The following is a 115,343-nucleotide window of genomic DNA, read 5'->3' on the forward strand; positions in this document are numbered from 1 at the left end:
TCGGCCGCCGACCGGTGCCGGTCCAGCCGCTGCTCCGCCAGCCCGAGATTGGTCAACGCCGTCGCCTCGCCGAGCCGGTTACCGGCCCGGTGGGCCAGTGCCGCGGCCCGGGCGAAGTGGCCGGCCGCGGCCTCGTAGCGGCCCTGCTGCGCGTCGACGGTGCCGAGGTTGCTCAACACCAGCGCCTGCTGGACGTCGTCGCCGGTCGCCTCGGCGAGGTCCATCGCCCGCCGGAGGTAGCCGGCGGCCGGTTCGGGCCGTCCCCGGAGCCGTTCGAGGTTGCCGAGGACGGTCAACACCCGCGCCCGCTGGGTACGGTCACCGGCCCGCCGCGCCACCGCCAGCGCCCGCCGGAGATGGTCGACGGCCCGCTCGTACCGGCACAGGTGCAGGTGCGTCACGCCGAGGCCGAGCAGCGCGTGCGCCTGGCCGGACCGGTCACCGGTCGACTCGGCGGCCTGGTACGCCTGACCGTGGATGGTCAGCGCGTCCGCGTAGTGGCCGCCGTCGAGGTAGCGGTAGAGCAGGGCCGACAGCGCGACGGCGTGCCCGGGCCAACCGCCGGTGCCGCTCTGCGTGGCGACCGCCGCCAGGTTGGGCAGTTCGGTGTCGAGCCACGCCCGGGCCGCCTCGGGGGTCGCCAGTGGCCGGCCCGGGTTGGCCGGCGCGTCGACCCGGGGCGCGGGACGCGGGTCGGTCAGGTCGAGCAGCTCGGTCGCGACCCGGACCGTACCGAGGTAGGCGTCGAAGAGCCGGCCCAGCGCGGCCCGCCGGTCGGCGTCGGACTCGTGGCTGGTGGCGAGCCGGACGGCGTAGGCGCGCAGCAGGTCGTGCATGCCGTACCGGCCAGTCGGGACGGGATGCAGCAGGTGGGCCCGGGCCAGCACCTCCAGGTCGGCGCGGGCCGCCGCCGGCTCGGTGCCGGTCAGCGCGGCGGTGGCGTACTCCTCGAAATCCGCGCCCGGATGCAGGCCCAGCAGCCGGAACGTGCGGGCCACCGGCGGCGGCAGGTGTTGCACCGACCAGGAGAAGACGGCGGTGACGGCGGCCCGGGGGTCGCCGTCGGCGTCCATCAGCTCCAGCCGGCGCTGCCGGTCGGCCAGCTCGGCGGTCAGCTCGGCCAGGGTGGCGCCCGGATGCGCGGCGGCCCGCTCGGCGGCGACCCGCAACGCCAGCGGCAGCCGGGCGCAGAGGTTCGCCAGGCTGGCGACCGCCTCCGGCTCGGCCTCGGCCCGCGCCCCGACCAGATGGCTCAGCAGCGCGACCGCGTCGGGCAGCGACAGCAGGTCGAGGTCGACCCGGCGGGCGCCGTCCCGGGCCACCAGGCCGGCCAGCCGGTCCCGGCTGGTCACCACGACCGCGCAGGACGGGGTACCGGGCAGCAGCGGCCGGACCTGCTCGACGGTTGCCGCGTTGTCCAGCACGATCAGCATCCGCCGGCCCGCCAACTGGGTGCGGTAGCGGGCGGCCCGCTCCTCGACATCGATCGGTATCTCCGCCCCGGTCACCCGCAACGAGGCCAGCAGCCGGGCCAGCGCGTCGGTGGGCGGCATCGGCTGCTCCGGGTCGTAGCCGCGCAGGTTGACGTAGAGCTGGCCGTCGGGGAAGCGGTCGGCCACCCGGTGCGCCCAGTGCACGGCCAGCGCGGTCTTGCCGACTCCGGCGGTACCGGAGACCGCCGAGATCACCACCGCGTTCGGTGCCGGGCCGGCGAGGATGGCGTCGAGGTGGGCCAACTGCTCGTCCCGGCCCATGAAGGCGAAGACGTCCGCCGGCAACTGCCGGGGTACCGACCGGTGGCCCGTCCTGGCGGTCCGGCGCGGGGCCCGGCGGTGCTGTTCGGCGACCCGGTCCCGGGCGGTGGCCAGCATCCCCTGCTCCACCGGGGTGGCGCCGAGGAGTCCGACCAGGACGTCGAACCGGTCGGTGGGCGGCAGGGTCCGGCCGGTCAAATACTCCGCCACCGCCGCCGTCGACCAGCCGGTCCGGGCGGCGAGTTCGCGGTAGGTGAGTTCGCCGTCCCGGCGCTGGCGTGCGTGCCGGCGGCGCAGTGCCCGCAGCACCGTGGCCAGGTCGGGCAGCGTCCGCACCCCGGACACGTCGAGTGGCGGCTGGTCGAAGACCGGCCCGGTCGAGCGGTGCGCCATCCTGCTGGGACCCCTCCGGTCTCCGCCAACGGACGAAGCCTAGACCGCGGTACGAACTGATCAACAGTTGTCTGTCGATTTCTGCCCCTGTACGGAATCCCGGCCCCGCCGCCCGTCGATCCGCCACCATCGCCGGGTACGCACCCGGTGCTGCCGGTCGGATCTCCCGGAGGTGTGGTGGCGACGCGACGACGATGTCGCACCCGACTCGCCGCCCCGGTCCCCCTCCGGTGCTCCGCCCCAGCGGCGGCCCGGACGGTGTTCCGCGGGAAGGAGACTGTCCATGTCAGACGATGTCGTTCGGCTGCCCGGCTCGGTTCGGAGCCGGCGGCCATGGCAGCGGTGGGGCGGTGTCACGGCCGCCGCCGTCCTCGCGCTGCTGGCCGGAAGCCTCGTCGCGCCCGGCGCGGCGGCCGGTGCCGCGCCCACCCGGCCGGGCGGACCCGCCCCGCTGCACGCCGCGACCGGCACGGCGGTCGCCGGAAGTTACGTCGTCGTGCTCAACGGGAAGCCGGGTTCGGCCGCCGCCGCGCGCGGCGGCAGCGCGGTGGCCCGGGCGACGGCGCTGGGCGGGACGGTGGAACACCGCTACCGCAGCGCGCTCAACGGCTTCTCCGCCAGGTTGACCCCGGCCCAGGTCGACGCGCTGCGCAACGACCCCGAGGTCTCCTACATCGCACCCGACCAGCGAATCAGCCACGAGGTCACGCAGACCCCGGTCCCCTGGGGGCTGGACCGGGTCGACCAGCACCACCGGCCGCTGAACAACGTCTACGAGTACGCCCGGACCGGTGCCGGCGTGACCGTGTACGTCATCGACAGCGGCATCCGGGCCAGCCACGTCGAGTTCGGCGGGCGGGTGGCCGGCGGGTTCACCGCGATCAACGACGGCCACGGCACCAACGACTGCCACGGGCACGGCACACACGTCGCCGGTACGGTCGGCTCGGCCGCGTACGGGGTGGCCAAGGGGGTGCGGCTGGTGCCGGTACGCGTCTTCGGCTGCTCGCCGACCACCAGCACCTCGGCGGTGATCGCCGGGGTCGACTGGGTCACCGCCAACCGCACCGGCCCGTCGGTGGCGAACATGAGCCTGGGCGGGCCGCCGCAGCCGGCGCTGGACGCGGCGGTGAGCAACTCGATCGCGTCCGGCGTGACGTACGTCGTCGCCGCCGGCAACGACAGCGTCGACGCGTGCGGCCAGTCCCCGGCCGCCCTGCCGAACGTCGTCACCGTGGCCGCCAGCGACTCCGGGGACGCCCGGAGCTGGTTCTCCAACTTCGGTCAGTGCGTGGCGCTCTTCGCGCCCGGCTCGGACATCCTCTCCACCGGGATCGCCTCGGACGGCGCCGCCCTGGTGGCCAGCGGCACCTCGATGGCCAGCCCGCACGTGGCCGGCGCCGCGGCCCTCTATCTGGAGCGGAACCCGAACGCCCCGCCGGCCGAGGTCTCGGCGTGGCTCACCGGCACCGCCACCCCGAACGTGATCTCCGACGTCCGGGGCTCGCCGAACCTGCTCCTCTTCGCCAGCAGTCCCGGTACGCACTCGGCGATGACCTGGCGGGTCAAGGAACAGCGACCCGACAACGTGGTGCTGGTCGGCTCGGACGAGCAGACCAACCCCTACCAGGGGGACACCCCGGCCACCACCAGCCTGCCGATCCTGTGCCTGTCGCAGACCGACGCCCCGATCCCGGCCGGAATCACCCCGGACCAGTACAACGGCTGGTCCGGCGGTTCGGTGCAGCTCAGCGCGCCGGTGTCCGGCACCCGGCTGAGCAGTCCGGCCGAGGCCGACTGGATCTGCGCGTCGACCTTCGGCGCCGGCTGGCGGATGGCCGAGTTCCACGACGGGTACTACTTCGTCCGGCGGCCCTTCCCCGGGCTGCCGATCCCGCCGCTGCGGGCCCGCAGCGGATGGAACCTCTGGACGCACGGCACCCTGCCGACGAACATCCGGTTCTGGGTGCACATCAACGACCAGGCGGGGAACCCCTGGAACTGAGCGTGCCCGACCGCGACGACCGGTAACGGCCGTACGGCCGCGACGGCGCACGGCGGATCCCCCGCCGTGCGCCGTCGTCAGCTCAGGACCGCGGCTGCTCGGTCAGGACCGAAGTTCCGTCAGGGCGGCGGCGAGCATTCCGGAGAGCGACCTTCCGGCGAGTTCCTCGCGCAGCGCCGGGTAGTGCGGATAGTGGTTCAACATCCGGCCGGGGTTGGCCGGATCGGGGTACCCGGCGAAGGCCCCCCAGCGCCACAACGCGTACTCGTGCCGGCTCGCCATCGGCCCGCCACCGTGTTCGACGCACTGGAAATAGCCCGGGATGAAGAGTTCGGGGTAGACCTGCCACACCTCCTCCTCGTTCGGGATGGGCAGGAAGAACCGGTCGAAGTACTCGTGGCAGAACACCTGGAACGTGGCCTGCATCTTGGTGAAGGCCGCGATCAGGTACTGCTCCAGCTGCGCGGTCTGTAGGTTGCCCTGCGCCCGGGCCGCCAACGCGACCGGTCCGAGCGAGACGAGCAGCACCCCGAGGTCGCGCATCGCCGCGAAGTTGAAGTTCTGCCCGACCACGTCGTAGCGGACGTTGATGGCGGTGACGCAGGCGGTGGCGTCCTGCGCGAACCGCTGCTTGAGGCTCATCGAGAAGTCCTGGCTCTCGACGAACTCCAGCATGGCGTGCTCGGTGCAGCCCCGGACCTCGGCGACGGTCAGCGCGTCCATGTGGTTCTTGATCGCCTGCTCGGAGCGGCGGACCTCACTGATCATCAGCGTCACCGCCTGATCCAGGGTCAACCCGCCGCTCTTGGAGTCGTTGTAGAAGGAGTACGCGGCATAGGCGAACTGTGCCACCTGGATGATCGTCCCCGGGTCCACCGCCTGCGCGGGACGCGGGGCGACCGGTACCGCCAGCCCGGTGGCCGCCACCGCGGCGACCAGTCCCCGGGTCGCCACCTTCCTCAGCCTGGCCCTCATCATCAGACTCCTCCGTCGGTCATCCGTTGCAGCGTGTCTCTGGCCAGCTCCCAGCTCGTACCGGCGCCGGCCGCGGCCTCGACCGTCGCCGTGGTCCACGGCCCCTCCCGCCACTCGCCGTTGACCTGGTAGTCCTGGAAGGTGCGCGGGCCGTGCGGGGTCGAGCACTCGTACACCACGTGATAGATCGACGGATGCCAGTCCATGTCGCCCTCCCGGGAGACACACCTCGGCTTGAGCCGGTCGACGATCGCCTGCATCGCCGCCCGGTAGTTCGGCATGTAGGTGGCCGTACCGAGCCCGGCGGCGATCCGCGCCTCCAGTCCGACGGAATAGAGCGAATAGATGGCGAAGCCGAGGTGATCGGCCTCGACCGGGGATTCGACGGCGTCGAAGACGCTCTTGGCCTGACGCGCGTGCAGGGCGACCTCCAGCGCGTAGTCCAGCAACGCGTCCTCGGTGAGCAGGGGCAGGGACGGGACCTCCAGGATCGCGTGCTCGGCCGCGCCGACCCACGGTGCCGCGGCGACCGCGTCCAGATGCGAGAGGATGGCGTCCTCGGCCTCGCCGACCGCCCCGACGAACTCCTGTAGCGCCTGGAAGATCTGCTGCTCGGTCAGTTCGCCGGAACGGGCGTCCAGGAACAGGCTGAAGGCGATCCGACCCACCTTCCGGATCTCGTCGATACCGACGGCCTGTGCCGGCGTGGCCGTACCGGGCAGGGTCACCACCACCGCCAGCGCCGCCACGGCGATGCCGCGTAACAATCTGGCTCTCACCAAGGTTCTCCCTCCGCTGTGGCCGCGACCGGGGCCAGACCCGTCGATGCGGCACTGATTCCGGAGTCACCCTGCCAAGCACGACTGGACAACGACTGGACGCGACACCGAAGAGACCAGTACCTCTCCGGTCGCCTTCCGGAGAACCACGTCGGACGTTCGGCCGGACGCCGATGACCGGACGATTCCGCTACGGTGTGCCGCACACTGATTCGTCGACCAGGACGGCACATTCTCTCCGCGTTCAGACCCAACCTGATCCGATCTTGATTGACGTCGATAGCATCGATGTCGCGGTGATCGCCGTGGTCCTGTCCTGCCGTTTCGTGGAGAGAGGAACATGGGGCGTATCAGGCTCCGCTTCGCTTCCGTCCGCTTCGCCCTCGGCGCCGCGCTGCTGTCGGTCAGCGCAGGAGTCGCCCGACTCGAAACCACCTCGTCCGCCGCGTCCTCGGCGCTCTTCGCGGCCGGCCTGATGACGCTGGCGACCGGGGTGGCCAGCATCGAGTCCCGGTCCGTCGTCGTGCACGACCGATGGGACTACGGGCGGATCCACAGGGCACTGGAAAAGGCGCCGGAGGATGCCGTCATCCGGATCCAGCAGACCTGGTTCCCCGAGGAGAACTTCGTCGCCGCACTCTGCAATCTCTACCTACAGCAGCACAAACGGTTCGCCCTGCGGGTACTGCTGATGGACCCGGGCGAGGAACGGGATCCGCCGCCGGACCTGCTCGCCGCGCGGGTACGGCTGCGTGGCATCTCGGCCACGGCGAGCGCGGAAAAGATCAGGTCCACGATGGCCGATCTGGTGCGGTTGAAGCAGATGGTGCACGACGACCAGAGCGGGCTGCCGGGATCAGGTCGACGGGCCGGTGAAGTCGATCTGGAGATCCGGCTCTACGATTTTCTGCCCTTCGGACCCATTTACCAGATCGGTGACGAGGTCATGTTCGTCGGCTTCTACGTGAACCACGGGACATCGTCGGCCGGGCCGATGCTGGAGATCAGGAACAGCGGCCGTACCGCCCTGTGGCGCCAGTTCGCGCAGAATTTCGACTACGGCTGGCGGGCCTCGCAGGCGCGGCGCCACCATCCGGCACCGTGAACCGGCCGCGTTTCGGCGGCGTCGTCCGGTAGGTGGTTCCGGTTCCCGGGGATCGTGGCCGGATCTGTGGGCTGGCGGTCGTTGTCGGGCACCAGCCTGCCCGCCAATACTCGCCGCATGAGCATTTCATCCGCCCGCGACGACGGTCATCGGGACGTGGTCGTCGCGGCCGGAGACGGTGCCGTGCTGTTGGACGTCGCCGGGCCGCTACAGGTCTTCGCGCTGGCCGGGAAGCTCGGTGCCGGCTACCGGGTCCGGCTGGCCTCCCCCGGAGGGCGGCCGGTGCAGACCCGGGAGGGTGTCCAGCTCGCCGCGCACACGGCCGTGGAGACGCTCGCCGGTCCGGTGCACATCCTGATGGTGGCGGGCTGCGACACCTCGCCGGCCGGCGGCGCGCAGGACCCGCTGGCCCGCGCGGTACGTCGTCTGCACGAGCACTGCGCGGTCGTGGCGTCGGTCTGCATCGGCGCCTTCGTACTGGCCGAGGCGGGCCTGCTCGACGGCAGGCGGGCCACCACCCACTGGGCCTTCTGCCGCGAACTCGCCGAGCGGTACCCGGCGGTCACCGTCGAGTCCGACGGCATCTTCGTACGCGACGGCCGGGTCTTCACCGCCGCGGGCGTCACCGCCGGCATCGATCTCGCGCTGGCGCTGGTCGAACAGGACCACGGTCCCGCGCTCGCCCGTCGGGTCGCGCACTGGCTGGTGGTCTTCCTGCAACGGCCGGCCGGGCAGTCGCAGCTCTCGGTGCGCGGCCGGACCAGGCACTCGCGCCAGTCGGCGCTGCGGGTGGTGCTCGACGCGGTCGCCGAGCAGCCGGACGCGGACCACTCGCTGGACGCGATGGCCGCCCGTGCCTCGGTCAGCCCCCGCCACCTGTCGCGACTGTTCACCCAGGTGCTCGGCACCAGCCCCGGCCGGTACGTCCAGCAGATCCGGGTCGAGGCCGCCCAGCAACTCCTCGAAGCCGGCGACGACCCGGTCGAGGTGGTGGCCAAGCAGTGCGGCTTCCGCAGCGTCGAGACGATGCGGCGGGCCTTCCACAGTGTCCTCGGAACGTCCCCGACCGAATACCGCCAGCAGCTCCACCCGGGCCTCGGCCGACGGCCGCCCAGCTCGGCACCGCCGCTCGGCTGACCGTTCCTTCCGAACGAGCACCCTCCTTCCGAACGACCACCCGACACCTTCCCCGAAGAAACCATCCGAGACAGGAGCGAGGTAGACCCATGCCTGAAAACCCGAACCGGCGACAGATGCTGACCCTCGGCGCCGCACTGGCGGCGACCGGCCTCACGCTGGGCGCCGGACGACCGGCCGCCGCCGGGCAGCCCCGACCGGCCGGCGGCACCGAGGAGCCCCTCGACATCGCGTTCCTGGTCTTCGACGGGATGGTGCCGCTCGACCTGATCGGCCCGCTGGGCGTGCTCGGTGCCACCATCCGCACGGGCGCGCGACCGGCCCGGCTGCACTTCGTCGGCCGCGACCTGGCGCCGATCCCCGGCGGTGACGGGCTGGCGTTCCTGCCCACCGCCACCTTCGACACGCTCCGCCGGCCGGATGTGCTGGTGGTCCCCGGACCCGGGCAGCCGAGCCGGCTGATGCAGGACCCCGGCATCCTGGACTACATCCGCGCGGTGCATCCGTTCACCCGGATCACGTTCGGGATCTGCACCGGGGTGCTGCTGATGGGCGCCGCCGGCATCCTGCGCGGTCGGGCGGCGACGACGTATTGGGCGTTCGCCGAGGAGCTGCCGCTGTGCGGTGCGCGGTTCAGGCGGCAACGCTGGGTCGTCGACGGCAGGATCGTGACCAGCGCCGGGATCTCCGCCGGCATGGATGCCGCGCTGGTGGTGGCGGCACGCCTGTGGGGTGAGCGGGCCGCCGGGATGGGGCAGGCGTTCCTGGAGTACGACCCCGAACCGCCGTTCGACTACGGCGACGTCGACAACCTGCCGGCCGAGGACGAGGAGCTGCTCCGGCGTTCGTTCCTGCCGGAACGGGAGCGCGTCCGCGAGGTGCTCAGCTGATCGCCGCCCGGCTCGGCAGAGTACGTAGTGTGCCCGCCCTGCTACCCTCCGACCCGGGGAGGGCTACTGGACGCCGGGAAGTGAGAGCTTGAAGAACCAGGGCCAGATCGTGCTCGGCCTCTACGACCAGGTGACTCTCAATTATGGACGGTCGCCGCGATGAGGGTACGAGCCGCAGTCGTGGCGGTCTCCGCCGTGCTGGCGGTCCTCGCCGGCTGCGCAGGTCCCGGCGACAGGAAGGATCCCACGCTGCGGAGCCAGTCGAGAGCGGACGTCGAGGCGGCGACCCGCGCGCACCTCGGCGCCGCCACGGAGGCGATCGGCGAGGGCAGCTCGGATCCGGCGCCGTCGGTCGGACCGGCACCCTGTGACGGGTACCGCGACGACGCGGTCTTCCACGTCTCCGGGTTCAGCCACGTGACGCTGCCCGTCGAGCGCCATGCCCCGGTGCTGGAACGGCTCCGCGACGAGTGGACCGCAAAGGGGTACGAGCTGAAGAACCTCCGACTCCTGCCCGACGGCACGGGCGCCGAACTGGATTTCGTCAACCCCGCCGACGGTTTCCAGTTCTCCTGGACGACCTCCGGCGACCGGGTCTGGATCGCCCTCATCGTGCTGTCCCCATGCGTCCGCTCACCGGACGGGAAGTACCCGGGCTGACCGAGCTACCCGACTGACCGGCCGAAGCAGTGGGCCGCCATCCCCCTGCGACCACGAACGATCTGGTCCACCGGTCGCGTGTTGTGCCGGCAGGGCGGCGTGAGCCGGGCTGGCAGTGGTAGGAAGTCGGCATGCCGTTGCGCCGCAGCCCCGCCCGTCCATCGTGGGCGGTCGTGCCCGGGTACCGCTTGTTCATCGCCTGCCTGGTGTCGGCGGCGATGCTGGCACCGACCGCGCCCGTCGCCGGACCGGCTTCCGCTGCGCCTCCCGCCGCGGACGGGCGGGCGGCAGGCGTGGGGTACACGCCGGCGGACGTCGGCTTCGCCGAGGGACACGGGCTGGTCGACGGTGACCTCGCCCGCCGGCTCGACGGGATGGTGGCCTACCTGCCCGGCAGGTCGCCGATGGTCCGGGTCGACCTGAACTGGTGGTACGTGCAGGAGTGTCGGACCTGCGGCCCGCTGTTCCTGTTCTCCTACCGGGACGCCTGCATCAGCAGCACCGATCCGGAGTGCAACTTCGGTGTGGTGGACCGGAACTTCACCGAGAAGGACATCCTGTTCCCGGATCTGCGTGCGGCACTGAGCGAGCATTGGCGGCCAGTACTGGAAAGTGGCCAGACCATGCGCCGGTGGGTCAGCATGCTCTCCGACGTGGTGGCCGGCTACCCGCACCGCTACCAGCTCTGGTTGCAGGACGACGGCAACCTCGTGCTGTACCAGCAGTACGGCCCGGCCTACTGGGCCACCGGTACCCGGGACGGCGTGGCGCTGGTGAACCGGCCCGACGGCAACCTCGTACTCCTGCGGGCCGACGGCAGCGTCGCCTGGTCGACCGGGACGAGCGGCAACGGTCCCGCCAGGCTGATCATGCAACACGATGGGAACCTGGTGCTCTATCGGGTCAGCGATGCCAGACCGATCTGGGCGAGCAACACGGTCCGGGCGCGGTCTCGTGTGCCGGCCGACGCGTGATGGACGGACGCCGAGCACGAGTTCGGGAGGTCCGTCGCCGACTCGGGCAGGACGGTCCGCTGATCGTGCTCGACGACGACTGGACGCCCTCGGTGTGCACCGCCGTGCGCTACTACGAGCAGTTGCGCTCCTCGCTCGGAGTAAGGGCCGAGCGCAGCCGGCGAGCCGGGCGCGGTCCTGCGGACCGGGTCTCTCGGTCAACTATCTAGTTCCCGGCAGATAGATTCAGGCATACAGTACGAATGCCACTAAATTCGACACAAGAGCATCTTGTCTCCTGCGGGCCAATTACGAGGCGGGTGAGCCACTTCTGAAGTAGTGTTGATGTGTGACTGCTGCTCCCCTGGAGTCGGTGCCCTTCTCCGAACTGTTGCGTCAGCCTGCGGAGACCACCGAGCGACTAACCCGGGCTCGCGCCGTGCGCCTACGCCGCCGCGACGCGGCCGATCTGATGCTGATGTCAGCCGACCGCGCCGAGGCCGAAGCCGAAGTCATCGATGTGACCGCCAGGTTGCTCGCCAGCATCGCCCGCCGCGACCCCACTCTTGTTCGCGAGATGCTGCCTACCGCGCTGCCGTGGGTCCGATTTTTACCTGCCGCCGATGCCGACGCGATGGCGGACGAATTCGTGGCCACCACCGAGGCCGCCGCAGCGATCGGCAACACTGCCGCAGTGTCACAGCTGCTGATCGAGTGGCGGCATACCGCCGAGATCCACGCCGACCCTGACCTTCATCGAGCGCTGACCGAACAGCCGCTCTCCGACTTCGGGCCGGTACCTCGGCCGGACGAAGCGTGAGCGCAAAGCGCGGCGATCGAGCAGCGCCCCCTCCTCGCCCAAATGGCTACACCCTCCGCTTCGCGAGCAACGATGCGGCAAAGGGCTGGGAGGAGCTGTGCCGGCAAGCTGCCGCAAACACTCGCACCGCTTTCGATGCAATCGAAGTCGACCCCTGTCCCAGCCCGCCCACAAGCCGTCAACACCCACTCAAAGGCAGCCTGTCCACCGACACCTACGGAGGCAAGACGCTGCCCCAATGGCAGTATGAAGTCACTTCGGGCGGCCGGGTCTGGTACCTCGTGGACCACGAGGCCCGGACCTGTTGGATCAAATACGCAGGCACCGGCCACCCGAGAGCAACGGATTGACACCAAGGCCGTCAACCGTCCGATCACGCTACGGCTCCAGCCCGGGTCCGACCGACGGCAAGATCAGCCGCAGCCCGTATGGCTACCCGACGGGCTGCGGCGCTGGCCGCGTCCGCCCTGCTCAGCCTGCCATCTTGTCCGGATGTTGCTATGCATGAGCTGGCCACCGTGATTTGGGATCCTCACCCGGTTTGAAGACCGGGTGCAGGTACGCGCCGCCCGGGGCCGCGCTGGCCGGGGTCGCCGCCGCGACCGGGCTACCCGGTCGGCCCGCCGAGCCGGAGCGGCCGCTCGGGATGGTGGCGGGGCTGCGGAACCCGGCGCTGACCCGGCCGGCGGTGGTCTTCGCCGGGGTGGCGCTGGCGTCCGGCATCGTCGTCACGTTCCTGCCGTCCGTGCTGACCGACGCCCCGGCGAGCCTGATCGCGCTCGGGCTGCTCGCGCAGGCGGTCACCGCGCCGCTGACCCGCTGGTGGGCCGGCCGGTACACCGACCGGCATCCGTTCGCCCCGCTGCTCGGCTGCGGCGTGTTCGTCGCCGCGTCGGGCGTCGCGATCCTCGCCGTGACCGGGCACCCCGTCGCGTTCGTCATCGGGATGCTGCTCTTCGGGGCCGGCTTCGGCGTCGCGCAGAACGCCAGCCTGACCAGCATGCTGCGGCAGGTGTCACCGGCCGGGTACGGGACGGTCAGCGCGGTCTGGAACCTGGCCTACGACGCCGGAATCGGCCTCGGCGCGGTCGGCTTCGGTCTCGTCGCCGCCGGTACCGGCTATCCGGCGGCGCTCGCCATCACCGTACTGGTGATGCTCTCCGCCCTCGCCGCGCTGCCGCGATCCGGACGGCTGAACCCTCACACCAGGTAGTAGCCGAGGAAGGCCACCGGGGCGGCCAGGAAGCAGATCAGGAAACCGAGCCGGGCGTACCGGGCGGGACGGCCGACGATCATCCTCGGCTTGCCCCAGATGCTGAGCGCGAGATAGCCGAGGAAGAACGCCATCGTCGGCAGTCCGGCGCAGCTCCACGAGAAGACGGCGAGGGTACCGGTGTCGAAGCCCTTGTTCTGCTGCACCTCGGCGACGGAGAGCAGCACCCAGATGACGACCATCAGGAAACCGGCACAGATCAGATAGACCGTCGTCGCCCGGGCCAGCGACGACATCGACGGGAAGAGCGGCGCCTGCTGGGCCATCGTCTCGGTCTGCACGATCAGCACGTCGGCGCCGTCCGCCGACTGCCGGGCCAGCTCCAGCTCGCGCAGCGGGTCGACCGGCCGGGCCGGCGGCATCCCCGGACCCGCGCCGGAGACCGCGCCGGCGCCGGACGGCGACACCTCCGGGGGCAGTCGCGGACCGGGCACCGGGCCGGTCGCCGGGGTCGCCGGCAGTGCGCGCCGCGCCGGACCGGCCGGCAGTTCCGGGTACGCCGTGCCGCCCGCCGGATCCGCCCCGCTCCCCGGATCACCCGGGTAGCCCGGCGAGCCCGAGGCGGTCGGGGAACCCGATGCGGTTGAAGAACCCGATGCGCCCGGGAAACCCGGAGCGGCTGACGGGTTGCCGTGACCGGTCGGCCGGTAGACGTGCCCGGCCGGCGGTGGCGGCTCGGGCAGGTTCACCTGGTCCGGTCCGGCGTACTGGGCCGGCACGGTGGGATGCCCGGGTGACCCGGGTGGCGGATACCAGCCGGCTTGCGGGGGCGGCGGGCCGGGCATCGGCGGGGCCGTCGGGATCGACTTGCCGATCATCTGGCCGAGCGCGGTCAACCGCTGCTGCTGCACCGCGAGCCGCTGGTCGAGCCGGTCGGCGGCGGCACCCGTCGTCCCGCGCGCCTCGGCGAGCTGGGCGGCGGTCCGCTCACCGCTGCGACGCAGCTCGTGCAGGTGCCGGGCCAGGGCCGCGTACTCGGCGAAGCTCGCCACCTCAGTTCCCCTCCTCGTCGTCGTGCTCGTGGCCGGCCCGGACGAACGGCACGATCAGACGTACCCGCTGGTCGTGCCGGTCGACCAGCAGCGCCCGGTTCGCCCTCGGGGTGTAGGCCAGGTCGTGCTGCCCGAGATACATGCCCAGCTCCGCACCGGGCACGTTCAGCGCGACCAGGCAGGCGACGTCGTCCCGGTTGCTCGACCCGCCGATGTCGTCGGAGAGCCGGCGCAGCCCACGCCACCAGCCGAGCAGGTGCACCCCGTACGCCGGGCCCTGCCGGAGCATCGCCTGGAGGTCGTCCAGCCCGGACCGGTAGTTCTCGTCCCGGACGCCGAGCATGCCGCTGGCACCGTCCATGCCGTACCCGACCAGGAAGGTCCGGGCGGCCGGCGGCCCGTCGGCCGGCTGGGCGGCGAGCTTGCGCAGCTCCTCGCGGAGTCCGGCGGCGTCGAGCCGGTCGACGGGGTGCCCGGCCCCGGTCAGCTCGGCGATCGTCGCCTCGGCGACCTCGTCGGCGACCGCGACCAGCGGCGCGACCAGGAACCGGGCGCTGCCCGGGGTGTGCTGCCGGGCCAGGCTGACCGTGGCGGCGTGCAGCACGCTGGCCCCGACCGGCGAGGTGCCGACCACCGCCAGGTGCCGGCCCGGCGTGGCGTCCAGCGGGAAGAGCGCCGAGGTGAGGTCCACGTCGACGGTACGACCGACCAGCGCCAACGGCCGCCGTCCACCCGGGACCAGTCCCCGGTACGTCGGATCGTCCTCGACGTGCGCCGACTCGTACCCCCGGAAGACCGCCGGTGGCCGCGAGCCCGGCTTGCGGGCCTGCCACAGCTCGTGCCGCAGCTGGGCCACCTCGGCGGCGCTGGCGTGCGCGTCGGGAAACTGCACCACGGTGTTGGCGGCGGTCAGCCCGGCGGCCGGGTTGACGATCGCCGAGCCGATCGGCAGCGCCCCGGCGGCGTCGTTGAGCGCGTCCAGCACTCCCCCGCCGCCGGGCAGGGCCACCCGGAGCGGGAACTGCCCGAAGATCGAGTCCGTCTTGCCGTAGAGCGCCTCGATCCCGGTCATGCTCTGGCTGGCCAGCACCAGGTGGATGCCGTAGGAGCGACCCTTGCGGGCCAGCTCCTCCAACAGCGAGACCGCCTCTCTCGCCACCGCGTCGTTGCCGGCGAAGAGCACGTGGAACTCGTCGATCACCGCCACGATCCTCGGCACCGGCCTGCCGGCGTCCCGGACCAGGTCGGCCAGTTTGGTCACGCCGTGCCGCTTCAGCGCCGAGGCCCGCCGGTTCAACTCGCGGCGCAGCTCGCGGAGCACGGCGACGCCGTACTCCCGGTCGGACTCGATGCCGACCGCCCGGGCGTGCGGAATCCACGACGGGTCCCGGCCGGTCGGCACGAACTCGGTGAAGCTGACGCCCTCCTTGAAGTCGAGCAGATAGAGCGACAGCTCGTCGGGGGAGTAGCGGGCGGCGAGTCCATAGAGGACGTCGAGCAGGAAGACGGTCTTGCCGGCGCCGGTCCGACCGCCGACCAGCCAGTGCGGGGTCTGGTCGTCGAAGGCGCAGATCACCGGCTCCCGGCCGGCGCGGCCGACCACCGCGCGCAGCCCGTTGCCGGACGACTCGGCCCAGGGGCGGGCCGGCAGCAGGTCGGTGAACTCGAAACTCGACTCGCGCCGGTAGACCTCGCCGAGCCGGTCGGCCAGCGCCGCGACCGCACCGGCCGGCGGTTCGCCGTCCAGGCGTACCGGGGCGGCGAGTCCGGTGCCGTCCGAACTGAACGGATGGCCGGGCGGGTCGCCGATCCAGGCGTACCCCTGCGGGTCGAGCCGGACGTGCGTGGTGCCGCCCAGCGGCGGCGGGGCGACCCCGATCGTCCGGGACGGATATCCGGCGGCGATCACGCAGATCCCGGCGGTCGGTCCGGCGTGGGTGAGCGCGGCGAGCCGACCGAGCTCCCGCCCCTCCGGCAGCGAGGCGGCGACCAGGAGCAGCAGTTCCGGGGTACCGGTGGTGGCCTGCTGGGCGGCCCGGGCGTGCCGTTCGGCCGCGTCGAGCACGGCGGTGATCTCCGCCTCGGTGGTGGCCGGCGGCGGCACCGCCCCGGCCTCGACCAGCACCCGCAGCGGCAGGAAGGTGGCGCCGAGCGCGGCGCTGTCCAGGGCGGACACCCGCACCGAGCCGGCCGGCGCGGCGGCGAGCAGCCGCACCACCAGGGTACGCAGCAGCGCCGCGACCCGGCTGTCCCGGGCGTCGGTGTCGATCGCCAGGTGGGTGCCGCCGCTCAGCGGTACGACCGCCGGAAAGCTTCCGTCCACGGTGCTCGCCACGCCGAGCCGCACCGGCAGCGGGCCGGCGAAGAACCGGGCCGGCTCGGGTTCGCCGCTGACCGCCTCGCCGACCCGGCGCAGCCGGGCCACGATGTCGGCGGTCTCGCCGGAGTCGGGCGGCGGCTGGAGCCGGGCCAGCGCGTGCCGGGCCGCGTCCAGATGCGCCCGGGCCTGCCGGTGGGCGGCCACCGCCCGTCCGAATGTGGCTGCGAGTCCCACCCTGCCCCCAACCGCCGGTACGCGTAGTCACCGGAACACTAACCGAAGCCGGCACGGGAACGAACCATGCTGGCCCCGAGCCGCGTCCCGGCCCCCGGCGACCTGCGGATCCGAACCCGGCTCAGGTCAGCGCGGGGGTGGCGGTCAGGGCTCGGACGCGCTCGTAGAGGGCCAGATAGGACCGGGCCATCACCTCGGGGGTGAACCGCCGGGCGGCCTCGGCCCGGCAGCGGCGCGGGTCGATCCGCTCCGCGCCGAGGACGAGCGCCGCCAACTCGTCCTCGTCCTCGGTCAGCAGACCCGTCTCACCGTGCTGGATCAACTCCGGCAGGCAGCCCTGGGCCAGCCCGACGACCGGTGTGCCGAGGGCGAGGGACTCGACCACGGCCGTACCACCGGGTTCGGCCCAACGCAGCGGAAACAGCGTCGCCCGGGCGGTGGCGACCAGGTCGTCGCGCTGCCGCCCGGCCACCGTGCCGACCCAACGCACCCGTACCCCGTCGACGTGCGGCGCGACGTGTTCCCGCCAGAACTGGACGTCGGGGTTGGCCGCCGCCACCGGATCGTCCGCGGCGGCGGCAAGGTCGGCGGGCTGCCGGTACGGCCCGACCGGGCCGGCGAGGACCAGGTCGAACCCGGCCCGGTGGGCCAACCGGGCGGCGAGGTCCTGGCCCTTGCCCGGGTTGATCCGGCCGAGCACCAGGACGTGCCCGGCCTTGTCGACGGGGCGACGCCGGTCCGCGCCGGTGGCCAGCGGGGTGGCCAGGTGGACGTACCCGACCGAGTGGTCGCGCAGCGCCTGTGGAGCGCGGGCGAGTTGCGAGGCGGAGACGCCGTTGACGCGCACCCGGTCGGCGCCGTCGAAGTTGCCGTACAGCTCGGGGTGCTTGGCCAGGTCCCAGTGCAGGGTGTGCAGCACCGGCGGGGCGTCCGGGCCGAGCGCGGCCAGGGTGGCCAGGCCGGCCGCCTCGACGTGGTCGTGCACCAGGTCGATGTCGTCGCGGTCCCGTAGCGTACGCACCACCGCGTGCAGGTGGCTCTGCACCACCCCGCACGCCTGGTTGTACGGCCGTTGCAGGCTGCCGAACTGGCCGTCGGCGAAGACCGCGAGCCGTTCGTCGACGGGTAGTTCACTGCTGCCGACCGTGGCCAGCACCACCCGTACGCCGAGCCGGCGCAGTTCGGGTACGAGGGTGGCGATCACGTTCTCGATCCCGCCGTACCCGTTCGGCGGCACCGGCAGCCACGGGCCGGCGTTGACCAGTACGGTGAGGCTCATGCGCCGGTCACCGCCGTTCCGGCGACCGCCAGCCGGCGGGCCCGACCGCGGGCGGCCCGCATCCGCCGGGCGACGCTGGCCAGCGGTGGGCGTTCGGCCACCGACACGTCGGTGACCACCACCTCCCGGTCCAGGTTGGGCAGTGGCTGCTCACCGCCACGGCGGAACTGGGTGAGCGCGGCCGTCGGTGGCACCGGCTCGGTGACCAGTCCGCGCCGGTGCAGCCGGGTCCAGACGGTGTAGAGAATCTGCGCCGACATCCGGCCCAATCCCTCGGTGTCCTGGTGCCGGTGGAACCGCTCGCCGAGGTCGACCTGGGCCAGGGCGTCCAGCCCGACCAGTTCCAGCAGGTCGATCAGCATGGCGATCTCGACGCCGTACCCGGAGACGAACGGGATCTGTTCCAGCACCTCCCGGCGGCCGGCGTACTCCCCCGCGAGCGGCTGGACGAAGCCCGCCAGTTCCGGCCAGAACATGCTGATCAGGGGCCGGGCCATCAACTCGGTGACCCGGCCGCCGCCGTCCGGCTCCACGGTGCCGCCGCCGACCAGCGGGCGGTGGTAGAAGCCCTTGACGAACGCGACGGTCGGGTCGGCGAGCAGCGGCCCGACCAGCCCGGTGACGAACCGGGGCGAGAAGCGGCGCAGGTCGGCGTCGACGAAGGCGACGATGTCGCCGGTGGCGGCGGCCAGTCCGGACCAGAGAGCGTCACCCTTGCCGTCGAGCCGGGGCAACCCCCGGGTCATCTCGTCCTGGCTCACCACCCGGGCCCCGGCGGCGGCGGCCACCGCCGCGGTCGCGTCGGTGGAGCGGGAGTCCACCACGATCAATTCGTCGATGACCGGGCTCTTCTCGACGAGGTGCCGACGCAGCGTACCGACGATGGTGCCGACGGTCGCCTCCTCGTTACGGGCCGGTAACACCACGCTGACCCGCTGTTCCCCCTTGCTCCTGAGCAGTCGCCGGCTCGTCCACTTCGACGAGTTCCCGGTACGGTACGTGGTCCACGCCTCCACCACGGGTGGAACGGTCGCTTCTGTATGCCGCCGCACGGGCAGACCCCCCCAATGTCACGATCCGCAGCACCGGGCTGAACAGTTTCCCCGGGCCGCTCGGGCAAACCCGAGATCGGCTAACAGCTTGATCTCCAAATCACGGCGTCCCCGAGGCGGCCGGGTGAACGCTTCGTTTCGCCGCCGCCGGGAGGTTTCCCGACGGCCGGGGCCGGAGAAGGCGAAGATCCGATCTGGTCGGGGATCAGGAGGTCGAGGATGCAGGTCTGCCGGGTTGGGCTGATCGGTGCGGGTGGTGTGGCGCAGCGGCACGCGCGGGTACTCTCGGACTTCGACGACGTACGGATCGTCGGGGTCACCGACGTGGTGCCGGAGGCGGCCACGCGGCTGGCCGAGTCAACCCGGGCGCGGTTCTTCCCGGACGTCGACGCGCTGCTCGCGGCGGACCTGGACGCGGTCTACGTCTGCGTGCCGCCCTTCGCGCACGGTGCGGCCGAGGAGGCGGTGCTGGCCGCCGGTCCGGCCCTCTTCGTGGAGAAACCGCTCGCCCTGGACCGGGAAACCGCGCTGCGGATCAACCGACTCGTCCGCGAGCGGGGAGCCGTGACGGCGGTCGGCCACCACTGGCGCTACCTGACCGTGGTCGACGAGGCTCGGCGGATTCTCGCCGACCGGCCGGTCCGGCTGGTCGCCGGGACCTGGCTGGACAGGGTACCGCCGGTCGCCTGGTGGCCCCGGCGGGACCGGTCCGGCGGGCCGGTGGTGGAGCAGGCCGCACACGTGCTCGACCTGGCCCGGCATCTCGTCGGCGAGGTGACGGAGGTCTGGGCCGCCGGCAACGGCACACCCCCGGAGGTGGCCGACGCGGACGTCGACGGCGCGACCGCCGCCGCGCTGCGGTTCGCGACCGGCGCGGTGGGCACGCTCGGCACCACCTGCGCGCTGGGCTGGAAGCACCGGGCCGGCCTGGAGGTGTACGCCGACGGCCTGGCGCTGTCGGTCGGCGAGGACGGCCTGCTGGTGCGGGACGGCGACGGCGAGCGCCGGATCGCGGGCGACCCGGAGCAGGGCCGGAGGGACGTCGACCGGGCCTTCGTCGACGCGGTCCGGGGAATCGGCGCGGACGTCCGGGTGCCCTATTCGGAAGCGCTCCGGACCCACCTGCTGGCGCTGGCGGTCGCCGAGTCGGCCGCGACCGGAGCGCTGGTCCGGGTACCGCCGCTGGAGCCGGCGAATGTCTGAGCGGGACCGGAACCTGGGGGTCGACCGGAACGTGGTGGTCGACCGGAACGTGGTGGTCAGCGGTCCGCACGAGGTGGCGCTCCGCCACGAGGTGCCGGAGCCGCTGACCGACGGCACCTTCCGGGTCGAGACCCTGTTCAGCGGCGTCTCCGCCGGCACCGAGCTGAGTTACGTCAAGGGCACCAACCCCTACCTGTCGGCCACCTGGGACGGCACACTCGGGCTCTTCGTCGAAGGGGCGCCGGAGACGCCGTACCCGGTGACCCGGCTCGGTTACATGGAGGTCGGCCGGGTGACCCGCAGTCGTACCCCGGCGGTCGCCGAGGGCGCGGTGGTGGCGATGACGTATGGGCACCGGACGGGGTACCGGGGCGACCCGCTCCTCGACCGGGTGGTGCCGGTACCGGCCGAACTGGATCCGCTGCTCGGGATCTACGTGGCGCACATGGGGCCGATCTGCGCCAACGGGCTGCTGCACGCCGCCGCCGACCTGTACGGCAGCGGCGTGCGGGACCTCGGCGACGGGGTGCGGGGGCGCCGGGTGGCGGTGACCGGGGCGGGGGTGGTGGCGCTGTTGACCGCGCTCTTCGCCCGGCGGGCCGGTGCCGCCTCGGTGGTCGTACTCGATCCGACGCCGCAGCGGAGGGCGGTGGCTGAGGCGCTCGGCCTGGAGACCCTCGACCCGACCGCCGACGATCCGGCCGTGGTGTTGAAGACGCGGTGGCGGCACGCGGTCGACGACCGGGGCGCCGATGTCGTCTTCCAGTGCCGGGGCCAGTCCTCGGCACTGCATCTGGCGCTGCGGTTGCTCCGCCCGCAGGGCACCGTCGTCGACCTCGCCTTCTATCAGGGCGGCGCCGACCTGGTACGGCTCGGCGAGGAGTTCCACCACAACGGGCTCTCGCTGCGTTGCGCGCAGATCGGCCGGGTACCGCGCGGGCTGGCCCCCACCTGGGACCGCGACCGCCTGTCGGCGGAGACGATCGCCCTGCTCCGGGACTACGGCGACCTGATCCGCGCGCACCTGGTCTCGGCGGTGCTGCCGTTCGACGAGGCGCCCGCGCTGCTGATGGAGCTGGCCGCCGGTCGCCGGCACGAGGTGCAGGCGGTGCTCGCCGTCTGAGCGGGACAGCCCCGAGGCGGCCGGTGCGCGCGGTCAGGTCGGGCACGGGGGCAGCTCGAACCGGGGTCAGCTCGGGCACGGGGGCGGGTGGAACCGGGGTCAGCTCGGGGACGGGGCGGGTCGGAGTCAGGGGTCAAGGCCGGGTCAGGGGTGTGGCCGGTCTCGGCCGGCAGGGTCTGCTGGGCGGCCTGTCGAGCTGGGTGCACGAACGGGGCACCGGCGCTGGCCGACGCGAACTGGCCCGCGCAAACTGCGAGCTAGCCCGCGCAAACTGCGAACTGGCCCGCGCGAACTGGCCGATCGGGCCCGGTGGGCGCCCCGGCGGGGCAGCTCGACAGTCTCCGGATCAGACACTCGGACCGGCGGCCGGAGACCGGCCGCCTGATCGCCCGATCACCCGATCACGCACGGGCTGTTGACCCAGCCGGCCGCTGGGCAGATGCCGTATCGGGCGGTCAGGCTGGGCTGACCCGGACCGCCGGGAAGGGGACGTCCGGACCGGAGGTCACCGCGCGGCTGGTCGAACTGGACTCCCGCAACGCCCGGGTGGCGGCCGAGGCGGCCCGCGCCGCCGGCCTGCACGGTGTCGAGGTGGTGGTCGGGGACGCCGCAGCCGTCGACCGGTACGCCGACCTGGCACCGGCCGACCTCGTCCTGGTCTGCGGCGTCTTCGGCAACGTCACCGACGACGACGTACGCCGCACCGTCGGCTACTGCACCCAAATCTGCGCGACCGGCGGCACCGTGGTCTGGACCCGGCACCGTGGCGAACCCGACCTGGTGCCCCGGATCTGCGAGTGGTTCGCGGCGGAGGATTTCGAACTGGGCTGGCTCTCCGCCCCGGAGGCCGGCTTCGGAGTGGGTGCGCACCGGTTCACGGGCCGGCCCCGGCCGCTCGACCGGGGCGGCCGGATGTTCACCTTCGTCGACACCCGTCCACCGGGCTGACTCCCGGACCCCCACGATGCCCGGGCGGGACGGTGCCCGCCCGGGCAGGGGTCGGCCGGCTCAGCGGGCCGGGACCGCCAGCGGCTGCGCGGACGGCGCCACCGGAGCCGGGAGCTGGCTGGCTCCGCCCAGGTAGCGGTGGATCGCGGCGGCGGCGGCCCGGCCCTCGGCGATCGCCCAGACGATCAGCGAGGCACCCCGGTGCATGTCCCCGGCGACGAAGACACCCGGGGTACCGGCCTGCCACTCGGGGTCGGCGTCGATCGCGCCGCGCCGGTTGCGGGTCACGCCGAGCTGGTCGAGCAGCGGCTGCTCCTCGGTGCCCTCGAAGCCGATCGCCAGCAGTACCAGGTCGGCCGGCAGCTCCCGCTCGGTGCCGGGCAGCACGGTCAGCAGCCGCTGGCCGTCCCGCTTCGTCACGGTCACCTCGGCGATCCGGACCGCGCGTACCTGGCCGGTGCCGTCGTCGACGAACTCCTGCACCGCGACCGCGAAGACCCGCTCGCCACCCTCCTCGTGCGCCGGGTACTCGCGCAGCACCCACGGCCAGGTCGGCCACGGGTCGCGGGCCTCGTCGCGCTCGTGCGGCGGTCGCGGATAGAGGTCGAGCTGGTGTACGCCGGCCGCGCCCTGCCGGTGCGCCACCCCCAGGCAGTCGGCGGCGGTGTCGCCACCACCGATGATCACCACGTGCCTGCCGGCGGCGTCGATCGGGGTCGACGACTCCCGCCCGTTCACGCTGGGCTGGCCGCCGGCCGCCGAGGCGACCGCGCGGTTGGCCGCGACGAGATGCTCCATCGCCTGGTGCACGCCGCGCAGCGCCCGGCCCGGGGTCGCCGGGGTGTCCCGGCCGGCGAGCGCGCCGCAGGCCAGCAGCACCGCGTCGTGCTCGGCCCGGAGCTGCTCGGCGGTGACGTCGACGCCGACGTTCACCCCGGTGCGGAACCGCACGCCCTCGGCGGTGAGCTGGGCCAGCCGCCGGTCGATGTGCTCCTTCTCCAGCTTGAAGTCCGGGATGCCGTACCGGAGCAGGCCGCCGATCGCGTCGTCCCGCTCGTACACCGTCACCGCGTGCCCGGCCCGGACGAGCTGCTGGGCGGCGGCGAGTCCGGCCGGGCCGGAGCCGACCACCGCGACGGAGCGGCCGGTCGGCGCCGGCACCTCCTGCGGGGCCACCAGGTCCAGGTCGAAGGCGCGGTTGACGATCTCCACCTCGACCTGCTTGATGGTGACCGGAGCCCCACCGTTGATCCCGAGTACGCAGGCCGCCTCGCAGGGCGCCGGGCAGAGCCGCCCGGTGAACTCCGGGAAGTTGTTGGTGGCGTGCAGCGACTCGATCGCGGTCGCCCAGTTGCCGGTCCGGACCAGGTCGTTCCAGTCCGGGATGCGGTTGCCCAGCGGGCAGCCGTCGTGGCAGAACGGGATGCCGCAGTCCATGCACCGGGTGGCCTGGTCGCGGATCAGGCCCTCGTCGGCGCTCGGGTACACCTCGCGCCAGTCGGAGATCCGCACCGGCACCGGGCGGCGGGCCGGCAGCTTCCGGTCGTGCTTGAGGAATCCACTCGGGTCAGGCACGAGCCACCTCCTGGGACGGGCGCGAACCGGGGGCGACCGGCCGGGCCGGGGACGCGGGCGGAGTCGGTGCCGGCGGTGCCGGTGTGCTGGCGGCGGCGGGCTGTGCCGGTACGCCCGGCGCGGCGAGCCCGCCCATCACCGCCTCGTCCACGTCCCGACCCTCGGCCCGGGCGACCCGCATGATCTCCATGACCCGCTTGTAGTCCCGGGGCACCACCGCGGTGAACTCCCGCACCGCCTCCGGCCAGCGCTTGAGCAGCCCCTCCGCCACCGACGAGTCGGTCTCGGCGAAGTGCCGCTGCACCAGGTCGTAGAGGGTGACCCGCTCGTCGTCGGTGAGCGGGGCCAGGTCGACCAGCTCGGGGTTGACCCGGCGCCGGTCCAGTTGCCAGACGAAGGCCGTACCGCCGGACATGCCGGCGGCGAAGTTTCGCCCGGTCTGGCCGAGCACCACCACCACGCCGCCGGTCATGTACTCGCAGCCGTGGTCGCCGACTCCCTCGACCACCGAGACCGCGCCGGAGTTGCGTACCGCGAACCGCTCGCCGACCCGGCCGCGCAGGAACAGCTCCCCGCCGGTGGCCCCGTACAGGATGGTGTTGCCGGCGATGATCTGGTCCTCGGCCCGGCCGTTCGGGCCGGGTGGCGCGTCCAGACCGCCGGCGAAGGGTGCCGCCGGGTCGGGGCGGACCACGATCCGGCCGCCGGAGAGTCCCTTGCCGACGTAGTCGTTGGCGTCACCGGCCAGCCGCAGCGTCACGCCGCTGGGCAGGAAGGCGCCGAACGACTGGCCGGCGGTGCCGGTGAGGTCGAACTCGATGGTGTCGGCGGGCAGGCCGGCCCCGCCGAACCGCCGGGTGACCGCGCCGCCGAGCATGGCGCCGACGCTGCGGTGCTCGTTGCGTACCGCCACCGCCGCCCGGACCGGGGTGCCGTCGGTCAGCGCCGGTTCGGCCAGGGCGAGGAGTTCGTTGTCCAGCGACCGGTCCAGCCCGTGGTCCTGGGCCCGTACGCCGCGCCGGGCGGCACCGGCCGGCAGCTCGGGGACGTGCAGTACCGGCCGCAGGTCGAGGCCGTGCGCCTTCCAGTGGTCCAGCGCCGGGGCGAAGTCGAGCAGCTCGGTGGCGCCGATCGCCTCCTCCAGGCTCCGGAAGCCCAGCTCGGCGAGGTAGCCCCGGACCTCCTCGGCGAGGAAGAGGAAGAAGTTCTCCACGAACTCGGGGCGGCCGGTGTAGCGCTCCCGGAGCACCGGGTTCTGGGTGGCGATGCCGACCGGGCAGGTGTCCAGGTGGCAGACCCGCATCATGACGCAGCCCGCGACGATCAGCGGTGCGGTGGCGAATCCGTACTCCTCGGCGCCGAGCAGCGCCGCGACGATGATGTCCCGGCCGGTCTTGAGCTGGCCGTCGACCTGCACGGTGACCCGGTCGCGGAGCCGGTTGAGCAGCAGCGTCTGCTGCGCCTCGGCCAGGCCCAGCTCCCACGGGGTGCCGGCGTGCTTGAGCGAGTTGAGCGGAGAGGCGCCGGTGCCGCCGTCGTGGCCGGAGATCAGGATGACGTCGGCCTTGAGCTTGGCGACGCCCGCCGCGACGGTGCCGACCCCGACCTCGCTGACCAGCTTGACGTGTACCCGGGCGGCCGGGTTCACGCTCTTCAGGTCGTGTACGAGCTGGGCCAGGTCCTCGATGGAGTAGATGTCGTGGTGCGGCGGCGGGGAGATCAGCCCTACCCCGGGGGTGGCGTGCCGGGTGCGGGCGATCCACGGCCAGACCTTGTTGCCGGGGAGCTGCCCGCCCTCGCCGGGCTTAGCGCCCTGGGCCATCTTGATCTGGATGTCGTCGGCGTTGACGAGATATTCACTCGTCACCCCGAACCGGCCGCTGGCGACCTGCTTGACGGCGGAGCGCCGGGCCGGGTCGTAGAGCCGTTCGACGTCCTCGCCGCCCTCGCCGGTGTTGGACTTGCCGCCGAGGGAGTTCATCGCGACCGCGAGCGTCTCGTGCGCCTCGGCCGAGATCGACCCGTACGACATGGCGCCGGTGGCGAAGCGCTTGACGATCTCGCTGGCCGGCTCGACCTCGTCGATCGGCACCGGCTCGCGTACCCCGGTGCGGAGCCGGAACAGTCCGCGCAGCGAGCCGGCCTGCTCGGCCAGCCCGTCGACCTTGGCGGTGTACTCCCGGAAGACGTCGTACTGCCGGCTGCGGGTGGCGTGCTGGAGCAGGAAGACCGTCTCGGGGTTGAACAGGTGCAGTTCGCCCTCGCGGCGCCACTGGTATTCGCCGCCGACCTCCAGCGGCCGGTGGTTGCGCTGGCCGGCGTTCTCGGCGTACGCCCGGGCGTGCCGGGCGGCGACCTCGGCGTGGATCTCCGGCAGCCCGATGCCGCCGATCTTGCCCGGCGTGCCGGCGAAGTAGCGCTGCACGAGCCGGTTGTCCAGGCCGACCGCCTCGAAGACCTGGGCACCGCAGTACGACGAGACCGTCGAGATGCCCATCTTCGACATGATCTTGAGTACGCCCTTGCCGAGCGCCTTGACGTAGTTGCGGATCGCCGTCGCCGGCTCGACACCGGTCAGGGCACCCGTGTTGATCAGGTCCTCGACGGACTCGAAGGCCAGATAGGGGTTGACCGCCGCCGCGCCGTACCCGATCAGCAGCGCCGTGTGGTGCACCTCCCGGCAGTCGCCGGACTCCACGATCAGCGCGGCCTGGGTGCGGGTCTGCTCCCGCACCAGGTGCTGGTGCACGGCGGCGGTGAGCAGCAGCGACGGGATCGGCGCCAGGTCGGCGGTGGAGTCCCGGTCGGAGAGGACCAGGATGCGTACCCCGTCCTCGATCGCCTCCGAGACGTGCCGGCAGATCTCGGTCAGCCGGGCCTTCAACCCGGCCGCGCCGTCCCGGATCCGGTAGAGCCCGGAGACCCGGACCGCCTTGAAGCCGGGCAGGTCGCCGTCCTCGTCGATGGAGAGGATCTTGGCCAGCTCGTCGTTGTCGATCACCGGGTAGGGGAGGACGACCTGGCGACAGCTCGCCGGGTTCGGGTCGAGCAGGTTCCCCTCCGGCCCGATGGTCGCCTGGAGGCTGGTCACCAACTCCTCCCGGATGGCGTCCAGCGGCGGGTTGGTGACCTGGGCGAAGAGCTGGTGGAAGTAGTCGTAGAGCAGCCGGGGCCGGGTCGACAGCGGCGAGATCGGGGTGTCGGTGCCCATCGAGCCGACCGGCTCGGCACCGGCCCGGGCCATCGGGCCGAGCAGGATCTTCAGCTCCTCCTCGGTGTAGCCGAAGGTCTGCTGCCGGCGGCGTACCGAGTGGTGGGTGTAGACGATGTGCTTGCGCGCCGGCAGGTCGGCCAGGTCGATCAGGCCGGCGTGCAGCCACTCGTCGTACGGCTGCTCGGCCGCCAGCTCGGACTTGATCTCGTCGTCCAGCACGATCCGGCCGGCGGCGGTGTCGACCAGGAACATCCGGCCCGGCTGGAGCCGCCCCTTGGCGACCACGCTCGCCGGGTCGAGGTCGAGCACCCCGGCCTCGCTGCCGAGCACCACCAGGCCGTCCGAGGTGAGCCACCACCGGCCCGGACGCAGCCCGTTGCGGTCGAGTACCGCGCCGACCAGCGAACCGTCGGTGAAGGCGACCGAGGCCGGACCGTCCCAGGGCTCCATCAGGCTGGCGTGGAAGCGGTAGAAGGCCCGCTTCGCCGGGGTCATGTCGGGGTCGTTCTCCCAGGCCTCCGGGATCATCATCAGCACCGCGTGCGGCAGGCTCCGCCCGGCCAGGTGCAGCAGCTCCAGCACCTCGTCGAAGTTGGCCGAGTCGGAGGCCGCCGGGGTGCAGATCGGGAAGAGCCGCCGGATGTTCCCCGGGATGCTCGGGCTGCGCAGCAGCGCCTCCCGGGCCTGCATCCAGTTCTTGTTGCCCCGGATCGTGTTGATCTCGCCGTTGTGCGCGATGAAGCGGTAGGGGTGGGCCAGCGGCCAGGACGGGAAGGTGTTGGTGGAGAACCGGGAGTGCACCAGGGCGATCGCGCTCGCCACCCGGGGGTCGGTCAGGTCCGGGAAGAACTCCGGGAGCTGGTCCGGGGTGAGCATGCCCTTGTAGACCATGGTCCGGGCCGACAGCGACGGGAAGTAGGCGGGAATGCCGCGCTCGGCGGTCTCCCGCTCGGCCTGCTTGCGGACGCAGAACGCGACCCGGTCCAGGTCGATCCCGGTCAGCGGGGCGCCGGCCCGGCCGGCCGCCGAGCCGGTCAGCCGCCGCGCGGCCAGGAAGACCTGCCGGATCACCGGCCGGGCCGCCAGCGCGCTCTCGCCGAGGTCGTCCGCGCGGACCGGTACGTCCCGCCAGCCGAGGATCTCGGCCCCCTCGACCAGGGCGTACTTCTCCAGCACCATGCGGGCGCGCGCCTCGTCGGCCGGGTCGGTGGGCAGGAAGACCAGGCCGGTGGCGTACTGCCCGGCCGGCGGGAGCGGGAAGTCGACGACCGACCGGAGGAACTCGTCCGGCACCTGGAGCATGATCCCGGCGCCGTCGCCGGTGTTCTGCTCGGCGCCCCGGGCACCCCGGTGGTCGAGCCGGCAGAGCGCGGCGAGGCCCTTGGCGACGACGTCGTGCGAGCGGCGGCCGTGCAGGTCGGCGACGAAGGCGACTCCGCAGGCGTCCCGCTCCGTGGCCGGGTCGTAGAGCCCCTGTGGCTCCGGCGCCCGGGCTCTCCGGTCGGGGTGCTCCGGGACGCGGCCGGGGCCGGTCGACGCGGAGTCGGCACCCGCCGACGAGGAGAGGTGCGGTTCCTGGGGGTACGGAAAGGCCACCGGGGCTCCTGTCGTCACTCACGTTCAATCATTAGGTCGGGACGACGTCGGCCCTGCTGGGTCTCTCGAGTCTACGTTAGGGTCCGGCGGGGTCCACCAGGGGCGAACCGATCACAGGCAGCGGAATTGATCACATGGCCCGGGTCCCGTACGTGTACGCTCCCCCGGTGGCATCTGTACGAGACGAGCCGTTTGACCGGTTGGAACGTTTTTACGATGCGGTGCCGCGTGACGGGGCACACACGGAGGATTTCGGCGGGCTGGTGCTCTTCGTCCGCGATGGTGCGGGATGGCCATTCTACGCCCGTCCCAGGCTGGACGCCACGGAGCCGCCGTCGGCCGCCGACGTGACCGCCGTCCGCCAGCGGCAGCGGGACCTCGGCCTGCCCGAGGCGTTCGAGTGGGTACACGAGAACCACCCGGAGCTGCTCGCGGTGGCCCGGTCGGCGGGGCTGGCGGTGCTGGAGGCACCGCTGATGGTGCTCGACCCGGCCGCCCTGCCCCCGCCCGAGGAGTTCACGGCGACGCCGGTGCGGATCCTCGACCCGGCGGCGCCGACGTTCGCCGCCGACGTGGCGGCCCGGCGGGCGGTCGCGGCGGTCGGCTTCGCCGCACCCGGCACCGACGTCGGCGCGGCCGGCCCGGCAGCCCGGGACACCGCCCTGGTCGAGCTGCCGGTCGACTCGCTGGACGAGGAGCGCACCCGGACGGCCGCCGGCCGCCGGATCTCCGCCCTGGTCGAGCTGCCCGGACAGGGCGCCGTGGCCAGCGGCATGGCGCTGCGGGTCGACGACGTCGCCGAGATCGCCGGCATCGCCACCCTGCCCACGGCCCGCCGCCGGGGCCTCGGCGCCGCGGTCACCGCCGCGCTCGCCCGCCGGCTGCTCGACGACGGTACGAGCCTGGTCTTCCTCTCCGCCGGCAGCGAGCAGATCGCCCGGGTCTACCTGCGGGTCGGCTTCCGCCGGATCGGCACCGCCTGCATCGCCGAGCCCGCTCCGGTGGGCTGAGCCGAGGGGGTCGCGGCCGGGGGGCGGCCGAGGATACTCAAGACATCCTCAAGATCATTGCATCGCCGCACGTCAGGGATCATGATGACCGGCAGTGCTGTCCCCCCCGACTCCTCCCCCTCGGAGTTCACATGCGAATAAGGAAACCGACGGTAGTCGTACTGTCTACATTGCTCGTGGCCAGCCTCGGCACCGTCACCGCCCCCTCGGCGGCCTTCGGCCAGCCGACCTCGGCGGTGCCGGGCACCACGGCCGCGGAGCCCAACCAGGTCACCGGACTCACCGTCACCCAGGCCGACGGGTACGCCACGGTCGCCTGGACGCCGGTCCCCGACGCCACCGACTACCAGATCGAGCGCACCCCGGTCGACGCCTCCGACACGGCCACCGGCCCGGCGGTGGTGGTCGGCGTCTGGCGGCCGAACCGTCAGATCAACAACGAGTCGCCGACCTTCGCCGACGCCGGCTTCGACCCCGGCCTGCGGTTCCAGTGGCGGGTACGGGCCCGGATCGGCACCGCCGAACAGCCGTACTCGGCACCGGTCACCGGCACCACCCGGCAGCCCTGGGGCAACCCGGCCGTCCCCGGCGAGAACCTGCGCACCCAGTGGGAGACCACCAAGGCCGCGCAGTACACCAGCGACGTCGACGAGTACGCCTACACCGCCGAGATCGACCGACTCAGCGACCGGGTACGGGTGGTGGAGATCGGCCGTACCGTGCTGAACCGGCCGATCAACATGTTCGTGATCGGCTACCCCGCACCGCCGGCCACCCCGGCGGCGGTCGCCGCGACCTCGCCGCTGGCGATCAACTGCAACGTGCACGGCAACGAGCCCGGCGACCGGGAAGCCTGCCTGGTGCTGGCCCGCAAGCTGGCGTTCGGCACCGACGCCAGGACGATCGACCTGCTCAAGCACACCACCGTGCTGATCGTGCCGACCATCAACGGCGACGGCCGGGCCGCCAACACCCGGGGCAACTCGACCGGGCAGGACCTCAACCGCGACTACTCGCTGATCCGCCAGCCGGAGACCGCGGCGTACGTGAAGATGGTCCGCGACTACCGGCCGGTGGCCGGCTACGACGGGCACGAGTACGGCAACTCGACCGCCGGTGACCTGCCGATGCTGCCGCCCCGGCACCAGAACGTGGCCAAGCAGATCTTCGACGAGTCGATGGACATGATCGAGGGCCACATGTACGTCGAGGGCGCCAAGGACGGCTGGTGGGCCTGCCCGTACGGCTGCCAGGGCGGCAGCGGCGTGGGGCTGAGCGAGGAGACCATCCTGCGCAACACCCTCGGGCTGAAGAACACCGTCAACTCGCTGCTGGAGCTGCGCAGCTCCGGCGGGGCGACCCGACCGGACGAGGGCAACTCGGCGAACAACCGGCGCCGCAAGACGTACTCGGCGCTCTGGACGTTCAGCCAGTTCCTCGACTACCACCGGACCAACCTGCCGGCGATCCAGCAGGCCCGCAGCGAGGCGATCGAGTTCCAGGCCAGCAACACCGGCCGGCTCGTCTTCCGGGGCTCCCGGCCGATCCCGCTGCACCCGGCGCCGCACCCCGGCGAGGCCGGACCCCGGGACGACCTGCCCGTACCGGAGATGATCCTCGACAACGCGCCGTGCGCGTACAAGCTCACCGAGGAGCAGTACAACGGGGCGCGCACCGACGGCCCCGGCGGGGTCGGCGCCACCGTGGCGCAGCGGATCGCCGCGCACGGCTGGAAGGTCGTCAAGGGCAGCGACGGGTACTACGTGCCGCTGGCCCAGCCGGAGCGGGGCCTGATCCCGCTGCTGCTGGACGCCCAGGGCGCGGAGGAGCTGGTCGACGGCACCCGGGTCTACCCGACCCGTACCGGCCGGCACAACGGGCCGCTGACCATCTCCGGCTTCGCCTGCCTGTCGGACGCGACGGTGAACGGCCCGGTGACCGTCCGGCCCGGCGCCATCCTCGTCGCCACCGGCAGCACGATCAGCGGCCCGGTCAGCGCGGCCGGCGCGGCCGGCGTCTTCCTGGCCGACAGCACCGTCCGGGGCCCGGTCTCGGTCGCCGGCACCACCGGCGCCGTCTCGCTGGTCGACAACACGATCTCCGGCCCGGTCTCGCTCGCGGTGAACAACACCGACAGCGGCCCGGCCCTGGTCGCGGGCAACTCGGTGAACGGTCCGCTGAGCTGTGCGGTCAACAGCCCGGCACCGACCAACATCGAGGTGGCCAACTCGGTGAAGGGCCCGAAGGTGGGCCAGTGCGCCGCGCTGTGACCCGGCCGGCGCACCGCTGAACCAGGCACCATCCGCCGTACCGGTGGGTCGGGTCGTCAGGGCCCGGTCCACCGGTACGGCACCCCCGTCAGTCGTGGAGGTTGTCGTGTCCGAGCCGTCCATCCCAGCCTCCCCGGCCGGCGGTCCCGTCCGGCGGCAGGCTGCCCGCCGTACCCGGATCGGTCGCGGCCGGCTCCGGGCGGCGCTGGCGCTCGCCGCCACCGCGCTGCTCGCCGGCACGGCCGCCGGCTGCACCGACGACGGCCCGGACGACCGGGACGCGGCGGCGGCCGGCTCCGGGGTGACCGGTCCGCTCTGCGCGGCCCTCCCCTCCGGCACCGACCCCGGCAACCCGGACGCGCTGGCCGACCAGCCCGGCGACGTGGCGTTGCAGTGGATCCCGGTGCTGACCCGCTTCGAGGCGGCGGTCCGCGCCGCCGACCTCGCCGCCGAGCTGCGCGCCCCGGGCGGGGTGACCATCCTGGCCCCGACCGACGACGCGTTCGGGAAGAAGTTCTCCGAGGAGAACCTCGACGACCTGATGATCCACCGCCGGGACGAGCTGCGGGACCTGGTCCGGGCCCACCTGGTGGCCGGCGCCCACCCGCTGGCCGACCTGGTCGCCGACGGCACGGTACGCACCCTCGACGGCAGCACGGTGCCGGTCAGCGCGGCCGGGCCGATGGCCCGGATCGGCGAACACGTGCAGAGCGTCTGCGCCGACTACCGGGTCGCGGGCGGCCGGATCCACATCGTCAACGGCGTACTCGGCAAGCTGCCGACCACTTTCGACCCCGACGCCGGCTCCGGGCACTGAGCCCTCGGCCGACACCGGTTCAGGTTTCGACCCCGACGCCGGCTCCGGGCACTGAGTCCTCGGCCGACACCGGTTCAGGGCGCCGGGGGCCGGTCTGCGCCCCCGCCGCCGGCCAGCACGACGTCCAGCGGCGCCTCCCGGCCGTACCGGTGTGCCGGGGCGAAGCCGCCGCCGGTGGCCTCACCTGTGCCGGTGCCGCCATCCGTGCCAGTGCTCATGCCTGTGCCTGTGCCGCCGCCCGTGCCGGTGAGCGGGCGTACCACGCCGTCCAACTGGGCGCGCAGGGCCCGCTTCGTCGCCTCGGCGTCCGCCCGCTCGCAGGCCGGCACCGGCGCCCCGATCTCCTCCCGGATCCGGTCGGCCGCGCCGAGCAGCTCCGCTCCGCGTACCGGGTCACCGTCCAGCCGGGCCACCTCGGCCAGCGCCTCCAGCACGCTGGCGGTACGCCACCGGTCACCGACCTGGCGGTGCGCGGCGAGGCTCAGCCGCAGGTGCCGGGCGGCCCGGCCGGTACGCCCACCGCGCAGCTCGACCAGCCCGCGCAGGTTGTGCGCCCAGCCGACCCCCTCCGGGAAGCCGACCGTGGAGTACCGCCGCAGAGCCACGTCCACCAGCGACGACGCCCGGTCGATGTCGCCCCGGTACAGCGCCACCGCACCGAGGTTCATCAGCGCGCTCGCCGCCGCCAGCGGGTCACCGAGCCGCTCGTGCCGGCGCAGGCTCGCCCAGAGCCGCGAGTCGGCCCGGTCCAGGTCACCGGCGAGCCAGGCGGTGAAGCCGCGCAACTCGGTCGTCTGCGCCTCGCCCCACTCGTCGGCGCAGTCGGCGAAGATGGCACCGGCGGTGGCCAGGTGACCGGCGGAGTCGGCGTACCGGGCCTGCTCCCGGGCCACCGAGCCGAGGATCTGCTCCACCCGCGCCTCGGCCCGGCGGTCACCGGTGACCCGGCAGGCGGCCCGGGCCAGCTCCGCGTGCCGGATCGCGGCCGGATAGTCGCAGGCCAGCATCGCCAGCATGGCCGCGCCGATCCCGGCCCGGGCCCGCAGCTCGGCCGGGGCGTCCGGATGCCGGGCCAGCGCCGTCGACAGCCAGCCGTGCCCCTCCCGGTAGTTCCCCGCCAGCCGGCAGTACATGGCGAGGGCGGCGGCCAGCCGCAGGTCACCGTGGGCGGGTCCGCCCGCACCCGCCTCGGCCAGCCAGGCCATCGCGGACCGCAGGTTCGGCTCCTCGGCGCGCAGCCGGGCCAGCCACCGGTCCCCGGCCGCGCCGCGCAGCCGGTCGTCGGCCCGCTGGGCCAGGTCCAGGCAGTAGGCCGCCAGCGCCTGCCGGGCGGCCACCTCGGCACCGGAGTCGAGCAGCCGGGCCAGCGCGTGCCGCCGGACCGGCTCCAGCATCCGGTAGCGGGTCCGGGCAGCCTCGCCCGCCTCGCCGGGGCCCTCCGGGCCGCACCGTCGCACCGGCTCGGCCGCCGCGCCCGGCTCAGTCGCCCCGCCGGGGGCGGCCGTCGCGCCCGGGTCAGTCGCCCTGCCCGGCTCGGCCGCCCCGCTCGGCTCGGTCGCCCCGCCCGACTCGGCCGCCCCGCCCGGCTCGGTCGGCTCCGGGCCCTCGGTGGGTAGCGGCTCCACCAGGGACGCCTCGACCAGCGCGGCCAGGGCGGCCGGCGCGGACGGGCCGGCCACCGCCCGGGCCGCCTCGGCGTCGAACCCGCCGGCACAGATCGAGAGCCGGTCGAAGAGCCGGCAGGCCGCCGCGTCCAGCATGGCCAGGCTCGACTCCACCGCGGCGGCGACACTCCGGTGCCGGTCCGGCGGCCTCGGGTCCGGGCTGCGCAGCAGCCGTACGTCGGTCCGCAGCCGGGCGACGATCTCGTCGACCGTCAACATCGGGGTACGCGCCGCGGCCAGCTCGATCGCCAACGGCAGCCCGTCCAGGTCGGCACAGAGCCGGACGACCGCGTCGGCACTGGCCTCGGGTACCGGCCGGCCGGTGACCTCCCGGGCCCGTTCGAGGAAGAGCCGGGTGGCCGGGTGCGCGGCCAGCGCCGCGAGGCTGTGCCCGGTGCCCACCTCGGGTACGGCGAGCGCCGGCACCCGGATCCGCGACTCGGCGGGCAGCCGCAGCGCCACCCGGCTGGTCGCCAGCACCCGCAGTCCGGGGCAGCGGGCGAGCAACCGCTGCACCAGCTCGGCACAGCCGGTGACCAGGTGTTCGCAGTTGTCCAGCACCAGCAGCGCCCGGACCGGGCCCAGGTCGGCGGCGAGCGCCTCGACCATGTCCCGCCCCAGGTCCGGTACGCCGAGCGCGGCGGCCACCGCCTGCGGTACCCGTACCGGGCTCTCCACCGGGGTCAGGTCGACGAACCAGACCGGCCCGTCGGTGCGGGCCGCCGCGACCGCGAGCGCCAGCCGGGTCTTGCCGGCCCCGCCCGTGCCGGTGAGCGTGACCAGGCGGTGCCGGTCCAGTTGCGCGGCGACGACGTCGCGCAGCTCGTCCCGGCCGACCAGGGCGGTGAGCGGGACCGGCAGTCGGGCGGCCGGACGCGGTCGGGACGCCGACGAGCCGGTGGCGACGTCCGGGGCAGGCGTCGGAGCCGGACCCGTCGCCCAGTCCTCGGGCAGCTCACCGGCGCGCACCGCCGCCGCGAGTACGCAGACCCGACCGGCCGGCTCGACGCCGGCCTGGTCCCGGAAGACCTCCCGGGCCCGCTGGTGCACCTCGGCGGCGCCCCGGCGTCCCTGGTGCAGGTACGCGGCGACGAGCAGCAGCTCCCACAGCCGTGCCCGCAGCGGATGGGCCGCCACCGCCGAGGTCAGCTCGGCGACCCCCGCCCGGGCCACCCGGGCGGCGGTCGCCCCGGCGGCCACCGTCGCCCGATCGGCGACCGGGCCACCTGCGGCGGCGTGCGCCGCCACGGCCAGCCGCAGCACGCAGGCCCAGCGGTCCTCGAAGGCGCCGATCCGGGCCTGCCGCAGCCGGCCCAGCTCCACGGCGGCCCAGCCGGACGGGCAGAGCCGGTACGGGTTCTGCTCGTCGGCGACCCGGCCCTCCCCGGTCGGAACCGGCGGCTCGGTCCAGACGGCCAGGGCGGCCCGGAACAGCCGGGCGGCGGCCCGCAGCTCACCGCCGGCCATCCGGCGCCGGGCCAGGTCGAGCAGCCGGCCGAACCGGCTCGCGTCGATCCGGTCGGAGGGCATCCGGAGCAGGTATCCGCCGGGTCGGACCTCCAGCGCGCCCGGTGACCCGCAGTCGGCCAGCGCGGTGGCCAGCAGCGTCGCCGCCCGGTCCAGGGGACGGGCACCGGCCCGGGACAGCGCGTCCCGACCGGCGAGCGCGGCCAGCAACTCGGCGTCCGGGACGGGCTCGTTGGGCCGCAGCGCCAGCAGCCGGAGGAGCGCACCGGCAGCGTCCGGCAGCGCGACCGGCCCCCGGGGACCGATCAGGCGGACCGGTCCGAGCAGTCGTACCTCGGCCGGGGTGGCGTGCCGCCGCTCCGTACAAGCCTGTTGATCAGGCACGCTGTGCCGCAACTGGGAGCCCTCACCTTCGCTCCCGGGTAGTGTGCGCGACGCGGCGTCGTGCGGGGCATCCTCCCGATCGGTCGGTTAGCCGACGAACCGGAGGGTCCGGCGCGACCCGCTCGGGCAGCGGCCCCCTTCGATTCGGATGTCGACCCGTCGACCCGAGCCGGAGCCGGCAACCGAAGATCTGCCGACGGTCGGCCGCCGGCCGACCCCCGGGTCGATCACTCCGGTGGCCGCCACTGGGCCGCCACGCTCGCCGCGCTGCCCAGCAGCCGGGGCGTGATGGTGCCGAGGGCGGCGTCCCGGGCCCGCAGCGCCAGCCGCCCCCGGGCCTGCAACACCGCCGACATCCGCCGGGTCTGCCGGACCACGGTCACCGTCCGGGGCCGGCGTAGCCGGTTGTACGACTCGACCGCCTCGCGCAGCGGCGCACCCGGGATCGCCTCCCGGAGCACCGAACGCAGCGTCGCGGCGTCCTCCAGGGCCAGGCAGGCGCCCTGACCCAGGTGGTGCGGCATCGCGTGCGCGGAATCGCCGATCAGCACCACCCCGCCGGTGCCGGCCGGGAAGCCGTACGCGCGGGGCAGCGGGCGCAGCTCGCGTACCTCCTGCTGGACCAGGTCCTCCGGTTCCGTGGCGGCGAGCAGCTCGCCGATCGGCGCCGGCCAGTTCGCGAACCAGCGGCGGAGCAGGGCGAGCTGGGTTGCCGGCGGCTCCGGCCGGGACGCCCCGGCCGCCGTCGCCACCCAGTAGATCCCGCCCCGGGTGGAGCCGCCGGAGGCGCCGCGGTCACCCAGCGAGGCCGCGACGAACCGGTAACCGGCGCCGAGCGTCTCGCCGTCCACCGGCCGGTCGGCCGGCAGCTGGGGTGCCCGGTACCACGGGATGACCGCCCGCCACGCCGCGCAGCCGGAGCTGACCACGGTGGCCTCCGGCGCCAACCGGCGGCGGACCGCGCTGTCGATGCCGTCGGCGGCGACGACCAGGTCGGCCTCGTAGCTGGCGCGCCCGTCGCCGATCACCGGCCGGTCGCCGTCGCCGACCCGGACGGTCCGGACCTCGACGCCGGTGCGGATCTCCACCCGGTCGCCGAGGCCGGCGACCAGCGCGTCGTGCAGGTCCTCCCGGTGTACGACGACCGGCGCGCGCTCACCGAGCCCGGGGCGGGGCTGCACCAGCCAGTGCCCGTCGGGGCGCCGAACCCCGACGTCGGGCAGCGGCGTCGCGATCGCGGCCAGCCCCTCGCCGAGGCCGAGGGCGCGCAGCGCGCGTACCCCGTTGGGCCAGAGCACCAGCGCGGTGCGCTCGGCGCGTACCCGGTCGTCCCGCTCCAGCAGGGTCACCTGCCATCCGGAGCGGGCCAGTGCACCGGCGGTCGCCAGTCCGCCGATTCCGGCGCCCACCACCACGGCCGTACGCATCGGGCCGGCTCCCCCGCTCAACGGTCCCGGTCGGCGGTCCCCGGCGCGGCACCGGCGTCGGCGGGCTCGCCGTCCCGCGCGGCGGCCGGCTCTGCGGGGGCGGCCGACTCCACGGAGGTCTCGGACGATCCGGCCGGAGCCGGCGGCCGGGCCCCGCCGTCGCCCTCGGAGGCGTCGCGCCCCGAGTCGTCGTGTCCGGAGTCGTCGCGCCCGGCCGGGTCCGCTCCGTCCGGCTCGGCCGCTCCGTCCGGCCCCTCGGCCCCGCCCGGCTCCTCGGGCGGCGGGACCTCCCCGGTGGACTGGAAGTGCCGGAACTGCTCCTCCGTCACCACCCGGTACGCGCTCGGCGCACCGACCGCGGCCGGCTCCCGGGAGACGTCGACCTGCGACACGTCGCTGGTGGCGGCGTCGCCCGCGCCGAGCGGGGCGGGCACGCCGCCGACCGGCACGAGGTACTCCTGCGGCCCCCGGACCCGGAGGAAGTAGACCAGCGCGCCGAGGAAGACCAGGACGGCGGTCCAGACGTTGAGCCGGGTGCCGAGGATCTCGGTCGCCGCGTCGGTACGCATCATCTCGATCCAGAACCGGCCAGCGGTGTAACCCATCACGTAGAGCGCGAACGCCCGGCCCCGGCCGAGCTTGAGTCGCCGGTCGAGCAGCAGGACCAGGCCGGCGACGCCGACGTTCCAGAGCGCCTCGTAGAGGAAGGTCGGGTGGAAGAGCCCGGGTTCGAGGATCGGGTTGCCGCTGTCGTCGCGGAGCGCGTGCCCGGGATTGGTCGGGTCCATCCGGTGGATCTCCAGGCCCCACGGCAGCGAGGTCTGCCCGCCGAACAGCTCGTTGTTGAACCAGTTGCCGATCCGGCCGACGGCCTGGGCCAGCGGCATGCCCGGGGCGAGCGCGTCGGCGACCACGGTCAGCGGCAGGCCGAGCTGCCGCGCGGCGAGCCAGGCACCGACGGCGCCGCCCGCGACGGCGCCCCAGATGCCGAGCCCGCCCTCCCAGATGTAGAGGGCCCTGAGCGGCTCACCGCCCTCGCCGAAGTAGGAGCCGGGTGAGGTGATCACGTGGTAGATCCGGGCGCCGACGATGCCGAACGGCACCGCCCAGACGGCGATGTCCAGCACCGCCCAGGGGGCGACGCCACGGCGGCGCAGTCGCAGCTCGGTCACCACGCAGGCGACCACGATCCCGAGCACGATGCAGAGTGCGTACGCCCGGATCGGCACCGGCCCGAGCTGCCACACGGCGGTGGCGGGGCTCGGCAGGGCCGCCTGAGGAGAGAGCGAGGCGAGGGTCACGGGTGCACAGGCTACCGTCGCTACCCCTGCCGGCGGCACCCCGGTCCGGTTGCGTACCCCGGGCGATTCCCGCCTGCTTCGTCCCGACAGGTACGACGAACTGCCCCGTCGTCCTTTTTCGCGGTGAACTCCGCCGGCTTCCGGACCGCGCGGATCACCCCGTCAGCGTCGGACGGCGCGGACGCCCTCGGCGAGTTCGGCGCTGAGCCGGCCCAGCTCGGCCAGCCCGGCCGCCTCGTCGGGAGCGTCCAGCACGCAACGGACCAGGGCGCTGCCCACGATCACCCCGTCGGCGTACCGGCCGATCTCGGCGGCCTGATCGCCGGTGCTGACGCCGAGCCCCACCCCGACCGGCAGGGAGCTGATCGCCCGGACCCGGCCGACCAGGGTCGGTGCGGCGTCCGAGGTCTTCTCCCGGGCGCCGGTCACCCCCATCAGCGCGGTGGCGTAGACGAAGCCCCGGCAGTGTTCGAGGGTCATCGACAACCGTCGGTCGGTCGAGGAGGGCGCGACCAGGAACGTCCGGTCCAGCCCGTACGCGTCGGAGGCGGCCAGCCACTCGCCGGCCTCCTCCGGGATCAGGTCCGGGGTGATCAGGCCGGTGCCCCCGGCGGCGGCGAGGTCCCGGGCGAAGGCGTCGACGCCGTAGCGCTCGATCGGGTTCCAGTAGGTCATGGTGACCACCGGGGCCCCGGTCGCGGCGACCGCCTCGATGATCCGCAACGCGTCGCGGGTGCGTACCCCGCCGGCCAGCGCGATGTCGCTGGCCCGCTGGATGACCGGACCGTCCATCACCGGGTCGGAGTAGGGGATCTCCAGCTCGACCACGTCGACCCCGGCGTCGACCATCGCCCGCATCGCGGCGATGCTGCCGTCCACGGTCGGGAAGCCGGCCGGCATGCAGCCGACCAGCAGCGCCCGCCCCTCGGCCCGGGCCTTCTCGAAGGCGACCCCGATGCCCCGCTCGGCCGTGGTGGCCATCTCGCTCACCCCTGGTCCCCGTCGAGGATGCCGAAGTACTCCCCGGCGGTGTGCACGTCCTTGTCGCCCCGGCCGGAGAGGTTGACCACGATGGTGGGCTCGCGGCCCAGCTCGGCGGTGAGCTCAGGGATGATCTTGAGCGTACCGGCGAGCGCGTGGGAACTCTCGATCGCCGGGATGATCCCCTCGGTCCGGCAGAGCAGCTGGAACGCCTCCATCGCCTCCGCATCGGTGACCGGCGCGTACCGGGCCCGCCCCGCGTCGTTGAGCCAGGCGTGTTCCGGCCCGACACCGGGATAGTCCAGCCCGGCCGAGATCGAGTGCGACTCGACCGTCTGCCCGTCGGCGTCCTGGAGCACGTAGGTGCGGGTGCCGTGCAGTACCCCCGAGGAGCCGCCGGTGATGCTCGCCGCGTGCCGCCCGGTCTCGACCCCGTCGCCGCCGGCCTCGAAGCCGTAGAGCCGCACGTCGGCGTCGGGCACGAAGGCGTGGAAGATGCCGAGCGCGTTGGAGCCGCCGCCGACGCAGGCGGTCACCGCGTCCGGCAGCGCCCCGGTCAGCTCCAGGCACTGCTGCCGGGCCTCCACCCCGATGCCCCGGACGAACTGGCGGACCATCGCCGGGAACGGGTGCGGGCCGGCGGTGGTGCCGATCAGGTAGTGCGTCCGGTCGACATTGGCCACCCAGTCCCGCATCGCCTCGTTCATCGCGTCCTTGAGGGTGCGCGAGCCGGCGGTCACCGGGACGACGGTGGCACCGAGCATCCGCATCCGGGCGACGTTGAGGGCCTGCCGCTGGGTGTCCACCTCACCCATGTAGACCACGCACTCGAGGTCCAGGTACGCCGCCGCGGTCGCGCTGGCGACCCCGTGCTGGCCGGCACCGGTCTCGGCGATCACCCGGGGCTTGCCCATCCGCTTGGTGAGCAGCGCCTGGCCGAGCACGTTGCGGACCTTGTGCGCGCCGGTGTGGTTCAGGTCCTCCCGCTTGAGCAGCACCCGCGCCCCGACCCGGGCGGAGAGCCGCTCGGCCCGGTAGAGCAGCGACGGGATGTTGGCGTACTCGCGCAGCAGCCGGGTGAACTCGGCGGTGAACGACTCGTCGGCGAGCGCCTCCCGGTACGCCGTGTCGAGTTCGTCGAGCGCGGCGACCAGCGCCTCCGGGACGAACCGGCCGCCGTACGGGCCGAAGTGCCCGGCGAGGTCGGGCAGGGTGGGTGCGCTCATGCCGGCTCTCCGCTTCGCTGGCTCATCGGACCGGCCGGGGGGTCGCCGGGTGGTTGCCGGCGTTCACCAGTTCGGCCACCGCCTCGCGGGGACTCTTCTGGGTGACCAGCCCCTCGCCGACGAGTACGGCGTCGGCGCCCGCCGAGGCGTACCGGATCAGGTCGTGCGGGCCGCGTACCCCGGACTCGGCGATCTTGACGACGTTGTTCGGCAGGCCCGGGGCGATCCGCTCGAAGACCGACCGGTCGACCTCCAGGGTGCGCAGGTTGCGGGCGTTCACCCCGATCACCCGGGCACCCGCCTCCAGGGCGCGGTCCGCCTCCTCCTCGTCGTGCACCTCGACCAGCGCGGTCATCCCGAGCGACTCGATCCGCTCCAGGAGGCCGACCAGCACGTTCTGCTCCAGCGCGGCGACGATCAGCAGGACCAGGTCGGCACCGTGCGCCCGCGCCTCGTGCACCTGATAGCTGGAGACGACGAAGTCCTTGCGGAGCACGGGGATGTCCACCGCGGTCCGGACCGCCGCCAGGTCCTCCAGCGACCCGCCGAACCAGCGCCCCTCGGTGAGCACGCTGATGCAGCGCGCCCCACCGGCGGCATAGTCACCGGCCAGGTCGGCCGGGTCGGCGATCTCGGCGAGCTGACCCTTGGACGGCGACGAGCGCTTCACCTCGGCGATCACTCCGACGCCGGGGCGGCGCAGTGCCGCGTACGCGTCCCGGGGTGGCGCGGCCGCCGCCGCGAGTTCCTTGATCTGCTCCAGCGGCACCTGTTCCTGCCGCCGTGCGACGTCCTCGCGGACTCCGGCGAGGATCTCGTCGAGCACGTTGGCGGACGTGGCCGATCCGGCTTCGTCTCCCGCCGCGTGCGGATGCTCAGCAGTCACCAACGGACTCCCCTCTCCGGGTGTCATGGGCCGATGCTAGGCGTCGCCACGGGGCGGACGCCCTCGGGGGTATGGCGTGCTTCACGAGATGGGCTGCGGCATAATGGCCGACCCTGTGAGCGGGCTATCACGCTGCGCCATCGCGGCGAACCGGGGCCCGTCCGGCTGTGACCGAGATCAAGGAAGCGACGCCCGGCACCGGAGGTTGTCCCGGATGGTGGGCCGGTACCCGGACGAACCGTTGATCCGGGGGTGACCGACCGGAAACACCGGATGGGCACCATCAACGTCGGGCACACTGGTCGCGGGACCGCCGCCGACCAGCCGGATCGATTTCGTGCGGGGAAGACCATGAGCGCTGCGAAGCCTGACTCGACCATCGACCTGACCAGCATTCCCCGGGCCGTGCTCTCCGTCGCGGTCGGCATGGTGCACAGCGTCGAGCGGGCGGTGATCGGCGACGCCCGGATCCGGACCGCCCGGGGCAACGCCTGGGAGGCGATCTGCGCGGACCGGGAGCGGGCGATGCGCCGGGACGAGATCCGGGCCCTGGTGGCGGCGCTCGCCGCCGCGCCGCCGGTCGTGCCCGCGACCGTCGCCGCCCCGGCTCGGCCGGCCACCGGAGAGGTCGCCGCCGGCACGCCGACACCCGCCCCGACCACCGGCCGCCCCGTCGCCGGGCGACGCGGCTCGACCGCAGGCCGCCCCGCCGCGCCCCGCGCCTCGACCACCACCCGCTCCGCCGCCGCGCCCCGCGCCTCGACCACCGGCCGGGCCGCCGCGTCCCGCGGCTCGACCGTCGCCCGCCAGCCGGTCAGCTGACCGTCGGATCCTCACCCCGGTCCAGCGCGTCCCAGGCGGCCGTCGTGCGCCGGGCGTCCACCCGGCCGTCGGGGGCGGCCACCGCACTCTCCCGGCCCGCCCCGGCCGGCCGGGCCCGCTCGTAGCGGGCACCCATCACCGGCCACCCCGCGCCCCGCACGGCCGTGAAGCCGCCGGCCGCGCCGGCCAGCAGGCCACCCAGCACGCAGAGCAGCGGCCAGCCGACACTGACCTCGCCGCCGGTGCCGAACCCGGCGTAGCCGGCACCGACCGCCACCCCGACGCCGAGCAACGCCAGCACCGCGCCGACCAGCCGGCGCCCGATCCCCCGGGTGCCGAGCACCGCTCCGGCGGCGGCCAGCCCGACCAGGGCCAGCGCCGGTAGCCAGGGCAGCAGGTCACCGCCGGTCCGGGTCACCCGTCCGGGCGGCAGCGGGGCCGGGCGGGCGGTCAGCTCGACCGACCAGGTCCGGGTCGCCGCGAAGACCGCGAGGCCGGCGCCGAGCAGGCAGAGCAGCACCGCGTACGCCAACTCCCGCCGCCCCACCGCCCGTGCCCCGCCGGCCGGTGCCGCCCCGGGCCCCGGGGACGCGTCGGCGTCGGGTGGCGCCGGGGCCGGTCCCTCGGCGGGTACCGGAGTGGCACCCATCGGTCGCTCGGGGTTCATCGGGCCGGCCGGAGCGTTTCCGCCGCCGCGATCGCGGCGAGTACCGCAGCCGCCTTGCTCCGGGTCTCCCGGTCCTCGGCGGCCGGATCGGAGTCGGCGACGATCCCGGCACCGGCCTGGACGTACGCCCGGCCACGGCGGATCAGCGCGGTCCGGATCGCGATCGCCATGTCCAGGTCGCCACCGAAGCCGAAGTAGCCGACCGTGCCGCCGTACAGGCCGCGACGGGTCGGCTCCAGCTCCTCGATGATCTCCATCGCGCGCACCTTCGGGGCGCCGGAGAGGGTACCGGCCGGGAAGGTGGCGGCGAGCGCGTCGAACGCCGTCCGGTCCTCCCGCAGCGTCCCGACCACGGTGGAGACGATGTGCATGACGTGGCTGTACCGCTCGATGGTGGCGAACTCCGGCACCTCGACCGTGCCCGGCCGGCAGACCCGACCCAGGTCGTTGCGGCCCAGGTCGACCAGCATCACGTGCTCGGCCCGCTCCTTCGGGTCGGCGAGCAGCTCGGCGGCGAGCCGGCCGTCGTCGGCCGGGCTGCCGCCCCGGGGCCGGGTGCCGGCGATCGGGTGCAGCATCGCCCGGCGCTGGCCGTCCGCGCCGGTGCTCACCTTCAGGTGCGCCTCCGGGGACGACCCGACGATGTCGAAGTCGTCGAAGCGGAGCAGGTACATGTACGGGCTCGGGTTGGTGGCCCGGAGCACCCGGTAGACGTCCAGCGGATCGGCCCGGGTCTCCCGCTCGAAGCGCTGGGCCAGCACGATCTGGAAGCACTCGCCGGCCCGGATCGCCTCCTTGGCCACCTCGACCGCCTTCGGGTACTCCCCGTCGGCGGTCCGGCTGAACACCTCGCCCGGGGAGGGCCGGTCGACGGTGGCGATCATCGGCGGGATCGGCCGGGACAGCGCGGTGGTCATCGCGTCCAGCCGGCCGACCGCCTGGTGGTACGCCGCCGTCACCTGGGCCGCCCACTCCGGGTCCTCCCCGCCGGCACCGGCCGCCGGACCGCCGGCCGTGCCGTCCGGTGGTGCCGGCAGCAGGGCGTTCGCCACCAGGATCGCCGAGCCGTCGAAGTGGTCCAGCACGACCAGGTCGGTGGCGAGCATCATGCCCAGCTCGGGCAGGCGCAGGTCGTCCTCGGTCAGCGACGGCAGCCGCTCGAACCGGCGTACGACGTCGTAGCCGAGGTAGCCGACCATGCCGCCGAGCAGGGGTGGCATGGGGCCCTGCCCGGCTCCGACCGGGTCGGCGGCGGCCGGGCCGGTCAGTGCCGCCACGGTGGCCCGGAGCACCGCCATCGGGTCGCCACCGGTCGGCAGCCCGGTGGGGGGCGTGCCGAGCCAGTGCGCCTGGCCGCCCCGCTCGACCAGGGTGGCGGCGCTGCGTACCCCCACGAAGGAGTAGCGCGACCAGGCGATCCCGGCCGCGCCGGCACCCTGCTCCGCCGACTCCAGCAGGAAGGTCCCCGGGCCGCCGGCCAGCTTGCGGTAGACCCCGACCGGGGTCTCCCCGTCGGCGAGCAGTCGCCGGACCACCGGCACCACCCGCCGGGTCCGGGCCAGCTCGCGGAAGGTCGCCTCGTCCGGGCTCACCGCTCCGGTGGTCATCGGGTCACCGCCCCAGCCTCGGTCATGTCGCCGGTCCGGCGGAGGTCGCCCCGGTGACCGGCAGTTCGTCGGAGAAGCAGGTCCAGCTTCCGGTGTGGCAGGCCGCACCGACCTGGTCGACGCTGACCAGCAGGGCGTCGCCGTCGCAGTCCAGCGCCACGGAGCGGACGTACTGGTGGTGGCCGGAGGTGTCGCCCTTGACCCAGTATTCCCGCCGGCTGCGCGACCAGTAGGTGGCCCGACCGGTGGTGAGGGTGCGGTGCAGCGCCTCGTCGTCCATCCAGGCGACCATCAGCACGTCGCCGGTGTCGTGCGCCCGGACCACGGCGGTGACCAGTCCGTCGGGGTTGCGGCGCAGGCGCGTGGCGATCGCCGGGTCGAGGGCCGAGGGTCGCGCGGGGCCGCCGCGCGCCGGCCCGGGCGCGGTCGCCGGGGAGAGATCGGGTACGGGCATAGTTCCCGATTGTTTCGCACGCGGCGCCGGAACTGTCGACCCGTCCCCGCCGCCGCCCGCCGAAGTGGCCCGCGCCACGCCGCCCGGGGTGCCGTCCGTCCCCGGTGGGGTGGGCGTCCCGGTCCGGTCCGGGCGGACGAGTTGGTCGACGTAGCGGTCGAGCCGGCCGTCGCGCAGGGCGGCGGCGAGATCCGGCCCGACCACCCCGGCCAGTTCCTCGGCGTACGGGCGGGCCAGTGCCACGGTGCCGGCCACCAGGCGGTGCGCGGCGGAGTGCAGCCGGGGCAGGGTGTCGGGGCGCAACCCGAGGCAGCTGAGCATGTCGTCGCGGTAGCGCTCCGGTGCGACCGGCAGGTCCAGCGCGGCGGCCAGCGCGTCCCGCCGGCTGGCCACCGTGACCGTCGGGTTGGCGAGCCGGAGCACCGAGGGGCAGCGCCGGGCCAGTTCGGCGGCGGCGAGCCGGGCCTCGTACTCGGCACCGCTGGCGCAGGCGCCGCCGACCTTGCCGAGCGCGGCGACGAGTTCCTCCAGATCCGGCTCGGCGGGGCGCTGGCGGATCTCGGTGACGTCGACGGAGGACCGCCATGCGCCGTGTGCCCAGAGTAACCGTGCGGGCGCGACGACCGGCAGTCCGAAGGACCATTCGGCGGGCCGGTCGAGCCGTTCGAGCCACGATTCGACGTCCCGTACGGCGACCGACAGGTGGGTCAGCCGGTCGCCGGTCTCCACGAGGAAGGCCGGGTACGCGGCGTACGGTCCCCCGCTGACCAGGACATCGATGTCCACGTCGCTGTACGGGGTGGCGGCGCCCCGGGCATAGCTGCCGCGCAGCAGAACCCCGACGACGGGCGGGCCGGGCAGCCGGCGCAGCCGGTCCGTCCAGTCGTCGAGGAACCCGAGTTGCCGTAACGGACCGTGATCCACGGCGTCATCGTGCCGCAGGTCCGATCATGACGCAACGCCCGATCATGCTTCGCCTGGGCGTTTCGTCCGTTATCTGCCGATAAATCGCATTGACTGCTCCGGATAGCGCTCGCCGGCCGCCGCCCCGACCGGTATCGCGGCGGAGAGCTGGGCCACCTGCTCGCCGGTGAGCCGCAGGTCGACGGCGGCGGCGTTCTCCTCCAGGTAACCGACCCGCTTGGTGCCGGGGATCGGCAGGATGTCGTCGCCCTGGGCGAGCAGCCAGGCCAGTGCCGCCTGGGCCGGCGTACAGCCGATCTCGGCGGCCACCGCCCGGACCCGGTCGACCAGTTCCAGGTTGGTGTCGAGGTTCTCCTCGGCGAACCGGGGCGCCCGGCTGCGGAAGTCCTCGGCACCGAGCTGTTCCCGGCTGTTGATCGTCCCGGTCAGCAGCCCCCGGCCCATCGGCGAGTACGCCACCAACGCCACGCCGAGGTCCCGGCAGGTCGCCAGCATCTCCTGCTCGACGTCCCGGCTGAACAGCGAGTACTCCATCTGCACCGCCGCCACCGGATGCACGGCGTGCGCGGCCCGCAGCGTCGCCGGGCTCACCTCGGAGAGCCCGATGAACCGCACCTTGCCGTCCACCACCAGCTCGGCCATCGCCCCGACGGTCTCCTCGATCGGGGTCTCCGGGTTGCGCCGGTGCAGGTAGTAGAGGTCGATGGTGTCGACACCGAGCCGGGCCAGCGAGGCGTCGCACGCCTGGTGGGCCCACGCCCCGGAGCTGTCGACGTACGCCCCCGGGGAGGCGGTGGTGCTCCCCTCGCCGGTGAACCGGTTGCCGAACTTGGTGGCCAGGAACACCTCGTCGCGGCGCTTGCGCAGCACCGGGCCGAGCAGTTCCTCGTTGTGCCCCCGCCCGTACATGTCGGCGGTGTCCAGGTGGTTGATCCCGAGGTCGAGGGCCCGGTGCAGGGTCCGGGTCGACTCCTCGTCGTCCCGGGTCCCGTACGCCATGCTCATCCCCATACAGCCGAGCCCGATGGCCGAGACCTCCGGTCCGATGGCACCGATCCTGCGCTTGTGCATCGCTTCCGCTCCGTCCGCCGTACGTTCCGTCCTGCCCGGTCCAGGTTTCCACCGCACCGCCGGGCGGGTCATCCGGGACCGGTACCCGCTCCCCGCCGGTCGGAAAACCGGCCGGCCCGATCGACGATTGTCCGCCGGCAAGATTTCATCTAGCGTTGATTTCAACACTTGATGAGTTTCGCAGGGAGGCATCATGGAGACCGCGATCGAGGTCCGCGACCTCGTCGTGACGCGCGGGAAACGGCAGGTCCTGCACGGGATCGGCTGCACCGTCCCGCGCGGGAGCGTCACCGGGCTACTCGGCCCGAGCGGCAGCGGCAAGACCACGCTGTTGCGGGCCATCGTCGGCGTGCAGATCGTGTCCGGCGGCACCGTCACCGTGCTCGGCGAGCCGGCCGGAGCCCGTGGCCTGCGGCGACGCCTCGGATATCTGACCCAGGCACCGAGCGTCTATCCGGACCTGACCGTCCGGGAGAACACCCGCTACTTCGGCCGGCTGCACGGCGTCGGCCGGTCCGACGCCGACCGGGCGATCGCCGACGTCGGCCTGGCCGACGCGGCCGACCAGCTCGTCGGCACCCTCTCCGGCGGCCAGCGCAGCCGGGCCTCGCTGGCCTGTGCCCTGGTCGGCCGCCCCGAGGTGGTGATCCTCGACGAGCCGACGGTCGGGCAGGACCCGGTGCTCCGGGCCGAGCTGTGGCAGCGGTTCCACGCTATGGCCGCCGAGGGGACCACGCTGCTGGTCTCCAGTCACGTGATGGACGAGGCGGCCCGGTGCGACCGGCTGCTGCTGATCCGGGAGGGCCGGCTGATCGCCGACGACACCGTCCCGGCGGTACGCGCGGCGGCCGGCACCGACGACCTGGAGGAGGCGTTCCTGCGGCTGATCAGGGCGAACGAGCTGGCCGACGGGGACCGGTTGGCCGGCAGCGGCGATCGGAGGGCGGGACGGTGAACCTGCGGATCCTCGCCGTCACCACCGGTCGCATCCTGCGCCAACTGCGACACGACCGGCGTACCGTGGCGATGCTGCTGGTGGTGCCGGTGGTGCTGCTCACCCTGCTCTACCACATGTTCGGCGACCAGCCGGCGCCGCCGGGACAGCCGGCCGTCTTCGACCGGATCGCCCTGGTCATGCTCGGCGTCTTCCCGTTCGTGATCATGTTCCTGGTCACCAGCATCGCCATGTTGCGCGAGCGCACCTCCGGCACGCTGGAACGGCTGCTCACCACCCCGCTGGGCAAACTCGACCTGCTCTTCGGCTACGGCCTCGCGTTCGGACTGGCCGCCGCGGTCCAGGCCGGTGTCGCGGCCGGCGCGGCGTACTGGCTCTTCGACCTCTCCACCGCCGGCAACCCCGGGCTGGTGGTGCTGATCGCGGTGGTCAACGCCGTACTCGGGGTCGCGCTGGGGCTCTTCTGCAGCGCCTTCGCCCAGACCGAGTTCCAGGCCGTACAGTTCATGCCGGTCGTGGTGATCCCGCAGATCCTGCTCTGCGGCCTGTTCGTCGCCCGCGACCAGATGGCCGGCTGGCTACAGGTGATCAGCGACGCGCTGCCCCTGTCGTACGCGGTCGAGGCGCTACAGGAGGTCGGCGCGCACGCCGAGCCGACCGGCACGATGTGGCGGGACGTGGCGGTGGTGGCCGCGGCGGTGGTGGTCGCTCTGGTGCTCGCGGCGGCCACGCTTCGGCGGCGTACCGGCTGAGGCGTCCGGCACCGGTCGGCGCCCACTGCGGGAGGCGCCGACCGGTGCCGGAGGAACGAGCACGAGGACGGCGATGGCACGACGGAGCGGACGGCGACCGGGCAACCCCGACACCCGGGAGAGCATCCTGAGAGCCGCCCGGGAGGCGTTCGCCGAACGCGGTTTCGACCACACCTCGATCCGGGCCATCGCGACCGCCGCCGGAGTCGACCCGGCGCTGGTCCACCACTACTTCGGCACCAAGGACCAGCTCTTCCTCGCCACCATCGACATCCCGTTCGACCCGCAGGAGCTGCTGCCGCAGATCGCCGCCGGTGGGCTCGACGGGATCGGCGAACGGCTGGTCCGGACGTTCCTGCGGGTCTGGGACTCCCCCGCCGGCACCGCCGGGGTCGCGCTGTTCCGGTCCGCGATGAACAACGAGTGGACCGCCCGGCTGCTCCGGGAGTTCCTGGAGACCCAGGTGCTGCGCCGGGCGACCGGGCTGCTCGAGATCGACCCGGCCGAGGCACCGCTGCGCTCGTCGCTGGTCGCCACCCAGATGGCCGGCATGGTCATCGTCCGGTACATCCTGCGGCTGGAGCCGCTCGCCTCGGCGCCGCCGGACGTCGTGGTCGCGGCGGTGGGGCCGACCATCCAGCGTTATCTGACCGGGGACGTCACCCGGCTCACCGCCCGGCCGGCGGATCCCGGCTCGCCGGGCGGACCGCGCCCCGGCACGCCGGGCGGGACGCGGCAGGACGGCTGACCCGGAGGGCTAGCGGTCGGACCAGACCTGGCCGGGGGTGCTGCCGAGCGGCCACTCCCGGTCCGGGCGCTGCGCCTGGTGCCGCCGCCGGCAGAGCACGGGATGCAGCAGCTCGGCCAGCTCCGCCTGGCCGGTCAGCGGGCGGGGGAAGGCGAGCCGGGCCCGGCAGCGGGTAGCGCGTCCGCCGAGGGCCACCACCATGCCGTACCGGTCGAGCCGGACCACCCGGGGCGGCGGCTCGTCCGCCCCGCCCGGCGGTACGAGGTCGCCGAGCTGGCGCCGGAGGAAGGCGGCGATCTCCGGCCCGTGGTGGTCCGCGAGGTCGGCGAGGAGGTCCCGTTCCAGCGGGTGCAGCGGGTCCGGCTCGGCGGCGGCGTACTCGGCCGGCTCGACGTGTCGCACGGTGCCGGCACGTTCGAGCCGGATCTCGGCCGGCTCGAACCGGTGCAGCGTGAAGCCCCGGCCGACGTCCAGCAGGTCTCCGGTCGGCACCACCTCGGCGAAGTCGATGGCGGCCTGCCGCGCCTCGACCCCGGTCAGCGGCTCCGGCCAGCCGGAGATCCAGACCCGGCCGAGCGGGGGCGCCCCGGCGGCCGGCGGCAGGTCGCGGACGTCGAGCACCAGTGCGGTGCCCCGGCCGCTCCTGCCGGGCCGGAGTGCGGCGGCCAGGTCGCTGACGATCGAGACGAGCAGCAGGATCCGGCCGGACGGGTCGGTGGCGTGCCGGACCTGGTGCGGTCCGGGCCGGTAGGCGACCTGGGCGGTGCCGGCGAGCCGACCGGCGGCCAGGGTACGGGCCACCTCCGCGGAGCTGGGCTGCATGACGTCGACCTCCGGCGGAGTTAGCCTGTCCTTAGTAAGGGGAGGCTAACCTATCGGACGGTCGGCGTCCATCTCACCGCCGGCACCGTTCGCCGCCGCTACCGGGTCTGCTCCAACCAGGAGGCATAGAGCAGGCCGTAGACCGACTGCGGGTCGCTGACCAGCTCCTCGTGCGGACCCCGCTGCACGATCCGGCCCCGGTCCACCACGATCACCTCGTCGGCGGCCTGCGCGGTGGAGAGCCGGTGCGCGATCGCCACCGTGGTCCGGCCCCGGGTCACCGCGTCCAGGGTGCGTTGCAGGCGTACCTCGGTGGCCGGGTCGACCGCGCTGGTCGCCTCGTCCAGCACCAGCAGGTCCGGGTCGGCCACGTACGCCCGGGCCAGCGCGACCAACTGCCGCTCGCCCACACTGAGTGCCTCGCCGCGCTCACCCACCGGCGTCGCCAGCCCGAGCGGCAGCCCCTCCACCCAGTCGCCGAGACCGAGTTCGGTGAAGGCCGACGCCAGCTCCTCGTCGGTCAGCTCCGGCCGGCCAAACCGGACGTTCTCCGCCACCGTGGAGTCGAAGAGGAAGCCGTCCTGCGGCACCATCACCACCCGGGAGCGCAGCGAACCGAACCGGACCCGGTCCAGCCGCACCCCGGAGAGCAGCACCGCCCCGCCGGACGGGTCCATCAGCCGGGTCAGCAGCTTCGCGAAGGTGGTCTTGCCGCTGCCGGTCTCGCCGACCACCGCCACCCGGGTCTTGGCCGGGATGTCCACGTTGACGTCGACCAGCACCGGCGGGCCGCCCGGATAGTGGTATTCGACGTCGGCGAAGCGGATGTCGATCGGCCCGGCCGGCAGGTCGACGCCCTGCTCCCCCGGGTCCGCCACGTCCGGCGCCACGTCGAGTACGTCCAGCACCCGCCGCCAGCCCGCCACCGCGTTCTGCGCCTCGTTGAGCACCTCGGTGGCGATCTGCACCGGCTGGATGAAGAGGGTGACCAGGAAGAGGAAGGCGGTCAGCTCGCCGATGCCGAGCGAACCGTCGACACCCAGCTTGACGCCGAGCACCACCACCCCGGCCAGGGCCAGCCCGGCGGCGATCTCGCCGGTCGAGAAGCTGATCACGCTGGTCCGGATCGCCCGCTGCTGTGCCCGGCGCTGCGCCTCGATGGTCCGGTCCAGCCGCTCGGCCGTCCGGCCGGAGACCCCGTACGCCCGGATCACCGGCGCGCCCACCACGCTCTCCGAGACCGCCGCCAGCATCGCGCCGAGCCGCTGCCGGACCACCCCGTACGCGGCGGCGAGCCGCTTCTGGAAGACCCGGATCACCGCCACGGCGGGGACGAACGCGGCGAACACCACCAGGGTCAACTGCCAGGAGTAGACCGCCATCACCACCGTGGTCACCACCACCTGACCGAGGTTGATCAGGAGGATCACCCCGCCCCACTGGAGGAACTGGGTGATCTGGTCCACGTCGCTGGTGACCCGGGAGACCAGCGAGCCGCGCCGCTCCGCCTGCTGGTGCAGCGTCGACAGGTCGTGCACGTGCCGGAAGGCCCGCACCCGCACCCCGGCCAGCGCCGTCTCGCTGACCGTGAAGAGCCGGCGCATCATCAGATAGCCGCAGATGGTGGTCACCACCAGCACCGCCGCGGTCGCCGCGACCACGATGCCGACCACCCCGATGTCCGGCCCGCCCGGTGCGCGCAGCCCCCGGTCGATGCCCTGCTGGATCGCCACCGGCACGGCGGCCCGGCCGACCATCGAGACCAGGGCCAGCGCGAGGGTGCCGGCGAGTCCGGTACGCAGTTCCGGGGAGAGCGCCAGCCCTCGCCGAAAGGTCCCCCAGGCGCTCTCCGCCCGCTCCGGTACCGCCCCGGCCGTGGTCGTACTCACGCGTCCACCTCTTCGCCCCGGCGGGTCGCCGGATCCTCGTACGCCCGCTCGCGTTCCCGCTCCGCCTCGGCCCGCTCGTACGCGGTTACCAGCGCCGCGTAGCCGGGCGTGGTACGCAGCAGCGTGGCGTGGGTGCCCCGGCCGACCACCCGGCCGTGCTCGACGTAGACCACCTCGTCGGCGAGCGCGATCGTCGCCCGCCGGTACGCCACCACCAGGATCGACGCCCCCGGTCCCGGCGGGCTGTCGGCGTCGGTCGACTCCGACCGCCCGCCGCGCAGCGCGGCCAGGATCGCCGCCTCCACCCTCGGGTCGACCGCGCTGGTGGCGTCGTCCAGCACCAGCAGCCGGGGCCGGCCGGCCAGCGCCCGGGCCAGGGTGAGTCGCTGCCGCTGGCCGCCGGAGAGCGCCGCGCCGCGCTCGCCGACCAGGGTGTCCAGGGCCTCGGGCAGCGCCGCCACGAAGCCGTCCGCCTCGGCCAGCCGCAGCGCCGCCCAGACGTCGTCGTCGGTGATGCCGTCCCGGCCGAGGGTGATGTTCTCCCGGATGGTGTCGTCGAAGACGAACGGCACCTGGGCGACCAGCGCGGTGTTGCCGGCGAGCGAGGCGGCGGTGAGGGAGCGCAGGTCGACCCCGTCCAGGGTCACCGTGCCGGCGTCCGGGTCGACCAGCCGTACCGCGAGGGAGACGATCGTCGACTTGCCGGAGCCGGTGGGCCCGACCAGCGCCACGGTGCGGCCGGCCGGAACGGTGAACGAGACGTCGTGCAGCACCGGTACCGGCCCGGCCGGCGTCGGCTCGGCGGGTGCCGGTCCGGTCGGCGGTGCCACCCCGACGGGCCTCGCCGCGGTTTCCGGTTCCTCGATGGCGAGGCCCGGTTCGGCGGGGGCGGTCGGCGGCGGGGGTTCGGCGGGGGCGTACCCGAAGGTGACCCGGTCGAAGACGAGGGTGGCCGGACGGCCGTCCCGGCGGTCCAGCGTGGTGTCGCCGTACGGCATCTGGCCGGTGGCGGTGAGCACGGTCTGCAACCGGTCCCAGCCGGCGACGCTGCGCGGCAGTTCGGCGAGGACCCAGCCGATCGCCCGGACCGGGAAGGCCAGCACGGTGAAGAGGAACGCCACGCTGACCAGTTCGGTGATGGTGACCGCACCCTGGCTCAACCGGGCGGCGCCGACCAGCAGCACCGCCAGGGTGCCGAGGCTGGGCAGGGTCTCCAGCATCGGGTCGAAGACGCCCCGGAGCCGACCGACCGAGATCAGCGCGTCCCGCAGCTCACCGGCCTGGGCGGCGAACCGGGTCGTCTCCCGGGCCTCCTGGCCCATGGTCTTGACCACCAGCGCGCCGTCGAAACTCTCGTGGGCGATCGCGCTGACCTCGGCGCGCATCTGCTGCGCGCGGGCCTGCCGGGGCGCCATGCGTCGGGAGTAGACGACGTTCAGGGCGAAGAGCGCGGGGAAGATCGCCACGCCGACCAGCGCGAGTACCCAGTCGGTGAAGAAGAGCGAGCCCATCGCCGCGACCAGCATCACCAGGGTGCCGACCGCGAACGGCAGCGGCGCGATCGGGAACCAGGCGGCCTCCACGTCGGAGTTGGCGTTGGAGAGCAGGGTGCCGGTGGCGTGCCGGTGGTGCCAGGAGAGCGGCAGCTCCAGGTAGCGGCGGGTGATCCGGCGCCGGTAGCTGGCCTGCAATCGGTACTGCATGAAGCCGGCGCCGAGCCGGCGACCGAACATTCCCAGTACCCGGCCGAGGCTGACCGCGAGCAGCGCACCGGCGCCGAGCAGTACCGCGGCCAGGTCGACCCGGCCGGTCTCCAGCGACGGCACCACCACGTCGCCGACGACGGCGCCGACCACGTACGCGCTCGCGATGATCAACAGGCTGTAGAGAACGCTGCCGCCGACCGCCACCGCGAAGATCCGTGGCTCGTCGCGGATCGCGTAGCCGAGGACCCTGATCCCCCGCACGAGTATGTCCCGGCTTGTCTTGCCCGCCACGCTCTCCCCCGCCGTAAGCCTCTTGCGTCCAGCTCATCCTTACTGATCAGGCGCGGGCTTGACGAACCGATTGGCCGGGGTGATACCGACTCGGCCCTGATTGTGTCTGCTGTCACAACCTGTTCCCCGGTGCCGGACCGCGCGCGCAACGGATACGAACCGGCGGTGGCACACCGGTCGGCCGGATCGGGATTACGATCAAGACATGCCCCGCTACGCGGACACGGAGCGACAGTCGCTGGCCGATCTCCTCCTGGCGATCGGGCCGGACGGACCGACGATCATCCCCGAGTGGGCCGCGAAAGACCTCGCCGCCCACCTGGTGGTCCGGGAACGCCGCCCGGACGCGGCGGCCGGCCTGCTCCTCCCGCCGTTGCGGGCGCACGGGACACGGGTCCAGGCGGCGATGGCCGGCCGGCCCTACCCGGCCCTGGTCGAGCTGGTCCGGCGCCCGCCCCGGTGGAGCCCGCTGGCGCTGCCGCCGATCGACGAGCTGGCGAACCTGGTCGAGTACTTCGTGCACCACGAGGACGTCCGGCGGGCCCGGCCCGACTGGCAGCCCCGGGAGCTTCCGGCCGGGCAGCGGGCCGCGCTCTGGAAGCGCATCCCGGCGATGGCCCGGATGTCGCTGCGCCGGTTTCCGGCCGCCCTGCTGATCCAGGCGCCGGAGCACGGCGAGACCACCGCCGGGGCCGGCGGCGAGCAGCTCCGGATGGTCGGGTCCCCCGGCGAGCTGATGATGTTCCTGTTCGGCCGGCAGCGCGCCGCCCGGGTGCAACTGGTCGGTCCGACCGCGCTCACCGAGCGGTTACGTACCGCGAAACTCGGGATCTGAACCAGGAACCCGCCGTCCTGCCGATGCGCGCCCTCGCCCTGGCGTGGCTGACCCGGCCACCCTTCCCGGAACGGGTCAGCGCGCACGTCGGGCAGGTGGGGCCGCAGTCCACCCGGTGGGCCAGCGAACTCGGCCTGGTCGGCAGCCCCGCCGCGGCCCGCCGGCTGGACCGGGCGAACGCGGCCGAGCTGGCCGGCCGGACCTGCCCGGACGCCCGGCCCGAGCAGCTCCGGCTGCTCGCCGACCTGTTCAGCTGGCTCTTCACCTTCGACGACCGCTGCGACGACGACGGCCTGGGCGACGACCCGGCCCGGCTCGCCCCGGTCGTCGGGCAGCTGCTCGACGTCCTCGACCTGCGCGGCGGGCCGGCCTCGCCGGGCTCGACCGCCGTCGCCGGCCCGACCGCCGCCGGCCTGCACGACCTCTGCCGACGGGTACGCGCACACGGCCCGCCCCGGCTGCTGCTCCGGTTCGCCGCCCAGATGCGGGACTACCTGCTGGCGCTGCTCTGGGAGGCGGCCAACCGGGAGCGGGACCGGGTACCCGCGGTCGCCGAGTACCTCCAGATGCGCCGGCACACCGGTGCGGTACGCCCCAGCTTCACCCTGACCGACCTGGCGTACGGCGGACTGGCCGAGGCGATCTGCCGGGCCGACCTGGAGGCGTCCCACCTGGACGACCTCGCCGCCGACCTGGTCTGCTGGTGCAACGACGTCTTCTCGTACGCCAAGGAGCGCCGGCAGGGCCGGGACGGGCACAACCTGATCGTCGTACTCGCCCGGGAGGCGGGGCGGGAGGAGCGGGCCGGACTCCTCGACGCGGCCCACCGGTTCAACGCCGGGCTGCGGGCGTACCTGAGGTTGGAGTCGGCGCTGCTGGCCGGCGGCGACCCCGACACCCTGCGGTTCGTCACCGCCCGCCGGGCCTGGATCCGGGGCAGTTACGACTGGTCCCTGGGCGCGGGCCGCTACCACTGAACCGACCCCCGTGGCGTGGCCGGCGCGCCCCCGACCGGCCGGGTCAGTCGTCGTCGCCGTGCGCCTTCCAGGTCGGCACCGGCCCGCCGCCGACGCACTCGACCTCGACCTCGATCCGCCCGCCCGAGCCGTGGAAGGTCACCTCGGCGTCGTCGTCCGGACCGCGCTCGACCTCGCCGACCCGGTAACCCTGGGCCGGCGTCCAGGCGCTCAGCCAGACCTGCCGGCCGGCGCACTCGGCCAGCACCGTACCCCCGGGGGTGGAGACCAGCCGGCGCGAGTCGTCGGCGCCGGCCGGCGGCGCGGCGGAGAGGGTCGGGAAGGGGCTGGCGGTGCCGCCGGAGGGCGCCGCGCTCGGGGCGGCCGGCGGCGGGGTGGCGGCCAGCGCCCGGGCCACCTCGGCCGGGCTGCGCACCTCACCCGCCGGCCCGGTCAGCCCGGCTCCGATCACCTGTACGGCGGCCAGCCCGGTCCCGGTCGCGACCAGCGCGGCGAGCAGCCAGCCGGCCAGGGCGAGCAGGGTACGTCGACGCATCCTCCGATGATGCCCGCTCGGCCGTTAAGGCCGGTGCCGACGGACCCTAAGGAACCGTTAACGGCCCGCCCCGGCGCATCCTCGACCCGCTAGCCGTCGACCTCGGTGAAGAACCCGCGCAGGGCGTCGGCGACCAGCGCGGGCGCCGTGGCGGTCACGAAGTGCGACTGCCCGGCCCAGACCACCCGGCGCAGTCGCGGGATCGCCGCCGCGAGCGCGTCCATCGCGCTCGGCATCGGTTCCCAGGTGTCGGCGCCCTGCATCAGCAGGGTCGGCAGGCCGATCGAGGACCAGCGGGCGACGTCCGTGCTGTCGGTCGCCAGCGCTTCGAGGTCGTGCAGCCAGCCGACCGCCGACCGGCGCGCCTCGGCCGGGTCGGGCTCGCGGTCACCTGCCGCCGCGGCGAACGCCCGGACCACCTCCGCCGGGACCCGGGTCACCTCGTTCAACACCGCCGCCATCGCCACCGCGTCGTCCCGGTCGAAGGCGGCACGGTACCGGTCGAGCAGCGGCACCAGCTCCGACCCCGCCGCGAAGAGCGGTGGCTCGAAGAGCGCGAGCGAGCGGAACCGGGTCGGCTCGGTCGAGGCGGCGTGCAGGGCCAGGGTCGCCCCGTAGGAGGCGCCGACCAGATGAACCCGCCGGCCCGACGACGCGTACGCCGCCTCGGCCACCGCGACCAGGTCGGTGACCTCGTCCTTGAAGGACTTGACCGCCGGTGGGACGTCGCTGGGACCGTAACCGCGCCGGGCCGGCAGCCACAGCTCGTGGTCGTCGGCGAGCAGCTCGGCGACGCCGGCCCAGGAGTGCAGCCCGCCTCCCGAGCCGTGCACCAGGATCACCGGGTCGCCGGAACCCGTCCTGCGGACCACCAGTCGGGTGCCGTCCGGCGAGTCGACCTCCTGGTCGTGGCTGTCATGACTCGGCATTTCCACTCTCCTCCGTTTCGGTCGGCCAGTTGCTCAGCGTCGTGTGCATCGCGTCGAGGATGTGGCGCCAGGACGCGTCGACGTCGCGGGGATGACCGAACCCGTCGGCGCTCTCCAGCGTCGCGAAGCCGTGCAGGGTGCTGCGGACGAAACGCAGGGCGTCGGTCAGCCTCGGTTCGGCCAGCCCGTACCCGCGCAGCATCGCGTAGCTCAACTCGATCATGCGCAGGTGTCCGGCCGAGTTAGCGCCGACCTCGGCCGGCAGCGGCAGTTGGGTCGCGGCGTACTGCCCGGGGTGGGCCACCGCGAACGCCCGGTACGCGTCGGCGAAGCCGAGCAGCGCCTCCCGGCCGCCCCGTCCGGCCACGGCGAGGCCGAGCCGGTCGGCGAAGGTGGCCGCCGCCCGCACCGCCACCTGCTCGATCAGGGCGTCCCGGCCGCGCACGTGCGCGTAGAGCGCGGCGTCGGAGACCCCGAAGTGCCGGGCGACCGCCGCCACGGTCAACCGGGAGAGTCCCACCTCGTCCGCCAGCTCGGCGGCGACGCCCGAGACCCGCTCACTCGTCAGACCCTGGCGCGGCATACCGACCTTTCACCTTCTAAGCAAAAACTTAATGACCCTAAGATAGTAGCGCGTTCCGTGCGCCGGCCGGTCGGAGGGGCCGGTCGGCGGCCGGGCCGCCGCCAACCGGGTGCCGGAGGCCATTTCCGGGTTACCGTGCCGGTGTGGCTCGCCTACTGCTGATCGAGGACGACCCGGCCATCCGTACCCCGCTGCTGCACGCGCTGCGCGACCGGGGACACGCGGTAGCCGCCGTGCAGTCCGCGATGACCGGGCTGCAACGGGTCCTCGACGACCGGCCCGACCTCGTCGTACTCGACCTCGGCCTGCCCGACCTGGACGGGTTGGAGCTGCTCCGGATGCTCCGGGCGGTGAACAGCACACCGGTGATCATCGCCACCGCCCGGGACGAGGAGGCCGAGATCATCCGAGGGCTGGACGCCGGCGCCGACGACTACGTGGTGAAGCCCTTCACCGCCGCCCAGCTCGACGCGCGGATCCGGGCGGTACTGCGGCGCGGCACCGGCCCGGCCGACGGCCCGGCGGCGCTGGCCGTCGGCGAGCTGCGGGTCGATCCGGCGGGCCGGCAGGCGACCCTGGCCGGGACACCCCTCGAACTGACCCCCCGGGAGTTCGACCTGCTGCACTATCTGGCCGCCCGGGCCGGTCGGGTGGTGAGCAAGCGGGAACTGCTGACCGAGGTGTGGCAGCTGCCCTACGGCGGCGCCGACAAGACGGTGGACGTACACCTGTCGTGGCTGCGCCGCAAGCTCGGCGAGACCGCGCAACAGCCGCGCTACCTGCACACGGTGCGCGGGGTGGGGGTCCGGCTCGACGTACCCGGGACCCGGCCGTGAGGCGCCGGCTCACCCTGCTGGTCGCGGCCACCACCGGCCTGGTGCTGCTGGCCTTCCTGGTCCCGCTCGCGGTGCTGCTGCGCGGCGTCGCCGCGGACCGGGCGGTGGTGGCCGCCACCGCCGACGTGCAGGCGCTGGTCCCGCTGGTGGGGACCACCGGCCCGGACGGGCTGCGGCTCGCCGCCGAGCAGGTCGGGGCCGCGGCCGACCGGCCGGTCACGGTCTTCCTCCCCGACGGCGCGGTCCTCGGCGACGGCGCGCCCCGGACCGACGGCGTCGAGCTGGCCGCCCGGGGCGAGAGCCTCACCGTCGCGGGCGAGGAGGGCCGGGAGATCCTGGTCGCCGTGCAGGGCCGCCCGGACGGTACGGCGGTGATCCGCACCTTCGTCTCCGAGGAGGAGCTGACCCACGGCGTCTACCGCTCCTGGCTGGTGCTGGCCGGGCTCGGGGTGGCGCTGCTGCTGCTCGGCCTCGCCGTCGCCGACCGGCTGGCCCGGTCGCTGACCGCCCCGATCGCCGAGCTGTCGGCGGTCTCGCACCGGCTGGCCGGCGCCGAGCTGACCGCCCGGGCCACCCCCTCCGGCCCGGCGGAGCTGCGGGCGGTGGCCGGTGCGCTCAACCATCTCGCCACCCGGATCCAGGAGTTGCTGCGCGACGAACGCGAGCAGCTCGCCGACCTGTCGCACCGGCTCCGTACCCCGTTGACGTCGCTGCGGCTGGAGTCCGAGTCACTGGCCGACCCCCGGGAGGCGGCCCGGATCACCGAGCGGGTGGACGCGGTGGAGCGGGCGGTAACCGGGCTGATCCGGCAGGCCCGGCGGCGGGGCACCGACACCGGTACCGAACCGGTCTGCGACGCCACGGCGGTGGTCCGGGACCGGGTGGCGTTCTGGACCGTACTGGCCGAGGACACCGGGCGGGCCGTCGGGCTCGACCTGGCCGACCGGCCGCTGCCGGTACGGCTGCCCGCCGACGAACTGGCGGCGGTGCTGGACGCCCTGCTCGGCAACGTCTTCGCACACACCCCGGACGGGACCGGTTTCACCGTCGCGCTGGCGCCCCGCCCCGGCGGAGGTGCGCTGCTGACCGTCGCCGACAGCGGCCCCGGACTGCCACCGGCCCTGGTCGGACCCGTCCCCGCCGGGCTGGTGGAGCGTGGGGCGAGCGCCGCCGGCTCGACCGGGCTGGGCCTGGACATCGCCCGCCGGGCGGCCCGGGCCAGCGGCGGCCGGTTCGAGTTGTCGGAGGCCGACGGTGGCGGGGCGCGGGTCGCGGTCACCCTCGGACCGCCGCTGGCCACCAGCGGGTCGCCGTCCGCCCTCTTTACCGAGGCTTAGGGTTCGGACAGCGCGCCGCTATCCCGATCCGCGCGAACCTCGGTGCCGAGAACCCCGGAACCGGGTGTTCGCGACGATGGAGGAGACTGCGATGCGGCGAAAGACTCTGGTCCTGAGCGTCGGTGGCGTGCTGGCGGCAGCCGCCGTCGTCGGCACCGCGATCGGGGCCAGCGCGGCGGAGGGCGAGCGGCAGGGGTTCGGCGCCGTCGCCACCACCGCGCCCGCTGCGCCCACGCCCGGCGGCGGAGCGACGGGTACCCCCGGCGCCGGTTCGACCGCCACGCCCAGCGGTACGCCGTCGGGCGCACCGACCGGCTCTCCCGCACCGACCGGCTCGGCACCGGCCGGGTCCGTCGACTCGGCGCGGGCCGTCGAGATCGCCCTGGCCAGCGCCGGTGGCGGCCAGCTCGACGAGGTCGAGCGGGAGCAGGAACACGGGCGCGAGGTGTGGAGCGTCGAGGTCGTCAAGGACGGCTGGGAGATCGAGGTGGACGTGGACGCGGCCACCGGCGAGATCGTCAAGACCGACCGGGAGCAGGACGACGACAACGGCAAGGACGACGACCGCGACGACGAGGACGACGACAAGGACGACGACAACGACTGAGGCCGGTTCCCGGAGTAGGCGGAACCTGCCGTCTGCTCCGGGACTACCGGAGTGCTCCCCGCTGCTGTCAGTCGGTGCTGGTCACCGGGAGACGCATCGTCTCGCCCGTCCATGGCACAACTGGCACCACCGGACACTGCGACAGCGTTCTCGCGTCCGCGCGTTCTCGCGCCAGCACCTCGGTCCACTGCTCAGATGTACCGACGACCATGAAGGGGCCGAACTGTACTTCGATCGCGTCCTCCAGGACGCGCACCGGTATCGTCTCTCCAGCGATCTCCACGTCCCCGTCGATGCCGTCGGCGGCCTGTGCCAATGCTGCCTCCAGCTCTGGCAGTGCGACGGCGCCGCTCCAGGTGACACCCGGTCCGCGAGCGGACAGCAGCAATCGGCCCGCCTCCCACGCGCTCTGATACAGCGTCATTTCCAGCGCCAGCCCGTCAATCGGGTCTGGCTGGGGACTCTGCGTGTCGACCAACCACTTGGGTCGGACGGTGTCGAGGAGGTCGGTCATCGCCGCCGCCAGCAGGTTCCGCCGCGCCGCCAGAAATTCCGGGTACGTCGAAGACTCCCGTAGCCGTACGTCGAGTGGGACGAGGTGGGCGCGGAGTTCAGCCTCGCCCAGGCTCGAGAAGTAGGCACTCGGCGACTTGTCACTGATCTTCTTGTTCGCCTTCGCCGAGATGAAGGCGAGGTTGGCAAGGTCGTTGATGTCTGCCTTCGAGTAGGCGTCCCGCAGGGTCGCCACGGGGTGGATGTGGTGGTACTCCAGCTTCTGCGCCCCGTCCAGTCCTGGGGCAATGGCGGTGCCGTGCCACCAGTCGTGCGCCCCGTTCCGCTGGCAGGCTAGAAAGCTGAGGAAGAAGTACGGGCTCTCCCGGCTCCGCCCGGCGAGTGCGTCCGGCGTCACGACCAAGCGGGAATGAACTCCGAGGTTGCGCAGCAGGCGGCGCACCGGATCAGCGTCTCGCACCGCGGGGATGTCCTGGCCGAGCACGGTGTCGGTGGATCCGCTGTAGCGGTTGCGCACGTAGGCGGCCAGCAGCCAGTAGAGCAGCCCGTTTGCGGTGTCCTGGTCCAGCGCCTCGTCGTCCCGCTCGCCGAGATAGATCACGATCGGAATCAACGCGACAAGCGAGGGCAGCAGGCTCGACCGGCTGACGTTCAGGTTGTGTTGCAACAGCGGAACCAGGTGTTTTAGCCCTCGCTTGACCGTCTCCCAGCCGCGTTCCAACTGCTCGTCGCTCGCTTCGACGAGCCGGGCGTGTGAGTGCGCGGAGAGCCCTCGACCAAGCACGGCCCCGGCGAACGCGCGGGAGAGGAAGACCACGTCGAGTCCGGCGTAACCCTGCTTGACCCAGTGGTCAGCCTCCGCCTCCAGCTTGGCGAGGATTCCAGACCAGCGTGCGGAGAGGGTGGCGAGCGCCAGGTCGAGGGTCTTGAGTGCCCGTCCGCTGTTGACCCGAACGAAGATGTCCGCGACGTCCTCGTAGGAGAATCCGGTCAGGATCTCCAGGTGGTACCAGTACTGCTCGATGGCCTCGATCCGCTTGAGCCGCTGGCCGAGTTCCTTGGAATCGACCTTCACCCCGGCGGCGAGCAGTTCGCTGCGCAGTTCGAGCAGGTCGTCGTGGTTGAGGATGTCGTAGACCTTTACCCAGCGCGGGTCTTTCTTCGTCGCCGCGCTCTGGTTCTGGAAGGTCTCCTTCTCGACGTTGAAGACGATCTGCGCCTCAGGGTGGTCGTTGAAGACGCGGTGCAACGAGGTCAACCGTTGCTGGCCGTCGAGCAGGTAGAGCGGTTCCGCAGCCGGTTGCAGGGTGGGCGCGTCCGCCGCCACGTCCCGAGTCCGTGGCTTGTCGGTGGTCTTCCAGAAGAGCAGGGCTCCGGAAGGGTAGCCGCGATAGAGCGACTCGACGAACTTCGCCACCTGAGTCGGTTTCCAGACATACCCGCGCTGGATCTCGGGCAGTTTGATCTCACCACTGGAGATCTGGGAGACGAGCACGACGACCTGTTTGCTGGTCTTGTCAACGGGCACCGTCGGTCACTCCTCTTCGAAGCGGGCCTGTTCGAACTTCAGCACTCGTGCGTTCTCGGAAATCGTCCGGATCTCGTCGTCGGCGTATCCGTCCGGCTTGCGGGCGGTGATCTCGATGGTCAGTTCCAACTCGCCAGCTCGGGCGAGATGGGCGAGCACCTCGGTCTGGAGCCGGTTGAGTTCCTTGGCATAGAACTCGGTACGGGTCCGGTAGACCCCAAAGAAGTGGCTCGTCGGCTTCGGCTCGGGTGTCTCGGGTTCGGGGCGTGGCAGGCTGATCAACCCGGGACCGACGACCGTGGCGCCGGGGTCGTCTTCGGTCTTCGGGGTGGCGGCCTTCCGGGCGATCTCCTCCAGCTCTCGTTGCGCCAGCGCCCGGTCCGGGCGGACCAGCAGGGTGCTGTCGGTGATCGCCGCGAAGCTCGCCGAGCCGCCCGGGATGACGAGCCCGGTGTAGCGGCCGGTCGATTCGTCGTATCCGGTGGCGAGCGCGAAGCCTTCCCGCTCCCAGGTAACCAGGTTGAGCACGTCCTCGACGCCGTGGTCCAGCACCTGGCGGTCTCGAAGCCGGGGCAGGTAGGGATAGCGGGTGTAGTAGCCCCACAGCTCGCCGAGCGGGATGTGCCCGAGGTCCCATACCGACTTGAGCGGCCCGTCGAGCCGCATCCGGATCAGCGTCGGGGCGTGCACGATGCCGAGGGTGCCGTCGTTGACCAGCCGGGTGCTGACGCGCTCGGCCAGGGCGCTGGAGCCGTCCGCCTTGACCGCCTTGATCACATCGGGCTTGTCGGCGGCGGGTGGCTCCGGCAACAGGGCCCAGATGTACGCCGTGCCGATGCGCAGGTCGACGGCCTGATCCGCCTCCTTGATCCGGTTGCGTGCCTGGCGTTGCTGTGCCGGGCCGAGGCCCAGTTCCTCGTGCCGGTCGCCGATCTGCCGCCAGGCCAGGTACTCCCGGCTGGCCGCCATCAGGTCCTCCATCGCCCGGGTGTCGGCGGCGAGGCAGACCAGCATGTTGCGGTGCACCCGCTGGGCGGTACCGCGCTGGGCGAGCAGTTCGGTGACGAAGGTGACCGCGCTCGACTTGTCCTCGCCGCGCCGGTGAGTGTAGCGGGGATGCAGCACGACCAGCCGGGCGTCGTCGACGTCGGGAACGTCACCGGTGGATTCCGGCGCCGGGTGTACGGCAGCGAACTTGCCCCGGACAGTCGTCTGGCTGGCACGCAACCGCTTGATGATCTCGGCCCAGACGTCCTCCGGGTGCAGCCGCTCGGCGTAGTCCCGGGCGGTACGGGTGACGGATGGCTGGGTGTCGTACCAGTAGCGGCCCGACTCGGAGTAGAGGTAGGTCGCCCGGTCGGCGAGGACGTGCAGCGCGGATCCGAAGTTCCCGACGGTGTCGCCGGGGACGGCCGAGCCGAGCCAGATCCGCTGCTGGTCGATGCCCTTGTGTGCGCTGCGCAGAGTGGCAGCCGACCCGAGGAACATCGTCCGGGCCAGCCGGCGGGTCATCCGACGTTGCCCGAAGGTGGTCCGCTCGATGTCGATCCGCACCGGGGTCGACTCGGGGCCGTCGATGTCGGCGTCGACGACCGGCTTCCAGGAGTCTTCGAGATATTGGGTCAGCTCGGTGAGCACCGGCAGGTCTTCGAGCTGCACGTTGCCGGGCATGATCAGCGGGGCCGGGTCGTGCGCCTGCCAGGAGGCAAAGATGATTTTGCTCATCAGCCGGAGCACCCCACGGGTCCGCTGGAAGCGGTCGAGCGTCGACCAGTCGATGTAGAGCCGGTCGAACAGCTCCGGGTGCACAGGATAGGCGGCGCGGATCCGGGCCTCGTAGGCCGGTTCGGAACAGTTGGCCGGGAATTCCAGCCGGTGGTCGGCGTAGAATTGGGTGAATCGCCGGGCCACGGCGGCGATGTGGGTCCGGGCCTCGCCGTCCGGCTCCTCGAAGAGTCGGCGCCGGACGATCTCGAACGACTCCTGCTGGGACGCGGACCGCCACTGGCTGGCGACCCGGCCCACGACGTTCTGGAGACGGGCCAGCGCGTCCTGGCCGCGCGGACCGCCCACCTCGATGGCCGCGCCGCCGTCGTCGGCCTCCCCCCGGTCCGAGGCCGGAATGGAGATCACCAGTAGCGCGCCGGGGGTGGCCTTGACCGCCTCGGTCAGGTATTGCGCGAAGGTGAACTGCGTGTCGAAGGTGCCGGCCGGCAGCGCCCCCGGTTCGTCGGCGAGCTGGCGGGCGTAGGCGACCCACTCGTCGATCAGGATCAGGCACGGGGAGTAGGCCGCGATCAGCATGCTGAGCGCTTCGCCCGGATTGGTGCCGGTGCGGTCGGCCTCGGCGATCTGGGTGTATGCGGGCCGGCCGCCGAGCTGCCAGGCCAGTTCGCCCCAGATGGTTTGCACCATCGTGCCGTCCGGCTTCGGCATGCCGAGGCTCGGCGAGAGATGGTCGCCGACCAGGGCGACCCGGCGGATGTCGGCACCGAGCGCCGCCAGGTCACTGCCGGCGAGCAGTTCCTGCATGTCCTGCGGGTATGCGGTCAGCGGCTTGCCGGAGAAGGCGTGCCAGAGTGCCAGCATCGAGTGGGTCTTGCCGCCACCGAAGTTCGTCTGGAGATTGATCACCGGGTCGGCGTTGGGGTCCCTGCCGATCCGCCGGACCGCCTTGCCGAGCAGGTCTCGCAGCCCTTCCGTCAGGTAGGTGCGGCGGAAGAACTCGACCGGGTCGCCGTACTCGTCCCGGGCCTCTCCCCGGGCGACCTGGGCGAGGTCGGCGGCGAACTCGCTGGCCGAGAAGTTGCCGGTGGCCACGTCGGGATGAGGCTTGATCACCTCACGCCACGGCTTGAGCCCGCTACCGGCGACGCCCGGCTCGACGGTGGCCTTAGCCGCCCGACCGGCGTGCTTGGCGAAAAACGCCTGCTGGTGGTCGTAAAGCATCCGGGTCAACGCCTCGGCCTGCGGCACCGCGCCGACCGCCTGGCAGAGCCGGACCATGCTGTCCAGCGCCCGGCTGGTGTCGTTGTCGGTAAACGCCCGCCCGTGCGCCCACGAGTTCCGGACGTCCCGCAGTTCCTGGGCGAAGCCGCGCTGGACGTGGGAGAGCTTGTCCCGGAACGGCCGCTCCTCGGTGATGACCCGCAGCCAGGTCTGCGGATCCTCCCGGTTGTAGGCGTGACTGGCGCGGTTGCCCCTCCGTTCGGCGAGTACCTCGGTCCAGTCCCGGCCCTGGTCGACCGTGGGCGCCATGATCCGTTCGACGAACGGCGCGACCCCCTCGGTCAGCAGTTCCAGCCCACGACCCACCCGGTCCCGGTTGCTCTGCGCCATCAGCGAAGCGCCCCTCCCCCACCCAAAGGCGGCAAGCGTCACGGTTGCGTCGCTTACCGTACCCCTGTCGGTCGATCTCGTGTCCTGACGGACGGCCCGAAACCGTTCGAACCTTTGGCGCTCAGCCCATTGCCGTTGCCCGCCCCAGTAACCGTTCGATAGCGTCTGGTAGCCGAACGGAGGGTTGTTTGTGAGCCTGGCGCAGGTCGCTGCCTCGCTCTCGGCGGTGCTCCTCGACATCGCCGGGCTTCGGGCACAGATCGCGGCCAACGCCAAGGCGGTAGCCGGAAGAACCGAAACCCTCGTCGCCCTGACCCAGGGCAGCCGGCATCCCTCGGTCGAACAGGCTATCCGGAACGGCGCCGCGACGCTGGAGCGGCTACGGGAGGCCGATCAACAGGCTGCCGGTGCGGTGGCGGCGATCGTGGAGTACGGGCGGGCCATCGGCATCGATCTGCCGGCGCCCGCCCAACCAGGTCCGAGTTCACCGGCCCCCCGGCCGCGACGCTCGGATCCGGAAGCGTCAGTCGAATCCACGCCCTCCGACGCGATTGCCGCGATCGGGCGAAGCCTTCCGGTTCGGGCCAGCGCACGGGACCGCACCACCGGGATGTTCGCCGGTGAACTCATTGTCAGCGGCGAAGATCCTGCGACGGTAGCCGACCTTCGCCCGCTCCCTGGTGGCGGATGGCCGGACTCCGTCATCAGCCACGTGGAGAGCCATGTCGCGGCACGGATGCGTCGGCAGAACCTGTCAGAGGGCGAAGTCGTACTCAACAACATCACCTGCGGTAACCGCGGATTCGACGCCGACTGGCCCGCGACCTGCGAACGCTATATTCGCGACCTGTTGCCGGCCGGATCCCGGCTGACCGTCTGGGCGACGCCGGACGGCGGCGCGACCTGGTGGACGCGGACCTACCGAGGTACGGGTGAGAGGATAAAGAAGTGACATACCGGGTCAGTTACGACATGGACGAAGAGACTCTGCCCGATGCCGAGGCTGTTTCCGCCTTCTTCGACAAACGGGCACACCGGATCGCCCCGCACGGCCGCCGAGCGAACACGTACTGGATCGGCCCGGCCGGCGGCGAGGACGTTCTGCGGGTGGACCTGGACTACGACGCGGGCCGCGCGGCACTGCGCTGGCTCCCCGACAACAGCCACGGCGTGGAACTGGGGCCGGGTGCCCCCATCGTGGTCCTCGAATCCTCCGATCATCCGCCGGTCACCATCCCCGGCAACCTGGCTCGGGTCTCGATCGACCTGGCCCGTGCGGCCGTCGCCGCCTACATCCGGACCGGGCAACGTCCATCCACCGTCGCGTGGTCCGCCGGCTGACCGGCAACAGCAGAATGGCCTTCGCCGGCAGCGGGACCGCCAGGCGAGCCTGGCGACTCCACCCGAGTCGCGGGTGACTCATGGATTGGTATTTCGGAGACAGGCACCGGGGTGGCCGTCCCGGGCGTCGCATCGGCCACCTGCCGGAAGCAGCCGATCGCAATAGACCCGACGGCGTACGTCCTGGGCGTCCTCGGCCGAGACGGTGATCTCGCCGACATCCACCAGGCCGAGGAAGGCCAGCGAGTCGGCCAGGCAGGCCGCCAGGTCGGCGGCGGCCTCGATGTCGGATACGACAACCGGCAGGTGGATGACGTGCCGACCCGACACGTCAGCCACCCGGTCACCGTCGTTCATCGCCGCTCCGCGCGATGGCGGCCGGACGAGTTCCGGCTCTGCCACTGCCGAAGGTGCACCTTGAGCCGTTCGTTCTCGGTGCGGACCATTGCCAACTCGTCCTGGAGCGCTGTCAGGGTCTCCGCCAGCGCGGTGAGGAAGAGCCGCACCTCCGACGGTCGGTACCCACGCCGGCCAAACGGCGTGAGTGGGAAGGTCGCTGTCCGGATCTGGCCGGGGATCGGCGGGGGGTGGACGCCGCCGCCGTAGAGCGTGCCGCTCGGCCGAGCCTCGGCGGGCGTGCGCCGTGCTCGCCGACCGTAGTCGCTCATTGGGTTGACCCCTCGCCGATGAGGGTGGTCAGGTCGATGTAGGGGTCGGCCCGTCGCACCACGACATCGATGGCCCCGTCGGGAGAACCCACGAGCCGCCAGCACCCGGCGCCCCCACCTGGCGAGCCGGCACGGGTGTGGGTGCGCGTCCCAGAGACAACGCGGTCCCGTCGGCTCGTCGTCGGACACGTGCAGGACGAGCGCGCGAACGGCGAACCGGACGTGCTCCTCACCGATCCAGACGGGAAGCGGGATCTCCCACTCCTCCGACGCTTTCGGCTCCTCCGGCTCCGGCTCTTCCGACTCCGGTGGCTGCGCGGCGGCCGGCAAACCATCCACCACAGCTCTCCCCTCGATCGGGTTCTCTGGAGTGGCACCGAGGCGGGCGGGGTCGTTCGTCACGTAAGGGGGAAGGCGACGACCGGCGGCCCAGCACCCGCCCCGGGCCATGGAACGAGACTGCCGAAGACCCGACGCCACAAGCGAGACGCGCAGTAGATCGCCAACATCAATCGCGAGTGTTCTGTTGTGCTGATAGGTCCCGCCGATCAGCACAACCGATCGCCTCTTCCAAATGGCCTTGTGCAGCTATAGCATGCCGTCATGGACAGCCACTGGCCGGAGACAGGATGAACGTTCATCCAGGCTCAGGACCGGCGATCCCCAAAAACTTCTGGGAGCGAGATGATATCCGTCCGGCCCTCGCCAAGCGAGATGTTGCAACCGTGTTCCGATTTCTACAACGGTGCGGTGTATCTCAGCGGCATATAGCAGCCTTGACCGGCCAGTCACAGTCAGAGATCTCCGAGATCATAAAAGGGCGCCAGGTAATGGCGTACGACGTACTCCTCCGCATCGCCGAAGGTCTCAGCATTCCTCGTGGCTATATGGGGTTGGCATCCAGTACGGATCACGGCGAGCAAAGTTCGATGTCGGCCGCAGTCACCATCAGTAGTTGGTCCGCGAAACAGTCGCTTGCACGCTCGGCGCAAGTCGTAGTCGGCGATGTCGCCTCCAACATCTGGACTCAGCCACTACGCCTGGAGTCCACGCCGGTCCCCGAGCAAATAGGTCTCGTGGACGTCGACCGACTCCGGAACATAGCCGCCGGCCTACGTGCGCTCGACTATCAGTTCGGCGGTGGCTACTGCCGGGACGCGGTCGGCGCCCAGGTCCGATGGGCGCAGCAACTTCTGACGTGCAAGCAGGAGGATGCGGTTAAGCGCGTGTTGCACATCGCGCTCGCGGATCTCCACAACCTCGCAGGGTGGACCTCGTTCGACGTCGGTCTGGACATCTCTGCCAAGGAGCACTTTGTGCGCGCCCTTGAGCAGGCGAAACACGCCCAAGAGCCGTCACTAATGGCCAAGGCGCTCTACTGTCTCGGCCGCCTCCACCTGCACCATCACCTGCTGCCCGAAGCATTGAAATTCTTCCAGCTCGGTCAGATTGCCGCACAGGAGTCGGGATCCGAACTGGCCGTGGCGTTGCTCTGTGCCAATGAGGCATGGACATACGGCCTACTCGGCGACGAGGGTCAGGTGCTCAAGTCCGCCGGCCGCGCAGAAGACGAGTTCTCCCGCGCACACGAGAGCAAGGCACCAACCTGGATGACCTTCTTCACCAGGGCAGATTTGAACGCATGCATCGCGATGGCCAAGGCGTCCCTGCCGCAGGCTCCACCCCGACACAGGCAGGCAGCGATCGCCGGCTTCCATCTGAGCCTCTCCATGAGGGCAGAGCACATGGCGCGAAGCCGAGCGTTCGAGCTGACTGCCCTCGCGAGGCTGCACCTGATGGACGGCGATTTTGATCATGGCTCGGCTGTGGGTCACCTGGCCGTCGACGCGGCGCAACAGGTGCGGTCGTCACGTGTCCTTGACCGGCTGACGCCGCTGCTCACAGAGGCCCAGCGACATCGGCACCATGCCGACGTGCTGTGCCTCCAAGAAAGGATTGCTACGCTGCGCGAGGTATGAGCGCGCATGCTGACCCCCTACAAGGTCGCCTCGGACCGGCCAGGTTGAAGATGATCGTGGCTGCCACATGCCGCGAGACAGGGCTTGACCCAACCGACGCCACTCTGATCAAGTTCACCAACAACGCCGTCTTCCGGCTACCCCGAGAGTCTGTCGTGCTGCGAATCGCAGGTTCGGCGACGATGCGCAACCGGGTGACTAAGGTGTTGCAGGTCACTAACTGGCTTGCGAAACACAACTTCCCCGCCGTACGCCCCCTAAAGAGCATCGAGCAACCGCTGCTTATCGATGGCGATGTTGTCACCCTTTGGAAACAGGTACCCGAGGGTGGGCCACCGGCCAACGGAAGGCATCTCGGCGAAATACTCAAACAGCTCCATCATATCGCCGACAGGCCACCAATGCTCCCACTCTGGGACCCGATCAGCAGCATCCGCAGCAGACTCGATGAAGCAGAAATACTTGGCGCCGAAAATTACGCTCGACTACTTGACGTAAGCAGTGAAATCGAGAGTGACCTGAGTGGCCTCGCATACGATCTGCCGCCAGGCTTGATTCACGGCGACGCGACCGTCGCGAACCTCATTACAGGAAACACCCATCCGATTTTATGCGATTTTGACGCAGCAAGTTTGGGCCCACGCGAATGGGATCTGACGCCCGTGGCGACCGGCCATCTTCGCTTTGAGCCAACAGGAAACAACCAATCACTAATAGTCGAAGCCTATGGATTCGACATCACGGAATGGCCCGGCTTTTCTGTCCTGCGGCGTCTTCGAGAGCTGCAATTGGTCACAAGCGTTCTGCCTGTCTTGCAGAGCAATTCAAGCCTCCAACCGCAATGGCAACACCGGTTAAGGACTTTCCTTGGCAAAGACACTGGGCAACGTTGGCACCTGTACGGATAGCGGCTAGGCGAATGACAGGACATGGCATGGTCAAGCTCCTGCCTGACGCTCAGTCGAGATCCTCGAAATCGAACGCCCTCTGACCATCGGTAGCATCGCCATTGGTGGGCACACTCTTAGCTGACATAATGTCTGACCAGGACGTTACCAAGCTATTGAAGCGGAGTGCGGTCTGGGGCCATCTATTCCTGGCGGCACCGAATAACAAATAAGAAAGCTCTCTGACTGCATCCACGTTGACTCGCTTCTCAAGCCTTAACATCAACGCACCAGCCGCCTGTACCCCTTGTTCCTCCAGCGTCCTAGACAGGTGAAGTGCGCCCTCCCATACTGTCGGCCGGTCGTCGCGCTCTGGATCGTACCTCGGATCAAGTTCGTTTGGCGCCACAAGACATGCCTTACCGGCACGGGCTCGTGCAACTCGCGCCCGCTCGAGGCCCCCTAGCGATATATTCAAAGCTCTTGCCAGCGTTTCCGCGTCACCAGAAGTACCCTCATCAAACCCGTAGCCTTCGAACCATTTGACACACCAACGAGTGACGGGGTCAAAATCTCCCTCCTGCTCCGAAAGTACCTCTGCTAAAACCTCGTTGATCAAGATGAGGGCGGTATGCACACGCATTGTCGCGCCACTTGGCTCCGAGACCCTCGCATAACGAGAAAATACCTTCATCCCGGGCCCAATTGCGGCCTGAGCCAAATCAACTGGCGCGATATTCTTGTGCTGTAGCTCGCGCAGCGCTCCTGGCAGTTCCTCCTCTAGTGCACCAATAAAGGTCCGCCGGTCTACGACTTCAGCATCCTTGGGGCGCGGTCGGAGCACGAGAACGACTGAAGATGCCAAGGCATTAGAACCCACATCGCGAACCCGACCGGATCGCTCGCTACGAACAGGCCATGTTCCGGTCACGGTCCAACCCGCGTCAATCATTCCCTCAAGAAGAGTCTGCCAGCCAGTCGACACCTCACCTTCGTTGGATTGCTCCGATTGCTTGTAGGCGTAATATACCGTGAGTGGAACCTCGGAATTGGCCTGCCTCCTAGCGGCCGAGAATACCGCTCTGAAGCCGTCCTCGAAAAAGTCGTCCGCCGCCTTAGCGCCACCATGTCGAGCCGGATCCGCTACCAACTCGTCGGCCTTCGGCACAAGCAGCGTCTGCATCAAGGTGCCCGCGATGTCGCCCAACGCTTGCCGAAGCCATACGTAGTAGAAGTCAGAAAGACTCGCATACCCGACATTGCTGTAATATGGTGGATCAGTTGAGACCGCGAGCCCCTGGTACTCGCGGGCTTTCGCGTCTCGCTGGACGGCAACGCCTGCTGAACGCGAGGGCAGGAATGCAAGCACTTTTGATACCCAGCTCGCGCTAGTGCCAATTTCCGCCGGCCCTACATAGAAGGGGTTCGCCTCAGCGAAGTCCCAACTCATGGAGATCGTCTGGAGTTTGAAGAGCCCGCCAATTCCTTCTTTACTCGGCGCAGGATTCCACATGTTCAAACGAGTCATTGAGCCACAGGTCCGACTGAATGCAATCGCTAGATACAACGCCACAGTGTCAGCATAAGCGACCGAATCAGTACCGCCGTCCGCCAATCGGGAACCCGCGAGACGCCCAGTCGCAAGGATCGTTTGCAGTACCTGACTGCGAACCTCTTGAACAAGATCCCGGATGTACACGAGCGTCGTTAGCTGACGATTTGTGAAGAGATCGACATGGCGCGTCATGCCATATCCCTGTACCCGGAAGCCGAGCGCCTGTTCGGGCAACTCAGTATCCGGAACATCGGCGGGGCGGGGGACAGTGGCAGCAATCAAATGTTCGTCAGTGGGCGCGAGGTAGGTACGTCGCCGATTCCCTTCAACAGCAAGCGCCATGAGTTGCTCGGCTAACCGGCCCTCCTTGCCCTCGGTCCGAATATAGACCAAAGGCACGACAGTATCGCAGCCGATACAAAAGGCACGGTTATCGCCTACGGTTCCGTCACTCAGCTTCGTCGGAGCCTGGCGTACGTCGTGGCCGATGGAGAATTCGACACGGCCGTTGACGACGGATGGGACGACGTACGCCTCCTTGCCCTTCTTCTTGCCGAGCCACCAGGAGCGGACCAGCGGCATCATGATGCCGCAGGCGGGATTGGGACACTTCACGGTGCGGGCCCAGATCCATGCGATGACGGTGGCCTCCGAGCCGTCCGGCAGCTTCGCCTTCGGATACAGGTGCCCGATGCGCTTCTCCGCCTCGTCGCGCATCCACTGGCCATACCGGCGTACGTCCTCGGCCAGTCCGGTGGCGCCCGGCCAGCCGCCGAGCTTCGACTCGGCCGCGCCGGGAAAGACCGGCGGCATGCCGGCCCACTTCGGCGGGATCTCGATCAGTGCCTTGTTGATGAGCACCGCCACCGGGTTCAGGTCCGAGGCGTGTGCCTCCAGGCCGAGCCGCTGCGCCTCCAGCGGGATCGTGCCGCCGCCCGCGAACGGGTCCAGGATCGGCGGAGGGTTGCCGTCGCAGGACTTCCAGATCTCGGCCCGCGCCTTGGCCAGCACTCGCTCGTCGTTGGAGTTCTCCCACTTCACCAGCTCGCGGATGATGTCGAAGAGCCGCTCCCGCTCGACCTGCTGTGCCTCCGATGTGGGGAACTGGTCGGGATGCGCCGACGGATCGTCGACGAGTTGGGCGAAGAGGACCGCCCGTGCGGCAGCCAGCGGCCGGCGGGCCCACCAGAGGTGCAGGGTCGAGGGGTGGCCGTGCCGGATCGACTTCTCCCGCGCCGCCTCGCGGTTGATGTCCTCCAGCGGCAGCGCAACCTCGATCAGCTTGCGCTTGTACGGCTGCTTCCCCATACGTCCCCCTCCCGAGCCCACACGCGGCGTCAGCACGATACCGCCACCGTCCCGAACCGCCTCCGAGACTGTCTGCTTGCGGTCAGCTACCGCAACAAAATCCCCTGTTCGGCACCAAATGCCACCAGGTCGGCTCGCCGCAATCGCGAAGCAGTGGATTGACCTTCAGTAACGGAACACTCACTCTCGATTCGCGAAACGACCGACTGGAGAGAGTGAGGCGGGCGTGACCCAGCCGGATGCGACCACCGAACCCCAAGCAAGAATCTGCTGCAACTGCTACCTCGTGACCGTGCCCGAGGACGGGACCTGGCGACACTCTGCCGAGGCCCTGCTCAAGTTTCCGTCGAACATTTGCGACGAAACTCGTCCCGGGCCGAAGGCGGGGCCCCGAGACATCCGGTCCGGTCGGGGCAGCATCAGACAAGTCAAGGCCGACCCGTTCATGGAGGACAAGGGGAGCGTCGAAGTCCCCGGCTGGCAGCGTGACGGTCAACCGCTGGTCATCGGCACCGATTGCTCGTACCGGAAACGTCGCAACGCCGATCGGCCCCCATACGGCGGGCCGACCTGCTGGGGGTACGTCGCCGCCAACGGCAACTATGGCTTTGGCGGCGTCTTTATGCCCCGCCGGATCGGCGGCGACCCGGTGAGCAACGGCGAGATGCGGGCCGTCTTCTGGGCCGTCCACCGGTTGGTCCCACAGCACCGCGTCGTGCTGGTGACCGACTCGATGGACACCCTGGAACTGATCGAGGAGTGGCGTACCGGCAGCACCCGGATGCCGCGCGGCTACACGGTGCACCGGGAGAGCTGGCGGACTGCCAAGTTGGAGTTGCTGCGCCGCAAAGTCGTGGAGCACTCCGAGCTCATCGCCGTTCGCTGGGTACGTGGCCACACCGGCCACCCGCTGAACGAAGGCGCTGACGCGCTGGCGAAGTTCGCCGGCCTGTGGGCCACCGGACGGGTCTCGGAGGACGTGGCGAAGGCAGACGCCTATCGCACCGCCGCCGCCGTACTCGGCCGGTTCCGGCAGTAGGCGATTACGACGGCTCCCGGCCGAGTTGCCACATCTTCGGCCAACTGAACCGCACCCCGTCGACCAGGGCCGACACCCGCTCCCCCGCGAACGGGTCATGCACATAGCGCACCTGGTCGCCGGCCGGGCCGTCCGGGTGCAGCGCCACCAGGGCCAGCCGGTAGCGGTCGGCGTTCTGGCCCACCCGGATCTCGTTGTTGGTGACGAAGAAGTCCTCCGCGCCGTCGACCCGGCCCTTCACCTCGATGTGCACCAGGTGGCCGTCGAGGGTGCGTGAACGGATGTCGTACCCCGGATTGTTGTGTGCCATCTCCTCGGGTTCGCGGCCGAGCCGCCGCTCGGCCGCGAGCACCGCGTCGACCGCGCGCCGCGCCGAGGTCATCGTCTCCGTCGGGTACGTCGAAGCCGCCGCTCCGGCCAGACCGTCCAGCAACCCCTGCGGCACCACCACGGCGAGCGCCCCGACGACCGGTGGCCGGGCGTGCAGGTGCCCCTCCCGGTCCAGCTCGGCGAGCCGGCGTTCCAGTCGCCGCTCCAGTTCGGTGGCCCGTGCCTCGGCGGCCCGGGGCTGGATCCGCGGCTTCCGACCGTCACTGACCAGCGTGGCCAGCCGCTGCGCCTCGGTGTACCAGTGGTTGATCTCGGTGGCGAGCCGCTCACGCACCAGCCGGCGGGTCCGCTCGATCTCCGCTGCGCGCCGCTCGCTGACCTCCGCGTACCACTGCGGCAGCTCGACCCCGGCGGCCCACTGCTCGGCGGTCCGGCTCGCCTCGGCCAGCCACGGTGCCGAGGTCGCCTCGGACAGGCCCGCCCGTTCGGCGTCCGTGGCCGGCGCGTAGTCGAGGAACGGCGCCGTGCCCGGTCGGGACCTGCCGTCCTGCCACAGCTCGACGTAGCTGAACCGGCGTGCCACCATCCGGTCGTTGCCGTCGACGATCTCCTCGCGGATGGCCACCAACAGCCGGGGCTGCTCGGTGCGGTCCAGCCGGTCGACCAGGACGCAGCCCCGCTCCAGCGCGGGGGTATAACGCTTGATGGTCTGCCCGATCACCGCGTCGTGCAGCGGATGACCGGGGGCGAGCAACTCGGCGCTGACCTGGTCTTCGACCCTGACTCTCGCGCGGTCGAAGCAGACCCGCTCATACCGGGCGACCACCGGGCCGGCCGGTCCCCGCTCCTCGCGCACCAGGTTCGGCACATGTGAAATCTGATACCTGCCCGGCTCCCGGGGGCCGAGCCGGCCACCCAACCGGCTGAACGCGTCCCGGAAGAACCCCTCGATGTAGTGCGGCTGGAGGCGACGGGCCCGCGCCTCCTCCATCCGCAGCCTGATCCGCTCGACGTCGGCCAGCGAAAGCAGGTCCCGGTGCAGCGCCCGGTCGGCGATGAGCTTCTTGACGCCCTCGCCCACCCGATCGTCGATGACCTTGTTGAGGTGTTCCCGGACCTCCGGCAGCTCCCCGGTCCGGATCGCCTGGACCAGCAGCTCCCGCAGCGGCTGGCCCTCGAACGCCTCGCCGAGCACGTCGAAGACCTGGCCGCCGAGATCCCGCGCCTGCTCCTCCAGCTTGGCCAGCAGCCGCAGGAAGACGTCGCCCTCCCGGGTGTTCACGGCGACGAGATTCCACAGGTGGCACATTTCGGTCTGGCCGATTCGGTGCACCCGGCCGAACCGCTGCTCGATCCGGTTCGGGTTCCAGGGCAGGTCGTAGTTGACCATCAGGTGCGCCCGCTGGAGGTTCAGACCCTCCCCCGCCGCGTCCGTGGCGACCAGGATCACGCAGGTCGGGTCCGAGGTGAACCGCACCTGCGTCGCCTTGCGCTCCTCCCGGCGTACGCCGCCGTGGATCGACACCACCGCCTCCGGGCGGCCCAGCAGGGTGCCAATCCGCTCGACCAGATAGTTGAGCGTGTCCCGGTGCTCGGTGAAGACGATCAGTTTGCGCGGGTCGCCGTTGCCGTCCCGCAGCTCCGGGTTGTCCTGCAACAGGCCGCGAAGCTGCGTCCACTTCCGGTCCGTCTCCGCGTGCCGGACCCGTCGGGCGATCGCCACCAGATTCCGGAGTACGGCAATCTCCTGGCGCAGCTCGGCGGCGGACCGGGCGGCGGTGGCCGCGTCGACGACCTCCTCCTCCATGCTCTCCCGCTGCTCCGCGTCCAGGTCGTCGAGCAGGTCGTCCGGGTCCGCGTCCCCGAGCAGCCGATCGGCGGCGTCGGGCGACGGCGTCCTGTTCAGCGTCTCCTTGAGCCGCTGCTCCAACCGCTGCTGCCGGCGCTCCAGCGAACGCAGGATCGCCTCGGGGCTGGACGCCAGCCGACGCTGGAGCACGGTCAGCGCGAACCCGACGGTGTTGCCCCGGCGTGCCTCGCCCACACTTCGGAGCTGGTCGACCCGGTTCCACTCCCGCCGCACATAGTCGGTGACCGCCTCGTAGAGGCCGCTCTCCGCACTGGAAAGCTCGTAGTCCACCGTGTAGGCCGCCCGCTTGGGAAAGAGCGGCCTGCCCTCGAAGGTGAGCAGCTCCTCCTTCACCCGGCGCAGCAACACGCCGTCGGCCCGTGGCGCATGGCCACGCGCCCGGCCCTCGAACCGATCCGGATCCACCAGGGCCAGGAAGAGATGGAAGTCGTCCTCCTTGCCGGCGTGCGGAGTGGCGGTCATCAGCAGCAGGTGCTGGCTGACCCGCCCCAGGAGCTGCCCCAACTGGTATCGACGGGTGGTCTTGAGTTCGGCGCCGAAGTAGTGCGCCGACATCCGGTGTGCCTCGTCTACCACCACAAGATCCCAGTCGGTGGCTTCCAACTGGGTGAGCAGTCCCTCGTTCCGCGCGAGCTGGTCCATCCTGGCGATCAGCCAAGGATGCTCCGCGAAGACGCTGTCGCCGAGCGCCGTCGCGTTGATCAGGTCTCCGGTCAGCAGCCGGAACGGCAGGCCGAACTTTTCCCGCAGCTCGTCCTGCCACTGTTCGACCAGCCCGCCGGGCGCGACGATAAGGCAGCGCCCCAGGTCGCCACGGAGCAGCAGCTCCTTCATGTAGAGACCAGCCATGATCGTCTTGCCCGCGCCCGGGTCGTCGGCAAGCACGAACCGCAGCGGCACCTTGTCGAGCATGTGGCCGTAGACCGCCTCGATCTGATGCGGCAGCGGCTCCAGGTCGCTGGTGGTGACCGCGACCATTCCGTCGGACTGGGCGGCGCATTGGATCCGTAGCGCCTCGGCCGCGAGCTTGAACTCCGCCGGATCCGCATCGAACGCCGCGACCCGAGGCGCTTCCTCCGTCAGGCCGGACTCGTCGGAGCGGAGCATGATCCGGTGGTCGGGTCGTTCTCCCGGCGCCTGGTAGACGACGAGGATCGAGTCGGGCCCCATCGGGGTCACCGCGATGACCTCGACCACCTTGTCCACGACAATGCCACGTACCCGTACGCTCCGGTCGAGGTCCTCCAGCCGCACGTCGCTTCACCACCTTCACATCCCTGGCCCTTGAACCTTACGGCCGCAAGTCCCCTATGGATGCTGTCCCTACCGAGCAGCGGTACTTGTCGGACACCGCTGCTAGGGTTCGCCGCCGTGGACGGTGGAGACGACGCCGACAAGTTCCGGCACCTGGTCGAGGAGTACGTCCGGCGGCACGTCGCGCTCGGCGAGCTGCCGTACGACGCGATGGTGGCCGGTGCGGTCGAATACCTGGCCGACGAATACGATCCGGCCCGAGTCGACGCGCTGGCCCGGGATGTGGCCCGGGCCGAGTTCGCCGCGCACGCCGCCGCGCAGGCGGACTGGCCGGAGGTGACCGACAGCGATCGGCTCACCCTCGCCTTCCGGGCCCTGGACGCGGCCGGGATCGTCGCCCGGGAAAACTTCACCTGCTGCCAGAACTGCGGCCTCGCCGAGATGGGCGCCGAGGTCGCCGACGGCGAGACGCCGCGCGGGTACGCCTTCTACCACCAGCAGGACGCGGAGCGCGGTGCCGACGGCGAAGCCGTGTACGTCGCGTACGGGCTCTTCGAGCAGCCGCCGTCGGCGGAGATCGGCGCGGAGGTGGCGGCGGCACTGCGCGAGCACGACCTGCCGGTGGACTGGGCGGGGGACACCGGCGCTCGGATCCGGGTCCCGCTGACCTGGCAGCGGCGCCGTACCGGCCGGTTGGCGGCCTTCCCGCCCCCGGTCGACGACGACGTCACCGTCGAGATCGAGGTCCCAGACACCTGGCGCGGGGTGTACGCCCCGACCACCGGGCCGATCTCGGCCACCCGGCTGGCCAGCCTCTACCTGCCCTGGCTGCCCACCGGCACCCGCATCGGACTCACGTTGGACGGCACCACCCTCACCGTGCGGCGGGACTGGGACACCCTGGTCGGCTCCTTCGCCGACCTCGACCGGCCCGACTCCCGGGCGACCGGTACGCCGGGATGACACTGGTCCGGCAACTCCGGTCCGGCGGTACGGCCGACACCGCCCCGGAGGACCAGGGTGGGCCGGGTGGAGCGTCCGGTGACGGCGGCGACGGCGGGCTGGTGGAGGCGACCTGGGAGCATTCGGCGGGGCGCGAATACCAGGGCGTGCCGCTCTCCCTCCGGGAGAGTGTCGACCTGCTGCGCCGGATGCCGGTCCGCACGGGTGCCTGGGTCTCCTTCCTCGGCCGCTCCGGCGGGATCGTGCAGATGCGGTGGAAGGAGCGCAGGCTCTGGCTGGAGACGCCGGATCCGGAGGCCGCCGCCTCGCTGGGCCGACACGTGACGATTCCGGAGGCCGAGCGGATGGTCGGGGTACTCGCGGTCGAGGACCGGGTCGCGGTGGCCGATCTGGGCGACGTGCGTATGGTGCCCTGGGGCTGACCCCTCGGTGGTCCGCCGCCCTTCGGCGGGTTCGCCCGGCCCCGTGCCCGGGTGGTTATCCGGCCGGCGGCAGCGCTCCGGCCCAGCCCGAGGTCGCGTCGATCAGTGCCCGGCGCCCGGTCGTCGCCCCGGTCGCGGCCGGCGGGCCGGCGACGCAGGCGCCCCGGTGACCCTCCCGCTCGCCGCACCGGCCGGCGCCGAGGAGCAGCCGGTCGCAGAAGACCCGGTACCGCTCGTGCTGGGCGTCCTCGGCCGACACGGTGACCTCGCCGGCATCGAGTTCCGGGAGGAAGGCCAGCGACTCGGCCAGCCGCGCGGCCAGTTCGGTGGCGGCGTGCAGGGTGTCCACGGCAACCGGAAGGTGGATGACGTGGCCCGGCAGCCCGTCGCCGGGACCGGAACCTCCGGTGGCCGGTCCTGGCTGACCCAGGGTGGATGACCTCAGATGACCCATGGTGGATGACCTCACCCGAAATTCGGTTACCTTCGCGCTCCGCCCGCCTGGGGCGGTGCCGCCGGCCCGGCCAGCCTGGGCCGACGCCCCGATAGCTTGCCAGACGTACTCGGAAATTTCGGGTTTGCCACTCTGAGTCGGCCGAGCCTACCGGCGGGAACGGCGCGCTGCCGAGCCGGTCGACCCGGCGGCAGCGGCGACCCCGGTCCGATCGGTACGGCCAGCCGGACCGATCGGCACTAGCCGAGGCCCCGGGGCACCCAATACCCTTCGGTAACCGCGACTCAACGTGATCACCGTCACGCGACGATATCTCGGAGGCACCCCCCGCCATGGCACTCGACGTCCCCTACCGGTCCATCCCCGACATGTTCCTGAAGCGTGTCTCGGCCACCCCCGACCGGGACGCTTTCGCCCACCCCGCCCCGGACGACTCCGGCCCGGTCTGGCTGAGCTGGGCGCAGGTCGGCCAGCGCGCGAAGGCGATCGCGGCCGGGCTGCGCGGCCTCGGCGTCGGCTCCGAGGACCGGGTGGCGATCCTGGCCAACACCCGGCTCGACTGGGTCCTCGCCGACCTCGGCATCATGTGCGCGGGCGGCGCGACCACCACGGTCTACCCGACCACCGAGCCGGAGGACACCGCCTACATCCTGGCCGACTCCGGCTCGAAGGTGCTGATCGCCGAGGACGCCGGACAGGCGGCCAAGATCGCCGGGGTGGAGCTGCCGGCGCTGACCCACGTCGTACTGATCGACGGGCCGGCCGACCCGGGCGCCACCCCGCCGCAGCTCACCCTCGCCGACCTGGAGGTGCAGGGCGCGCTGGCCCTGGAGAGCGACCCGGAGCTGATCGACCGGGTGGTCGCCGAGATCGACCAGGACGACCTGGCCACCCTGATCTACACCTCCGGCACCACCGGCCGGCCCAAGGGCGTCGAACTGCTGCACGCCGGCTGGTGCTGGGAGGGCGTGGCACAGGCACAGCTCGGACTGATCAAGGCGGAGGACCTGCAGTACCTCTGGCTGCCGCTGTCGCACTCGTTCGGCAAGACGCTGATCTGCGGCGTGATCCACGTCGGCATGCCCACCTACGTCGACGGCCGGCTGGACCGGCTGGTCGAGCTGCTCGGGGTGGTCCGGCCGACCCTGATGTGCGGCGCGCCCCGGATCTTCGAGAAGGTCTACAACCGGGCGGTCACCACCGCGCAGACGGCGGGCGGCGCGAAGGCGAAGATCTTCGCCTGGGCGGTCCGGACCGGCAAGCACAAGGTGGCGCTGGAGCAGGCCGGCCAGCCCGTCTCGGCCGGGCTGCGGCTGCGCTACGGGCTCGCCGAGAAGCTGGTCTTCAGCAAGCTCCAGGCCCGGCTCGGCGGCCGGATCCGGGTACTCGTCTCCGGCGCCGCGCCGCTGAGCCAGGAGATCGCGCACTTCTTCGCCGCGGCCGGCCTGCCGATCTCCGAGGGGTACGGGCTGACCGAGACCAGCGCCGGCAACTTCGTCAACCGGCCCGGCGCCCTCAAGATCGGTACGGTCGGCAAGGCCATGGGTGACCTGGAGTGCCGGATCGACTCCGACGGCGAGATCCTGCTCCGGGGCATGCCGGTGATGCGCGGCTACCACAACCTGCCCGAGGAGACCGCCGAGGCGTTCACCTCGGACGGCTTCTTCCGGACCGGTGACATCGGCGAACTCGACGACGACGGCTTCCTGAAGATCACCGACCGGAAGAAGGACCTGGTCAAGACGTCGGGCGGCAAGTACATCTCGCCGTCGCACATCGAGGGCATGTTCAAGGCGCTCTGCCCGTACACCTCGCAGGTGGTGGTGATCGGGCAGGCCCGCAACTACTGCACGATGCTGGTCACCCTGGATCCGGACGCGATCGGCACCTGGGCCGCCGGGGGTCCGCTCGCCGGCCGCCCGTACGCGGAGATCGTCTCCTCGGCCGAGGTGCGTGCCATGGTCGACGGCTACGTCGCCGAGCTGAACCAGAAGCTCAACCGCTGGGAGACGATCAAGAAGGTGACGGTGCTGACCCGTGACCTGACCGTCGAGGACGGCGAGATGACGCCGTCGATGAAGATCAAGCGTCGTGCCGTGGAGAGCAGCTTCAAGGCGGAGATCGACCAGATGTACGAGGGCACTCTCGCCCAGATCTGAGCCCGTCCGCGATCCGGTCCCTCCCCTCCGGGATCGGATCCGGCACCCCACCGGACCGCCGTGCGACCCGCGATCGCCCGGCGGTCCGGTGCTCTCCGGGGCCTGCGGGCGACCCGGCCGACGGCCCGGCCACCCTCCGGCTCGGCCACCCCCGGCTCAGCCACCCCCGGCTCGGCCACCCCCGGCTCGGCCACCCCCGGCTCAGCCACCCTGGCTCGGCCGGCCGGGGCGCTACCGACGGTTCCGGCTCGACTACCGGCGACAAGGTGACATCGGGGCGGCTTCACCGACCCGTCACCGGGGTAAGAGCAGAGTCAGGCGCACGGCGGGCTCAAGATCAGGTGCCCGGTCGTGACGGTACGCGGGCGGTAAGGGGGTTCCGGTGATGGTGGCCACGGTGGCAGCGCACGTGGAGACCGGTGCCTTGGTGATCACCTTGGCAGGCCGGTGGAGCGTGGCTCAGGCATACACACTGCAACGGGCGATTTCGCGCTGCGCCGCGCACCACCCGCCGTACGTGGCGGTGGACTGCACCCGGATCGCCCCGGACAAGCTGCTGCCGACCCTGCTGCCGGCGATGGTGATGCTCCGGGAGTCGTGCCGGCGCGGCATGACCGTGCTGGTCTGCGCACCGGCCTCGGCCCTGACCGTGCTGCTGCGCCGCCTGCCCACCCGGCGGGTCCGGATCTATCCCCGGCTCACCGACGCGCTGAGCCGGATCCGGCCCTACCCCGTGTCGGCCCGCGCCCGGCGGGCCCACCGTCGGCTGCCGCCGGTGCCGCAGGCGGTGAGCGCGGCGCGCGGACTGGTCCGGGAGTGCTGCGAGCGGTGGCGCCTCTCCGACGTCGCCGAAGAGGCCCAGCTCGTCGCCTCCGAACTCGTGGCGAACGCCGTCGAGCACGCCGGTACCGACATCGACCTCACGCTCTGCCACCACCGGCAGCGGCTGCGGATCGCGGTGGCGGACCGGCACCCCGGCGTACCGGCGCTGCCCCGGCGGGAGTCGGCCCCGGATCCGCGGCAGCCGCTCGCGCTGCGCGGTCGCGGGCTCGGCATGGTGAGCCGGTCGGTCGCCAACTGGGGCGTACTGCCCGGCAGCGACGGCAAGATCGTCTGGGCCAGCCTGGCCGCCACTCCGGCGTCCCGGCTGCGCCTGCCCAGCCTGGTCACCATCCCCCGGGCCGGCTATCCCGCCTGACCGGACGCTGTACCCGGCCACCGGCCCGACCGGACCCTGGTCAACCGCCGGCCTGACCGGGGGCTGTGCCAGCGACGGGCTCAGCCTGGGCGGGAACGGGCTCAGCGCAGCTCGCCGGTGCCGTGGAAGTGGTCGAAGATGACCTGGTCGACCGGGGAGACCCGGTGCCGGTCGGCATAGCCCAGCCAGACGATCTCGGCGATCTCGTTGGCGGGTCGCAGCACACCCCGGTACTCGGCCGCGTAGCAGGTCATCCGGACGACCGTACCGGCCGGGTGCCCGTGCGCCGCTGCCGTGAAGACGCCGACCGGCTCGGCGGTACCGGCGACGACGGCGACGCTGAGTTCCTCCTCGATCTCCCGTACCAGGGTTTCGAGGTCCGTCTCGCCGGGCTCCCGTTTGCCGCCCGGCAGGTAGTAGACGTCCTTGCCGTGCGAGCGGGAGCTGAGGATCCGGCCCTCTTCCAGCCGGATCCAGGCGATCTTGTCGATCGTCTTGTCGATCATCGTCACCGGGCCGATGATCGCAGGAAGGCCGGTCGGAGACCCCGGCGGGGCCCGCTCAGGCGATCACCACCGGCTCCCGCCAGAGCGGGCGCTCCGCCCGGTCGATGTCGTACCGGACGGCCGCGATCCGGCGTACCGCCTCGGTCAGCTCGGCGGCGGGCAGCGTGAACGGCAGCCGGAGGAAGCGTTCCAGGGTGCCGTCGAGGCCGAACCTCGGGCCGGGGGCGAGTCGTACCCCCGCCTCCTCGGCGGCCCGGGCGAGCGCGCTGGCGATCGGGCCGTCCAGCTCGGCCCAGAGCGTCACCCCGCCCGCCGGGGTCCGCACCCGCCAGTTCGGCAGCTCCGCCCGGAGCGCGGCGAGCAGCGCGTCGCGCTGGGCGGCCAACTGCGCCCGCCGGGCCCGCACGATCGTCCCGGCGTGACCGAGCAGCCGTACCGCGACCAGTTGGTCCAGTACCGGACCGGCCATGTCCACCCCGACCCGGGCCGCCGCCAGCCGCTGCACCTGGGGTGCCGAGGCGCGGATCCAGCCGATCCGCAGGCCGCCCCAGTACGGCTTGCTCATCCCGCCGATGGTGACGACCCGGGAATGGCGGTCGAAGACGGCGGTCGGCGGGGGCACCTCGGTGCCGTCCAGCGCGAGGTCCACGAAGGACTCGTCGACCACCAGGTCGGTGCCGCTGGCGTGCGCGGTCGCCACCACCCGCTCGCGCAGCTCGGCCGGCATCAGGTGGCCGGTGGGATTCTGGAACTCGGGGATCAGGTAGGCCAGCCGGGGACGGGTCTGCCGGAGGCTGCCGAGCAGCAGGTCGGCGTCCCAGCCGGTGCCCTCGGTGGCGAGGCCGTGGGTGGCGATCCGGGCCCGGCGCGCGGCGAGCGCGGCGAGCGCGTTGGGATAGGTCGGCGACTCCACGAGTACGCTGCCGCCGGTCGGCAGGGCGAGTCGGAGCACCAGGTCCAGGGCGTGCTGCACCCCGTTGGTCACCATGATCTGCTCGGGGCTGGTCGGCAGGCCCCGCTCGGTATACCCCCGGGCCACCGCCGCGCGCAGCTCGACGATCCCGGTCGGGTGGTAGCCGGCGCCGCCGAGATAGCGGGGCAGGTCCTCGGCGGCGGCCCGGGCGGCCGAGGCGAGTTCCGCCGGGGCGGCCAGCGCGGCGCAGCCGAGGTCGATCATGTCCAGGTCGTCCTGCGGGGTCCAGAGTCCCGAGCTCGCCACCCGGTGCCCGCCCGGCAGGGTGGTCCAACTGCCGGCCCCCCGGCGGCTGTTCAGGTGCCCGCTCTCCCGCAGCTCCCGGTAGGCGGCGGTGACGGTGGTCCGGCTGACCCGCAGCGCCTCGGCCAGTTCCCGCTCGGCCGGCAGGCGTACCCCGAGCGGCAGCCGGCCGTCCGCGAGCAGCCCGCGCACCGCGCCGGCCAGCGCGACGTAGTCGGGGCTGCGCCGGCGCCCCGGCAGGGCGTGCCACTGCCCGAGCATCCGGCCGAGCTGTGCGCCTCGAACGAGGCTGGTCATAGCCACTTCACCTCGATTGGCCCTTCAGTACCGCTGGATTGGCCCTCAGAGTGGCATGCATGGCAAAAATTGGCAACAGTGGCGATCGGCTCGTCCGGCGTCTCGGACAGCTCTACGTCGGACTGACGCTCTACGGCGTCAGCATGGCGCTGATGGTCGAGGCGTCCCTCGGGCTCGACCCCTGGGACGTCTTCCACCAGGGGCTCTCCCGGCTCACCGGGGCGTCGATCGGCACCGTGACCATCGCCGTCGGCGCCCTGGTGCTGTTGCTCTGGATCCCGCTGCGGCAGCGTCCCGGCCTCGGCACGGTGAGCAACGTCGTCGTCATCGGGCTCGCCGTCGACCTGGCGCTGGCCCTGTTGCCGACCGTCGAGGCACTGCCGACCCGGATCGGCTTCCTGGTCGCCGGCATCCTGCTCAACGGCATGGCGACCGGCCTGTACATCGGCGCCCGGCTCGGCCCCGGCCCGCGCGACGGCCTGATGACCGGGTACGTCGCCCGCCGGCCGCACCGCTCGCTCCGGCTGGTCCGTACGGTCATCGAGCTGGCCGTACTGGCGATCGGGTTCGTCCTCGGCGGCCAGGTCGGGATCGGCACGGTCGCCTACGCCCTGGCCATCGGCCCGCTGGTGCACGCCTTCATCCCGATGTTCACGGTGCCACCCGCGCAGCCCGTACCACCGGCGCGGCCCGACCCGGTCTCGCAGCCCGACCCCGTTCCGTAGCCCGCCCCCGTTTCACAGCCCGACCCCGTCTCACAGCCCGGAGCCGTTCCGTAGCCCGACCCCGTTTCGTGGCCCGGAGCCGTTCCGTCGCCCGGGGCGCCGCGCGAAGCCCGGCGGTGCGGCCGAAAAAGATCGTCGATCCGGCTCGGATCGTCCCACGTGGAGGGCGGGTGTCCTTGGTTCGACGGAATGAAGCGGTGCACAACGGTTCCGTCGGATGGCGCGGCACGGCATCATTTCCCCATGGGGGATGAGGGATGGCGTTGGTCCGACGCTTGGATCTTCGTATCGCTGATCATCGCGGGCGGTGCCGGACGGCACCGGCGGTCGAGCAGCACCCGCCGGCCGGAGGGCGTCCGGCTCGCCGACGTGCTCTCCACCGCCGACCATCTCAACCGGGCCCTCCCGGCCCGGCACGAGATCGAGGCCGCGGTGCGCCGCCTGGTGGGCGCCGGCCTGATCACCGTCTCGGACGGCTGGTTCCGGGTCACCTCCGCCGGTGAGCACCTGTGGCGTACCCGGCCGCACGGCGGGCTCGCCACCACCGTCGAGACGGTGCACGGGGTGCTGACCCGCCGGCACTCCCCCGGCAGCCACGACTGGGAACTCGCCGAGGACGAGCACGCCGCGGCGATTCAGGAGTACGCCGCCCGGTTCACCCTGCCGATGCCGCGCCGCTCACCGGAGAACGGCAGATAGTCCACCGGGGCCGACCGGCGGGCAGCGCCGCGTCGGAAAGCGGCGGGGTCAGCGGACCGGGTGCCCGGCGCCGCGCAGCGCGTCCTTGACCTCGCCGACGCTCAGCTCACCGAAGTGGAAGACGCTGGCCGCCAGGACCGCGTCCGCACCGGCCGCCACCGCCGGGGGAAAGTGGGCGACCGCGCCGGCCCCGCCGCTGGCCACCACGGGTACGTCCGCCACCCGCCGGACCGCGCCGATCAACTCCAGGTCGAAGCCGGCCTTGGTGCCGTCGGCGTCCATCGAGTTGAGCAGGATCTCCCCGGCGCCCAACTCGGCGGCCCGGGCGGCCCAGCCGACCGCGTCGATCCCGGTGCCGCGCCGGCCGCCGTGGGTGGTCACCTCGAACCCGCTCTCGGTGCTGGTCCCGGCCGGGGTACGCCGCACGTCCAGGGAGAGCACCAGCACCTGCCGGCCGAACCGCTCGGCGATCTCGGCGATCAGCTCCGGTCGGGCGATCGCGGCGGTGTTCACCCCCACCTTGTCCGCACCCGCCCGGAGCAGTACGTCGACGTCGGCGACCCGGCGTACCCCGCCGCCGACGGTGAGCGGGATGAAGACCGTCTCGGCGGTCCGGCGTACCACGTCGAGCATGGTGCCCCGGTCGTCGGAGGAGGCGGTGACGTCGAGGAAGGTCAGCTCGTCGGCACCGGCCTCGTCGTACGCCCCGGCCAGCTCGACCGGATCGCCCGCGTCCCGCAGGTCGACGAAGTTGACCCCCTTGACGACCCGCCCCGCGTCCACGTCGAGACAGGGGATCACCCGTACCGCCACCGTCATGCGCCGAGCCTAACCGGCGCGGCCACTACCGCCTCCGCCGCGCGGACCATCACGCCGCCCGCAGTACGGCGAGGGCCTCGGCGACGGTGAACGCACCGGCGTAGAGCGCCTTGCCGGCGATCACGCCCTCCACCCCGATCGGTTCCAGCGTGGCGAGCGCGCGCAGGTCGTCCAGGGTCGAGACGCCACCGGAGGCGATCACCGGGGCGTCGGTACGAGCGCAGACCTCGCGCAGCAGGTCGAGGTTGGGGCCGCGCATCATGCCGTCCTTGGTGATGTCGGTCACCACGTAACGGGCCGCGCCGGCCTTGTCCAGCCGCTCCAGCACCTCGAACAGGTCGCCGCCGTCCCGCGTCCAGCCTCGGGCCGAGAGGGTACGGCCGCGCACGTCCAGCCCGATCGCCACCCGGTCGCCGTACTCGCCGACCACCCGGTCGCACCACTGCGGGTCCTCCAGCGCGGCGGTGCCGATGTTGATCCGGGCCGCCCCGGTGCCCAGCGCGGCCCGCAGCGACGCGTCGTCCCGGATTCCGCCGGAGAGTTCGACCTTGACGTCGAGCCGGCCGACCACCTCGGCCAGGAGTTCGGCGTTCGAGCCCCGGCCGAACGCGGCGTCGAGGTCGACCAGGTGGACCCAGTCGGCGCCGTCACGCTGCCAGGCCAGGGCGGCCTCCAGCGGCTCGCCGTAGCTGGTCTCACTGCCGGCGGCGCCCTGGACCAGGCGGACGGCCTGGCCGTTCGCGACGTCGACGGCGGGAAGCAGGGTCAGGCTCAACGTGCACTCCTCGGTTGGCGAAACGACGGTGGTGGCTCAGGTCCGGCGGCCCAGCGCGATCACCACGACCGCCGGCAGTACCAGCAGCAGCAGCGCGATCAGGAGAAGCCGCAGCGCGAGGTCGTCGACGAGCAGCCAGATGACGATCACCGCCGCCACGGAGAGTACGACCACTCCGGCCCGCTCACCCCGGCTGCGCCGCGCGAACAACCGCCCGGTACGCCGGTCCGGCAGTCGCGGGGCGAGCCGGCGCAGCAGGGTACGGCGGCGTTGCCGGCGGGCGACCCGACGGGCCCGGACGGCGCGTTCCCGTTCCGCCTCGGCGAGCCGTACCGCGCGGCGGCGGGCCCGTTCCTTGCTCACCGGGCGACCCCCGCCCCGGCACGGCACCTCGGGACGGCCCCGGTCCGGGGCGCGGTCACAGCGTGGCCAGCCAGTTGCGCAGCAGGATCCGACCGGCCTCGGCGGACTTCTCGGGATGGAACTGGGCGGCCGACAGCGGGCCGCGCTCCACCGCAGCCACGAACCGTCCACCGTGCTCGGCGGTGGTCGGCAGCGCACCGGAGGCGGTCAGGGCGGCCGCGTCGGTCGGGGCGTAGGAGTGCACGAAGTAGAAGCGGGCGTCGGCCGGCAGCCCGGTGAAGAGCCGGGACTCCGGCGGTGCGGCGACGGTGTTCCAGCCCATGTGCGGCACCCGCCGGGCGGCCAGCCCGGTCACCCCGCCGGGCAGCAGCCCGAGCCCCTTGGTGACGAGGCCGTGCTCCTCGCCGTACTCGAAAAGGATCTGCATGCCGACGCAGATGCCCAGCACCGGGCGGCCCGCCGCGACCCGCTCGGCGATCACCGGCCCGGCCCGCAGCGCCTCGATCCCGGCCATGCAGGCGGCGAAGGCGCCGACCCCGGGCACCACCAGACCGTCGGCGGCGGCCGCCGCGTCGAGGTCGTCGGTGACCGTCACCTCGGCGCCGGCCCGGGCCACCGCCCGCTGCGCGGAGCGGAGGTTGCCGGAGCCGTAGTCCAGCACCACCACCCGGGGCAGCGCCGGCACCTCGGCGGTCATCCGCCCTCTCCGGGTACGAGCCAGAGCACGCCACCGGCGGTGGCGAGCAGGGCGAGCAGGCCGACGATCCAGAGCACCCGCTGCGGTGCGCCCTGGCGGTGCAGCGACCAGGCGCCACCGATCAGCACGCCACCCAGCGCGAAGAGCGCCACCGGCAGGACGACGTCCATCAGAGCAGCCCCTTGGTGCTCGGCACCGCGCCGGCCGACCGGGGATCGATCGCCACCGCCTCGCGCAGCGCCCGGGCGACCGCCTTGAACTGCGCCTCCACCACGTGGTGCGCGTCGGGGTGCCCGCCGGGCCGGGCGGCCCGGAGCACCGAGACGTGCAGGGTCAGCCGGGCGGACTGGCCGAAGGACTCCCAGATGTGCCGGGTCATGCTGGTCGGATAGACCGGCCCGATGTACGGGGCGAGCGCCGGCTCGTCGTGCACGACGTAAGGCCGGCCGGAGAGGTCGACGGCGGCCCGGACCAGCACCTCGTCCATCGGGATCGTGGCCGACCCGTACCGCCGGATGCCGATCTTGTTGCCGAGGGCCTGGTCGAACGCGGTACCGAGGGCCAGCGAGGTGTCCTCGATGGTGTGGTGCGCGTCGATCTCCAGGTCGCCGACCGTGTGCACGGTCAGGTCGAAACCGCCGTGCCGGGCGATCTGGTGCAGCATGTGGTCGTAGAAGCCGACCCCGGTGGTGATGTCGGCCTGTCCGGAGCCGTCGAGATCCAGCTCGACGAGCACCTTGGTCTCGGCCGTGGTCCGCTCGACCCGGGCGGTTCTGCTCACGGTAGGACCTTTCGCTGTCCGGGGCGGCCGACCGGTTGCCCGGCTCGGCCGACCTGCTGTTCGGTAACGCATCACGCCGTCCCGGAGCCGGTCGGCGCCGCGCCCGAGCCGGCCGGACCCAGGCCGGAGCCGGTCGGTTCGGAGCCGGTCGGCACCGATTCTAGGGCCCGGAAGAAGGCATCGGTCTCCTGCGGCGTGCCGGCGGTGACCCGCAGCCAGCCGGGCAGCCCGACGTCGCGGACGAGTACCCCGTGCTCGAGCAGCGCCCGCCAGGCGACCCGCTGGTCGCCGCCGACGGAGAAGAGCACGAAGTTGGCGTCGCTGTCGGCGACCGTCCGGCCGGCCGCGCGCAGGCCGGCCACGATCCGGTCCCGCTGCTCCTTGATCGCCTCGACGGTGCCGAGCAGCCGGTCACGGTGGGCCAGGGCGGCCCGGGCGGCGGCCTGGGTGAGCGCCGAGAGGTGGTAGGGCAGCCGGACGAGCTGCACCGCGTCCACCACCGCCGGATCGGCGGCGAGGTAGCCGAGCCGGCCACCGGCGAAGCCGAAGGCCTTGCTCATGGTCCGGGTCACCACCAGCCGGGGGTGGCCGGGCAGCAGGGCCAGCGCGGTCGGGGTGCCGGGGCGGGCGAACTCGGCGTACGCCTCGTCCACCACCACCATCCCGGGCGCCTCGGCCAGCACCGCGTCCAGCACCGCCGGGTCCAGCGCGGTGCCGGTCGGGTTGTTCGGCGAGCAGAGGAAGACCAGATCGGGCCGGTGCTCGCGGACCTGCGCGACGGCGTCGGCGGCGGTCAGCCCGAAATCGGCGTCCCGCCGGCCGTCCCGCCACGTGGTACCGGTGCCGGTGGCGAGCAGCGGATGCATCGAGTACGCCGGGGTGAAGCCGAGCGCCGTCCGCCCCGGCCCGCCGAAGACCTGGAGCAGTTGCTGCTGGACCTCGTTGGAGCCGTTCGCCGCCCAGACGTTGGCGGTGCCGAGCCCGTGCCCGAGATAGTCGGCGAGGTCGGCCCGGAGCGCCACCGCGTCCCGGTCGGGATAGCGGTTCAGGTCCCGCAGCTCGGCCGCGACCGCCTTGCCTATCGCCTCCACCACCGGCTCCGGCAGCGGGTACGAGTTCTCGTTGGTGTTCAGCCGCACCGGCACGTCGAGCTGCGGCGCACCGTACGGGCTGCGCCCGCGCAGGTCGTCCCGGATCGGCAGGTCGGCGAGCGAGGTCACGTCGTCGCCCCGTCGGTGCGCTCCGGGAACCGGACCCGCACCGCCTGGCCGTGCGCGGGCAGGTCCTCCACGCCGGCCAGCGTCACCACGTGCGGGGCGGTCTCCCGCAGTGCCGCCTCGTCGTACTCCACGATGTGGATGCCGCGCAGGAAGGACTGCACCGACAGTCCCGAGGAGTGCCGGGCGCAGCCGCCGGTCGGCAGCACGTGGTTGGAGCCGGCGCAGTAGTCGCCGAGCGACACCGGCGCGTACGGGCCGACGAAGATCGCCCCGGCGTTGCGTACCCGCATCGCCCAGGCGCGGGCGTCCCGGGTCTGGATCTCCAGGTGCTCGGCGGCGTAGAGGTCGACCACCCGCAGCCCCGCCTCCAGGTCGTCGACCAGCACCGCACCGCTCTGCGGCCCGCCGAGCGCGGTGCCGATCCGGTCGGCGTGCTTGGCCTCGGGCACCTGCCGGCGCAGCTCCCGGTCGACCGCCTCGACCAGCTCCACCGAGGGCGTGACCAGCACGCTCGCGGCCAGCGGGTCGTGCTCGGCCTGGCTGATCAGGTCGGCCGCCACGTGCACCGGGTCGGCCGTCTCGTCGGCGAGTACGGCGATCTCGGTCGGGCCGGCCTCGGCGTCGATCCCGACCACGCCCCGGAGCAGCCGCTTGGCGGCGGTGACCCAGATGTTGCCCGGTCCGGTGATCATGTCGACCGGCTCGCACCGGGTCTGCCCGTCGGCGTCCGTGTCCGCCCCGTACGCCAGCATGGCGACCGCCTGGGCGCCGCCGACCGCGTACACCTCGTCGACGCCGAGCAGCGCGCACGCGGCCAGCACCCGGGCGTCGGGCAGGCCGCCGTTCTCCTGCTGCGGCGGGCTCGCCACCACCAGCGAGCGGACGCCGGCCGCCTGGGCCGGCACCACGTTCATCACCACGGTCGACGGATACATCGCGAGGCCGCCGGGGACGTAGAGCCCGACCCGGTCGACCGGGACCCAGCGCTCGGTGACGGTGCCGCCCGGCACCACCTCGGTGGTCACGTCGGCCCGCCGCTGGTCGGCGTGCACCCGGCGGGCCCGGTCGATCGCCTCGACCAGCGCGGCCCGGACCTCCGGCTCCAGCGTCGACTCGGCCTCGGTGATCGTCTCGGCCGGCACCCGGAACCGGTCCAGCCGCAGGCCGTCGAGCCGATGGGTGGCGTCCTGGATCGCCGCGAAACCATGCTCGCGGACCGCCTCCACGATCGGGCGGATCTTCTCCACCGCCACGGAGACGTCGAGCTGGGCACGGGGCAGCAGCGGGCGTGGATCACGCCAACCGCCGCGCAGGTCGATCCGGTTCAACACCCTTGGCAGTCTATTCGGCACCCACCGATCGGTCCGCGTCCGCCCAGCCGGCGGGACGGTGACCCGGGCCACCCGGTCGGGGACACCGGACACGCCCGGCGCGGCAGCGGCTCCACGCCGGGCGGCGCGACCCGGTACCAGCGGTGCCGGACGGACCGGTCGAGCGGGCCGACCGGCGGCAGGATCTCCCCGGGCGGGGCGGTTCGCCGCCGGTGCCGACGGGCTAGGCTCGGACGGTGGACGCGCGGCTGCCGGTGTTTCCGCTCGGGACGGTGCTCTTTCCCGGCCTGGTCCTGCCGTTGCACATTTTCGAGGCGCGCTATCTCGACCTGATGCGGCACCTGCGCGGCCTGCCGGAGGGCACGCCCCGGGAGTTCGGCGTGGTCGCCATCCGCAGCGGCGGGTCGGCGTCGGTCTCCGCCGGCCCCGAACCGGAGTCCCGGACCGGGCCGGAGTCGCGGCCGGGCCAGCCGGAGCTGACCGACCGGCGCCCGGACGGTTCGCCGGTCACCCTGCACGACGTCGGCTGCACCGCCGAGCTACGGCAGGTCACCGAGCTGCCGGACGGCCGGCTCGACATCGTCACCGTCGGCCGTCGGCGGTTCCGGATCGCCCGCGTCGAGGCAGGCAGCACGCCGTACCTGACCGCCGAGGTGGAGTGGCTGCCCGAGCCGGTCGGGCAGGAGCAGCTCGCCGACCTGCTGGCACCCCGGGTGCTCGCGGTCTTCCGGCGCTATCTCACGCTGGTCCGGGACGATCCCGAGGAGCTTTCCGAGCAGTTGCCGGACGACCCCACCGTGCTGTCGCACCTGGTCGCCGCGACCGCCGCGCTCACCCTCACCGACCGGCAGCGGCTGCTGGCGACGCCGGACACCGCCGGCCGGCTGAGTGCGGAACTCCGGCTGCTCAATCGCGAGGCGGCTCTGCTGCGCCAGGTACGGGCGGTGCCGGTGCCACTGGCGGAGCTGGCGGTACCGGCAAGTCCCAACTGACCGGCCGGGATGCCGGCTCGGCCTCGGGCCGGAACACCGGCTCGGCCTCCGGCCGCAGTCCGGGGTAACGGGACCAGCCGGCCAGCAGGGTGTACATCACCGCCGCGCCGAACGCCGGCACCAGCAGGTCCCCGATGGCCGGGACGAACCCGAGCAGCAGGTCGTACTGCCCGCCGTACAGGTCCGGTGGCTTGCTGAACGTCGCCCCGGGCGGGGCGCTGGCCAGCAGCCGCTCGTAGCCGGAGAGGCCGATCTGCCGACCGAGCTGCCAGGCGAGTACGGCGGCGCCGAGCATGCCGAGCACCGTCACCAGCATGCCGACCGGCCCCCGGTGGCGGCGCAGCAGCAGCCACATCGCGATCGCGGCCAGCACGCCCAGGCCGAACCCGAGCACGCTGAACCAGCCGTCGGCGGCGATGAACTCCTCCGGCTGCGGCGCCGCCAGCAGCGCACCGTCCTCGGTCTGCACCACCGGCACACCGGGCGACACGGCCGACCAGAGCAGGCCGAACGGAACTCCCAACAGGATCAGCGCCAGCAGCACGGCGACGTTGGCCGCCGCGCCCCGGAGCAGCCGGCGGGCCGGTTCACTCCCGGCCGGCGGCGCAGCGGTCGGATCCGCCGGGACCGGCCAGCTGCCGTTCGCGGCGGCCGGATCCGGGCCGGGTCGGGTCAGCGGGTCCGGGGTCGCACCGGCCGGCGTACCCGGGTCGGTCCGGCCCGGCGCGTCCGTGACCGGTCCGCCGGGCGCGCCCGGCGCTGTCCCGGCCGGTACGCCGTGCGGCGGGCCCGGCGCCGCCGCCGGAGCAGGTGCCGGCGGTACGACGGGACCGCCGTGGTCGCCGTCGCCGAGCGGGCCGTCGGAAGGGGAGGTTGCCGGACTCACGAGATGATCCTCTCAGGCCCGGCCGCCCTCCGGAGGCCCGACCCGGAGTTGCCCGCTCCCACCGCGACGGCCGGCGAGACGTCCCCGCTCGGAGCGCCGGCCGACCAGGCAGCCGGCTCCGGTCGCGGTGCACGAGCACGCCGGCCCCGGTCAGCCCGCGACGGCGCTCGGTCCGAGCAGCGCCTTGAGGTCGGCCATCAGCGCGGTGGTGGGAGCCACCCGGAGCGGGCTGAGCCGCAGCAGGGTGGCCCGGGAGCCGTTGACCAGCTTGACGTGCACCTCGGCCGAGCCGGGATGGCTGGCCAGCACCTCGCGGAGCCGCTCCACCAGCGGCGGCGTGCAGCGGGACGGCGGCAGGGCCAGCACCACCGGCTTGACCTCGTCCGGTGCGGTGATGTCGGGCATCGACAGGTCCATCGCCATCAGCCGGGGCTGGTCGTCGCGGCGGTCGATCCGGCCCTTGACCACCACGATCGCGTCCTCGGCGATGTACTGCCCGACCAGTTCGTAGGTGTTCGGGAAGAAGAGCACCTCGACCGCGCCGCCGAGATCCTCCAGGGTCGCCGAGGCCCATGCCCGGCCCTGCTTGGTGATCCGGCGCTGCACCCCGGAGAGGATGCCGGCCAGGTTGACCACCTGCCCGTCGGCGACCCCGCCCTCCTCGGCCAGCGCCGAGATGGACATGTCGGCGGCGGCGGCGAGCACGTGCTCGACGCCGAAGAGCGGATGGTCGGAGACGTAGAGGCCGAGCATCTCGCGTTCGAAGGTGAGCAGGTCGGTCTTGTCCCACTCGCCGGTCGGGATCGGCGGGGTCACCACCATGCCGCCGCCCCCGCCGTCGTCCCCGCCGCCGAACGCGTCGCCGAAGAGGTCGTACTGGCCGACCGCCTCGTTGCGCTTGAGTGCGATGAACGAGTCGATCGCGTCGGTGTGTACGGCGAGCAGCCCCTTGCGGGTGTGCCCGAGCGAGTCGAACGCACCCGCCTTGATCAGCGATTCGACGGTCTTCTTGTTGCAGGCCACCGCGTCGACCTTGCGCAGGTAGTCGTAGAAGTCGGTGAAGTTGCCCTTCTCCTTGCGGGACCGGCGGATCGACTCGACCACGTTCGCGCCGACGTTGCGGACGGCGGCCAGCCCGAACCGGATGTCCTGGCCGACGGCGGCGAACCGGGCGTTGGACTCGTTGACGTCCGGCGGCAGCACCTTGATGCCCATCCGCCGGCACTCGGCCAGGTAGACCGCCGACTTGTCCTTGTCGTCGCCGACGGAGGTGAGCAGCGCGCTCATGTACTCCGCCGGATAATTCGCCTTCAGGTAGGCGGTCCAGTAGGAGACGACGCCGTACGCCGCGCTGTGCGCCTTGTTGAACGCGTAGTCGGAGAACGGGACCAGGATGTCCCAGAGCGTCTTGATCGCCGCGTCGCTGTAGCCGTTGTCCTTCATGCCGGCGGCGAACGGCGCGAACTCCTTGTCGAGGATCTCCTTCTTCTTCTTGCCCATCGCCCGGCGCAGCAGGTCGGCCTTGCCGAGCGAGTAGCCGGCCACCTTCTGGGCGATCGCCATGACCTGCTCCTGGTAGACGATCAGCCCGTAGGTGTCGCCGAGGATCTCCGCGAGGGAGTCGGCGAGTTCGGGGTGGATCGGTACCACCGGCTTGCGGTTGTTCTTGCGGTCGGCGTACTCGTTGTGCGCGTTGGCGCCCATCGGACCGGGCCGGTAGAGCGCGCCGACCGCCGAGATGTCCTCGAAGTTGTCCGGCGCCATCGAGCGCAGCAGCGCCCGCATCGGACCGCCGTCGAACTGGAACACCCCGAGGGTGTCACCCCGGCCGAGCAGGGCGTACGTCGCCTTGTCGTCCAGCGGCAGGTCCTCCAGCACCAGGTCCTCGCCCCGGTTCTCCCGGATCGCCTCCAGCGCGTCGTCCATGATGGTCAGGTTGCGCAGGCCCAGGAAGTCCATCTTGAGCAGGCCGATGGTCTCGCAGGCACCCATGTCCCACTGGGTGATGATCGAGCCGTCCTGCTCGCGCTTCTGGATCGGCAGCACGTCGACCAGCGGATCCCGGGACAGGATCACCCCGGCCGCGTGCACCCCCCACTGCCGCTTCAGCCCCTCCAGGCCCTTGGCGGTGTCGACGACCTTGCGTACCTCGCCGTCGCCGTCGTAGAGCTGCCGGAACTCGGCCGCCTCGGGATAGCGCGGGTGGCCCGGGTCGAAGATGCCGCCGAGCGGGATGTCCTTGCCCATCACCGCCGGGGGCATCGCCTTGGTGATCCGGTCGCCCATCGCGAACGGGTACCCGAGGACCCGGGCCGCGTCCTTGATCGCCGCCTTCGCCTTGATCGTGCCGTACGTGATGATCTGGGCGACCCGCTCCTCGCCGTACTTCTCGGTGGCGTAGCGGATCATGTCGCCGCGCCTACGCTCGTCGAAGTCCATGTCGATGTCGGGCATCGAGACACGGTCGGGGTTGAGGAACCGCTCGAAGAGCAGGCCGTGCGCCATCGGGTCCAGCTCGGTGATGCCGAGCGCGTACGCGATCAGGGCGCCCGCCGCCGAACCACGCCCCGGCCCGACCCGGATCCCCTCCCGCTTGGCGTACGCGACCAGGTCGGCGACGACCAGGAAGTAGCCCGGGAAGCCCATCTTGAGGATCACGTCGAGCTCGTACTCGGCCTGCCGCCGACGGTCCTCCGGCACCCCGCCCGGGAAGCGCCGCTCCAGCCCGCGCATCACCTCCTTGCGCAGGAAGGTCTCCTCGGTCTCCCCCGCCGGCACCGGGAACTGCGGCATCAGGTTGCGCGGCGCGAAGAGCTCGGAGTAGTCGCCGATCCGCTCCGCGATCTCCAGCGTGCTGTCGCAGGCCCCCGGCACCTCCGAGTCCCAGAGCGCGCGCATCTCGGCCGCCGACTTCAGGTAGAAGTCCCGGGCGTCGAACTTGAACCGCTTCGGGTCGGCCAGCGTCGAGCCGGACTGCACGCAGAGCAGCACCTCGTGCGCGTCCGCGTCCTTCTCGTAGGTGTAGTGCAGGTCGTTGGTGGCCACCGGCTTCAGGTTGAGCTTCTTGCCCAGCCGGATCAGGTCCTGCCGGATCCGGGTCTCGATGTCGAGCCCGTGATCCATCACCTCCAGGTAGTAGTTCTCCGCCCCGAAGATGTCCCGGAACTCCGCCGCCGACTCGCACGCCTTGTCGAAGTTCCCGATCCGCAGCCAGGTCTGCACCTCGCCCGACGGGCAGCCGGTGGTGGCGATGATCCCCTTGCCGTACTGGTGCAGCAGCTCCCGGTCGGCCCGCGGCTTGAAGTAGTAGCCCTCCAGGCTGGCCCGGGACTGCATCCGGAACAGGTTGCGCAGCCCGTCGGCGTCCCCGGCCAGCATGGTCATGTGGGTGTAGGCGCCACCGCCGGAGACGTCGTTCTCGCCGCCGTCGGCCCAGCGGACCCGGGTCCGCTCCCGCCGGTCGGTCCCCGGCGTGAGGTACATCTCGCTGCCGATGATCGGCTTCACCCCGGCGGCCGTGGCCTGCTTGTGGAAGTCGTACGCGCCGAAGAGGTTGCCGTGGTCGGTCATCGCCAGCGCCGGCATGCCCAGCCGGTTGGTCTCGGCGAACAACTCCTTGAGCCGGGCCGCCCCGTCGAGCATCGAATACTCGGTGTGCACGTGCAGGTGCACGAACGAGTCAGACACCCAGGGCCCCCTTCCCTCACGCGGCTGCCGGCCGGCACGCCGACGACAGCTCGACGGCGGTGGCCGGTCACCCAGCGACGCATCCCCCAACGGCACCACGCAGCGCCTGGCGAGCGCGGGCCGGACGGCACGATCCGTGCCCCGACGGCAGGGCGCGTACCCCGACGCGCGACCGCCGGTCCCCGAGCCTAGTCCCAGGGCGGCGCGGTCTCCAGGCTTGACACCCGCCCGGGCGAGCTGTCCCACATTCCGCCCCCGGGTGTGTCGTCCGACCGGTTCGTCCCGGCCGAACGGGGCGGTCGCGACGCCGATGCGGCAGCGCGCCGGGTCAGCGGGCGAACGGCTCCAGCATCATCGACGCCGCCTGGAGCCAGGCGTCCCGGGTCTCCTGGGCGAGCTGGGCGTACTCGATCGACGAGCCGGTCTCCAGCGCCGGGTCGTACGGCACCACCGCCACCGCGCGGGTCCGGGTGGCGAAGTGCCGCTTCAGGTCGTCGAGCAGCGGCGAGCGGCCCGGCGTCGGGCAGGAGAGCAGGGTGACCGCGTTGTCGGCCAGCTCGCCCATCCCGATGTCGTGCAGCAGGTCGAGCATCCAGTCGGCGGTGAAGGCGGCGTCCTCCCGGGGCACCGTGGTGACCACCAGCTGGTCGGCCGCGCGCAGCACCGTCTGCCAGTTGGAACTCTCCACGTTGTTGCCGGTGTCCACACAGATCACGTCGTGGGTGCGGCGGAGCAGCTCCAGCACCCGCCGGACGGTGTGCTGGTCGAGGCGCTGGGCGAACCGGGGGCTCTCCTCGCCGGCCAGCACGTCGTACGAGCCGTCGGAGGCGTGCCGGAGATAGTCGTCGAGCCGTTCGATCAGCTGGGTACTCGGCAGCGCCTCGATCTCGATCAGGTCGGCGACCAGATGCCGGATCGTCCGGGCGTGCCGGGCGCTGCCGGCCCGCAGGCCGAGGGTGCCGCGCAGTTCGTTGTCGTCCCAGGCGAGCACGCCACGGCCGCGTACGCTGCCCACCGTCGCCGCGCCGAGCACCGTCGCGGTGGTCTTGTGCACGCCGCCCTTCGGGTTGGCGAAGGCGACCACCCGGGGTGAGCCGAGGTCGCGGCGCAGCACGTTGCGGGCGCGTTCCACCTCGGGGTCGGCCGACCGCTGCTGCCGGGTCGGGTAGGGGTCGATGGTGGCCCGCCGGGACACCGGGGCGTAGCCGACGTCCACCGCCGGATAGCCGGCGGGCGGCGCCGGTGCCGGGCCGGACGGCGGGACTACCGACGGGACGACGGGCGGGGCGACGGCCGGCGGCGGAGTCACCGGCGGCGGGGCCAGCGAGTTGCGCGGTGCCGGGACCGACCGGCCGGTGGCGGGAGGCGGCAGCGGCCGCTGCGCCGGGGGCGGGTCGGTGCGCCGGACCGCGGGCGGCGGGCTGGGCAGGGCCGGTCGCGGTGCCGGCACCACCGGCGGCGGAGGCTGGTAGCCGCTGCCGAGCGCCGCGTAGCGGGACTCGCCGGCGAAGTCCGGTCCCGCCGGCTCCGGCCGGTACGGCTCCACCGGCTCGGGGCGGTAACCGGGGTCGGGCCGGTAGCCGCCGGGCGGATAGCCGGGCTCCCGCCGGTCGGTGCCGGGCCGGTAGTCCGGGCCGGGCCGGTAACCCGGCTCGGCGGGATGCCCCGGGCCGGGGCGGTACCCGGGCTCGGCCGGGCGTCCGGGACCGAAGCCGGGATCGGGCCGGTAGCCCTCCTCCAGGGCGGCGTAGCGGGACTCCCCCGGATGACCGGCGCCGCCGTAACCGGGGGCGGCCGGATAACCGGGCCCGGCCGGATAGCCGGGGGCCGGCGGGCGGGGGTCGGGCTCCGGCCTGCCGGGGTAGCCGTTGCCGGCGTACCGACCGGTGGCCTGACCGCCCTCGGCGGGCGGCTCCGGCCCGCCTCGTTCGTCGAGAACCTGCTGCTCGTCGGTGCGACCGCCGTGCAGGGCCCGGTCGAGCAGCGCCCGCCAACGCGGCGCTGATTCCGCCGGCCGGCCCCAGCCGGTCTCGGTGCCGTCCACGGCTCGCCCTCCCAGCACCATCGGTCCCCGCCCTGACAGGCTACGAAGCAAACCCTATTCGGGCCACCTGTGCCAGCGCACCACCGCCGTCGGCGTGCCCGCCGTCGACCAGACGTCCATCGTGCCGCCCACCGTCACGCCCCGCCGCTCGCCCCGGTGGTGGGCGGGTCGGCCGGCGGCGCCTCGGCCGGCGGCCGGTCCGACGGTATCTCGGCCGAGGGCGACTCGGTCGCCGGGTCCGGCTCCGGCGGAAGGTCGTCGACCGGAGAGTCCACCGTGGGCGGCGGCTCCGTCGCACCCGGACCGGCCGGGCCGGCGGTCCCGGTGGCCGGCGGGTCGACGGGCGGATCGGCCGCCGGGCGGGCCGAGGTCGACGGGGCGAGCGGGTCCGCCTCCGGCGCATCCTCGGCGCCCGGGCCACCGGTCCCGTCGGCGTGGGTGGCCGGCAGGCTCGCGTCGGCGGGCGGCCGGGCCACGTCGGCCTGCTCGGGCAGGGGCGGGGTGAAGACGGTACGGTCCAGCCGGCGTACCTCCGGTGCCGGGTCGACGGCCCGTACCTCCGGTCGGGCGGCGATCCGCTCCAGTGCGGCCGGTTCGCCCCGCACCACGGCGGCGTAGACGCACGAGCACCCGGCCCGGTACGCGGTCGCCTCCTCGTCGGCGACCCGGGCGCCGCTGGAGTAGTACCGGCGCAGTTCCCGCTCCCCGGCACCGTCGCCGGTGACCCCGGCGGCCCGCTCCTGGTAGTCCCGGGCCTCCTGCTCCTTGCGGGCCGCGACCTCCGACATCCCGGCGACCACGTCGTCCGGGACGCGCAGCGCCGGGATGCGGACGATCTCGGTCTGGGTGCCGGGGCGCCACAGCCGGGCGAAGACCTCCGAGACACCGATCCCGGTCAGCACCGGGGTCAACCGGTCCGGCGCCAGGTAGGCCGACATCGTGACCAGGGCGTACGTCGGCTGGGCCGGCTCGGAGGCGCCGGCCGCGACCAGCGAGCGCAGCTCTCCCCGGGTCGCCTCCAGATAGCCGGGGATCGACTCGCCCTGCATCACCCCGACCCGGGTCACCTCGCCGACGGTCTGGTCGCCGGCCGGCCGCCGGTCCGCCGCCCAGACCGCGGTGACCAGTACGGCCGCCGAGCAGAGCAGCGCCACCGTGGTCAGCAGGCGGAGCCGGAGCCGGCCGTGCCCGAGCCGGGCCATGCCCCGGGCCAGGGGCGGCAACAGTCGGCTGTCCAACTGTCGCAACAGGTCGCCGAGGCGCACGGACGAACTCCCTCGTCGGGTGATCCCTGCCGGTCGGTCAGTCGCGCAGGATGCGGAGTGCAACTTCCAGGTCGTCAGGGTAGTCGCTGACGAACCGGACCTGCTCGGCCGTCCGGGGGTGCGCGAAGGCCAACTCGCGGGCGTGCAGCCACTGTCGGGTGAGCTTGAGCCGGGCCGCCAGGGTGGGATCGGCGCCGTATGTCAGATCACCGACACAGGGGTGCCGCAGGGTGGAGAGGTGCACCCGGATCTGGTGGGTACGCCCGGTCTCCAGCCGTACGTCGAGCAGGCTCGCCGCCGGGAACGCCTCCAGGGTGTCGTAGTGGGTGATGCTCGGCTTGCCGCCGGCCACCACCGCCCAGCGGTAGTCGTGGCTCGGGTGCCGGTCGATCGGCGCGTCGACGGTGCCGCGCAGCGGGTCGAGGTGACCCTGCACCACCGCGTGGTAGCGCTTCTCCACCTCGCGGGCCTTGAACGCCCGCTTCAGCAGGCTGTACGCCTGCTCGCTCTTGGCCACCACCATCACGCCGGTGGTGCCGACGTCCAGCCGGTGCACGACGCCCTGCCGCTCGGCCGCGCCGCTGGTCGCGATGGTGTGCCCGAGCGCGGCCAGCCCGCCGATCACCGTCGGGCCGGTCCAGCCGGGGCTCGGGTGCGCCGCCACCCCGACCGGCTTGTCGACCACCACGATGTCGTCGTCGGCGTAGACGACCCGGAGTCCGGGCACCGTCTCGGGGATGACGGTCGGCGCGACGGGTGGCGCGGGGAGCACCACCTCCAGCCAGGAGCCGGCCGAGACCCGGTCGGACTTGGGCCGGGCGGCACCGTCGACGAGGGCGTCGCCGGCCTCGACCAGGGCCGCCGCCACGGTGCGGGAGAGGCCGAAGAGCCGGGAGACCGCCTGGTCCAGCCGCATGCCGTCCAGGCCGTCGGGTACCGGCAGGGAGCGGCGGTCGCCGGCGGGCCGCAGCGGGCCGGCGTCGGAGATGGAGGTCACGACAGGTCCCGTCGCTCGGTCTCGGACTCGGACTCGGTGTCGGCGCCCTTGGGCCGGGAGCGCAGCCGGGTGCCGTCCCGCTGCCGACCGGTCAGTTCCAGCAGTACCGCCAGGACGACGCCGCTGACCAGGGCGCTGTCCGCCAGGTTGAAGATCGGCCAGACCCGACCGTACGGGTCGAAGAGGCTGACCATGTCGACCACGTGTCCGACGAAGACGCCGGGGGCCCGGAAGATCCGGTCGGTCAGGTTGCCGAGCGCGCCGCCGAGGACCAGGCCGAGCGAGATCGCCCAGGGCAGTGAGCGGAGCCGGACCGCCATCCAGCCGATCCAGCCGATCACCCCGGCGGTGACCAGCGGGAAAACCCAGGTGTGGTCGGAGGCGAGGCTGAACGCCGCCCCGCTGTTGCGGGTCAGGGTGAGGTAGACCGCGCCGCCGAGCAGGCGTACCGGGTCACGGTCGGTCAGGGCCTCCAGGGCGAGGTGCTTCGTGCCGAGATCGGCGAGCCAGGCCAGTACGGCGGTGGCCAGCAGTACCGTGACGGCCACCCGCCGGGCCCGCCCCGGTGCGGGCGCCTCCGACCCGGACCCGGTCGCCCGGGTCTGCGCGGTCGGCTCGTCGTCGGTGGTCGTCCGCTCGTCGTCGATGTTCAGCAGGAGTCCCTTTCCGTCAGCTTCACCGCCCGGTGGGGCTCACCGGCGTTCCTCCAACTGCTTGCACGAGACGCACAGCGTGGCGGAGGGGAACGCGGCGAGCCGCTCCACCGGGATCGGGTTGCCGCACCGCTCGCACCAGCCGTAGCTGCCCTCGTCAAGCCGCTCCAGGGCCCGCTCCACCTGTGTGATGCGTTCCAGGATGCTGTTGGCGAGGGAGATCTCCTGCTCCCGCTCGAACGTCTTGGTGCCGGTGTCGGCCTGGTCGTCCCCGGCCGAGTCGGTCAACCGGTCGCGCTGCAGCTCGGTGATCTCGCTCAGCGTCTGATCGTACTCGGCACGGAGTTCGTCCCGGCGGGCCGCCAGCGCGGCACGGATCTTCTCGGTCTCCGCGGCGCTGCGCGACGTCTTCGGGGCCGACTTGCGCCCGGCGGTCCTGGTCTCTGCTGGCTTAGCCATCGTCGCTCCCTCGGCCGCGGACTCCGCGGCGATCGGCCGTGCCTGGACAGGAACCTCCGACGCTCCCGTGACGGTCCGGCGGGTCCTGCGCGGTCCGGTCGCTACGGCGGGCGCGACCGGTGGGGTGCTGCCGGCGGGCTCCACCGCCGCCGGGTCCCGGAGGCGCCGGACGTCGACGCCGCGCGGCGGTGCGGGGCTGCCGGGCCGGGTCCGGCGTGGGCGACAAACCGGACTTTCCGGATGTCTCGCCTCCGACCCTCGCCCGTCCGACCACGACGTCCCCCATTGCAAAAACGGGCGCGCGGCGGGACGCCGCGCACTCCGGAGGTTGGCAAGAATACGGAACGTACAGACGTCCGACAACATGCCGCACCGATGTTACCGATTTCAACCCGTAATAATCCGCAAACCGGGCAAAGGGAACAATAACACTATTTGCCGCGATCGTCGCCGGACTCCCCAAACCACCGGGCCAGTCGACCGCGCCGGTTCACCGCCCGGAGCCGGCGCTCCACCTCGTCCCGGACCCGGGCGGTCGCCACGATCAACAAGCTGTCCCCGACCTTCAGCCGGGTGTCCGGCCCGGGCACGAACCCGACCCCGTCCCGGGAGACCAGGGTGACCGAGGCACCCACCGGCAACCGCAGCTCGTCCAGGTGCACGCCGACCAGCCGCGAGCCCGGCGGGATCTCCAACTGCAACAGGTCCGCCTGCATCCGCTCCAGTGGAGCGGTCTCCACCCGCAGCTCGGTCAACTCGGCCGGGGCGATGATCCCGAACCGGCGAGCCACCGGGGCGAGGGTGCCGGCCTGCACCAGAGTGAAGATCACCACCAGTACGAAGACGGTGTCGAAGAGCAGGTCGGCGCCGGGCAGCCCCTCGGAGAGCGGAATGGTGGCGAGCACGATCGGCACCGCCCCGCGCAGTCCGGCCCAGGACAGGAACGCCTGCTCCCGCAGCCCCACCCGGAACCCGGCCACGCTGACCAGTACCGACAGCGGCCGGGCCAGGAAGGTCAGGGCCAGCCCGGTCACCACGGCCGGCCAGAGCGCGTCCTCCAGCCGGCCCGGCGAACTGAGCAGGCCGAGCAGCACGAAGAGGCCGATCTGGGCCAGCCAGGCCAGCCCGTCGGCGAAGCCGAGAATCGCCTGCCGGTGCGGCAACCGCGAATTGCCCAGCACCACCCCGGCGACGTAGACCGCGATGAAGCCGGAGGCGTGCAACACGGTCGCCACCCCGTACGCCAGCACGGTGAGGCCGACCGCCGCGATCGGATAGAGCCCGGAGGAGGGCAGGGCGGCCCGGCGCAACGTCCAGCGCCCGAGCATTCCCACCCCGAAGCCGAGTACGGCGCCGACGGCGAGCTCGTAGCAGACCAGCAGCACCTCGTACCACCAGACGTGCCCGGCCAGCGACGAGGTGGAGAGGAGCACCACCAGCAGTACCACCGGGGCGTCGTTCATCCCCGACTCGGCCTCCAGGGTGGTCACCAGCCGGCGCGGCAGCCGCAGCCAGCGCAGCGTGGCGAAGACCGCCGCCGCGTCGGTGGAGGAGAGCACCGCCCCGTAGAGCAGTGCGAGCCGCCAGTCCAGCCCGAGCAGGGCGTGCACCACCACCCCGACCACCCCGATGCTGACCACCACGCCGACGGTGGCCAGCGTGACGGAGATGCCGAGCACGGGTCGCAGGGTGCTCCACCGGGCGGTCAGGCCACCCTCGGCGATGATCACGATCAGCGCGCAGAAGCCGAGTGCCCGGGTCAGCTCGGCGTCGTCGAACCGGATGCCGAGGCCGGACTCGCCGATCGCCACCCCGATGGCGAGATAGACCAACAGGCTCGGCACGCCGAGCCGGGTCGAGAGCCGGACAGCGCCGACGGCGACGAGCAGTACCGCCGCGCCGATCAGCAGGGCGACGTCGAGCCGATCGGTCACGGCCGCCACGCACGCGGCCGGGGCCTCACCGTGCCGGTCCGTCGCGCAGTTGGCGCAGCCGCGCGTCGAGGTCGGGATCGGCCCCGTCGACCAGGAAGAGCTTGTCGCGGCTGGCAGCGCCGGTACGCAGGCGCACCGCCGCCGGCCGCAGCCGGAGCGCCTCGGCGAGCGCCCGCCGGGCCGCCTCGGTGGCCCGGCCGTCGGCCGCCGGTGGATGTACCGCGATCACCAGCGCGGGTCCGTACGGGCCGTCGAACCGGCCGCCGACCCGGGCCCGGGACGCCCCGGGCTTGACCCGGACCGCGACGGTCAGCACCGCCGGCCCGGTCACCGCCTCGACACCGGAACCCTCCGCGCCGCCGGCACGCGACGGCCGCGCCGGCGCCCCACCGTCAGGCCCGGGGCGCATCGGTGAGCAGGGCCGTGGCCGGCTCGCAATGCCCGCACGGGGTGAAGCCGAGCTCCACCGCCTCGCTCACCGGAAGCGGTTCGCTCTCCCGACCGGCGAGGTGTGCACAGTCGGCGAGGTGGTAGCGCGGCCGGCCGTCGACCACGTACACGTCGTCGAGCAGGGCGGCGACCAACGCGGCGTCGGCCTCGGAGACCGGCTGGGGTGCCGGCTCGTCCGCCGGGACGTCGTCGTCCGGCTCGCCCTGCCCGACCGGGCCCGCCACGGTCGGCTCCGACGCGCCGGCCGGTTGCCGCCAGCCGGTGTCGTCGTCGGCGCCGGCCCGGGTGGCCTGGGCCGGAACCGTGGCCTCCACCGGCTCGGTCAGCACCGAACCGCTCTCGGCGAACGGGTCGGTCGCGTCGCTGCCGCCGAGGCGTGGATCGTGCGGTGCCATCCGGGTGCTGGTCGGTGGCCGGCGACGGCGCGGTTCGTCCCCGTCGCCGCCGCCACGCGCGGCCAGCCCGTCGTCATCGGGCCCGTCCGGGGCGAAGCCGCTGGCCACGCCCCGCTCCCCGGCCGCCTGCCGGGCGCCGACCACCAGCGCGACGGCGGCCAGCAGGCTGACCGCGATCGAGCTGATCAGCAGCCCGCTCGACCCGCTCGCCAGGCCGAGCACGAGCAGCGCGACGGCGGCGAGGATGAGCACCAGACTGCCGACTATCACGGCTCACCCCCGACGCATCGGTTCCGGTTGTCGTACGGCGTCCTGACGTACCACGCTGGTCCCCGTCGGGGGATCAGCGCCCGGTCTCGAGTGCGCCGGAGCGCCCGCTCCCGCCGTACGAGTTCGCCAGGCCCGCGGTGGCGAGGCCGGGGGTGCTGCCGCCGGACCGATTGCCGTCGGTCCGGGTCATCTCCACCTCAAGGCCCTGGCCACGCCCGTCGAGGTCCCGCAACTGGCTCTCCAGGTACGCCTTGAGCCGGGTGCGGTACTCGCGCTCGAACTGCTTGAGCTCCTCGATGTGCTTCTGCAAGGCGGTGCGCTTGGCGTCCAGCCCGCCCATCGCCTCCTGGTGCCGCTGGCGGGCGTCCCGCTCCAGCGCGTCGGCCTTGGCCCGCGCCTCACGGGTGACCTCCTCGGCCTTGGTGCGGGCCTCGGAGAGGAGCTGGTCCGCCTCGCGGCGCGCGTCGGAGACGTGGTCGTCCGCCGTGCGCTGCGCCATCATCAGCACCCGGAGCGCCTGCTGCTCCCCGTCGCCGCCGCCGACCGCCGGGCCGCCCTGGGCCCGGACCTGCTCCAGCTCGGCCTGCATCGCCCGGGCGGCCTGCTCGGCCGCGGCCTTGTCGCGCTGCACCCGGTCGAGCTGGGCCTTGACGTCGTTGAGCTCGGCGGCCAGCCGTGGGTCGGGGCCCGGGCCGGCTGGTGCGCCGCCACGGCCACCGCGCTCCACCTGGGCGCGCAGCTCGTTGTTCTCCTCGATCAGACGGGCGAGCTCACGCTCGACCTCGTCCAGAAACGCGTCGACTTCCTCCTCGTCATACCCCCGCTTGCCGATAGGCGGCTTCTTGAAGGCGACGTTGTGCACGTCGGCCGGGGTCAGCGGCATCGAAACTCCTCGGGTCAGTTGCGGCCGCGCGGCACGCCGGTCACCAGGTTGTTCAACTGAAGATCAACGGCCTTAACACGAACTCCATCAGCACGAACAGGATAACCAGGAGCACAAGGGAGGCCAGGTCGATGCTCACGGTACCAATTCGCAATGGAGGGATCACACGCCTCAACGCCTTGAGAGGCGGATCAGTGACGCTCCACACCGACTCCATTCCTGCCGACGCCCCCCGGCTCGGCTGCCAGCGGCGACCGTACTGGAGGACGGCACTTAGGACAAACCGGGCCAAAAGCACCAGGAGGAAGACGTAGAGAATCAGGTAGAGGACCTGAAACAGGATGGGCAGAAACACGGCAGGCGGATCCCTCGGTCGGGCTAGCTCAGGCTGAAAAACCCACCCTCAGCGATCTTGGCCTTGTCCTCCGCGGTGACCTGGACGTTAGCCGGTGAGAGTAGGAACACCCGGTTGGTCACGCGCTCGATCGTACCGCGCAGCCCGAACGCCAGACCGGCGGCGAAATCGACCAATCGGCGGGCATCGGCCTCGTCCATCTCGGTGAGGTTGATGATCACCGGGACGCCGTCCCGGAAGTGCTCGCCGATGGTGCGACCCTCGCGATAGGTGGTGACGTGCAGCGTCGTGATCTGGTAGCGCTGCTCCGGCTGCTCCACCGGCACGGGCCGCTCCCGCAACTGGGCCTGCGGGGCGAGCGCGAGATTGTCCCGGGTCTGGTACGTCAACGCGCTGGACGGCTCGGTGCCGCTCGGCCGGCTGATCGACCGCACGCTCGATCGCTCCGCGCGCTCGGTCCGCTCCGGACGGTCACCGTCGACGCGGTCACGGTCGTGCTCGACGGAGCGGCCGACGTTGCGCTCGGCGAGCCGGGTCCGCTCACCGGCCCGGGGCCGGGGCGGCGGCGCCTCGTCCTGCTCCTCGTCCTCGTCGGCGAACTCGTCGGCGTACCGGCTCTGCCGGTAACGCGACTCGCGGTAGCCACTCTTCTCGTAGCCACCGTCGTCGTAGGCCCGCTCGTCGTCCTCCTCGACGAGCCCGAGCCAGACCCCCGCCTTGCGCAGTGCACCCATCCCGCGCCCCTCCGTCCGCCGTGCGACACACACCCCCCGTGCCGTGCCCCTGTCACGCGCGTGAACACTGCAGTGCCCACCGGCCCGAGACGGCAACCCCTGGCACGACCGTGAAACCGGTCTCACCCCGACCCCCGCCAGTGGGGATGTCGCCTCAAACAACACTGATGTAGTTTGGTGTCCGGTTATCAGGCTACCGCAGCGTGCTACGCATTCCGAGCAACGCGCTGCCGATCCGCACATGTGTCGCGCCGTGCGCGATCGCCGCCTCCAGGTCACCACTCATCCCGGCCGAGACCGCGACCGCCTCCGGATATCCGGCCCGCAGCCTGGCGGCGACCTCGGCCAACCTGGCGAAGGCCGGCTCCGGATCCGCACCGAGCGGGGCCACCGCCATCACCCCGGCCAGCCGCAGCCGGTCCGACCCGGCCACCGCCGCCGCGACCTGGTCGACTCCGCGGTCCGGGTCGTCACCGCCGACCAGCGCACCGCCCCGGTCGGCGGCACCGTCCAGGTTGACCTGCACCAGCACCTCCAGCGGGTGCTCCCGGTGCCGCGCCGCCGCGTCGGCGAGGGCGCCGGCCAGCCGTACGCTGTCCACCGAGTGCACCAGGTCGGCGTACCGGACGACGGAGCGGGCCTTGTTGCGCTGAAGCTGCCCGACGAAGTGCCACCGCACCCGGGCACCGGTCGCCGCCACCTCGGCCGCCTTCGGTGCCGCCTCCTGGTCGCGGTTCTCCCCCACGTCACGCACGCCGAGCCCGGCCAGCAGCGCCACGTCGGAGGCCGGATAGGTCTTGGTCACCGCGACCATGGTGACGTCGGCCGGATCCCGCCCCGCCGACGAGCAGGCGGCGTCGATCCGGGAACGTACCCGGGCCAGGTTGGCCGCGAGTTCTGCCCGGCGCTCGTCGTCCGGCGCCGGGAGGGGTGGTTCGGTCATCTGGCGGCTCAGGAACCGTTCTTGAGGAAGTCCGGCACGTCCACGTCGTCGAAGAGCACCCGACGCGGGGCCTGCACCGGCGGCGGAGGGGGCGGCGAGACCGGCGCGACGGCCGGCGGGCTGACCTTGCGGGCCTGCTCCACCGGCTTGTACGCCGGAGTGCCACCGTCGAAGCCCGCCGCGATCACGGTGACCCGGACCTCGTCGCCGAGGGCGTCGTCGATCACGGCACCGAAGATGATGTTCGCGTCCGGGTGGGCGGCGTCGGTGACCAGTTGCGCCGCGTCGTTGATCTCGAAGAGGCCGAGGTCGGAGCCGCCCGCGATGGAGAGCAGCACGCCCCGGGCACCGTCCATGCTCTGCTCCAGCAGCGGGCTGGAGATGGCCGCCTCGGCCGCCTCCACCGCCCGGTTGTCACCCCGGGCGCTGCCGATGCCCATCAGCGCGCTGCCGGCGCCGCTCATCACGCTCTTGACGTCGGCGAAGTCCAGGTTGATCAGACCCGGCGTGGTGATCAGGTCGGTGATCCCCTGCACACCGGAGAGCAGCACCTGGTCGGCCTGCCGGAACGCGTCCATCATGCTGATGCCGCGGTCGCCGAGGGCGAGCAGCCGGTCGTTCGGGATGACGATCAGGGTGTCGCACTGGTTGCGCAGCTCGTCGATGCCGGCCTCGGCCTGCACCTGCCGGCGCTTGCCCTCGAACGAGAACGGCCGGGTCACCACACCGATGGTGAGCGCGCCGAGCTTGCGGGCGATGTTCGCCACCACGGGCGCGCCGCCGGTACCCGTGCCGCCGCCCTCGCCGCAGGTCACGAAGACCATGTCGGCGCCCTTGAGCACCTCCTCGATCTCGTCGCGGTGGTCCTCGGCGGCGTTCTTGCCGACGTCCGGGTTGGCGCCGGCACCCAGCCCCCGGGTCAGTTCCCGGCCGACGTCGAGCTTGACGTCGGCGTCACTCATCAGCAGGGCCTGTGCATCGGTGTTGATCGCGATGAACTCGACGCCCTTGAGCCCGACCTCGATCATCCGGTTGACGGCGTTGACGCCGCCGCCGCCGATGCCGACGACCTTGATGACCGCCAGGTAGTTGTGCGGAGGTGTCATCGCCGGTCCTTTCCTTCGATCTCGGCGGCCGCTACCCCGCCCGGCGATCCGGCCGGAGCGAGGCCGACAACCATTCGGTACGAGGATGCGAAGGGTAACCCTCACCCTCTACTAGAGGCTTACAGTTATGTCAACCATTGATCCTCTCGGGGCAACGTATGCGTACGCGCGGCCGAACCCAAGGACCTGCGCGGCGTGTCGGCACGCCCGCCGACAAACGTCACCGGCGAGCGACCGACCGGCGTGTCGACGCGACCGACCGGCGGAGCGGACCGCAGGGCCCACCAACGGTCAGCGGATGGTCACCACGTCCGGCGTGCGTACGTCGATGGTCTCCCCCTCGCGGGCCAGCAACGACGTCGCCACCTGCGCCTTCGCGTCGCTGCGCGAGGCGTCGCCCCAGAGCACCGTACGGCCGCCGCGCAGCTTCACGGTGATCCGGGCCGGACCCTCCACCACCAGCTCGACGAGGCGCTCCCGCAGCTCCGGGGTCAGGTTGGCCAGCACGGTCAACGCCCCCTCGGTGGCGGTGTCGTCGGGGCCGGGCGTGCGGAGCCGGGCCAGCGGCAGCCCCGCCGGCCGGTCCGACCGGGTCTGGAAGACCACCCCGGCGGCGTCGATGACGAGGAAGCGCCGGTTCTGCGGCACCGCCGCGACCGGGGTGCGCTCCACCACCTCCACCCGCAGGGTGTTCGGCCACTGCCGGGAGACCGTCACCCGGGCCACCGGCGGCAGCTCGGCGACCCTGGCCCGGACCCCGTCGAGGTCGACCCGGGCCAGCGGAACGCCCTCGGTCACCGAGGCCGCCTGGCGTACCTGGTCGTCGGTGACCAGCGTGGTGCCGACGACCCGCAGGGTACGGAAGCCGAGGAGCGGGGTGGCGTACACGATCGCGGCACCGGCCAGGCTGAGCACCAGCACTCCGGCGAGCACCGTCCACGGCAGCGCGGCCCGTACCCGCCGCTGCCGGGCCCGGCGGGTGAACCGGCGTACCGACGGAGGCACCGCGTCGGTGCCGGCCCGGACCAGCCGCCAGCCCCGGTCGGCGCCACGACCCGTACCCGACCGGCCGGCCGGCGGACGACCCGCGCCGGACCGGGCACCGCCGACGGCCGGACCACCCCGGACCGAACGGCCCGCGCCACGCCCGCCGGCTCCCCGGCCACCCTGCCCGGGACCGCCGGCGCGACCACCCGGAGCCGGACCGCCGGAGCGGCCCCGGGACGTGCCCGGACTCATCCGGCGTCGCTGGCTGCCCCGGCGCCGCGCGGGGTCGCCCCCGACGCCTGCTCGGCGGCGCCCGCCGTCGCGGCCGGCCGGCCGGTCGCAGCGCCACCGCCGGCCAGCGCGTCGAGCAGCTCGTCGCCCATCAGCGAGATCGGCGGCGCACCCATGGTCACCACCACGTCACCCCGGCGGGCCCGCCGGGCCACCTCGGCCGGTACGTCCTCCCAGGAGGGAAGGAAGATCTTCCGCTCGGCCGGCAGGTCGATCGCGTCGGTCAGCGCCGCCCCGCCCTCACCGGGCGCCCGCACCTCACCCGGGCCGAAGACCTCCAGCATCACCACCTCGTCGGCGATGGCCAGCGCGGTGGCCATCTCGGCCTGGAGGTCCCGGGTGCGGTAGACCCGGTACGGCTGGAAGACGACGATCAACCGGCCGTCACCGGCCACCTCGCGCAGGGTCCTCAGCGCGGCGGTCATCGAGGTCGGGTGGTAGGCGTACTCGTCGTAGACCTGGACGCCGGCCACCACCCCCTTGCGCTCGAACCGGCGGCGTACCCCGGGGAAGGAGGCCAGCGTCGAGGTCACGGAATCCATCGGCAGGCCGAGCTTGCAGGCGGTGAGCACCGCCGAGGCGCTGTTCAGCCCGATGTGCGCGCCGGGCACCGGCAACCGGACCTCGCCCAGCGACTCGCCGTGCAGGGCGGCGAGATAGCGTACGCCGCCGGCCGAGGAGACCACGTCGGTCAGCCGCAGGTCGGCGTCGGCGGCCGTGCCGTAGGTGTAGACGGTCCGGCCCTCGTCGCGCAGCCGCTCGGCCATCCGCCGGGTGCCCGGGTCGTCCGCACAGGTCACCACGAACCCGTCCGGGTCGGTCAGCCGGGCGAAGTCGGCGAACGCCTCCTCCAGGCCGGCGTAGTCGCCGTACGTGTTGAGGTGGTCCTCGTCGATGTTGGTGACGATCGAGACGTACGGCCGGTAGAGCAGGAAGGAGCGGTCGCTCTCGTCCGCCTCGGCGACGAAGTACTCCCCGCTGCCGTGGTGGGCGTTCGAGCCCACCTCGGAGATCTCGCCACCGATCACGAACGACGGGTCCTGGCCGGCGTGCTGGAGGATCAGCGTCACCATCGAGGTGGTGGTGGTCTTGCCGTGCGTGCCGGCGACCGCGATCGTGCGCCGGCCGGTCATCGCGGCGGCCAGCGCCTCCGACCGGTGCAGCACCCGCAGCCCGCGCTCCCGGGCGGCGACCAGCTCCAGGTGGTCCTGCGGGATCGCGGTCGAGTAGACCACGGTGTCGACGCCGTCCAGGTTGGTCGGCGCGTGACTCATGTGGATGGTGCCGCCCAGCGCCCGCAGCCCGGCCAGCGCCGGCCACTCCCGCAACTCGCTGCCGGAGACCTGGAGGCCCCGGGTGAGCAGCAGTCGGGCCAGCCCGCTCATGCCGACCCCGCCGACCCCGATCAGGTGGATCCGGCCCAGGTCTTCGGCGGCCAGCGTGCCGACCGGGCTGAACTGCGCGGTGTTCATGACACCAGCCTTCCACTCGGAATCCGTCCGGTCACCGGCTTGCCCACACTCACCACAGGTACGCCCACCATCATCGGGCCGCTCTTCGTTCGCGACTGCGGGGCTCGCAAACCCGGCTCACTCCTCGCGCTCACGGGTTTTCCGTTCGTTCGCGACTGCGGGGCTCGCAAACCCGGCTCACTCCTCGCGCTCACGGGTTTTCCGTTCGTTCGCGACTGCGGGGCTCGCAAACCCGGCTCACTCCTCGCGCTCACGGGTTTTCCGTTCGTTCGCGACTGCGGGGCTCGCAAACCCGGCTCACTCCTCGCGCTCACCGGGCCACCGCCTCGTAGACGAAGTCGAGCAGTGCCTCGTCGCCGTCGCGCCGGCCGTACGCGGCGGCGGCGGCGCCCATCGCGGCCAGCCGGCGCGGGTCGCGGATCAGCGGGATCACGGTCTGCTCGACCCAGGCCGCCGTCATCTCCGAGTCGTCGACCAGCAGCCCGCCGCCGGCCTCGACCACCGGCAGGGCGTTGCGCTTCTGCTCCTGGTTGCTGTGCGGGTACGGCACGTAGACCGTGGGCAGACCGATCGCCGCCACCTCGGCGCAGGTCATCGCCCCGCCCCGGCCCAGCATCAGGTCGGCGGCGGCGTAGCCCAGCTCCATCTGCGAGAGGTACGGCAGGGTCACGTACGGCACCGGCAGGTCGGCCGGGACGTGCACCGGCTCGTTGCGGGCGCCGATCACGTGCAGTACCTGCACCCCGGCGGCGGCGAGCGCCTTGGCCGCACCGGCCACCGCCAGGTTGATCGAGCGGGCGCCCTGCGAACCGCCGGCCACGAAGAGGACCGGCAGGTCCGGGTGCAGGCCGAACTGCCGGCGTGCCGCCGCCCGGTGCGCGACCCGGTCGATGGTGGTGATGCCGCGTCGCAGCGGCACCCCGACCACCCGGGCGTTTCGCAGCGACTCGGCCTGGGCCGGCTGGTGCGGGAAGCCGACCGCCACGTGCTTGGTGAACTTCATGCCGAGCCGGTTCGCCACTCCCGGCGGCACGTTCACCTCGTGGATCACGATCGGCAGCTCCCGGCGCCACGCGGCGAGGTAGGCCGGCACCGAGACGTAGCCGCCGAACCCGATGACGACGTTGGCGCGTACCTCGTCGATCACCTTTCCGGCGGCCCGGGCGGCTTTCCACATCCGGTCCGGCGTACGCATCAGGTTCATGTTGACCGACCGGGGGAGCTGATAGGCCGGGATCTGCCGC

93 protein-coding genes and 4 pseudogenes (2 of these 97 cut by a window edge) are annotated in these 115,343 nt (G+C 72.5%); 35 read left to right on the forward strand and 62 right to left on the reverse strand.

Going from position 1 to position 115,343, the window contains the following annotated elements:
* Positions 1 to 2,147, reverse strand: the 5' portion of a protein-coding gene (locus C6361_RS27770; RefSeq protein ID WP_107269504.1) for a tetratricopeptide repeat protein. Its footprint begins 460 nt before the window's first position; only the first 2,147 of its 2,607 coding nucleotides appear in the window; the start codon lies at positions 2,145 to 2,147; the stop codon falls past the left edge of the window.
* A gap of 283 nt (positions 2,148 to 2,430) precedes the next feature.
* Here C6361_RS27770 and C6361_RS27775 point away from each other — a divergent pair, with 283 nt between their 5' ends.
* Positions 2,431 to 4,152, forward strand: coding sequence for a S8 family peptidase (locus C6361_RS27775; RefSeq protein WP_107269505.1), 1,722 nt, complete (start codon positions 2,431 to 2,433; stop codon positions 4,150 to 4,152).
* A 102-nt stretch (positions 4,153 to 4,254) separates the two neighbouring features.
* Here C6361_RS27775 and C6361_RS27780 read toward each other — a convergent pair whose 3' ends face one another.
* Together C6361_RS27780 and C6361_RS27785 are read right to left on the reverse strand one after the other, a co-directional pair.
* Positions 4,255 to 5,130, reverse strand: coding sequence for a hypothetical protein (locus C6361_RS27780; RefSeq protein WP_159079505.1), 876 nt, complete (start codon positions 5,128 to 5,130; stop codon positions 4,255 to 4,257).
* Positions 5,130 to 5,906, reverse strand: coding sequence for a hypothetical protein (locus C6361_RS27785; protein ID WP_159079506.1), 777 nt, complete (start codon positions 5,904 to 5,906; stop codon positions 5,130 to 5,132). Before C6361_RS27785 ends, C6361_RS27780 begins: the two co-directional genes overlap by 1 nt.
* 340 nt (positions 5,907 to 6,246) lie before the next feature.
* Between C6361_RS27785 and C6361_RS27790 the strand changes: the two genes are divergently transcribed.
* From C6361_RS27790 to C6361_RS27825, 7 genes are all read left to right on the forward strand, one after another.
* On the forward strand, positions 6,247 to 7,011 hold the full coding sequence (locus C6361_RS27790; RefSeq protein ID WP_107269508.1) for a hypothetical protein: 765 nt from the start codon (positions 6,247 to 6,249) through the stop codon (positions 7,009 to 7,011).
* A 117-nt stretch (positions 7,012 to 7,128) separates the two neighbouring features.
* The gene (locus C6361_RS27795) at positions 7,129 to 8,148 is read left to right on the forward strand and encodes a GlxA family transcriptional regulator (RefSeq protein ID WP_234359048.1); all 1,020 of its coding nucleotides are present in this window, start codon (positions 7,129 to 7,131) and stop codon (positions 8,146 to 8,148) included.
* An 89-nt stretch (positions 8,149 to 8,237) separates the two neighbouring features.
* Positions 8,238 to 9,038: a DJ-1/PfpI family protein gene (locus C6361_RS27800; protein WP_107261214.1), complete on the forward strand. Its 801-nt coding sequence runs from the start codon at positions 8,238 to 8,240 to the stop codon at positions 9,036 to 9,038.
* 159 nt (positions 9,039 to 9,197) lie between these two features.
* Positions 9,198 to 9,698 (forward strand): hypothetical protein, encoded by a 501-nt coding sequence (locus C6361_RS27805; protein WP_159079507.1) that lies wholly within the window; start codon positions 9,198 to 9,200, stop codon positions 9,696 to 9,698.
* Between the two features lie 173 nt (positions 9,699 to 9,871).
* The gene (locus tag C6361_RS27810) at positions 9,872 to 10,672 is read left to right on the forward strand and encodes a hypothetical protein (RefSeq protein WP_159079508.1); all 801 of its coding nucleotides are present in this window, start codon (positions 9,872 to 9,874) and stop codon (positions 10,670 to 10,672) included.
* Between the two features lie 328 nt (positions 10,673 to 11,000).
* Positions 11,001 to 11,471: a hypothetical protein gene (locus C6361_RS27815; RefSeq protein ID WP_107269512.1), complete on the forward strand. Its 471-nt coding sequence runs from the start codon at positions 11,001 to 11,003 to the stop codon at positions 11,469 to 11,471.
* Between the two features lie 541 nt (positions 11,472 to 12,012).
* Positions 12,013 to 12,684 carry an MFS transporter gene (locus C6361_RS27825; RefSeq protein WP_107269514.1) on the forward strand — a complete coding sequence of 224 codons (672 nt, stop codon included), beginning with the start codon at positions 12,013 to 12,015 and terminating at the stop codon, positions 12,682 to 12,684.
* Here C6361_RS27825 and C6361_RS38385 read toward each other — a convergent pair.
* The 4 genes from C6361_RS38385 to C6361_RS27845 all read right to left on the reverse strand — a co-directional run bounded on the left by C6361_RS38385 (position 12,672) and on the right by C6361_RS27845 (position 18,585).
* Positions 12,672 to 13,736 carry a hypothetical protein gene (locus C6361_RS38385; RefSeq protein WP_234359049.1) on the reverse strand — a complete coding sequence of 355 codons (1,065 nt, stop codon included), beginning with the start codon at positions 13,734 to 13,736 and terminating at the stop codon, positions 12,672 to 12,674. The two genes, C6361_RS27825 and C6361_RS38385, sit on opposite strands and share 13 nt — an antisense overlap.
* Before the next feature lies 1 nt (position 13,737).
* Positions 13,738 to 16,260 carry an FtsK/SpoIIIE domain-containing protein gene (locus C6361_RS27835; protein WP_369930601.1) on the reverse strand — a complete coding sequence of 841 codons (2,523 nt, stop codon included), beginning with the start codon at positions 16,258 to 16,260 and terminating at the stop codon, positions 13,738 to 13,740.
* A gap of 151 nt (positions 16,261 to 16,411) precedes the next feature.
* Positions 16,412 to 17,569 (reverse strand): glycosyltransferase, encoded by a 1,158-nt coding sequence (locus tag C6361_RS27840; protein WP_107269516.1) that lies wholly within the window; start codon positions 17,567 to 17,569, stop codon positions 16,412 to 16,414.
* Positions 17,566 to 18,585, reverse strand: coding sequence for a glucosyl-3-phosphoglycerate synthase (locus C6361_RS27845; protein WP_234359668.1), 1,020 nt, complete (start codon positions 18,583 to 18,585; stop codon positions 17,566 to 17,568). Before C6361_RS27845 ends, C6361_RS27840 begins: the two co-directional genes overlap by 4 nt.
* Before the next feature lie 255 nt (positions 18,586 to 18,840).
* On the opposite strand from C6361_RS27845, the gene C6361_RS27850 reads away from it, so the two are divergent.
* The 3 genes from C6361_RS27850 to C6361_RS38390 all read left to right on the forward strand — a co-directional run bounded on the left by C6361_RS27850 (position 18,841) and on the right by C6361_RS38390 (position 21,895).
* Positions 18,841 to 19,824: a Gfo/Idh/MocA family protein gene (locus C6361_RS27850; protein ID WP_107269518.1), complete on the forward strand. Its 984-nt coding sequence runs from the start codon at positions 18,841 to 18,843 to the stop codon at positions 19,822 to 19,824.
* A complete protein-coding gene (locus C6361_RS27855) occupies positions 19,817 to 20,947 on the forward strand; it encodes a zinc-binding alcohol dehydrogenase (RefSeq protein WP_234359050.1) in 1,131 nt (376 codons plus the stop codon). The genes C6361_RS27850 and C6361_RS27855 overlap by 8 nt, the downstream gene beginning before the upstream one ends.
* A 546-nt stretch (positions 20,948 to 21,493) precedes the next feature.
* The gene (locus C6361_RS38390) at positions 21,494 to 21,895 is read left to right on the forward strand and encodes a hypothetical protein (RefSeq protein ID WP_234359051.1); all 402 of its coding nucleotides are present in this window, start codon (positions 21,494 to 21,496) and stop codon (positions 21,893 to 21,895) included.
* Between the two features lie 60 nt (positions 21,896 to 21,955).
* Here C6361_RS38390 and C6361_RS27865 read toward each other — a convergent pair whose 3' ends face one another.
* Positions 21,956 to 23,470 (reverse strand): glutamate synthase subunit beta, encoded by a 1,515-nt coding sequence (locus tag C6361_RS27865; RefSeq protein WP_107269520.1) that lies wholly within the window; start codon positions 23,468 to 23,470, stop codon positions 21,956 to 21,958.
* On the reverse strand, positions 23,463 to 28,280 hold the full coding sequence (gene gltB / locus C6361_RS27870) for a glutamate synthase large subunit (protein ID WP_107269521.1): 4,818 nt from the start codon (positions 28,278 to 28,280) through the stop codon (positions 23,463 to 23,465). The genes C6361_RS27865 and gltB overlap by 8 nt, the downstream gene beginning before the upstream one ends.
* A 167-nt stretch (positions 28,281 to 28,447) precedes the next feature.
* On the opposite strand from gltB, the gene C6361_RS27875 reads away from it, so the two are divergent.
* From C6361_RS27875 to C6361_RS27885, 3 genes are all read left to right on the forward strand, one after another.
* The gene (locus tag C6361_RS27875; protein ID WP_234359052.1) at positions 28,448 to 29,290 is read left to right on the forward strand and encodes a GNAT family N-acetyltransferase; all 843 of its coding nucleotides are present in this window, start codon (positions 28,448 to 28,450) and stop codon (positions 29,288 to 29,290) included.
* A gap of 176 nt (positions 29,291 to 29,466) precedes the next feature.
* Complete coding sequence (locus C6361_RS27880) at positions 29,467 to 31,560, forward strand: M14 family zinc carboxypeptidase (protein WP_234359053.1); 2,094 nt, start codon at positions 29,467 to 29,469, stop codon at positions 31,558 to 31,560.
* A gap of 106 nt (positions 31,561 to 31,666) precedes the next feature.
* Entirely contained in the window at positions 31,667 to 32,377 is a 711-nt protein-coding gene (locus C6361_RS27885) for a fasciclin domain-containing protein (protein ID WP_159079509.1), read from the forward strand.
* Between the two features lie 74 nt (positions 32,378 to 32,451).
* Here C6361_RS27885 and C6361_RS27890 read toward each other — a convergent pair whose 3' ends face one another.
* The 6 genes from C6361_RS27890 to trpC all read right to left on the reverse strand — a co-directional run bounded on the left by C6361_RS27890 (position 32,452) and on the right by trpC (position 41,653).
* Positions 32,452 to 35,892, reverse strand: a complete 3,441-nt coding sequence (locus tag C6361_RS27890; protein WP_107269524.1) for a BTAD domain-containing putative transcriptional regulator — start codon at positions 35,890 to 35,892, stop codon at positions 32,452 to 32,454.
* A gap of 227 nt (positions 35,893 to 36,119) precedes the next feature.
* Positions 36,120 to 37,319, reverse strand: a complete 1,200-nt coding sequence (locus C6361_RS27895) for an NAD(P)/FAD-dependent oxidoreductase (RefSeq protein ID WP_107261253.1) — start codon at positions 37,317 to 37,319, stop codon at positions 36,120 to 36,122.
* Between the two features lie 17 nt (positions 37,320 to 37,336).
* Positions 37,337 to 38,620: a prolipoprotein diacylglyceryl transferase gene (gene lgt, locus C6361_RS27900; protein WP_107269525.1), complete on the reverse strand. Its 1,284-nt coding sequence runs from the start codon at positions 38,618 to 38,620 to the stop codon at positions 37,337 to 37,339.
* 162 nt (positions 38,621 to 38,782) lie between these two features.
* Entirely contained in the window at positions 38,783 to 39,601 is an 819-nt protein-coding gene (gene trpA / locus C6361_RS27905; protein WP_107271227.1) for a tryptophan synthase subunit alpha, read from the reverse strand.
* A gap of 5 nt (positions 39,602 to 39,606) precedes the next feature.
* Positions 39,607 to 40,827 (reverse strand): tryptophan synthase subunit beta, encoded by a 1,221-nt coding sequence (trpB, locus tag C6361_RS27910; RefSeq protein ID WP_107269526.1) that lies wholly within the window; start codon positions 40,825 to 40,827, stop codon positions 39,607 to 39,609.
* 22 nt (positions 40,828 to 40,849) lie between these two features.
* Complete coding sequence (gene trpC, locus C6361_RS27915; RefSeq protein WP_199853574.1) at positions 40,850 to 41,653, reverse strand: indole-3-glycerol phosphate synthase TrpC; 804 nt, start codon at positions 41,651 to 41,653, stop codon at positions 40,850 to 40,852.
* A 411-nt stretch (positions 41,654 to 42,064) separates the two neighbouring features.
* Here trpC and C6361_RS27920 point away from each other — a divergent pair.
* Positions 42,065 to 42,283 (forward strand): annotated as a pseudogene (locus tag C6361_RS27920) (hypothetical protein); the annotation flags it as partial.
* 244 nt (positions 42,284 to 42,527) lie between these two features.
* Here the strand turns inward: C6361_RS27920 and C6361_RS27925 are convergent.
* The 5 genes and pseudogenes from C6361_RS27925 to C6361_RS27940 form a co-directional block, all read right to left on the reverse strand.
* Positions 42,528 to 43,184, reverse strand: coding sequence for a Trp biosynthesis-associated membrane protein (locus C6361_RS27925; protein ID WP_107269527.1), 657 nt, complete (start codon positions 43,182 to 43,184; stop codon positions 42,528 to 42,530).
* A 14-nt stretch (positions 43,185 to 43,198) separates the two neighbouring features.
* On the reverse strand, positions 43,199 to 44,809 hold the full coding sequence (locus C6361_RS27930) for an anthranilate synthase component I (RefSeq protein ID WP_107269528.1): 1,611 nt from the start codon (positions 44,807 to 44,809) through the stop codon (positions 43,199 to 43,201).
* 22 nt (positions 44,810 to 44,831) lie between these two features.
* A complete protein-coding gene (hisI, locus tag C6361_RS38395; RefSeq protein WP_234359669.1) occupies positions 44,832 to 45,263 on the reverse strand; it encodes a phosphoribosyl-AMP cyclohydrolase in 432 nt (143 codons plus the stop codon).
* Positions 45,264 to 45,500: 237 nt separating this feature from the next.
* A pseudogene (locus C6361_RS38400) lies at positions 45,501 to 46,187 on the reverse strand (nucleotidyltransferase domain-containing protein); the annotation flags it as partial.
* A gap of 69 nt (positions 46,188 to 46,256) precedes the next feature.
* Positions 46,257 to 47,258: an aldo/keto reductase gene (locus C6361_RS27940; protein WP_107269530.1), complete on the reverse strand. Its 1,002-nt coding sequence runs from the start codon at positions 47,256 to 47,258 to the stop codon at positions 46,257 to 46,259.
* 193 nt (positions 47,259 to 47,451) lie between these two features.
* Here C6361_RS27940 and C6361_RS27945 point away from each other — a divergent pair, with 193 nt between their 5' ends.
* The 3 genes from C6361_RS27945 to C6361_RS27955 all read left to right on the forward strand — a co-directional run bounded on the left by C6361_RS27945 (position 47,452) and on the right by C6361_RS27955 (position 49,713).
* Complete coding sequence (locus tag C6361_RS27945) at positions 47,452 to 48,213, forward strand: ABC transporter ATP-binding protein (protein ID WP_107261269.1); 762 nt, start codon at positions 47,452 to 47,454, stop codon at positions 48,211 to 48,213.
* On the forward strand, positions 48,210 to 48,965 hold the full coding sequence (locus C6361_RS27950; RefSeq protein ID WP_107261271.1) for an ABC transporter permease: 756 nt from the start codon (positions 48,210 to 48,212) through the stop codon (positions 48,963 to 48,965). Before C6361_RS27945 ends, C6361_RS27950 begins: the two co-directional genes overlap by 4 nt.
* Positions 48,966 to 49,038: 73 nt before the next feature.
* Positions 49,039 to 49,713, forward strand: coding sequence for a TetR family transcriptional regulator (locus C6361_RS27955; protein ID WP_107261273.1), 675 nt, complete (start codon positions 49,039 to 49,041; stop codon positions 49,711 to 49,713).
* A 9-nt stretch (positions 49,714 to 49,722) separates the two neighbouring features.
* Here the strand turns inward: C6361_RS27955 and C6361_RS27960 are convergent, their stop codons facing one another.
* The 4 genes and pseudogenes from C6361_RS27960 to C6361_RS39295 all read right to left on the reverse strand — a co-directional run.
* Entirely contained in the window at positions 49,723 to 50,535 is an 813-nt protein-coding gene (locus C6361_RS27960) for a DUF2470 domain-containing protein (protein ID WP_234359054.1), read from the reverse strand.
* Positions 50,536 to 50,633: 98 nt separating this feature from the next.
* A complete protein-coding gene (locus tag C6361_RS27965; protein WP_107269531.1) occupies positions 50,634 to 52,424 on the reverse strand; it encodes an ABC transporter ATP-binding protein in 1,791 nt (596 codons plus the stop codon).
* Positions 52,421 to 53,200 (reverse strand): annotated as a pseudogene (locus C6361_RS39290) (ABC transporter ATP-binding protein); the annotation flags it as partial. The pseudogene C6361_RS39290 and the gene C6361_RS27965, both read right to left, overlap by 4 nt.
* A gap of 111 nt (positions 53,201 to 53,311) precedes the next feature.
* Positions 53,312 to 54,421: pseudogene (locus C6361_RS39295) on the reverse strand (ABC transporter transmembrane domain-containing protein); the annotation flags it as partial.
* A gap of 205 nt (positions 54,422 to 54,626) precedes the next feature.
* Here C6361_RS39295 and C6361_RS27975 point away from each other — a divergent pair.
* Together C6361_RS27975 and C6361_RS27980 are read left to right on the forward strand one after the other, a co-directional pair.
* Positions 54,627 to 55,256, forward strand: coding sequence for a TIGR03085 family metal-binding protein (locus C6361_RS27975; protein ID WP_107261293.1), 630 nt, complete (start codon positions 54,627 to 54,629; stop codon positions 55,254 to 55,256).
* 23 nt (positions 55,257 to 55,279) lie between these two features.
* Positions 55,280 to 56,233 (forward strand): terpene synthase, encoded by a 954-nt coding sequence (locus C6361_RS27980; RefSeq protein ID WP_107269533.1) that lies wholly within the window; start codon positions 55,280 to 55,282, stop codon positions 56,231 to 56,233.
* 43 nt (positions 56,234 to 56,276) lie between these two features.
* Here C6361_RS27980 and C6361_RS37205 read toward each other — a convergent pair whose 3' ends face one another.
* From C6361_RS37205 to C6361_RS28000, 3 genes are all read right to left on the reverse strand, one after another.
* Complete coding sequence (locus C6361_RS37205) at positions 56,277 to 56,768, reverse strand: septum formation initiator (protein WP_159079510.1); 492 nt, start codon at positions 56,766 to 56,768, stop codon at positions 56,277 to 56,279.
* Positions 56,769 to 56,857: 89 nt separating this feature from the next.
* Complete coding sequence (locus tag C6361_RS27995) at positions 56,858 to 57,697, reverse strand: alpha/beta fold hydrolase (protein WP_107269536.1); 840 nt, start codon at positions 57,695 to 57,697, stop codon at positions 56,858 to 56,860.
* A complete protein-coding gene (locus C6361_RS28000; protein WP_107269537.1) occupies positions 57,684 to 58,280 on the reverse strand; it encodes a TetR/AcrR family transcriptional regulator in 597 nt (198 codons plus the stop codon). Before C6361_RS28000 ends, C6361_RS27995 begins: the two co-directional genes overlap by 14 nt.
* 143 nt (positions 58,281 to 58,423) lie before the next feature.
* On the opposite strand from C6361_RS28000, the gene C6361_RS28005 reads away from it, so the two are divergent.
* From C6361_RS28005 to C6361_RS28015, 3 genes are all read left to right on the forward strand, one after another.
* Positions 58,424 to 59,116 (forward strand): response regulator transcription factor, encoded by a 693-nt coding sequence (locus tag C6361_RS28005; RefSeq protein WP_107269538.1) that lies wholly within the window; start codon positions 58,424 to 58,426, stop codon positions 59,114 to 59,116.
* Positions 59,113 to 60,453 carry a HAMP domain-containing sensor histidine kinase gene (locus tag C6361_RS28010; protein WP_107261304.1) on the forward strand — a complete coding sequence of 447 codons (1,341 nt, stop codon included), beginning with the start codon at positions 59,113 to 59,115 and terminating at the stop codon, positions 60,451 to 60,453. Before C6361_RS28005 ends, C6361_RS28010 begins: the two co-directional genes overlap by 4 nt.
* Positions 60,454 to 60,544: 91 nt before the next feature.
* Positions 60,545 to 61,060 (forward strand): PepSY domain-containing protein, encoded by a 516-nt coding sequence (locus C6361_RS28015; RefSeq protein WP_107271228.1) that lies wholly within the window; start codon positions 60,545 to 60,547, stop codon positions 61,058 to 61,060.
* A gap of 67 nt (positions 61,061 to 61,127) precedes the next feature.
* Here C6361_RS28015 and C6361_RS28020 read toward each other — a convergent pair whose 3' ends face one another.
* Positions 61,128 to 63,101: a DUF262 domain-containing protein gene (locus C6361_RS28020; protein WP_107269539.1), complete on the reverse strand. Its 1,974-nt coding sequence runs from the start codon at positions 63,099 to 63,101 to the stop codon at positions 61,128 to 61,130.
* Positions 63,102 to 63,107: 6 nt separating this feature from the next.
* Complete coding sequence (locus C6361_RS28025) at positions 63,108 to 66,440, reverse strand: Swt1 family HEPN domain-containing protein (protein WP_107269540.1); 3,333 nt, start codon at positions 66,438 to 66,440, stop codon at positions 63,108 to 63,110.
* Positions 66,441 to 66,630: 190 nt separating this feature from the next.
* Between C6361_RS28025 and C6361_RS28030 the strand changes: the two genes are divergently transcribed.
* Both C6361_RS28030 and C6361_RS28035 read left to right on the forward strand, forming a co-directional pair.
* Positions 66,631 to 67,392 (forward strand): DddA-like double-stranded DNA deaminase toxin, encoded by a 762-nt coding sequence (locus C6361_RS28030; RefSeq protein WP_107269541.1) that lies wholly within the window; start codon positions 66,631 to 66,633, stop codon positions 67,390 to 67,392.
* Entirely contained in the window at positions 67,389 to 67,781 is a 393-nt protein-coding gene (locus C6361_RS28035; RefSeq protein ID WP_107269542.1) for an Imm1 family immunity protein, read from the forward strand. The genes C6361_RS28030 and C6361_RS28035 overlap by 4 nt, the downstream gene beginning before the upstream one ends.
* A 78-nt stretch (positions 67,782 to 67,859) precedes the next feature.
* On the opposite strand, the gene C6361_RS28040 is transcribed toward C6361_RS28035, so the two are convergent.
* Together C6361_RS28040 and C6361_RS39300 are read right to left on the reverse strand one after the other, a co-directional pair.
* Positions 67,860 to 68,111 (reverse strand): hypothetical protein, encoded by a 252-nt coding sequence (locus tag C6361_RS28040; RefSeq protein ID WP_107271229.1) that lies wholly within the window; start codon positions 68,109 to 68,111, stop codon positions 67,860 to 67,862.
* Positions 68,112 to 68,134: 23 nt separating this feature from the next.
* Entirely contained in the window at positions 68,135 to 68,899 is a 765-nt protein-coding gene (locus tag C6361_RS39300) for a DivIVA domain-containing protein (RefSeq protein WP_369931455.1), read from the reverse strand.
* Between the two features lie 326 nt (positions 68,900 to 69,225).
* On the opposite strand from C6361_RS39300, the gene C6361_RS28050 reads away from it, so the two are divergent.
* The gene (locus tag C6361_RS28050; RefSeq protein ID WP_199853105.1) at positions 69,226 to 70,428 is read left to right on the forward strand and encodes a transcriptional regulator; all 1,203 of its coding nucleotides are present in this window, start codon (positions 69,226 to 69,228) and stop codon (positions 70,426 to 70,428) included.
* Complete coding sequence (locus C6361_RS28055) at positions 70,425 to 71,336, forward strand: phosphotransferase enzyme family protein (RefSeq protein ID WP_107269545.1); 912 nt, start codon at positions 70,425 to 70,427, stop codon at positions 71,334 to 71,336. Before C6361_RS28050 ends, C6361_RS28055 begins: the two co-directional genes overlap by 4 nt.
* Before the next feature lie 49 nt (positions 71,337 to 71,385).
* On the opposite strand, the gene C6361_RS28060 is transcribed toward C6361_RS28055, so the two are convergent.
* Positions 71,386 to 74,178, reverse strand: coding sequence for a DUF1156 domain-containing protein (locus tag C6361_RS28060; RefSeq protein ID WP_107269546.1), 2,793 nt, complete (start codon positions 74,176 to 74,178; stop codon positions 71,386 to 71,388).
* A gap of 226 nt (positions 74,179 to 74,404) precedes the next feature.
* On the opposite strand from C6361_RS28060, the gene C6361_RS28065 reads away from it, so the two are divergent.
* A complete protein-coding gene (locus tag C6361_RS28065; RefSeq protein WP_159079512.1) occupies positions 74,405 to 75,217 on the forward strand; it encodes a ribonuclease HI in 813 nt (270 codons plus the stop codon).
* A gap of 4 nt (positions 75,218 to 75,221) precedes the next feature.
* Here C6361_RS28065 and C6361_RS28070 read toward each other — a convergent pair whose 3' ends face one another.
* Positions 75,222 to 78,671: a helicase-related protein gene (locus C6361_RS28070; protein ID WP_107269548.1), complete on the reverse strand. Its 3,450-nt coding sequence runs from the start codon at positions 78,669 to 78,671 to the stop codon at positions 75,222 to 75,224.
* Between the two features lie 117 nt (positions 78,672 to 78,788).
* Between C6361_RS28070 and C6361_RS28075 the strand changes: the two genes are divergently transcribed.
* Both C6361_RS28075 and C6361_RS28080 read left to right on the forward strand, forming a co-directional pair.
* Positions 78,789 to 79,634 carry a hypothetical protein gene (locus C6361_RS28075; protein WP_107269549.1) on the forward strand — a complete coding sequence of 282 codons (846 nt, stop codon included), beginning with the start codon at positions 78,789 to 78,791 and terminating at the stop codon, positions 79,632 to 79,634.
* Entirely contained in the window at positions 79,631 to 80,056 is a 426-nt protein-coding gene (locus tag C6361_RS28080; RefSeq protein ID WP_107269550.1) for a hypothetical protein, read from the forward strand. Before C6361_RS28075 ends, C6361_RS28080 begins: the two co-directional genes overlap by 4 nt.
* Before the next feature lie 55 nt (positions 80,057 to 80,111).
* Here C6361_RS28080 and C6361_RS28085 read toward each other — a convergent pair whose 3' ends face one another.
* Positions 80,112 to 80,405: a hypothetical protein gene (locus tag C6361_RS28085; protein WP_234359056.1), complete on the reverse strand. Its 294-nt coding sequence runs from the start codon at positions 80,403 to 80,405 to the stop codon at positions 80,112 to 80,114.
* A 437-nt stretch (positions 80,406 to 80,842) separates the two neighbouring features.
* Between C6361_RS28085 and C6361_RS28090 the strand changes: the two genes are divergently transcribed.
* Both C6361_RS28090 and C6361_RS28095 read left to right on the forward strand, forming a co-directional pair.
* Complete coding sequence (locus C6361_RS28090; protein WP_107269551.1) at positions 80,843 to 82,669, forward strand: long-chain fatty acid--CoA ligase; 1,827 nt, start codon at positions 80,843 to 80,845, stop codon at positions 82,667 to 82,669.
* A 454-nt stretch (positions 82,670 to 83,123) separates the two neighbouring features.
* The gene (locus C6361_RS28095) at positions 83,124 to 83,867 is read left to right on the forward strand and encodes an ATP-binding protein (RefSeq protein WP_159079513.1); all 744 of its coding nucleotides are present in this window, start codon (positions 83,124 to 83,126) and stop codon (positions 83,865 to 83,867) included.
* Between the two features lie 101 nt (positions 83,868 to 83,968).
* On the opposite strand, the gene C6361_RS28100 is transcribed toward C6361_RS28095, so the two are convergent.
* Entirely contained in the window at positions 83,969 to 84,373 is a 405-nt protein-coding gene (locus tag C6361_RS28100) for an NUDIX domain-containing protein (RefSeq protein ID WP_107271230.1), read from the reverse strand.
* 55 nt (positions 84,374 to 84,428) lie between these two features.
* The gene (locus tag C6361_RS28105) at positions 84,429 to 85,886 is read right to left on the reverse strand and encodes a PLP-dependent aminotransferase family protein (RefSeq protein ID WP_107261333.1); all 1,458 of its coding nucleotides are present in this window, start codon (positions 85,884 to 85,886) and stop codon (positions 84,429 to 84,431) included.
* Between the two features lie 59 nt (positions 85,887 to 85,945).
* Here C6361_RS28105 and C6361_RS28110 point away from each other — a divergent pair, with 59 nt between their 5' ends.
* Complete coding sequence (locus tag C6361_RS28110; RefSeq protein ID WP_107269553.1) at positions 85,946 to 86,611, forward strand: YitT family protein; 666 nt, start codon at positions 85,946 to 85,948, stop codon at positions 86,609 to 86,611.
* Between the two features lie 243 nt (positions 86,612 to 86,854).
* Complete coding sequence (locus tag C6361_RS28115; RefSeq protein WP_107261337.1) at positions 86,855 to 87,310, forward strand: hypothetical protein; 456 nt, start codon at positions 86,855 to 86,857, stop codon at positions 87,308 to 87,310.
* A gap of 48 nt (positions 87,311 to 87,358) precedes the next feature.
* Here the strand turns inward: C6361_RS28115 and hisF are convergent, their stop codons facing one another.
* The 8 genes from hisF to hisD form a co-directional block, all read right to left on the reverse strand.
* Positions 87,359 to 88,129, reverse strand: coding sequence for an imidazole glycerol phosphate synthase subunit HisF (hisF, locus tag C6361_RS28120; protein WP_107269554.1), 771 nt, complete (start codon positions 88,127 to 88,129; stop codon positions 87,359 to 87,361).
* Between the two features lie 49 nt (positions 88,130 to 88,178).
* Complete coding sequence (priA, locus tag C6361_RS28125; protein WP_107261341.1) at positions 88,179 to 88,904, reverse strand: bifunctional 1-(5-phosphoribosyl)-5-((5-phosphoribosylamino)methylideneamino)imidazole-4-carboxamide isomerase/phosphoribosylanthranilate isomerase PriA; 726 nt, start codon at positions 88,902 to 88,904, stop codon at positions 88,179 to 88,181.
* A gap of 36 nt (positions 88,905 to 88,940) precedes the next feature.
* Positions 88,941 to 89,267: a hypothetical protein gene (locus tag C6361_RS28130; protein WP_107269555.1), complete on the reverse strand. Its 327-nt coding sequence runs from the start codon at positions 89,265 to 89,267 to the stop codon at positions 88,941 to 88,943.
* Between the two features lie 55 nt (positions 89,268 to 89,322).
* Entirely contained in the window at positions 89,323 to 89,943 is a 621-nt protein-coding gene (hisH, locus tag C6361_RS28135) for an imidazole glycerol phosphate synthase subunit HisH (protein WP_107271231.1), read from the reverse strand.
* Positions 89,944 to 89,960: 17 nt separating this feature from the next.
* Positions 89,961 to 90,134 (reverse strand): hypothetical protein, encoded by a 174-nt coding sequence (locus C6361_RS37705; protein ID WP_199853107.1) that lies wholly within the window; start codon positions 90,132 to 90,134, stop codon positions 89,961 to 89,963.
* The gene (gene hisB, locus C6361_RS28140; protein WP_107269556.1) at positions 90,134 to 90,745 is read right to left on the reverse strand and encodes an imidazoleglycerol-phosphate dehydratase HisB; all 612 of its coding nucleotides are present in this window, start codon (positions 90,743 to 90,745) and stop codon (positions 90,134 to 90,136) included. The genes C6361_RS37705 and hisB overlap by 1 nt, the downstream gene beginning before the upstream one ends.
* Positions 90,746 to 90,816: 71 nt before the next feature.
* A complete protein-coding gene (locus C6361_RS28145; protein WP_107269557.1) occupies positions 90,817 to 91,965 on the reverse strand; it encodes a histidinol-phosphate transaminase in 1,149 nt (382 codons plus the stop codon).
* A complete protein-coding gene (gene hisD / locus C6361_RS28150) occupies positions 91,962 to 93,296 on the reverse strand; it encodes a histidinol dehydrogenase (RefSeq protein WP_107269558.1) in 1,335 nt (444 codons plus the stop codon). The genes C6361_RS28145 and hisD overlap by 4 nt, the downstream gene beginning before the upstream one ends.
* A 236-nt stretch (positions 93,297 to 93,532) precedes the next feature.
* On the opposite strand from hisD, the gene C6361_RS28155 reads away from it, so the two are divergent.
* Entirely contained in the window at positions 93,533 to 94,288 is a 756-nt protein-coding gene (locus tag C6361_RS28155) for an LON peptidase substrate-binding domain-containing protein (RefSeq protein ID WP_107261351.1), read from the forward strand.
* Here the strand turns inward: C6361_RS28155 and C6361_RS28160 are convergent.
* The 18 genes from C6361_RS28160 to murG all read right to left on the reverse strand — a co-directional run.
* A complete protein-coding gene (locus C6361_RS28160; protein WP_107271232.1) occupies positions 94,203 to 94,964 on the reverse strand; it encodes a DUF2567 domain-containing protein in 762 nt (253 codons plus the stop codon). The genes C6361_RS28155 and C6361_RS28160 overlap by 86 nt on opposite strands.
* 360 nt (positions 94,965 to 95,324) lie before the next feature.
* Positions 95,325 to 98,861, reverse strand: coding sequence for a DNA polymerase III subunit alpha (gene dnaE, locus C6361_RS28165; protein WP_107269559.1), 3,537 nt, complete (start codon positions 98,859 to 98,861; stop codon positions 95,325 to 95,327).
* A gap of 328 nt (positions 98,862 to 99,189) precedes the next feature.
* Positions 99,190 to 100,905, reverse strand: a complete 1,716-nt coding sequence (locus C6361_RS28170; RefSeq protein WP_107269560.1) for an AAA family ATPase — start codon at positions 100,903 to 100,905, stop codon at positions 99,190 to 99,192.
* Between the two features lie 134 nt (positions 100,906 to 101,039).
* A complete protein-coding gene (locus C6361_RS28175; protein WP_107269561.1) occupies positions 101,040 to 102,170 on the reverse strand; it encodes a hypothetical protein in 1,131 nt (376 codons plus the stop codon).
* Between the two features lie 37 nt (positions 102,171 to 102,207).
* A complete protein-coding gene (locus tag C6361_RS28180; RefSeq protein WP_107264294.1) occupies positions 102,208 to 103,086 on the reverse strand; it encodes an RluA family pseudouridine synthase in 879 nt (292 codons plus the stop codon).
* Between the two features lie 77 nt (positions 103,087 to 103,163).
* A complete protein-coding gene (lspA, locus tag C6361_RS28185) occupies positions 103,164 to 103,823 on the reverse strand; it encodes a signal peptidase II (RefSeq protein WP_107269562.1) in 660 nt (219 codons plus the stop codon).
* 36 nt (positions 103,824 to 103,859) lie between these two features.
* Complete coding sequence (locus C6361_RS28190) at positions 103,860 to 104,279, reverse strand: TraR/DksA C4-type zinc finger protein (RefSeq protein WP_101367140.1); 420 nt, start codon at positions 104,277 to 104,279, stop codon at positions 103,860 to 103,862.
* A gap of 431 nt (positions 104,280 to 104,710) precedes the next feature.
* Entirely contained in the window at positions 104,711 to 106,213 is a 1,503-nt protein-coding gene (locus C6361_RS28195) for a potassium/proton antiporter (RefSeq protein ID WP_107271233.1), read from the reverse strand.
* A 25-nt stretch (positions 106,214 to 106,238) separates the two neighbouring features.
* Positions 106,239 to 106,544, reverse strand: coding sequence for a DUF167 domain-containing protein (locus C6361_RS28200; protein ID WP_234359059.1), 306 nt, complete (start codon positions 106,542 to 106,544; stop codon positions 106,239 to 106,241).
* A gap of 61 nt (positions 106,545 to 106,605) precedes the next feature.
* Positions 106,606 to 107,328, reverse strand: coding sequence for a hypothetical protein (locus C6361_RS28205; protein ID WP_107269564.1), 723 nt, complete (start codon positions 107,326 to 107,328; stop codon positions 106,606 to 106,608).
* 73 nt (positions 107,329 to 107,401) lie between these two features.
* On the reverse strand, positions 107,402 to 108,211 hold the full coding sequence (locus C6361_RS28210; protein ID WP_101367143.1) for a DivIVA domain-containing protein: 810 nt from the start codon (positions 108,209 to 108,211) through the stop codon (positions 107,402 to 107,404).
* A 52-nt stretch (positions 108,212 to 108,263) separates the two neighbouring features.
* On the reverse strand, positions 108,264 to 108,560 hold the full coding sequence (locus C6361_RS28215; RefSeq protein ID WP_107264297.1) for a YggT family protein: 297 nt from the start codon (positions 108,558 to 108,560) through the stop codon (positions 108,264 to 108,266).
* Positions 108,561 to 108,589: 29 nt separating this feature from the next.
* On the reverse strand, positions 108,590 to 109,300 hold the full coding sequence (locus tag C6361_RS28220) for a cell division protein SepF (RefSeq protein ID WP_107269565.1): 711 nt from the start codon (positions 109,298 to 109,300) through the stop codon (positions 108,590 to 108,592).
* A gap of 193 nt (positions 109,301 to 109,493) precedes the next feature.
* Complete coding sequence (locus C6361_RS28225) at positions 109,494 to 110,243, reverse strand: YggS family pyridoxal phosphate-dependent enzyme (protein WP_107269566.1); 750 nt, start codon at positions 110,241 to 110,243, stop codon at positions 109,494 to 109,496.
* Positions 110,244 to 110,251: 8 nt separating this feature from the next.
* Entirely contained in the window at positions 110,252 to 111,349 is a 1,098-nt protein-coding gene (ftsZ, locus tag C6361_RS28230; protein ID WP_107261368.1) for a cell division protein FtsZ, read from the reverse strand.
* Between the two features lie 291 nt (positions 111,350 to 111,640).
* Entirely contained in the window at positions 111,641 to 112,588 is a 948-nt protein-coding gene (locus C6361_RS28235) for a cell division protein FtsQ/DivIB (protein ID WP_107269567.1), read from the reverse strand.
* On the reverse strand, positions 112,585 to 114,099 hold the full coding sequence (gene murC, locus C6361_RS28240; protein WP_107269568.1) for a UDP-N-acetylmuramate--L-alanine ligase: 1,515 nt from the start codon (positions 114,097 to 114,099) through the stop codon (positions 112,585 to 112,587). The genes C6361_RS28235 and murC overlap by 4 nt, the downstream gene beginning before the upstream one ends.
* 310 nt (positions 114,100 to 114,409) lie before the next feature.
* On the reverse strand, positions 114,410 to 115,343 hold the 3' portion of the coding sequence (gene murG / locus C6361_RS28245) for an undecaprenyldiphospho-muramoylpentapeptide beta-N-acetylglucosaminyltransferase (RefSeq protein WP_107261372.1). 173 nt of this gene lie beyond the right edge of the window; 934 of the gene's 1,107 nt are visible here — the last part of the coding sequence; its start codon lies beyond the right edge, outside the window; its stop codon occupies positions 114,410 to 114,412.

Source organism: Plantactinospora sp. BC1 (genome assembly GCF_003030345.1).
GTDB lineage: Bacteria > Actinomycetota > Actinomycetes > Mycobacteriales > Micromonosporaceae > Plantactinospora.

What these genes read in the sequence shown, in the direction of transcription:
- C6361_RS27775 (WP_107269505.1), top strand. Translation starts at nt 2,431, where the DNA reads ATGTCAGACGATGTCGTTCGGCTGCCCGGCTCGGTTCGGAGCCGGCGG.
- C6361_RS27780 (WP_159079505.1), bottom strand. Translation starts at nt 5,130, where the DNA reads ATGATGAGGGCCAGGCTGAGGAAGGTGGCGACCCGGGGACTGGTCGCC.
- C6361_RS27790 (WP_107269508.1), top strand. Translation starts at nt 6,247, where the DNA reads ATGGGGCGTATCAGGCTCCGCTTCGCTTCCGTCCGCTTCGCCCTCGGC.
- C6361_RS27795 (WP_234359048.1), top strand. Translation starts at nt 7,129, where the DNA reads ATGAGCATTTCATCCGCCCGCGACGACGGTCATCGGGACGTGGTCGTC.
- C6361_RS27800 (WP_107261214.1), top strand. Translation starts at nt 8,238, where the DNA reads ATGCCTGAAAACCCGAACCGGCGACAGATGCTGACCCTCGGCGCCGCA.
- C6361_RS27805 (WP_159079507.1), top strand. Translation starts at nt 9,198, where the DNA reads ATGAGGGTACGAGCCGCAGTCGTGGCGGTCTCCGCCGTGCTGGCGGTC.
- C6361_RS27840 (WP_107269516.1), bottom strand. Translation starts at nt 17,569, where the DNA reads ATGAGCCTCACCGTACTGGTCAACGCCGGCCCGTGGCTGCCGGTGCCG.
- C6361_RS27850 (WP_107269518.1), top strand. Translation starts at nt 18,841, where the DNA reads ATGCAGGTCTGCCGGGTTGGGCTGATCGGTGCGGGTGGTGTGGCGCAG.
- C6361_RS27855 (WP_234359050.1), top strand. Translation starts at nt 19,817, where the DNA reads ATGTCTGAGCGGGACCGGAACCTGGGGGTCGACCGGAACGTGGTGGTC.
- C6361_RS27895 (WP_107261253.1), bottom strand. Translation starts at nt 37,319, where the DNA reads ATGCGTACGGCCGTGGTGGTGGGCGCCGGAATCGGCGGACTGGCGACC.
- trpA (WP_107271227.1), bottom strand. Translation starts at nt 39,601, where the DNA reads ATGGCCACCACGGCCGAGCGGGGCATCGGGGTCGCCTTCGAGAAGGCC.
- trpB (WP_107269526.1), bottom strand. Translation starts at nt 40,827, where the DNA reads ATGAGCGCACCCACCCTGCCCGACCTCGCCGGGCACTTCGGCCCGTAC.
- C6361_RS27925 (WP_107269527.1), bottom strand. Translation starts at nt 43,184, where the DNA reads ATGGGTGCCACTCCGGTACCCGCCGAGGGACCGGCCCCGGCGCCACCC.
- C6361_RS27930 (WP_107269528.1), bottom strand. Translation starts at nt 44,809, where the DNA reads ATGACCACCGGAGCGGTGAGCCCGGACGAGGCGACCTTCCGCGAGCTG.
- hisI (WP_234359669.1), bottom strand. Translation starts at nt 45,263, where the DNA reads ATGCCCGTACCCGATCTCTCCCCGGCGACCGCGCCCGGGCCGGCGCGC.
- C6361_RS27940 (WP_107269530.1), bottom strand. Translation starts at nt 47,258, where the DNA reads ATGCACAAGCGCAGGATCGGTGCCATCGGACCGGAGGTCTCGGCCATC.
- C6361_RS27945 (WP_107261269.1), top strand. Translation starts at nt 47,452, where the DNA reads ATGGAGACCGCGATCGAGGTCCGCGACCTCGTCGTGACGCGCGGGAAA.
- C6361_RS27955 (WP_107261273.1), top strand. Translation starts at nt 49,039, where the DNA reads ATGGCACGACGGAGCGGACGGCGACCGGGCAACCCCGACACCCGGGAG.
- C6361_RS27960 (WP_234359054.1), bottom strand. Translation starts at nt 50,535, where the DNA reads ATGCAGCCCAGCTCCGCGGAGGTGGCCCGTACCCTGGCCGCCGGTCGG.
- C6361_RS27975 (WP_107261293.1), top strand. Translation starts at nt 54,627, where the DNA reads ATGCCCCGCTACGCGGACACGGAGCGACAGTCGCTGGCCGATCTCCTC.
- C6361_RS27980 (WP_107269533.1), top strand. Translation starts at nt 55,280, where the DNA reads ATGCGCGCCCTCGCCCTGGCGTGGCTGACCCGGCCACCCTTCCCGGAA.
- C6361_RS37205 (WP_159079510.1), bottom strand. Translation starts at nt 56,768, where the DNA reads ATGCGTCGACGTACCCTGCTCGCCCTGGCCGGCTGGCTGCTCGCCGCG.
- C6361_RS27995 (WP_107269536.1), bottom strand. Translation starts at nt 57,697, where the DNA reads ATGCCGAGTCATGACAGCCACGACCAGGAGGTCGACTCGCCGGACGGC.
- C6361_RS28000 (WP_107269537.1), bottom strand. Translation starts at nt 58,280, where the DNA reads ATGCCGCGCCAGGGTCTGACGAGTGAGCGGGTCTCGGGCGTCGCCGCC.
- C6361_RS28015 (WP_107271228.1), top strand. Translation starts at nt 60,545, where the DNA reads ATGCGGCGAAAGACTCTGGTCCTGAGCGTCGGTGGCGTGCTGGCGGCA.
- C6361_RS28025 (WP_107269540.1), bottom strand. Translation starts at nt 66,440, where the DNA reads ATGGCGCAGAGCAACCGGGACCGGGTGGGTCGTGGGCTGGAACTGCTG.
- C6361_RS39300 (WP_369931455.1), bottom strand. Translation starts at nt 68,899, where the DNA reads ATGGCCCGGGGCGGGTGCTGGGCCGCCGGTCGTCGCCTTCCCCCTTAC.
- C6361_RS28055 (WP_107269545.1), top strand. Translation starts at nt 70,425, where the DNA reads ATGAGCGCGCATGCTGACCCCCTACAAGGTCGCCTCGGACCGGCCAGG.
- C6361_RS28060 (WP_107269546.1), bottom strand. Translation starts at nt 74,178, where the DNA reads ATGGGGAAGCAGCCGTACAAGCGCAAGCTGATCGAGGTTGCGCTGCCG.
- C6361_RS28080 (WP_107269550.1), top strand. Translation starts at nt 79,631, where the DNA reads ATGACACTGGTCCGGCAACTCCGGTCCGGCGGTACGGCCGACACCGCC.
- C6361_RS28090 (WP_107269551.1), top strand. Translation starts at nt 80,843, where the DNA reads ATGGCACTCGACGTCCCCTACCGGTCCATCCCCGACATGTTCCTGAAG.
- C6361_RS28100 (WP_107271230.1), bottom strand. Translation starts at nt 84,373, where the DNA reads ATGATCGACAAGACGATCGACAAGATCGCCTGGATCCGGCTGGAAGAG.
- C6361_RS28105 (WP_107261333.1), bottom strand. Translation starts at nt 85,886, where the DNA reads ATGACCAGCCTCGTTCGAGGCGCACAGCTCGGCCGGATGCTCGGGCAG.
- C6361_RS28110 (WP_107269553.1), top strand. Translation starts at nt 85,946, where the DNA reads ATGGCAAAAATTGGCAACAGTGGCGATCGGCTCGTCCGGCGTCTCGGA.
- C6361_RS28115 (WP_107261337.1), top strand. Translation starts at nt 86,855, where the DNA reads ATGGGGGATGAGGGATGGCGTTGGTCCGACGCTTGGATCTTCGTATCG.
- hisF (WP_107269554.1), bottom strand. Translation starts at nt 88,129, where the DNA reads ATGACGGTGGCGGTACGGGTGATCCCCTGTCTCGACGTGGACGCGGGG.
- C6361_RS37705 (WP_199853107.1), bottom strand. Translation starts at nt 90,134, where the DNA reads ATGGACGTCGTCCTGCCGGTGGCGCTCTTCGCGCTGGGTGGCGTGCTG.
- C6361_RS28180 (WP_107264294.1), bottom strand. Translation starts at nt 103,086, where the DNA reads ATGCGGCTGGACCAGGCGGTCTCCCGGCTCTTCGGCCTCTCCCGCACC.
- C6361_RS28190 (WP_101367140.1), bottom strand. Translation starts at nt 104,279, where the DNA reads ATGGCTAAGCCAGCAGAGACCAGGACCGCCGGGCGCAAGTCGGCCCCG.
- C6361_RS28210 (WP_101367143.1), bottom strand. Translation starts at nt 108,211, where the DNA reads ATGCCGCTGACCCCGGCCGACGTGCACAACGTCGCCTTCAAGAAGCCG.
- C6361_RS28220 (WP_107269565.1), bottom strand. Translation starts at nt 109,300, where the DNA reads ATGGGTGCACTGCGCAAGGCGGGGGTCTGGCTCGGGCTCGTCGAGGAG.
- C6361_RS28225 (WP_107269566.1), bottom strand. Translation starts at nt 110,243, where the DNA reads ATGACCGAACCACCCCTCCCGGCGCCGGACGACGAGCGCCGGGCAGAA.
- ftsZ (WP_107261368.1), bottom strand. Translation starts at nt 111,349, where the DNA reads ATGACACCTCCGCACAACTACCTGGCGGTCATCAAGGTCGTCGGCATC.
- C6361_RS28235 (WP_107269567.1), bottom strand. Translation starts at nt 112,588, where the DNA reads ATGAGTCCGGGCACGTCCCGGGGCCGCTCCGGCGGTCCGGCTCCGGGT.
- murC (WP_107269568.1), bottom strand. Translation starts at nt 114,099, where the DNA reads ATGAACACCGCGCAGTTCAGCCCGGTCGGCACGCTGGCCGCCGAAGAC.